Origin of the sequence: Vibrio sp. CCUG 15886 (assembly GCF_028570825.1) — a bacterium.
Taxonomy (GTDB): Bacteria; Pseudomonadota; Gammaproteobacteria; order Enterobacterales; family Vibrionaceae; genus Vibrio; species Vibrio vulnificus_B.
This window is the reverse complement of record NZ_JAQQBT010000001.1, coordinates 806,253-921,595: the sequence shown is the minus strand read 5'-3', so window position 1 is coordinate 921,595 and position 115,343 is coordinate 806,253. Positions and strand designations below refer to the sequence as shown.

Below are 115,343 nucleotides of genomic sequence, written 5' to 3'. Positions count from 1 at the left end.
TGCGCCTGCACTATCATTGCGCAACCCAATGGACCCAGTGCGTCTAGAAGTGGCTGGTTGGCCAAACACATTCGTTGTAGCGAGCCCATCAACGCAAGCTCCAAAAACTCTGACGGTCGAAGCAAGCAGCAGTGATGCGCTAACAGATGTAGAGCTGCTTACACGATCGTTTGTGTCTGTTTTGGAGCAAGCTGAGAATGTCGGCACTGCCTCTATCGTGATTCAATCGGATGTTCTGGATCTTGCCACGCGAGACAAAGGTGCGTCGTTTGGTACCGTTGCGGTTAAACAAGCCCTGACGAACGCCATTGATATCACGGGCAGCCGTATTGATATTGATGCGATCAACGCACTGAGTGATGACGTGAAAGGTTGGGCGCATGCACACAACTTGATCTTCACGACACTTGCCCCACAAGCGACATTCGGTTGGTCATTGAGCATTGGTGAGTTCGCGTACGATACGCATTCTGGCCGTCAATCGGTATGGGATGAAGCGTCGATCTTCTCTGCGGATTTGCTGGATAGCTTCGAGCTTTACAAAGCGGATTCTGTAAATAAAGCGGACTTTGTCGCGTTTACTAAGTCGAGCGAGACGGCGGCGCTAACCAGCGCGCAGTGGCATCACGCGCTTGAGTTCGTCAAACAGGTCACAGATTACGTTGAAGCACCGGCAATGCTCGCGAACATGCCGACAGAGCAAACCGCGAACTACTTCATGGGCAATACACAAAGTGAGCAGCAAATTCGTAAAGCGGCTTACAGTAACGTGTTTGCACTGATGTTTGATCAAGACTCACCTGCACTCACCAGCAAGATTGAACTGTATCAAACGGCGAAAGTGCCACTGTACTACGTGGGTGAAGAGCTAGAGAAAGGTTCATTGACTCGCATTGAAGCGCTAAACCAAGAGTTAGCCAACGCTGAGAGTGTAATGAACAACGAAGCTTTCCTATACGAAACGCCACAGTCTCAGTGGGTTCCGTCAACGGTGTACAAGTGGAACGACTTCCTTGATGGCTTGAACGCAATGCACAACATTGGTGTGGCGGGTAACAAGTTCTGGCTGATGGACGACGAAGTCGATGACGCGACCAACATCAAATACGCGAAAGTCGCGATTGCTGCGTTCCTTGCACAAAGTATGCAAGAGACGATTCGTTACAATGCGTGTGATGAAAACAACTGGTCTGAAGTGAAATACGGTGCGCCAACGGATTACCCAATGACCGCCAGCTGTGGTCAACTTGGTCAGAAATACGCAGATTACGGTGTAAACCCAGTCTCAGGTCTGGATCATGCGTACTCTTGTCCTCGCGATGACAAGATGGAAGTGAGTGCTCTGACGCATGCGAAATGGTATGGCGCACCCGCTCCTGTCTTTGCAGCGCCTGATGCCGTGCTGGAAGAGCGTGGTTTATTGGTGAACGGTGCGGCAGGTCGTTGGACCAACAACGGTCACTGTAACGATGTTCCTGAAAATGTTGATACGTCAAAACAAGTATGGGAACGCGACGAATGTAAGACTTACGTTGGTCAGAAAGCCGGTAAGTTCATTTGGGACGGCAGCAGCCAAGAAAGCGTAGAAGGCTGTGGCTGGTGGGGTCGTGGTGTTATCCAAACCACAGGTCGTCAGAACTTCGGTACGCTTAACCACTACCTAGGTCGCTCGCACGTTGATCCATCAACCATTGGTAAAACGATTGACGGTGTCACGGTAGAAGCACCACCAGAGAACCCACTCTACGCAGAGTTGGATTTCTGTTCTAACCCAGGTCTGATTTGTAGCTCGGAAGAGAACAAAGAGATCAAGTGGATCGCTGGTCTTTTCTACTGGGTAACCTCAGTACAAGCCTACAACGATGAAGGTGGTCAGTACGCGGATTGGAACTACTACAATGAGTTGAAGAAGTACGTGGACAGCGGTCTGCAAGGCTCTCAATTTATCGATGACGTCTCAGGTATCGTTAACCGTGGTTGTCCGGATTTGACCTGTTCGACAGGTGATGTTCACAACGTGAAAGAACGCCGCGAGAACTTCAAACTGGTACTGAAAAAGCTGGGTCTTGATCCTCGATAATTGCGACAGAATCATGTCGACAAGCGAAGCCACCACTGAAAAGTGGTGGCTTTTTTTATCAATTCTCGATACCCGTGCGAATGATTATTTCCGTTTCAAAACCATCAATACTTTGCTGATTTTTCTTGCGCCAATAGGCCTCAATGCCTTCTTTGCCTTGTTTCTCTGACCATGCTGCCAGTTCGTCTCGATCACCTTGATACTCAAACAATGGAACCGACATTCCACAAGAGGATTGCACTAGGTTGATGTCCAACACAAACAGTTGCCGCGTAGCGACGCTGGCTGGGAAAAGGGCAAGGTACTTTTGCCATAGTGGGTCAGTTTGATGAAGTACGGTGGCGTTGCCGTAAGTGCGAAGAATCAAGGGTGCGCCTTCAAACGCACACCACATTAGAGTCATGCGTGGGTTTTTAATCGTATGAGCCGCGGACTCGTTACCACTGCCCGTTAAGTTTTGCCAAACAATGGTTTTATGGTCGATAACTCTTAGCGAGTCCCCTCCTTTTGGGGAGAGATTGACGCTGCCTGTTTCCGCGGCGGTTGCGACGAAAAAAATCTTTTGCTGTTGAATAAAGTCGATGTGTTGTGGCGTTAACTCCAAATACTGTTTTCCCATCTCTTCTCCTAAAAAATTGGCATTGTGATAGCATTACTTTAGAGCAAAAGATAGGCAACGAAGAGGGGAAAAATGAGAACGAGGTGAGTTGTCGTCAAAAAAGCGACCGAATAGAACATTTAGCGGCTAAATGGCCGAAAATATGGAAATTTTTCGGCCGAAATGTGATGCAAGATAGGCTTTTCAGTGTGCTTCAAACGCGAGCGCTTTTTTCTCTACCTGGCGGAAAATCAGCGTCATGATGGCGTTGATGGTGAGATAAAAAGCACCAGCCACTCCAAATACCGTCAAGGTATCGTAAGTTTGCGCATTAATGCGTTGCGCGTATCCCATCAGATCCATGATGGTGATGGTGCTCGCTAACGAGGTACCTTTGAACACCAAAATGACTTCGTTGGAATAAGCTGGTACGGCGCGGCGCAGTGCGTAAGGTAGCAACACCTTCAATGTCACGAATTTGTTCATCCCAAGCGCGCGACAAGCTTGCCACTGCCCTGATGGAATCGCGTTGAATGCGCCTTTGAACAATTGGGTGCTGTATGCAGCCGTGTTTAGAGCCAGTGCCAGCATGGCACAAAACCACGGCTGGCTTAGCCATTGCCAAACAAAGCTGTCGCGAATGGCGTCAAACTGGCCTGGGCCGTAATAGATCAGGAAAATCTGCACGAGCAGTGGCGTGCCGGTGAACAAGGTAATCACGCCGCGACTGAACCAGTGTAAAAGTGGCGTGCGCAGAATAAGCGTCGCGGTCATCAGTAACGATAAAATACAGCCCACCAACAGTGAAACCGCTGTCAGCTCAAGGCTGGTGACTAAGCCTTCTAACAGTTGCCAGAGATGTTGTTCTTTCATGCTTTGGCTCCTTGATCAAGACTCAATCCTTGTGCGGAAAATTTGGCATCGATGATTTTTACAACGCGTTGGGTTACAAGCGTGATGACTAAGTAAATGGCCGCTGCGGTGGCATACCAAGTAAACGCTTCATGAGTGGCCGCCGACGTCAGTTGCGCTTGCTTGAGAAGATCCGTCACGCCGATTAATGACACCAACGCCGTGTCTTTCAATAACACCAACCATTGGTTGGTGAGTCCTGGCAGCGCATGGCGCACCGCTTGGGGTAACACAATTCTAAAAAAAGTACGACTTTTACTCATGCCTAGAGCACTGGCCGCTTCACGTTGGCCTTTATTAACGGCTTTCAATGCGCCGCGAATGGTCTGAGAAGCGTAAGAAGCAAAAATCAAAGAAAGAGCAATCACACCAGAAAGAAACGGGCTTACCTCGATAAAATCGCCAGTCAGTAGAAACAGAACTTGTGTTGAGCCAAAGTAGATGAACAGCACCACCAAAAGCTCAGGCAAGCCGCGTAGCACCGTCACCAGCGCAGTAGTTGGCCATTTCACTAGTGGGTGGCGAGTCATCTCGCCACCGGCGAAAACAACCGCTAACACTAAACCGACGGCTAAGCTGACCAGCGCAAGCTGGATGGTCATCCAGCTTGCTTGGGCGAGAGAAAGAGGGTAACCCGTTAATGCCATATTAGTTACCGAAGTACTTGTTGAAGATTGCTTGGTATTCGCCGTTTGCTTTCACCGCTTTTAGAGCAGCATTCAGTTGGTCGACCAAGGCTTGGTTGTCTTTGTTGACCGCAATACCAAAGCCATTACCAAAGTATTGTGCGTTGGTGACGTGCTCGCCGACATAAGCGAGATTGTTTTCCTTCTTGAACCATTCTGCCACAACAGCAGTATCACCAAACACGGAATCGATACGGCCATTTTTCATATCAAGAAACGCATCTTGATAGCTTGCGTATGGTACGGCAGTAACGCCAGTCATTTGTTCTAGCAAAAAGCTTTGGTGAGTAGAGCCATTTTGTACGCCCACACGTTTGCCTTTCAGTGCGGCTTGGTCGGCGACCTTGCCTGCAAATGACACGAAAGCCGCTGAGTTGTCGTAGTACGCATCGCTAAAAGCCACTTGTTCTAAACGTGCATCGGTAATGTCCATTGCTGAGATTGCTGCATCATAACGTTTGAATTTCAGAGCAGGAATCAAGCTGTCGAAGGCTTGGTTATGGAAGGAACAGCTTGCGTCCAGTTGCTGACAAAGTGCGTTCGCTAAATCGACGTCGAAACCTTGGATTTGATTATTCTCATCCATGTATTCGAATGGTGCGTAGGTGGCTTCCATCGCAAATTTAATCTCTTGTTGTGCTGCTGCATTGGCAGAAACAAGGCCGATAAGGGACGCCAGTAAAATCTTTTTCATTGCAATACTCCGTGTCTATCTGTGCGCTGACGTCAAAGACGAACAGTCAGCTTATCGTCATTTCCGTTCTGTTCAGGTTTGGCGCGATTTGTCGCCATCAAACTAAACCGATTGGATGGGTTGTTAGTGTTTTAAATATTCGGCAAACGCGCGGGTTTGCGGTTCGCTGAAAGCTTGTTTGGTGCCGTGCTCAACGATATGACCTTTTTCGAGATAAAGGACATGGCTAGCGATTTTCTTAGCGAAATCGACTTCGTGAGTAACGACAACTTGGGTGATGCCAGTATCACTCAGGCCTGAAATGATCTTCACGACTTGATTCGTGATTTCAGGATCCAAAGCGGCGGTAGGCTCATCAAACAGCAGCACTTCCGGTTTCATCATTAATGCTCTCGCGATTGCAACACGCTGCTGTTGGCCACCAGAAAGTTGCAACGGCCATGCATCCGCTTTATCCGCTAGCTGCAAGGTCGCCAAAATTTCTCTTGCTTGCTCAATCGCCTCTGCTTTAGCGACACCCAGTACTCGTATCGGCGCTTCAATCAGGTTCTCAATCACAGTGAGATGTGGCCAGAGGTTGTATTGTTGAAACACCATGCCGACTTTTCGACGCAGCAGCAGGCCATCGGCTTCACTTGGAGAAGAAGCAAAATCAAAGGCTTGATTCGCGATGGTCAGTTGGCCGTTGTCAGCGGATTCAAGTAAGTTCAACACACGCAGTAGAGAACTCTTACCCGCACCGCTTGGGCCAAGTAAAACCAATGTTTCGCCTTTCGCACACTCAAAGCTAATGTTGTGCAAAATTTGGTTGGAACCATAAGATTTATTAACGCTTTTTACTTGAATAGACATGCTACTAATCTGCATCGGTTGTCATTTTGGCTTATGCTAGCATTTTTGCGGATCTATGCAATAAAAATGTATAAAAATTTAGTTTGTTAAATTATTGTTCACTATTTAATCGCTTTGGTAGTGTCTCCTACTGGTGTGAGCAGTTGGCGTTTTCTTGGCAACACAATATTGACATTGCAGAGAATTTCTAACCGGAAACGATCACAGCATGACTTTCTATTGACGTGAAAATTGAAAGGCTCGCTACTATAGAGTGACAGTGATGGATATGGAGAATATCAAATGAAAAAGACAATGTTAGCGTTAGGTGGTGTGGTGATTCTTTTAGCGGGCTGCCAAGATGACAAGCAAGCACAAGCCCCTGCAGCCACGCCTAGCGAAGAGACACAAGCTGTTGTCGTGGTGGAGCCAAACCAATCTGCGGATACGGATGTTGTGACCACTGAAACGTTTGTCGATAGTGCGCACAATGCGAAAAACGCATTGGACTGGAATGGTACGTATACCGGTACTCTACCTTGCGCCGATTGCAGCGGTATCGATGTGACCTTAACATTGAACAACGATGGCAGTTACGTTTTAGAAGAAACTTACCAAGGCAAGCAAGATGGTACGTTCAAGTCTGAAGGCCACTTTAACTGGGACGAGAGTGGCAGTGTGGTGACATTGGAAGGAGAGGGGTCACTGAACCAATACTTCGTTGGCGAAAATGTGCTGATGATGCTCGACATCAACGGTCAGAAGATCACGGGTGATTTGGCCGACTTCTACCGTCTTAAAAAGCAATAAGCAAAAGTGTACCTGATCCCCCATCAGGATCCATGTTGAATGCTCTAATCTAGTCCGAGGGTGACAACCTTCGGACTTTTCTTTCTCTTGATGTGTATTGATTTGATGTTGATGATACCGCCTAGATCCCAGCATCTTGAAGTCACTTGGGTATATACTCTCTATTCATTCACCCAATTTAAAACCAACATCACCCATCGTCACGACAATCTTTGATTCGCCAAGCGTTACACGTTGAAGCACGTTAAAAGTTGATGGTAGAAAAAGAAACAGGAACACAGAGCATGAAATACGGACTTTTAATCATTTCTCACATCGCGATGTTGGTTTGTGGTATTGGGTTAGGGATTTATCTTCTGCCGATTTTGATTCAACCTACGAGCCCCTCTCAACAGGCGGTTGCAAGCGTCATGCTTGCCCCAAGTTATCAAGGGGAATTTAGCCGCGATCGTGCTGACAGCGATTTCTTACATTGGGGAGAAGGTAAGCTTGTGATTGATGCGCAAAGTATTGCTTTTTCGGGTGAACTCGCCCCAGGTCCCGACTATAAGCTTTATCTATCACCAACGTTTATTGAGACAGAAGCTGACTTCTTAGCCAACAAAGAGCGGTTGGTCCGTGTTGGAGATGTTAAAACATTTGACCGCTTTATTCTGCCCATTCCAAGTGATGTTGACGTGGCAAACTACACAACGGCGATCGTTTGGTGTGAAACCTTCAGTCAGTTCATTACCTCAGCCAAATACCGTTAAATCATTCACGTTAATCAAAGGAAACGGCGCATAGCTTTCCCTTGAGGTGTTTTCTATTTGGTGCTTACTTATCTTATAAACGAGTGATATTTGCTAGAAACCGCCAGTGGTTAACGTTTTTTCATCTGCAAATTGCGCTCTGGATTTGCTTTTTATAAAGTGATGGCGCTTGGACACCAACTCAGAATCGCAGTACATCTAAGGACATAAGTTGCAAAAGTTACAGCTCGTTATTGATTTCTTGCTTCAACATAAGCTTTTTTTCACCGCACTGATCATCCTGTTCATTATCATGATTAGGCAGTTAGTGCTGTCTCGTATCCGTGGGGAAGCGGCATTTATCACCGAGAAGCAGCGCAGTTGGATGTCTCGGACAAAAAACGGTGCCTTTGCCATCACCAGCTTAATTCTGTTTGTTTTGTGGCAATCGGAAATCAACCAGTTTGCGCTATCGGTGACCGCCATTGCCGTTGCGATTGTGGTTGCATCGAAAGAGATTATTCTCTGTTTTACCGGCTCTATCCAGCGAGCCAGTTCTCGCTCTTTCCGAGTTGGCGACTGGATTGAAGTGGGAAAAATTGCCGGTGAAGTGATAGATCACAATATGATGGCGACCGTGATCCAAGAAATCGATTTGCATCACGGGCAATATCATTACACAGGGAAGACGATTACCTTGCCGAATAGCATGTTTTTTACTTATCCGGTAAAAAACCTCAATTTTATGAAGCGTTATGTGTACCATCATTTTTCAATTGTGGTGCCGGATTTTGTGAATCTTTATCCTTTGCTGGCTGATTTAGAAATTAAAATCGAAGAACACTGTCATTATTTTTTAGACGTTGCAAAACGTTATAACACGATGATCGAAAAACACGCTGGCGTTGATTTACCAGGAGCAGAGCCTCATATTCATATCACGAGCGCAACCGCAGGCGAGCAAGTGGTGAATTTTATGATTTTCTGTCCTACGGAAAAGGCTGTTCATCTTGAGAGCTTGATTCGTCAAGATTTTATGTCCCTCTATGAAGAACGTTATCCTCGTTCAATTAATTGAAAATCACTATCGTCAGGATTGAAATCTTGAATGGACGATGCCAAATTAGGGGCGTAATGTTCACGCCCCTAATTGTGGCGTTGTCATAATTTGGGATGATAGTTCATCTCGTCATATTTATCTTTTGTTTATTTTATATATAAATACAACAAGGGTTGAAATAATAGTGATGAATGTATTTTGCCTCAGTTGAACGATCAACTTTCTACTGTTTTCAGTTGAACTTAAATGGAATTTCAGGTGGCTAATTCTTCTAAATTTGTCTTGGAATTCAATTCTCTATAAAAATAAAGAAAAGATGCCTTAAGACCTGGTGTTTGGAATAATCTGGTCTAATGAAAAAATCACCCTTAATTTCTCTTCTAACAACGTTATCCAGCAATGCTTATTTAAACGGGTTATGTAATACATTTGTCATGCTATTACCAATCTCGTTGATTTCTGCATTTAGTATCTTGATCAGTAACCTGCTCAATATCACTGGATACACTCAGGCCGCAGAGCACGTTTTGGTCGCGAGTGACATTATCTGGCGCCTTTTCCCGATTCTTTTGCTGGTTTACTACAGTTTATTTCTCGCTTCGTTGCACAAGCTGTCAAAAGTCACGGTGATCACGCCAGCCATGGTGATCTATTTTGTCATTTGTCATAACTGGGGTTTGTTGCAAGTAGGCACCATAGTGCCAAGCAATTATCCTCTGGCGATCATCATCCCAACCTTGGTTAGTTTGTCTATTCGTTTTGTCTCCAAGCGCGATTGGTTTGTTCAATCCAAGCTTCCGAGCGTTGTCGACCAGTCAATTAACCTCGTGCTCTCGACATTCTTGTTGGTGCTGTTTTACACCTCATTAGGTCACGCCTTAGAGTGGTTAGTTGACATCACCCACCTTTCAGAGTGGGCATTGCCGAAGTTGACACTCGAATGCCTTTCGCACGGTGTGATTTATGAGGTAGTCAGAAACCTCTTTTGGAGTGTTGGCATTAATGGTCATATCGTGCTCGCACCTTATAAAGCAGAGTTGTATGAGTTGACTCACAATGCCTTGCAGGTGAGTGCACAAACCGGGAGTGAACTCCCCATCCTGACAAGTAACTTCTATGACATTTATGCAGGAATGGGGGGCGCAGGTAATACATTGAGCTTAGTGATCTGCATGATTTTACTCACCAAGCACAAAGCGTATCGTTCTCTAGGGATCGCGGTATTGGTATTAAGCATTTTCAATATCAATGAGCCGGTGATCTTTGGTTTGCCAATTATGTTTAACCCCATTTTGATCATCCCTTTCCTATTGGTGCCGGTTGTAGGGTTAGTGACCGCATACTACGCCACGTTATTTGGGTTAGTACCGCCAGTGTCAGAGATCATCAGCTGGATGAGCCCCCCATTATGGAGTGGTTATATCGCAACCGGAGGGCATCTTTCTGCCACTCTATTGCAAGCCATTATTATCTTGGCGGGTATTCTGATTTATTACCCCTTCTTTCGTCGTATGGACCAAATAGCCAACGCTGATACCACGTTGTTTAAATCCGCTTCGGACGATTTTTTTGACTATGAAGCGTTGGACAATGGCAAAACGGCGGGGGCACTGTTTCCTGAAATGATGGAAAAATTTTCCGCACAGCAGCGCGTCGCGAAGTTGAAACTGAGTGGTGACTTTGTGCTCTTTTACCAGCCGCAGTTTGATACGGATAAGCAGCAGATCAACTCCGTTGAAGTGTTGATCCGTCATCAAGACCATTCAGGGCAGATCACACCGCCTTACTTCCTCAATGATTTTCGCTTGTTAGGACTCACATCTGAGCTGGATTTATGGGTCGTGAGGACCGCTTTATGTGAAGTGTCACCTTTAGCAAGCAATCCGTGTTTCAAAGTGTCGATTAACATCTCACCAGAAACTTGTTTAGTTGCGGATTTCGCCAGTCGCATCATTAACATGATCGAAGAGAGTGCTCTGGATTTTCATCAAGTGGAACTGGAGATCACCGAAGAGCTGCTGATTCAGGATGCCAAACAAACGCAACGTGTGTTGGACAAACTCAGAGGGAAAGGGGTACAAATCGCACTCGATGATTTTGGATCTGGCTACTCATCCATAGGATACCTCTCTAAGTTCGATTTCGACAAAGTGAAAATTGACCGTTCGTTGGTGCTCAATCTTGATAACCATAAGGGCAGAGAGCTCTTTCGTTTGACCACTGAGATCGTGAAAACCACTGGAGCAGAAATTGTGGTGGAAGGGGTGGAAACCGAGATTGAGCTGAACTTTGTCTCCCAACTGGGGATACACCTTGTCCAAGGGTACTATTTTTACAAACCGATGCCATTTACTCAGTTGATTGCATTGACCTTTGAGCAAGATTGTTTACGCGCTTCTTAAGCGCGTGATATTCATCGCTCTTAATCGCGGCAGTAATGCTGCTTTTTTGTGCGCCTCTCCCCGAGTCTTACTTTTGCTTACGCCTCAAGCTTGCACTTCGCTCATAGACTGACACAATCAGCCAATACTAAGAATCTTAAGGAAAAGCTGTTTATGTTACGCTCAAAGGCGATAGGGTTAGTTTTGGCAACAGTGGCTGGCGCGATGCCTGCCCCATTGTTGGCGGAAGTGGGAAATACGCCTGTGTTCGGTGGGTTGTTTAACTCCAGCGAAGTGCTGAAAAATCAGGTGGTTTCATCGCTCAGTTACTCAACGCGTTTTGCCCGTGATGTCACGCTATTTACCATCGGTGGAATGACGTTAGAAACTTATCTTCTGACGCTTCCTCTTGATACCTCAGTGAAAGCGCGAGTGATGAAGCAGATTGCGGATCCCGGCTATGCCATTCCTCTAGGCTACTTCCTTTACCAATACTACGACCGTTACAGCGGCTTGGGGAATGAGGATGAGTTTCGCAACTATCTGTTCCAAGTGTACGACAAACAAGCACTCACCGGATTCCAACACACGCTATTCCAAGTGGAACACGCTACGTCGGTCGAAACCAAGCAACATGAAAAAGATCAAGCGCACCAAGAAGGCATCAAAGTGGATGGTGATTTTATCGCTGCATTGGTGACGGTTTACGATGCATTGGTACAAATTGGCGAATGGCAAGATCAAGAAACGCTCCCTGAACAATATCGCTACTTAACACAATCGGCGGAAGATCTAGCGTTGGTGGCGAAGATAGAACCCATTGTGCTGAATATTTTGCAGCAGGTGGCATCGGGGATGGATGAGGGCGAAATGAAACATGCGCTCAACGCCATTATCGAAGATGGGAAACCGGAGCACAAAAACAAGGTTAACAATAAGGCACAAGCGATTACGGTGACCCTAATTGATTTCGTTCGCCTCAATGTACTTAAAGCGTATCGCCAGTTTGTCTATCAAGACGAAAGGCAGCAAGCGCTGGATCATTGGCTCCAAGAAGCATTTGATGATGATCCCGAAGCTCTGCTGGCCTTTCTTGCTTCGCAGCAACAACGCCGACTGGCAGTGCAAGTGACGGTGGATGGCCTACAGCAAGGCTTGTTGGAGGGTTTGGTTTCACCAAATAAGCCGTTTATCTCGACGGCCTATGATAAACATCTTGAGTGGCAAGCGGGGAGTGAACAGCGACCAGATGGACAGAAGCCTGCCCACAAGCAGCAAATGCGTTTTTTACAAACCCTTGCGACACAACCGTATCAAGATCCTTATTATCTGCCTTTCTTCAAACGTTTATACCAAAACCATGAAGACTCCATCGCCAGAGTGGGCATCTCTTCAACGCCAACCATCAGTGTGAGGAATTTGCCTATCATCAAAACAGGGGCAAGAGTGGAAGGGGAGGGGGGCACTGGCATTCCCAACTTCCACTTTGTTGATCGCCATGAAGATCGCGCTTATTACTTTTTTGGTAACGATGCCCTGCAGCTTGACCGCATCATGCAGAAAAATCGCGTGCAAACCATGTTTGACCGCCTAGTTTACTTGAAAACACTCAATTGCAACGCGCAGTACGACTGGAATGCGCACACCACGTATGATGGCCTGGTGAATCTTGGGGCGGGTGAAGCGCTGCGTGATTTTGGCGAAAAACGTTGTTTACGCGAGCTCAATGAGCGGGCGAAAGTGGAAGTCGTGTTGCAGCAGATGCGCAGTGATTTAATTCGAGATGTTGTGGATTACCAAGAGATACCGTTTTGGGATATCTATACACGTTTAACGAGAAAGTGGAAAATTGAACAAGATTTAACCTCATTCTCCAAGCTTGACGCGAAAGGGATGCCTGATTACACCTTAGTGTACAACCCATGGCCGGATCATTTCGCACACTTTGTTGGCCCGTTTAGTGATGAAATCATCATGCCGACGGGGGAGCTAAATCGACTCGATTACTGGCTTGGTGCGTTAGAAAACGCCTATCAACAGGCAGGGGTTTACGAAAGAACGTTATGGGGAATGGCTGGCGATCATGGCCTGTCTCCAGTCTACCGAACGCTCAACCCAGAGAAAGCGATATTCGAGCCACTTCAAGGCACTTTAGGCTATCCGCTGGTGATGAGAAAGATTTCATCCGATGAGGGAGAAGGGCCGAAGATGACCAATGCTCTGAATTTCCCCTCCAATAAAGGCGTTGATGTGGTGGTGGCCTCCACTGCTGGTGGAAACTTTATGCTCGACTTTTTCAATTCCAACCAGAGCTGGCAAACTCAGCCTCTTTATCAAGAGTTGACCCAATGGCGCCCTGTGAATGCAGGGAGTGAGCCAGTGATTGATATTGTCAATTGGAGCGTAAAAACCTTGGCAGACAGCTTAGATTATCTCGCTGTGCGAGAAACCGCTTGTAGCGCTGAGCATTGTAAAGTTCGCCTCATCGCGACTCGCAACGGCAAGCGGGTGGACGAGTTTGTTGAGAAGGTGGGTGAGAAATACGCCTATTTTGCAGCAAAAGGTCAGCCTTCGTTATTGGAGGTGTCTACGCTTAATCCCTATTTGCCTACATTGAGTGAAGATGAAGAAAAGCAGCGCACTCTAGCACTCCAACGTTGCCTAGGCGTTGACAGCCAACGCCCTGAAACATGGTGTGATAAAGCGCAATGGCGAGCATTAACCCGCTTCACGACTCGACCTGATTCGGTGATTCAGTTGGCGCACCTCTATTTGGAAGAAAGAGCGGGCACCATCAACCTTTTCCCCAAAGAAGGGGTTGGTTACAACACCAAAGTACCAGGGAGACACGCTGGAGAAAGCTATCTTGAAAAAGACGCCTTTATTGGTTTTTGGGGTGCGCCAATTGGCAACAATACGACGCCTTTAACCAGTGAGGAAAATGGTTCTCTCGCACCAACATTATACGAATACCTGACAGGAGAAAGCGTAGTCGCTGGAGAAAATGGTTGGGGCTTCCCTTCTTTACTCAACAAACTTGGTATTGAATCGTTTTGATTGGTGTCTCTCTATCAAACTTCTCTACTAAAATAGGCAATTACGGCTAAAATGCCGCGAATGGAAAAGGTGCTGAAAGGTGCCTTTTTCTTTTTGCTTTCTTGCCTGTCGTCAACTCTCATCTAGACTGATTATGTATGGAAACAGATTTCTCGAGGGGATTATGGCAGGCCAAATCATTCAGGAATTTCATCATGTCGTGTCGGGTACCATCAGCTATGTGGTGTCAGATGTCGGCACAAAACAAGCCATAATTATCGACCCTGTTGCAGACTATTGCCTTGAATCTGGGAGGATCAGTTTTGAATCTGCAGATAAGCTTTTGCAATACGTCAGAGAGAATCATCTTCATGTCGTGGCCATTTTTGAAACACACATTCACGCCGATCACCTAACGGGTTCTTTTTACCTTAGTGAATTGTTGCAAGCGCCCATCAATGTGGCTGAAGGGGCAAAGAAAGTCTACGCATGTTGGAAAGATGAGTTAGCTCTTAAAGAGCTGTATGAGTTTGAACACTTTCTTATGGATCAAGAACATCTAGAGTTTGGAGAGTCTGACCTAGAAGTGATCAATACGCCTTGTCACTCGGCGTCTGATGTGACCTTCAAAATTGGTGAGGCAATTTTTATTGGTGACGCGCTTATCCCAGAGAGCGATTGCCAGTTATGGGAAGAGAAAACCAATGTCGACCATCTACTGCACTCTCTTTATAGCCACATTCAAACCAATGGTGTTGAAGTGTATCTAGGGCATGAAGAAGAGTGTCATGGCGAGGATCGGGAGTTGATTGACGAACGTTGTGGTCATGCAGTCAGTGAAGAGCTGGTTGCATCGGCGATCAGCTATAATCTTACGGCGCGTTTGCCCACTTGAGTGAGTAAACATCAAATAGCAAAAAGCCTCATCAAATGATGAGGCTTTTTAAATGTGGCTCCTCCTGCTGGGCTCGAACCAGCGACCTGCGGATTAACAGTCCGTCGCTCTACCGACTGAGCTAAGGAGGAACTATTCTGTTGTTGTATCTGGCACAACTTAATAAGTGGTGCCTCGAGGCGGAATCGAACCACCGACACGAGGATTTTCAATCCTCTGCTCTACCGACTGAGCTATCGAGGCAAATTGTTCAGCATCAGCTCAACAATGCAATGTGGCGGAGAGATAGGGATTTGAACCCTAGGTACGCTATTAACGTACGCCGGTTTTCAAGACCGGTGCTTTCAACCACTCAGCCATCTCTCCATGGGCCGAGATAATAGGGGGAACCGTGGTTGATGTAAAGTGGAAAAAGTTCAATCGCTTGATTTGTCGCCGTTTTATGTTTTGTTTGCTCTGTTTTTGCGCGCTCGGTCTCTTTTTTATTCAATCTGTTCTTCCAAAACGAAAAGTAAAAAAGGGCCGTAAGGCCCTTTGAAGAAAGAGTGTGCAGACACATTAAAACTTGTATGTGGCACCTGCGTAGAATGCGCCTAGGCTGTAAGCAACGTCTTCTGTTACTTTGGTACCATTTAGGTCATATTCGGTACTGATACCAAAAATTTCAGCATCGTAACCCACACGGAACGCTAGGCCGTTCAATGCTGGTGGTGCGTACTCTAAACCCAAACCAAAGTGGATAGCTGCACCACTGTCACTTTCAAGTGTTTTGGTTGACTCGCTAAGATCCAATGCTGAAAGGCCAACAATACCATAAGGACGAAGGCCATTTGCAAAGGTGTAGCCAAGGTTGGCATTCAAAGAAAGAGCAGTCGGAGTCCAAGTATTTTGCGGTGTAGAAAATTTCACATCACCGTATTTGCTGTATTGTGCTTCGATACCAACGATACGGTTGAACTGATAACCGGCGATCAGTTTTAGTGCATTACCATCGGCTTTACCGGTTACAGACTGGTCACTGTCAAATTCCGTAGAACCAGCACCAGCACCAAGGTAGAAGCCGTTTACTTTCGTGTCTGCGTGTGCTGCTGAAATAGCGCTTAGGCTCAATAACGTCAGAGCGATCGCTTTCATTTTCATTGTTATTTCCTATGTTTTATTAGGATGTCAGGCGCTTTTTATAGTGATATGTATTTCAAATCAGAATGACAGCAAGCATTGAGCTCGCCGTTTCGATTTGTGGTCTTTTTCATGAGCGCTGACAACAGTTTTCTATGCATGGTTTTAAACAACTTAGTTCTTAACTGCTTTGGTCTAGCATTGGTTTTGAACACTGTTTTATAACCAGGTGGGATAATATATAAATTTCATATTTATTGCTAGTGATATATTTGCATTATTGGGAGCTGTCTTTTGTTTTGATTTTGCTTATTTAGATAGCTCTTAATTAACTCTCTCGGTTTGCCTGAAGTGAGAATGTTGGATGAAATGATCGATCTGATCTGGAATATAGCGGCTATATATCATGCTGGTATGGCTATTTTTCGTCAAAACATGGTCAGTCATACCTGAGATCTTTGTCTCCTCCACCGTGACCGTCCCATCAGACATTGTCTGTGTATCCATCAGTAAGAAGGGTCTTGCACCCAATGGAATCGTGCCTGCAATACTGCCAAGCTTTTGAGGAAAATCCCAAACATCCTCATGCATATTGAGCCCATGTTTTGGCGAATTGCCAAGCATCGCACCTAAACCAAGCTCCTGAATTTTTGTTACGATGGAAGCGCCTTTGAGCGGTGACCCTATGGCCACCACATGCGAGATTTGCTGAAGGGTAGGGCGACGTGAGGCAAGATAATGTTTGATCATCAAGCCTCCCAAACTATGGCCAACCAATACATTCCCCGTCGTAGTGCTGAGCGCTTTGTCTATGGATTGGAAAACTTTTTCTTCATCAATATTGACCGTGTTGTAGGTGAGCGTTTGTGTTTGATAACCCAATTTTTTTAGGCGCAAGCTGAGAGGTTGCATGACTAAACCATGCATATATAAACCGTGTAATATAATGATTTTCATCGCTTCACTCTCCATCCCTTATTCCCTAGCGACCTGTAATGCCAAGCTACTTGGGGCGACCTAATATCTAGATTATCTCATCAAAAATAATGGCTTACTGTGAACAGGGTACAGCAACCAACTTTTGTACCTCTTGTTGCAGTTGATGTCGGTTGGTGTCAGTGCCTTCTATCGCTTCGCCAACGTTAACGCTGATTTTCGACCAGAATCGACGTGGTAAAGAGGTGAGCGCATGCCCATGTTTATGGCTGAAAAAAGATCCCCATAATCCAACTAGCCCAACGGGAATGACAGGGACAGGATTGTCTCTGAGAATCGTTTCCACACCGGGTCTAAACTCGCCCAAGCTGCCGTCCGCTGTCAGGCGACCTTCTGGAAAAATACAAACGAGTTCTCCGTTATTTAAGGCTTGAGCAATCTGTTTAAACGCATGTTGATAGGTTTTTTCACATTTTTTCGGAGAGCAGATGGGAATCACGCCTGCATGGCGGAACACATATTTCAGTAGTGGAATCTCTGCTATGCCTTTTGCCATGACGAAGCGAATCGGGCGTGGTGAAATACCCATTAAGATCAGTGCATCAACGTAACTCACGTGGTTCGCAACCAGCAGCGCTGCTCCTTGTTGGGGAATGCCGCTACGACCCTTAATCGTCACTCGATACATGATGTGACTAATCAGATAGCTGATAAATCGCTGGGTAAACTCGGGTACTTGGCGGTAAACATAAATGGCGACGGCCAAATTCATCAGTGCCAACAAGGCGAACAATTGTACAATGCTCAGTTCTACTACGGTTAAGACAAAGATGGAGAGTGCTGCGGATGCCACCATAAATAGCGAGTTCATGATGTTATTGGCCGCTATAGCTTGCGCACATTCGCCATCCTCTGCACGAGATTGAATGAAAGCGTACAGTGGAACGATGAAAAGCCCACCGCTGACTCCCACCATAAAAAGATCCGCCATTACGCGCCAGTGCTGAGCGTTCTGGACGAAATCAGCCGCTTGCCAATAGGCGGATGGAAATTGTGCCGCGTTGGGCAGAGCAAAAAGCAGGTCACAACCAAACACGGTAAGGCCAGCAATGCCAAAAGGTAGAATGCCGAGTTCCACTTGATCAAAAGAGAGTTTTTCACACAGCCATGAACCCGTAGCGACGCCAATTGAAAACAGTGCAAGCAACACAGAAACGACCGTACTATCTGCATAGAGATGTGTTTTTGCGAAGTTGGGGAACTGAGTCAGGTAGGTGGCGCCTAAAAACCAAAACCAACTGATGGCTAAGATCGCCATCCAGATTCCACGATTTTTCTGCGCATTCTTCAGCGTGCTGACTAAGCCAGAAATAGGTTTGAACTGTACTTTTTTAGCAGGTGTTTGCAATGGTAGTGCGGGCATTTTTTGGCTGCTGACAACGCCAAGCAACGCCAACACCAATACTAAGCCTGCGGTAATGTAGAGCCCATTTTCTAGCGCAATCAGCACGCCTGCGGTGAGTGTGCCGAGCAAAATAGAAACGAAGGTGCCCATCTCTACCCAAGCATTGCCTTTGACTAATTCGTTGGCTTTGAGTGCTTGTGGAAGCAGGGAGTATTTAACTGGGCCAAAATAGGCAGATTGAGTCCCAGTGAGAAAGAGCAGAATCAGCATCGCGATGTAGCTTTGCGTTAAAATGGCAATGGCGGCGCAGCCCATCACCAACAGTTCAATCTGTTTTAGGCGCTTAATTAATCGTGCCTTGTCCATATTGTCAGCGACTTGCCCAGCATGAGCTGAAAAAAGAAGGAAAGGTAAGATGAATAAGCCTGCCGCGAGATTCACAAATAAGTCAATGGGCAGTGGAAGCTGCTCCACTTGGCTATAAGTTACCATCAGCAGTAACACATTCTTATAGACATTATCGTTGAGGGCACCCAAGCACTGAGTGCAAAAGTAAGGGAAAAATCGACGCGATAAAAACATGTTAGCCTCTTTGATGTTGTTTAGTGCCTCGCTGAGTTCATTACAATCATGAAGAAAAGAACGACAGCGCTGCCACAATCCTTTGTGTCTAAATATTCAAAACGAGTACAGAAAAATGCCTCGGTTTCACTTGTCTTTTTGAGTCAGAGCGGGAACGTTGTTCCCGCTCATATTCTGTTTAAGCGTTTGTTTTACGGCGTAGCATCAATGCACCGCCAAGAATGACGATGAGCCACAGAGTCATTGAACCACCGCCGCTACCGCCGCCACCATGCGAAGGGGCTGGTTGGGTGAACATTGGCTGCTGCTTGTCCGCGCGGTTATCCGTGATACCTCGTTGTTGGCGAAGTTCTCTTGCCGCTTGTTCTTTTTCTACACGTTGTTGGTTTGTTTTACGGATGCCATTTTGCTCAAACACGGTATCTTCGACCACAAGTAACGAGGTGTAGTCCGTGAGCAAGCCATATTCCAAGGCAATAGATTCGATTGCTTGCTCGCTTTCGTTATCATTTTGCTCCAAGTACTGCATCTTGGACTCAATATCTCGAATGGCTGAGAAGGCCCATAAACGCTCAATTTCTGGGTTTTCAAGCTGCTGTTCTGCCAGTTGGATGGTCGTTTGGTACTTGCGTGTGACGCCATCGACTTTAGCTGACAGTGTAATGGTGCTTTTACCCGCTTTGTTATAGTGGCCAAAGACCGTAAGTTGCTCACCTCGATAAAGAGAATGGATGTTCTCTGGTGTCAGATCGTTGAGTTTTACCCCATCTACGTCTATGCGGATGTTGCGATACGCTTGGTGGGTTAGTTTACTGGTGACATTCATAATGTGGCCAAGAATGTCATCTGAATTGGAGATACTGGTCGCAAAGCCATTGGATACTTGCGTCATTGGTTCAAGCAGCGGTGTATTGGCGCTGTTACCCATGATGAACGTGTAGAGACGAACATCGTAGCGCTGCATCAGTTTCAGGAACTGTTTTTTCTCTGTTACACCGACATTGGCAACCCCATCGGTGACCAAAATGATCCCGGTAGTTCGGTCACTGTCTAGGCCAGATACTGCGCGTTCCAGTGCATCGTAGAGGTTGGTACCGCCGCCAGTGGCGATTTGATTGATGGTCTCAATCGCCTGTGTCACGTTATTTTGATTGACGGCGATGAAGCCGTTGGTGATCTCTTGTACTCGATTATCGAACATCAAAATTCGGAATCGATCTCCTGAGGGGAGTTTGCCTAAACCACGTTTCACGCCCTCTGTTAGGGTGGCATGCTTGCCTGACATTGAACCTGACTTATCCAGTACAAACACCCAATCACGACCTTGTTGAATAGCGGAAAGGTCATCGCCGGGGGTGAAGGTCAGCTTGATGGTTCCGCGCTCACTTTGTTGAGGGTCACGGTAGCTAACTGCTTCTAAACGACCGGGTAAACCTTCCTGTAAACGCCAATAAACGGTGATGTCTTTGTCGAGTGTAAAGGCGGGTTGTTTGGCATTCGGGCTCTGTTCTTCGACGTTTTGCTGATTGGTCACACTGGCTTGCCATACAAGATGCTCACCTTGTGGGTTTTGTGAAATGATGGCGTTAGGATGCGCTGGCAGTCTTAAACCATCAATTGGATAGGCCGAACGTACTTCCAAGTTGAAAGAAAAAGCTTGCTCAACGTGGTTATTACGAGACCAAAACGCATCCGCTGCCGCATCGACACCACCTTCTTCCATTGGGTAAACGTAGCGACCGACGCCATGATCGATTAAGGCATCTTGAAGATAAACCAGTTTAATTTTCACGCTTTGGTTTGGTAAAACAGGGAAAACTCGGATATCAAAGCTTTTGAATTCGTTTTTGTCTGTAATGGCGGTCGAGGCCCCTTGCGCTTTTTGCTCCTGATAGAGGGTTTGCGCTTTTTCTTTACTGACGGCTTCTGCAATCACTGGGCGATCATTGATCCAATAGATAAACTCGCCCACCACCGCCTTTTCAGGAATAGGAAAGGAGTAAAGTGCTTCTAAGCTTTGATCGTTAGGGTTAAAGAACTCTTGTTCAATGGATGTCGTAGCGTAACCATCTTCAATGACGACATTAACGTGGTGAGACTGAATGGTTAGTGGTTGAAAACGGCTATCGGCCGGGGTTAACAATCCGCTAGCCAATAAGCTTGGACTAACGAGCACCGATAAGATGATGACAAGGAATGCCAGCAGTTGTCTCAGTGCCGCTTTATGGTGATGTTGAATGTTCATTTTGTTGCCTCCATGAAATAACGGTGTTGCACCGTTCCAATGGCAGGCAGAATGGCAGGAGTAACCTTTTGAGGCGATTTTAATGATAAAAGTAACGTATATTGTTACTTTTGGTATGATTGGTGTTACTTTTCTCGCTCGGTCGGCCTGTTTTCTAACTCAGAAAACATGGGAAAGGTCCAACGTCGGATGGCGAGAACCATCGAGGTGCCGTGACGATCTTCAATCGCGAGTTCACTGTCATCTTGGCAGGCGGCATAAAACTCAGTGATCAATTTTTGCAGTTTCTGCTGCATTTTTTGGTTGGTCGGCGTCGACATCAATCCGGTTGCCATGACCAATTTTTCATCCGAAGCAGAGAAGTAACTGTGGAAAAACGCCTGTTGCACCTGTTGTTGGAAAAATCGTTGGATAGGACCACCTGCAATCCAAGAAAACTCTTTGGAAATCTTAAGCTTAATTCGGTTGTTCGGTTGCAATTCAATGATGCCGAGCCGATCTAACTGCGCGAGTTTTTGAATCAATTCTGGTTGGCTAAACTGGTATTGTTGGCGAATTTCCTCAAAGGTGTAGCCATTCACCACGCAAACAGAGACCAGCAGCAGGGCTTTATCGTCGATAAGTTGCTTTTCTTGCTCATAGGTCAGCGCAACAATGCCTTGATTGTGCTTGGCCACCAGTTTAAAAAGCTCGCTCATTTCCAAGCCTGCCAACTGACAAATACGTTCCAGCCTTTCTAAGCTAATCTGGCTGCCTTCTGCGAGGAGCCGTTTCACGGAGCCTTCACTGAGTGCCAGTGAGCGAGCAATGTCAGAATAGTGAACGCCTTGCAACTTGAGTTGTTTTTTAAGCTCGGCAATCAATAAGTTACATTCTGACATAGGGGCTTTCCTTTGCGTTGGAGAAGGGCTCAGTATGCCTTGATGAAAACTAAATTGCGACAGTGACGAGAGAAAAGGGCTCCAATAACGGGAGCCCAGAAGAGGAGTGGCTATCCTCGCTATTCTTAACGGGGAGATGAGGCGTCATCAACCAGGTAGAGAATGGATTGATAAGGTATGCCACTGTGATGCGACAAACCAATTTCACACGTGCGGCTATTGCTAAAGCCTCGCTGGCAATCACTGGGCACTTGCGCTTTTAACGGATGAACTGCGGCGGCGTTGAGTTCTGGGGTGGTGAATCCTTTATCGCCAGCCCAGCCACAACATTGAATATGTTCAGGAACAATGACGCGGGATGCGCACGCGTTGGCTAACGTTATCATGGCATTTTCCAGCCCCATGCGTCTTGAACTGCAAGTGACGTGTAACATGACGGTTTCGTTGAGTGGGGTAATGTCGAGATGTGGTAAGAGATACTTGCTGACAAAGCCTGTCGGCTCAAGCACTTCCATTGGTTGGCTAAACTGCTCAATGCTGCGTTTGGCACAAGGGCTGGTATCCATCAGCACAGGATAGGTCCCTTCTCGACTCGCCTGCCACAGCACTTCTTCCAGCTGTTTGGCTTTGTTTGTTGCTAATTCGTTCATTCCTTTGCTGTCGTATGGCATGCCACAACATTGATTGCTCAATTGCGCAGGGATGATCACTTCGTATCCTGCTTTCTTTATAAGTGACAATGTCACCTCTGTCAGTGGCCGTTGATCCGGAGCGTCTGCCTGTTGCCCCATGTTACGGCTGGCGCATGAAGGCATGTATACCACTTTCTTCTCTGTTGCAGTGATAGGAAATGCGGTGTTACCAAGTGAGTGTTGATTGGCGGTGGGGTACTCTGGATACCAAATGGGAGTCGACCCTTTGGTCAGTGCTCGTAAGCCATTGGTGAGTTTGCCCACCGTTGGCGCGCCAATCACCTTACTCGCTAACTGGTTAGCACGTAGACCATTTCTGGCAATGGCGGTTGTGGTGCTGAAATGGTCCGCAGTCCATTTGGCAATGGGGGTAAACTTCTGATACTTAGCGGTGCGAAGCTTTTTCACCAAATCGCCAGTATTAATGCCAACTGGGCAGCGATCGGCACACAAACCGGTTGCTGCACAGGTATCAATACCTTGATATTCAAAAACTTTCTCTAACTCGCTAGCTTGAATTTTTTCACCTGCCCGTTCTCTGCGCTGCATTTCTCGATAGAGCACGATGCGTTGACGAGGAGAAAGCGTCAGCGTTCTCGAAGGGCAAACGGGTTCACAAAATCCGCATTCAATGCAGCGATCCACCAAGGGATCGGCAGCTGGCATGGGTTTGAGGTTTTCTATATGCGAGTGGGGATTATCATTGATGATGACCCCTGGATTGAGCAGACCTTGCGGATCGAAGATCGTCTTGATCTGTTGCATCAACTGGTAGCCCTCACGGCCCCATTCTAGCTCGACATAAGGGGCCATGTTACGGCCTGTACCATGTTCTGCTTTAAGCGAGCCTTGATATTTGACCGCAACCAACTCCGCAACCTCATCCATAAACTTGCCGTAGCGGTCAATTTCTGTTTGGCTGTCAAACCCTTGGGTGAAAACAAAGTGCAAGTTACCTTCGAGAGCGTGGCCGAAAATGATCGCTTCACCGTATTGGAAACGATCAAACAAGGCTTGTAGGTCACGTACGCCGTTAGCTAAGTTTTCCACTGGGAAAGCAACGTCTTCGATAATCACCGTGGTGCCGACTTCACGTACTGCCCCTACGGCAGGGAACATGCCTTTGCGAATTCCCCATAGTGTCGCAACGGTCGCAGCATCGCTGGTAAACGGCATGGATTCAATGATGGTGTACTCTGCCAATGCATCCATAACAGATTTACATTGTAAATCTAATGTTGTTTGGCAACTTGCATGAGACTCAACCAAAATGGCCGCGGCTTCGAGATCCAACGATGGAATAAAGCTGGGCATGCCTGCTTTGTCTGCAACAGAACGCAGTGCGCGCCCATCCATCAGTTCGACGGCTGCCACGGGTAATTTGGATAACGTCGTTACGGCGCGACAGGCTTCTTCAATGGTCGCAAAGACCAACAACGCCGAGGCTTTATTGGGGTGCTCAATGACGGTGTTATAGGTGATCTCGGCAATAAAGCCTAAGGTGCCTTCTGAACCAATCATCAAGTGTTCAATGACTTCAATCGGATCTTGGTAATCCACCAGGGCATTAAGAGCGTAACCTGTGGTGTTTTTAAGACGATACTTGTGCTTAATTTTATCTGATAATTCTTTATTATCAGCCACTTGCTGGCAAAGTGCTTCGATGCCGGAGACGAGCGAAGCGTGGCTTTGCTTAAAGGCGGCGATGCTGGCTTCATCTGCGGTGTTCAGTATGGTGCCATCACTAAAAACGATCTTCATACTGTCCACGGTGCGGTAAGAGTTTTGCGCGGTGCCGCAGCACATGCCACTGGCATTATTGGCCGCTATGCCGCCGATTTTGCAGGTATTAATCGAAGCGGGATCGGGGCCAATTTTGCGCTGAAAAGGGGCCAAGTATCGATTGGCATCCGCCCCGATTACGCCAGGTTGAAGAATGATCTTATTGCCATCGTCGACAATCTCATGACCACGCCAATCGTCGGTTAGGGTGATGAGCACTGAATTAGAGACCGCTTGCCCAGACAAGCTGGTACCCGCGGCGCGAAACGTGCAGGGAACATGGAGCTCGCGGCAACTTTGAATGGCAAAAATGACTTCTTGCAAATCCTTGAGTCGTAAGACGATCTTTGGCACTAAACGATAAAAACTGGCGTCGGTGCCGTAGGCTAAGCGTTTGGCCTCTTGGGTAATGATCCGCTCTTGTTCAATGCGGGTAGCAAACACCGCAGCCAGTTTTTGATAGGTGGCGTTATCTAAGTTATTGACCATCATTGCTTCCTTTGTTTTGCAGCGTTTTTCGGTTTATGTTTTTACATTGCTGCGACGTATTTGCTCTTGATGTTTTCTATTTGGGCTAAAGCATCGTGCCATGTTTGTATGAAAACGTCACAATGGCTGAGAAACAAAACCTCAACGATGAGGCTGAGGTTACGTTTTTCGCTTATTGATCGGTAAGTAATAACACCACGAGTTCACTTGGTCCGTGCGCGCCATAGGCCAGAGTTTGTTGGATGTCAGCCGTTTTAGACGGGCCAGAAATCAACAGTGCATTGGTCGGCATATGATGCGCCCACTCTTGTTCCACCATGACCTCAAGGAAATTGCACTTGAGAGTCGATTGTTTGATCACGGCGATGTGCTTGGGAGGCACCAAGGACAAGGTTCTTGGCTCATATTCGCTTGGCCACAACACCAAAGCACCAGTGTCTGCAATACCAGCTAAAACATGAGTAATGCCGACATCGATTTGGTTAAAAAGGTCACTCTTCCATTCTTCAATGTGGCGTTCAAATTCCACCACTTTCACTTGAGCGAGCCCGTTACGAAAGGCGTGAATGTATTCTCCATCCGTGCCAATGGCGGCGGTTTGACACGCTTTGTCTGACACAATACGTGCGATGGTGGATTCGAGTTGTGACGCTTCTATCGTGTGCATTTCGGCGTGGCTGGCTTCCATGGCAGTGATGAAGCGGCGCACTTTTTCATCCTGAGTGACATTCTGTTCGTGTCCCCATGGTTGATAACTCAAGTGCGCAGAACTTTTTTCAATCGCGTTGGCGGCTTTGAGGCGATTGAGTATGTTGTTTTTCGCATGGCTCATGATTCACCTCTTTTGCGTTTTTCTGCCATCAATTGGTGTAAGGATTTTTCTGCCGGTTTTGGCGCAGTGCGGCATTGTGTCCAAGGCCCGAGATTTGCCGGAAGTAGGTTACGCATTTTGCTGGCGATGGCCGTGCCTGCATGGTAGAGCGAGGGATGGCTAGCGGCGTAAGCAAAGCCTTTCATTGCTGCCGTTTCCAACCCACTGTGCGCCGCGTTTTGGCCGCGAAGTGGAGCATGGTTTGGCATGGGATCATTTTTTGCTTCTCGTCGCAGGCGTTGCAACATTTCAGGAATGGGGATGCGTACCGGGCATACTTCTCCACAAGCGCCGCAAAGGCTTGATGCGGTAACAAGATCCTGTGTTTTTTCCAATCCTAGTAAATGAGGAGAGATGATCTTACCAATAGGGCCGGGATAGACGGTGCCATAGGCATGGCCACCAATTTTGGTGTAAACAGGGCAGTGATTCATGCAGGCGCCACAGCGAATACATTGCAGCGTTTTGCGTAACTCTTCATCTTGATAAGCTTGTGAGCGGCCATTATCAAGTAGCACCAAATGCACTTCTTGTGGGCCATCTTTTTCACCATTTTTACGTGGTGAGGTAATCATATTGAAATAGGTGGTAATCGCTTGCCCGGTCGCACTACGGGTTAATGCGCTGTAGAGCGGCGGCACATCGGTCAAAAACTCCACTACCTTTTCAATGCCAGTAATCGCAATGTGCACATTCGGCACGGTGGTGGACATGCGCCCGTTCCCTTCGTTTTCCACCAAACACAAGGTACCTGTTTCAGCAACGGCAAAGTTGACGCCAGATAAACCAATATCGGCATCGTGAAATTTTTGTCGTAAGCGCTGGCGGCCAGTTTGAATCAAAGCATCTACATCGGTTGTTGGCGTGAAGTTGTCGAGATTTTTCTCGAAGGTATCACTCACTTCCTGCTTATTTTTGTGGATGGCCGGCATGATGATATGGGAAGGCTTGTCGCCGTCGAGTTGGACGATGTATTCCCCCATATCACTCTCTAAGCACTCAATCCCCAGTTTCGCCATCTCATGGTTCATCTCAATCTCTTCGCTGACCATCGATTTACCTTTGATGATCATTTTCGCCTGATGAGCGTTAGCAATGCTGGCAATGATGCTATTGGCTTCGTCAGTATTTTCTGCCCAATGGACATGAATACCGTTGCGATAGCAGTTGAACTCAAGCTTTTCTAGCAGTTGCGGTAACTTGCTTAAGCAGCGTTGACGAATGGCTTCCGCCAGATCTCGAATCGCTTTTTCCTCGGCAGGATCGGCAAAGGCGAGTTTACGTTTGTCGCGCAGATAATCCATCGCACCACGGAAGTTGGCTCTGAGCTGCGGGTCCGCGAGTGCGACTTTGGCTTGCTGATGGAACTGTTGCGGAGTTTGTGACATTAGGCTTTCCCCCCAGTTCGTTCGAGTAGAAAACTGGCCAAGTGGCGACCTTTGATCGCTTTACCTTGATATTCAAATGCCCCGTTGATATTGAGCAAGCAGCCCCAGTCTGCGCTAACGAGTGTCTCAGCGGCAGTGGCCTCGATATGGCGAGTTTTGTCTTCCACCATGGCTTGAGAAATGTTGGGATGACGAACAGAGAATGTCCCGCCAAAGCCGCAGCACTCGCTTTCGTAATCTTGCATGCGCAGTTCAACATTATCGAGTTGTGAAAGCAGTTCTGTTGCGGTGACATGCACATTCATTTCCCGACGAGCCGCGCAGGAAGTGTGCATCACCACTGAGGTTGGTTGACCTTGGTCATTGAGCTTGACACGACACACATTGACGAGAAATTCGGTGAGCTCAAAAACTCGGTCACAGAATTGGCTCACTTGGGCTTCGTGCGAATCGCCTTTAAAAAGACGTCGGTAATGATGATGCATCATACCGCCACACGATCCCGATAACACAATCACGGGGTAGCTTTGCGGAAATAATTCAATTTGGCTGAGGGCAACTTGTTTGGCTTCTTCATCGTATCCAGAAGAGTAAGCTGGCTGGCCGCAACAGGTTTGTTTTTCAACAAAGATAACGTCAATGCCTTGCTGCTCGAGTAGTGTCATGGCATCGAGCCCTGCTTCTGGGTCAAACATGTCGACGAGGCAAGTGGCGTAGAAATAAACTTTGTCAGGTTTTGCCGGATAAATACGCATTGGCAGTGCTCCCGTGTAAAGAATGGCGTAGTGGTCAGCGGATAGCGCAGTGACTACGCTATGGTTGTCGGGGTATGCGACCGCTACGCCATATTGGTTTGGCGGCAGGTTGCACCTGCCACTCGTTGTCGTTATGAATCTGGCTATCTACGGTGTCATGAGTGCATCGGTGATCTGCAAACCGTAAATCAGTGTCAAACCGATGATGCCCGTGACTACAAGGTAGTAGAAAGTTGGGATAATGGTTTTGCGCAGCGTCGCACCTTCGCGACCGAGCAGCCCAACAGTGGCAGAAGCGGCAACCACGTTGTGAATGGCGATCATGTTACCCGCTGCCGCGCCCACCGCTTGCAGTGCTACCACAACCGCGCTGGAGATGGTCAAGGTTTGCGCCACTTCAAATTGAAACTGGCTGAACATCATATTTGACACAGTATTGGAACCGGCGATGAATGCCCCCAAGGCACCAACGGTGGCACTCAACGCCGGAAATGCAGAGCCAACTAAGTCAGCGGCGAAATTTGCGGTGGTGACGGGCATACTGGCGAGATCCGCCGCGTTGACACCCGAGTTGATAAATATGCGAACCATTGGAATGGTGAAGATGAGTACAAAGCCAGCTCCAACGAGGGTTTTACTGGATTCGCCCAGCGCTTTTGCCATTGGTTTGAGGCTGCCAGCTTGAATGAGCACGGCAAGTAGCGCGACAAACACTAAGATGCCACCAGGTAAATAAAGTGGTTGGAACGCTGTACTGATGCCAGCTTCGCCTAAGATAGTCCCAGAACTGATGCTGATACCCGTTAACAGGGCTTTGAAATCAGCACTCACGCGGCTGGCGACGAGAATCACTGCCAAAAGCACGTAAGGTGTCCAAGCTTTTACCAGACTCATCGGTTTGCCTTGCACTTGTTCAAGATCGATTTTGAGTGAGCCTAACCATTCTGCTGGCCATTTGTCCTCGGCTTCAAAATCCCATTGTGACTTCGGCACGAGAAAGCCTTTTTTGGCCGCCGTTACTACAATAGCAAGACCGACCAAACCACCAATCAAAGAAGGAAACTCAGGGCCTAAGAAAACGCCAGTTAAGGCATAAGGGACAGTGAAAGCGAAACCCGCAAATAGGGCGAACGGAAGAATATCTAACCCTTCACTCCAACTGCGATTTTTGCCAAAGAAGCGTGTCAGCATCATTGCCATCAGCACTGGCATGATGGTGCCAACAGTGGCGTGGATCATCGCCACGCTTGAAGTGATTTGCTGTAGGTAAATATCCCAACTTGAGCCGTGAGCGATCAAGGCTTCGCTGATGTTATGCGTATCAAGACCTTTGTTCACACCGACAATAATGGGTGTCCCAACGGCACCAAAAGAAACCGGTGTGGATTGGATCATCATTCCCATCAGTACCGCCGCAAGCGCGGGAAAACCAATGGCGACCAGAAGAGGTGCGGCAATCGCAGCGGGCGTACCAAAACCAGATGCGCCTTCAATAAAAGAACCGAAACACCAAGCGATAATGATCGCCTGTACGCGGCGGTCAGCGGAGATATCGGTAAAGCCGTTGCGAATAGTGGTGATGGCTCCGGTGTGTTTCAACGTGTTCAGCAGGAAAATAGCGCCAAATACAATCCACAACACGGAGACGGTAATGCCAAGGCCTTGCAGCACAGAGGCGATCACGCGGGTGGTGGACATGTCCCAACCAAAGAGTGCAATCACCACAGTGAGTGCGAAGGCAACTGGCATGGCTTTTTTAGCAGGCCAGTTAAGACCGACCAGTAGGATGGCAGCGACCACAATTGGCGAAAAGGCCAAAAGGGCTAACAATGTTTCACTCATAAGTACTTCCTCGTACAGCTTGATCAACCTTGATGGAGTAGGGGTATCAGGTTGGTCTGACTTCCAATTGCAGTGTTCAACTGACACGGATAATTGAAAAAAGCTTATTGTTTTTGTAATGGGCTTGTTAATTTGGCGTGAATTTACCCCTTTATTTTTTATTGATATAGGGAAATAATGAAAATCATTCCTTCCAAAAATGACATAATCCAATGCGTGCAGATGACTTAATCTTATTTAGCCAAGTGGTTGAAAAGGGCAGTTTTAGTAAGGTGGCTGAAGAAAATAGCCTTACAAATTCGGTGGTTAGTAAAAGAATTGCGCGACTTGAAGAAGAAATTGGCGCTCAATTATTATATCGGACAACGCGAAAATTGACGTTGACCGAGGCGGGCAAGGCGTTACTGCATAGTGCCAAAAATGTGAAGCAAGCCACTCAGGAGGCTATGGATGCCGTTGCAGGCTTTGGAGAGAATGTCAGTGGCCATATCAAAATGTCGGTACCGACGATTTCGGGTGATTTGATATTGGCGGATGCGGTTGCCGAATTTTGTAACCAGCACCCAGGATTAACCGTCGATATGTCGTTAGATAACCGATTTGTTGACCTCGTGTCAGGCGGCTATGATCTGGTCATTCGCACCGGCTATCTTGAGGATTCCAGCTTGATTGCTAGGCACATTCTCGACTCCCAATGGGTGGTGTGCGCTTCTCCTTCCTACATTGCCAAACATGGCAAACCGCTAATCCCTTCTGATTTAACTCAACACAACTGCTTGCAGTATGCCTACCAAACCACAGGAGCGTCGGAGTGGGAGTTTAAGGGGGAAAAAGGCAACTACATTGTGCGAGTGGCAGGGTGTTTTTCGACCGACAACGCAACGGCTTTGCGCAAAGCGGCGTTAGGTGGCCATGGTATTGCCTATGTTCCTCGCTGCTTGGTGTACCACGATTTTCGTAATGGTCAGCTGGTGGATATTTTTCCAGAACAAGTTGGTAAAAAATTGGGCATCTATGCGGTCTATCCGTTCACTCGCCAGCCACCGAATAAAGTGCGTTTATTAATTGAACATATTCGAGAGCGTTATCTGACCATTTCCCACTATTTTTGAGTGTTGCTGATATTGAGAGGCACTGACTTTGATTGATGATAAGTAATAAATTGCGATTGAGTCATCATTTCAAGAAATGTTGCAATCTTTACCTTGAAAACCGCGCAGTAAGCCCTAAGTTAAGGGGTGAAAATTATTCTCATTACAACCATAAGCAAACCCTAAAGCATGAAGGCCATTTGGCCTTCATGCTTTTTATAGAAAGTGCTTCACACAAAGAGTCACAAGGACGTTATGCAATACATCAAAACACGTAAAGACCCAATTGTTGATCATTACTTTGGCCATGCGGTGGCCGATCCCTATCGTTGGTTAGAAGACGATCGCAGTGCAGAAACCACAGAGTGGGTATCAGGGCAAAACGCCATCACATTTGACTATCTAGGCCAGATTGGTTTTCGCCAGCAACTCAGAGAGCAAATCGCCGCGAGTCAAGATTACGAAAAATCTTCTCAGCCTTTTGTGCATGGGGAATACACCTACTTCTACAAAAATGACGGCTTACAAAACCAAAGTGTCCTCTATCGCCGCAAAGGTGATGAAGCTGCGCAGGTATTTCTTGACCCGAACGGGTTTTCTGACGATGGCACGACCTCACTTTCTGGCGTGTTTTTCTCAAAAGATGACTCGCTGGTGGCGTACACCATTTCTGAAGGGGGAAGTGACTGGCGCAAGATTTTTGTGATCGATGCCGAAACAGGTGAGCAAATCGAACCTGAAATTGTCGATGCGAAATTTACTGGTGTGTCGTGGTTGGGCAATCAAGGCTTTTACTACTCGCGTTATGACAAGCCGCAAGGCAGCGAGCTGTCAGCCAGAACAGAACAGCACAAACTCTATTACCATCAACTGGGCACGCCACAATCCGATGATGTGTTGGTTTTCGGCGAGGCGGAAGGCGAACTGCATCGCTACGTTTATGGACAGACAAGCGAAGACGATCGCTACTTGGTAATCAGTGGCCACGAGTCAACGTCGGGTAACCGCTTGTTTTATGTCGATCTGCAAAGTGATGAGCGCCAGATTTACACCTTGTTGGATCATGTGGACTCTGATACGCATTTGCTGGATTCGACCGACCGTGAGTTTCTTCTCTACACCAACTTGGATGCGCCAAACGGTAAAGTAGTGAGTGTGGACATTGAAAGTGGTCAATGGCGTGATTTAATCGCCGAGCAAGATCAGCCTCTCGAGGTGGTTGCGGCAGGTGGTTATCTTTTTGCGACCTACATGGTTGATGTGCTGTCAAAAGTCGTGCAGTACAGCAACCAAGGGGAAAAAGTTCGAGAAATTACGCTGCCCGGAGAAGGCACCGCAACGGGGCTCGAAGGGAAGAAAAGCCAAACCACGCTCTACTACACATTCACCAATTACGTCACACCGCCGACGATTTTCTCGCTGGATGTGAACAGCGGTGAATCGCAGGTGTTCCAAGAGTCTAAAGCGCCGTTTGATCGTCACCAATACGAATCTCAACAGGTGTTCTACCCATCGAAAGATGGCACCTTGATCCCGATGATCATCTCCTATAAGAAAGGGATTGAACTCAACGGTAAAAATCCGACGATTCTCTATGGTTACGGTGGTTTCGATGTCAGTTTGACGCCTGCCTTCTCAGGCATGGTGGCGAGTTGGCTTGAGTTGGGTGGCGTTTACGCGGTCGCTAACTTACGTGGTGGCGGCGAATACGGCAAGGCTTGGCATAATGCTGGAACGCAATTGCAAAAGCAGAACGTGTTTGATGACTTTATTGCCGCTGCAGAATATTTAATTGAACAGCAATACACCAGTTCGGACTATTTGGCGATTCGTGGTGGTTCAAATGGTGGTTTGCTTGTGGGTGCCTGTATGACTCAGCGGCCAGAACTCTTCAAAGTGGCACTGCCTGCAGTTGGGGTGTTGGATATGCTGCGCTACCACACTTTCACCTCTGGTGAAGGTTGGAAATACGACTACGGCACCTCGGCGCAAAGTGAAGAGATGTTCCAGTATTTGTTGGGCTACTCTCCGGTACACAACGTCAAGGAAGGTACAGCCTACCCAGCAACCCTTGTGACCACGGCCGATCACGATGATCGTGTTGTGCCTGCGCACTCTTATAAGTTCATTGCCGAGCTGCAAGAGAAGCACCAAGGCGTGAATCCGGTATTGATCCGAATTGATGTCAATGCCGGGCACGGCGCGGGTATGCCGATGAGTAAAATGATTGATCTCTCCGCAGATATCTATGCGTTTACGCTGTTCAATATGGGAATCACCGCATTAAAGTAATCCGTTTACTCATCTAAGGGATGTAAAAATGCCGCGATATGGTCGCGGCATTTTTGTTTGTGACGCTTATTTTCAGCCCAAGTCACTATTGGGTTGGCGGCCAAGCCAAAGAACAGCCATGTTCTACTTTTTCCATTGACATTGTAATGTGAACTTGCGAGTTGGTCCTCGTTTGGGTCGACTTAAGCGACTTCTTCAATCTGTGGCTCATCGAGATCAAACGACGCGCTGATGAGCTTTTTGGTGTAGTCACTTTGCGGCTGGTGGAAAATATCGTCAGCACTGCCTTGCTCCATCACTTCACCTTTTTGCATCACCAGGACGCGATCAGACAAGGCTTTAACCACTGAAAGATCATGGCTAATAAACAGATAGCCAATGTTGTATTTTTTCTGCAGATCTTTAAGCAGGTCGATGACCGTAAGCTGAACAGAGCGATCCAGTGCCGAGGTGGGTTCATCGAGCAGAATAAACGCAGGTTTGAGGATCAACGCCCGTGCAATTGCAATGCGCTGACGCTGGCCACCGGAAAATTCGTGTGGATAACGATTGATCGACGTCGGATCCAAACGCACTTCTTCCAGCGCTTCGCGTGCCATGCTCATACGCTGCTGCTTGCTTAGCTCAGGGCGGTGAACCGTCAACGCTTCGGTGATGATTTCGCCCACTGTCATACGCGGTGACAACGAACCATATGGGTCTTGAAACACCATCTGTACTTGTTTCTTGAGGTCAAAACGTGCTTTTTCGCTCAATTGAGCAAGTGATTGACCTTGAAATTCGATCTCACCAGTGGAAGGCAACAAACCGATGAGCGCGCGACCGAGTGTCGATTTTCCAGAACCCGACTCACCGACGATACCGAGTGTTTCGCCTTGCTTTAATTGCAGCGAGATGCCTTTGACTGCTTCGAAGTATTGGTTTCGACTCGGTAAAAAGTGCGGTTTAACGAGAAACTTAACACGAATGTCTTGCGCTTTGAGCAGCATCGGGGCAGATTCATCAACCGCTTCTTTGCTTCCCTTAGGAATCGAATTGATCAGCATCTTGGTATAGTCGTGCTGAGGGTTGGCAAACAACGCTTGCGTGCTCCCTTCTTCAACGACTTCCCCTTTGCACATCACCAGCACGCGATCGGCCAAATGTTTCACCACGCCCAAATCATGGGTGATGAACAGAATCGCCATGCCCATTTTGGCTTGAATCTCTTTGATCAGATAGAGCACTTCCGCTTGAACGGTAACATCTAGTGCGGTCGTGGGTTCGTCGGCAATCAAAATTTCGGGTTCATTGATCAACGCCATTGCGATCATGATGCGTTGCAATTGACCACCAGAAAATTCGTGAGGGAATTTTGAATAAGCCTGTTGCGGATTCGGCAAATGAACGAGTTCGAACAACTCGAGTACCCGGTGTTTGGCCTGTTTTTGCGTCACCTTACGGTGACACATTATTGCTTCTGCAACTTGGATGCCCACACGCATAAACGGATTGAGTGACGTCATTGGCTCTTGGAAAATCATCCCGATGCGATCGCCCCGGACCTTGCGCATCGCTTGCTCTGATTTCTCAAGAATCGATTCCCCTTCAAATAAAATCGAGGAATCCGGATGGACAATCGCGTTATTGGGCAACAGTTTCATCAAAGCACTGGAAGAGACAGACTTGCCAGAGCCAGATTCACCAACAATCGAGAGGGTTTCTCCAGCTTGGAGATCGAAGCTAACATTCTTAACTGCATCGACGATTCCATCGTTGGTCTTAAAACTGACCGAGAGGTTGTTCACCGTAAGAATGGTTCTTGATGACATTGTAATTCCTTGTCTTAGTTAAGGACGCGAGAAGCGTGCTGTGGAGCGCTACCATTAAAAAGCTGTAGCGTTGCAAACTGCGCGTGTGCGCGGTTGACGTGATCTAACTCCAGCATCCATTGCGCATTACGTTGTGCTCGGCAAAACGCCGTCATGTACGAGAGCAAATCATCGCAATGTTTGCTTAACATGGAGTGCACACGTTGAATGAGTTCACTTTGCTCCAGTGCCACAAATTGGAACAGAGCATAGGTGTTGTTGAGGGTAGAAAAAGCGTCTTGATAGAGCCCCATGCGGTTATACAGTTCAGACTGCATGATACTGGCGTCACGTAATCCGCTGAGCAAACAAACGAGCTGACACGGTTTGAGTTCACAGTCATGTGCGGCTGACTGAATATGGGTAGGCAAGTAAGTGAGCACTTCACTAAATAAGTGATGAGCTTCCGGCCAATGACCTTGTTCCATTAACTCTTGGGCTTTAAGAAAGCGCATCCAGCATTGTTCGATGTTCACTTTACTCTCCTGTCTAAAACGCGATTCTTGAAGTTTAAATGAAAATTATTATCAAATGCAAGTTCATATCATTTGTCTTAATTTGTTTAACAATTGCTGCATTTCTGCTCACTTGCGCTGGCGTGTTGCATAAGTCACTAAAAATTCTATTATTTCCGACTAGACTTGAGGTAGTGTGGAGTAAAGAACCTCCTGAGAGCTCAATATAGCGAAGAATGGATTGAGCTAACTGGGAAGAATGACAAGAACAATAAACAAGGAGGCAGCTATGGCGATTCAAAGATTATCCGCAGCACAACTCTATTCTGTGGCTGAATTAGAACAACTGCCATGTAAGTCAACCAAGGAGTTGGCTCCGATTGACGAGATTGTGGGGCAAGAACGCGCTCAAAAAGCGGTTGAGTTTGCTATGTCAATCAAGGAAAAAGGTTACAACATCTACGCCATTGGCCAGAATGGCCTAGGTAAGCGTACGATGATTTTGCGCTATTTAAACCGCCATCAACATGACGTGAATGCATTGTATGATTGGTGCTATGTCGCGAACTTCGAAGATATTCGCACCCCAAAAGTGCTCAAGTTACCGCAAGGGGTGGGCGTTCAGTTCCGTAATGATATTGAGAAGCTGATGACCAAGTTGGTCAACGCAATGCCGCTGGCGTTTGATAATGAAATGTATTATTCACGCGCCGATAAGCTGAAAAACCAACTGGTACAAAAGCAGGAACAAGAACTCGAGCGTATTACGAAAGATGCCAAAGAAAAAGGCATTAGCCTGACAATCACCACACAAGGTGATTACCAGTTTGTCGCGTTGAACGGTGAAGAGCTGCATACAGAAGAGACTTTTGATGCTCTAAGCCGTAAAGAGCAGGAGTACTTTGGTGCCAGTATCGACGAGCTTGAAGTGAACCTTCGTTCGATGGTGCGCCACTTAACGGAGTGGGAAGAGTCTTACAGTGAGAAGATAAAAAAGCTCAATGATGATGTGACTCGCGATGTGATTACGCACTTTATCAAGCAACTTAAACTCGATTATTCACAATATCCAGAGATTAAAACTTATTTAACGGAACTGCAAAAAGACATCATCGAAAACGCCGATATCTTTTTGGAAGAGACGGGTGAGCAAGGTGAAGTGGCCACCGCTTCTCTTGATAAGAAACTGCCGCGCCGCTACAAAGTGAACGTGCTAGTGAGTCGCAAGACGGGTGAGTTTCCTATTGTGGTAGAAGAGACACCGAACTATCACACGCTGTTCGGCTCGATTGAAACCGCGACATTCAAAGGCACGGTATTTACAGATTTCTCCTTAATTCGTGCGGGTAGCTTGCACAAAGCCAATGGTGGCGTGCTGTTGATGGATGCACAAAAAGTGCTTGAGCAGCCGTACGTGTGGGATGGTTTGAAACGAGCGCTTCGTTCTCGTCAGCTTAGCTTTACCTCGTTAGAAAAAGAGGTGACCTTGACTGGTGCGGTGTCACTTGATCCGGAACCGATCCCGCTCGACATCAAGATCATTTTGTTTGGCGACTATCGCACGTATCAGTTGTTGCAACACTACGATCCAGAGTTCAGCGAGCTGTTCCGAGTCACGGCCGATTTTGAAGATGAAATGAAGCGTACACCGGAGTCTGAACTTCAGTACGCGCGCTTTATCTCCAGTGTGGTGCACGACAATGGCATGCTGCATTGCGATAAGAAAGCCATTGCGCGCATCATTGAGCACAGCTCTCGTCTAGTGGGCGACCAAGGCAAGCTCTCATTGCATTCGGCGCACATTGCCAATTTGCTACGTGAGTCGAACTATGTGGCCAAGCAATCTAACTCTAACATGATCCGCATCGGTCACGTTGAGGAGGCTCTGAGCAATCAAGAAATGCGAGTGAGCCGATTGCAAGATGCTGTGATGGAAGGATTTATTAATGGCACCACGTTAATTCGTACCGAAGGTAGTGCGGTGGGCCAAGTAAATGCACTTTCTGTTTTGAGTACCAGTGATCACGCATTTGGCGCGCCAAACCGTATTACTGCCACCACTTGTTATGGTGATGGTGAGGTGATCGATATTGAACGTAGCGTGGATTTGGGAGGCAGCATTCACTCTAAAGGCGTGATGATATTGTCGGCTTACCTCTCATCGGTATTTGGCCGCAACGCTAAGGTGCCACTGACGACGACGATTACGTTTGAGCAATCGTATGGCGGTGTGGATGGTGACAGCGCCAGCATGGCGGAGTTGTGTGCCGTTGTGTCGGCGTTTTCTAAACAGCCAAACCGACAGGATATCGCGATCACCGGCTCGATGAACCAATTTGGTGAGTCACAGCCGATTGGCGGGGTAAACGAGAAGATCGAAGGCTTCTTTGATGTGTGTGCTATCAAAGGTCGTCATGATCAACAAGGGGTGATTATTCCACGCTCGAATGTGCATAATCTGATGTTGAGACCAGATATTGTTAAAGCCGTAGAAAAAGGCGATTTCCATATTTGGGCGATTGATCATGTCACTGAAGCGATTGAGATCTTTACCGGCAAATCGGCGGGCGAGCCCACCGATGATGGCAGCTACCCCATTGACACTATCTTTGGTATTGCTCAAGCCAAACTCAACGCGCTGAGAAAATGATAACGAATAAAATCAATATTTTATGGGTTGATTTTCTAGCAACAAAGACGGCTCCTAAGGGAGCCGTTTAATGTTGAGTTATTATCATTGATATGAGAGTTGTGAGTGTGACGTTGTTAGTGAATTCTGAAAATTCGCTATCTCTTTTCAGGTTCACTGGGTTGTGTTAACACTAGTCGTGATTTTTTAAGTGCGCAAATATTCCACAATTTATTATTAAATTACTTAATATCTATGTGATATTGATTCCATATTAATGGGGTTGAATGAAAAAATTGGCCCGATGGGCCAATTTCGTCTTCAAAGGCATTTATCACCAATGTTAGCGCTGAAAAGTGACTTGTTCACGCTCACCAAGGTGGATGTGCGTTGTCGCAGGTTGCGTTTCCGCAATCACTTTACCGTGACGAACAGAGTAACGAACCGGCACTTGGCGACGCACAGCATCAAAACCATTTTCCGCTGGAAGGATCAGCAAGCTACCAGGTTTACCTGCTTCAATACCGTGCTTGTCTTGAATGTTCAGCGTACGCGCTGAGTTGGTGCTGATCAGATCAAGTGAGTTGTTGATTTGGTCGTATCCCATCACTTGGCAAACATGCAGACCCATGTGCAGCACTTGCAGCATGTTTGCTGTGCCGAGCGGATACCAAGGATCAAACACGTCATCGTGACCAAAACAGACGTTGATGTTGGCGTTGAGCATCTCTTTTACGCGAGTCACACCACGACGTTTTGGGTAGTCATCAAAGCGACCTTGAAGGTGGATGTTGACCAGCGGGTTCGCCACGAAGTTGATGCCCGACATGCGCAGCAAACGGAAGAGGCGAGAGGCGTACGCACCGTTGTATGAGCCCATCGCCGTTGTATGGCTTGCGGTTACCTTGTGACCCATGTTGAACTTGTGCGCTAGCGCTGCCAGCGTTTCAACAAAACGTGATTGCTCATCATCAATTTCATCACAGTGCACATCGATCAAACGGTCGTATTTTTGTGCCAGTTCAAAAACGTAATGCAGCGACTCAATGCCGTATTCACGAGTAAACTCAAAGTGAGGAATTGCACCAATCACATCCGCACCTAATTGAACCGCTTCTTCTAGCAACTCTTTGCCGTTCGGGTAAGAAAGAATGCCTTCTTGCGGAAACGCAACGATTTGGATGTCGACCCACTCTTTCATCTCTTCACGCACTTCCACCATCGCTTTTAAGGCAATGAGTGTTGGGTCCGATACGTCAACGTGAGTACGAACGTGTTGCACACCGTTGGCGATTTGCCACTTAAGTGTTTGCTTCGCGCGTGATTTGACATCTTCAATCGACAGCATTCCTTTGCGCTCAGCCCAACGCTCGATGCCTTCGAAAAGTGTCCCAGAGATATTCCAGCTTGGCTCACCCGCGGTTTGCGTGGTGTCTAGGTGAATGTGCGGCTCACAGAACGGGGCGACCGCCATGCCGCCCTCGGCATCAAGAACGTCACCGGTGTAACTGAGTTCGACATTGTTGTCTTCAATACGCGTGAATTGACCATCCTCAATCAAAATTTGCTGGAGACCTTCCTGTCCTTTAAGCGTTGCGTTCTTGATCAATAGTGTTGTCATGAGGGTTCCTTACGCTGGCAGCTCGGCCAGTCTCTTTTTATTTAGAATAGGATTGAGAATTAGGTAGCTGATTGTGCCGCCGAGTACCGCGTTGACAGGTACTACACCTGGAAGGAAGTGACCTGCGGCCACACCAATCGCTACGGCGATAATGCCAGCCCAGTTGACCGTTTGGAACTCTGCTGCGGCGAAATTGAAATAACGTTTACGGTTGATAAAGAAATCCGCAATGATGACGCCACCAATGGGTGGAATGGCAAGCGACAGGAAGGTCAACCAGCCGACAAAGTTATTGTACAACCATAGCGCGCATAACGTGCCGACCAAACCGTTCACCATGGAGATGTATTTGCTTGGCAAGCCTGTGATGTTTGAGAAGCCTAGACCGGATGCGTAAAGCGCGTTGTCGTTGGTGGTCCAGATATTCAAACCAAGCACAATGATCGCCGGGATAAGCAGACCTTGCGCAATCATCACTTCGGAGATATCGGATTGACCAGTGACTGCCGCGCCCGCAGCACCAAAGATAAACATCAGTGAGTTGCCGATAAAGAATGCCACCATAGTGACCATCACTGCACCTTTTGGCTTTTTGCCGAATCGTACGAAGTCCGCAGTCAGGGTACCCGCGCTGACGAATGAGCCAACGACCATTGCTAGTGCCACTGAAAAGTCGATAGGTTGCGCTGGTTGTACTTTTTGCAACTCTGCCACACCACCTACGCTGTTGACCGCTTCGATCACTGAATATCCACCGAGCAGGGCAATTGCGGGTACAGCAATGGCAGATAACACCATCAGCGCAGAGATACCGAAGTAAACCGTCGCTGTCATTAATAGACCAGAAATGATGATGAGGGTATTGGTATCAATGCCTGTCGCTTTGTTGACTGGAATCGCAAACATCGCCACGCCAACACCAAACCAACCGACTTGTGTACCACCAAGCAGTGCTGAGGGAAGCCAAGAGCCTTTAGAGCCAAAAGAGAAACGAGCAAGAAGGTGAGTAGAGAGACCAGTAGAAGCGCCGATGTAACCTAGGAAAGAAGTGTAAATACCGAGGATGAGGTTACCAATGAGAACAGCGAGGAAGAAATCGTTAAATGAGAGTCCAGTACCGAGTGAACCGCCCGTCCACATACTCGCGGAGAAGAAAGTGAGCCCTAACATCACCATGGTTAAAGACGCAACGCCTTTTCTGGCTGAGTTGGGAACCGGGCCCAAACTGAAGTTATTATCGGCCGCCATTTTTACCTCCACGATACAATAGAATAGTCATTATAGACCCAAATTTTGGGTAAACGGCGCGTATTATGGTGATGAAAATAAGGCTGTCAATGATGTTTTTGTTAATAAAACGTTTGCATTTGACTTTGTTGTTTTATCGCTTATTTTTATGAATTATCTGACATTAATACGTTTTGTTTGTGAGCATGGGTGAGCAACCGCTCACCCAGTTTCGATCTAGGCTGTAACGGCAGTGCAGAAACTGACATCCGCGTGCTGGGTCTGTGGATCATAGGAATGATACAGCTCAAAGCAAGGACGCTCATCCGACTCCAAGCCACGCTCGACAAGCCGTGCCATCAACTCGTCCCACGCGGTGGCATATTGCGCGTTATCGGTAATGGTTTTACGGATGAACGCATACTCACCGCCAGGAAAGTCTTTGATTTCGATCTCGCCATTTCCCTCCGCATTTTCACAGTTGAGCAAGCAGATGTCCGTTCGACATTTGTCCGCAGGGGTAATCTCAGGGTTATCGTGATAAATGAAAATACAGGTGTTGCCCGCCAAACCACGTGGTCCTGCCCATTGATATAACTTTTGTGTGGCTGGTTCGTAGTTTTTGCCGTACTCACCAGTGACACGAATATAGGCAATTTTACTGGCTGGGAATGTTTGAATATCCATTGTGCTACTCCATGTTTGTGATTCCCCTCCAGTGTATGAGGGTTCAGTGAGTGCTTCGTGTCCATTCTTGCGCAGCGTGTGTCCTATCTTGCTCTCTTGTAGCACCAGAGCAAACTGTTCAAGCGTTTCACACTGTCGAATCTGTGAGGGCGTAAGTCCAAAATGCTGCCGAAATGCTTTCGCTAAGCTTTGCGAACTGGAGAATCCATAGTCTAGCGCTACCTCAGTCACGCTGGGTTTGCTGTAAAACAGCAGATTGGCAATCTTTTCCAGTCGAAGGCGACGCAAGTATTCATTAAGCGTCTCACCAGTGACCGCTTTAAAGATGCGATGAAAATGGTAAGGAGAAAGGTGAGCCAGACGAGCCACTTCTTCTAGGTTTAGAGGTGTATCAAAGTGGTTCTCGAGATAGCGAATCACAGGGATCAAACGTTGTTGATAATTGGTTTTGATAATCATGACGGATGGATTGCAATGATGGCTTTTGAATAATGAATCTCTCGATAGCCTAAGAGAATTTGACAAAGAAAGGAAAGTGTTTCGTAGGGAAGTTAGAGCGGATAGATAAAAAAAGAGCCAACCGCAAAAGGTGCGATTGGCTTATATACATGTGAACAAATCAAGTTCACTAACAACGTCAGTTGGCTAGGTGACCCTCGGCTTAATAAGGGTCACGTTTATATAAGCAGAAAGCGTGCCAACTTTTTTTAGCGCCAAATTCCGCGTTTTTACCATGGTTTCTGTGATATTGGTTGCTTAGTTTTCTGAGGTGATTGCAAATTGCAATTGCGTTTTGCAATTTATAATTAAAACGCTATTGATAGGGTGGTGTAATAACTAAAGCTAATAATAAATCTATTTATAAATTGGGTGAGGTGTTTAGCCCAGTGAGGGAGTGTGATGTCAGTGTGGTTTGGGTTGATAAAGTCAAAAGGCAGAACAACGGAATAAAAAACGGAAGCGTCGAGCTTCCGTTTTCTTTCACCTTGAGGTCAAGGTCCTGAATGTGGTGATGGCAGCCTAAAGCAAAACCAAACTGGCTGTGCCAAGAAAGGCAAAGAAACCAACCACATCCGTGACGGTAGTGAGAATCACTGAACCTGCCAGTGCGGGATCAAGATCCAATTTGTCGAGAATGATTGGAATCAGCACACCAAACATCGCCGCGGTAATAATATTAACGATAATTGCCAACGCGATGGTTCCGCCAAGGAGAGGGGACTGGAACCAAAGAGCCGCAAGCCCGCCGATGATGATCGCCCAAAGCAAGCCATTTATCGCACCAATGCCGAATTCGTTTTTGAACAAGGCAAAGCGGTTACCTGGCGTGATCTGATTGAGCGCCATAGCACGAACCATCAGTGTTAAGGTTTGACTACCGGCAATGCCCCCCATGGAAGCGACTATCGGCATCAACACTGCCAGCGCCACCACTTGCGCTATCACGTCTTCAAACAGACCAATGGTGACAGAGGCAAGTATCGCGGTGAGCAAGTTAATCCCGAGCCATACACCGCGTTTTTTCGAACTTTTGATGACTGGCGCGAAGAGATCGTCCCCTTCGTCCATACCCGTGCCAGCCATTAAACGCGCTTCGTAAATTTCCCTTTGTGTTGTGAGGGCAAACTGCCAATCGACCTCACCAATCAGTGTTTGGTCTTCATCAACAACCGGAAGGGCTGGTAAGGAACTGTGCTCGACAGCTTCGACGGCTTCCGCCAGCGCCATCTTACTACTTAGCAGAATGACAGGGTCAATCACTAAATTCTTGAGTACGGTATGGCCTTCGCTACGCAAAATTTCGTAGTAATTCACAACGCCCCGAAACTGTTTCTTTTTATTGATGAGATAGACTTGCTGCGGCGTGTCAAAACTGTATTTTTCCATCAATCGTTTTGCGCGATCAACAGAGATATTAAACGGTAAGGTAATGATTTTTCGCTCAGCCCAACGGCCTAGCTCGTCATCACCGTATTTGTTCGCTAAGTCGAACAGTTCAAGTTCATCTTTTTGAATCAACGACAGTGCTTCGTTGATGATTTCTTCAGGCAATGAATCTGCCCATTCGATCAACGAAAGGTTATCAAGTTTCGCTAAGGTGAGTTTGAGTTCTATCTCAGATAAGGCATTGATGACGGAATAGCGCGCGTCGGCACGCATGTCGGTTAGCACATCAATGTGCATCTCCAATGGCAAAGCACGCCACAAGCGCACACGATCATCAACGGGTTGCGATTCTAAAATCAGTGCAATCGAGCCGGATTCGAGACCATGCTCGATGGAATCGTTGAGCAAAACGATCTGCTCAGCATCTTCTGCTTGTGCAATCTGTTCGATCAGTAAGGGTAGATCCTGATATTCGCTCACAAAGTATCCCCCGAAAAAATAAAAACAATGAAAATTATAATGTTGGATAAGGTACTGGAAAGCGCAGGGATTTCAAAGGTGGTCGAGAAAATAAAGTGTTGAGAAGGAAAGAGGTAAGACCGCTCAGGGCGGTCTTAATGGTTAGATGGAGTAGAAAAAGTACAACTGAGATTTCATGCGGATAATGATGCCACGAATCACGTCTAAGAAAGCGAGGAAACCAATGGGTTTTTCACCGCTGACCCATGCCAATCCCACTGAACCGACAGGCAAGTCGTAGCCTTCTGGTTCATCAATTTTTAAACGCACAAAGTGATGCTTGTTGGCGAGGTTTTTGCCAGTGGTCATACGCACTGAATCATCCCAACCAAGCAGGTTGCCTTGCGCTTCTCCAGTGGCTTCCACAATGCCTTCGACTTCTGCGGAGAAAATTTTTCCGGGGTAGACCGAAGAGGCGAACTCCGCCATTTGCCCTGGTTTGACATTGCGAATGGCTTGGTGATTAACACGCATCAAAACGTACTTTTCGTTGGTGTACATTTGCAGCCTTGGCATCATGGAAACACGTTGCCCTTCACGCAAGATGAAGTTGGTGACAAAGCCATCGGCTGGTGCGTAAACCAATGTGCTGTCAAGATCCCATTGCGTGCGTGCAACTTGCTCTTTCGCCTTGGCAAGATCGGCTGTGCGGGTTTCGACGGCCAACTCAGCCTTGGTAATGTCGAGTTTTGCGCGGCTTGCATCGACTTCTTTCTTCTTCAAGGACGATTGCAACGTTGCAATGTTCTGTTTAGCCAGTTCCACTGCCGTTGTCTGCTTGTCGATGTCATTCTGCGTGATGGTGTTCTTCACCACTCGGTTTTGTTCGACGTATCGCGTTAATGTTTTGGCTTGCAACTGATGATCGGCTTTCGCTGCTGCTAACTGACTTTTTGATGTTTCTAGGTCTTGCAACGCCGCCTCATGGCTTGCTTGAGCAATGGCGATGTCTTCTTGTGCGACTTTAAGAGCCACTTGCGCTGCTTGGCTTGTCACTTTGGCTTGGTTGAGCGCAATTTGATAGGGCGTATCATCCAGTTGGTAAATGAGCTGACCTTTGCTGATCTCTTGATTGGGCGAAATGTAGATTTTTTCAACTTTACCGTTGACGTTGCTGGAGTCCGGGCGCAATTGAATGTGTGGCGATTGCACCACCGAGCCGCCAGAAATGTCCATCGGCGTGAAATTGATCAACCCAACCCAAACAAACATTAACCAAGAGACGCCGCCCATGTAAGCAAAGGCTTTCGTCCCTTTGTTCCAAGGCATGCCCACCATGCGTAGCAAATAGATAAACAGCGCCCATACCGCTAAACCTTCAATCATTTCGCGTTCTCCTGCTCCTGCTGTTGGGCATCGGTTTCGGGTGTGCCTTTCCAAGTGTCACGTAAATGAATAATCGCCTTGTCCATGTCGACAAAAGCGAGAATAACGGCCAGCACCCAAACCCAGTGCCAAATAAATCCAATCCATGTGAGGGCGGTGATGAGTCCGATTTGATGATGATCTTTACTGTGTGCTTTATTAATGGGGAGCTCGTGAATCTTCCAAAAGCCAAATCCCGCTGCCGCAACACTTGCGACCAATACGACGGTAGCCATCACATGCAAGGCAGTATCCGCGCCCGTTCCAACGAACGGCACACTAAGTAGACTCATTCAATTCTCCTGTATTCGATTTTTGCGCTATTGTGTTCAGGAATTGATAACTCACTTAGTTTGTGACAGATTACTTCATTATTTATTTAAATTTGATGTGATCTGTTTTTGTGGATATTAAATCTGTTCGCTTTGTTCGTGCGATCTCTATTGTTAACTTGCAGCTCAATGCCAAGCGTCTCTACGGCTTGTCTCAGGCACAAATCGGTCTTCCTGATTCCGTATTTCATAACACCATGAACCTGATTCCATTGCCGGAATTGAACCGTTTATACGCGAACTTAGAACGTTTTACTGAGGCGGATTTCATCCTGAAATTGACCAAAGAGGTGGACATTGAAAAGTTGGGTGCTGTGGGGCGTTGGCTTTTCTCAGGCTACGATTTATCGACCACCATTCGACGCATTAACTACGGAATAGGTTGTCTGCAATCTGGTGCGTTTCTCGCTGGCTCGCAAGTCGGGCCGCTGGTCAAATGGACCTACGAAAACCCCTTCATTCATCCCGATGTGAAAGTGCATGACAGCATACGCGTGGCGGTGTTTATGACCAAAATCGTCCGTGAATACTTAGGTGAGGATTTTACCCCGCGTCGAGTGATGCTTTCCGGCTCTCGCACTCATCGTGCGTTATACCAAGAGTATTTTGGCTGTGAAGTCGGGTGGAACCACAATAAAACCGAAGTTTGGTTACATTCGGACGATCGACTGGCCGTCAGGCAAAAGAAGCTGGTGGCGAACAAGCGCCTTGCCATGAACTTCTCTGATTTGGATGACTTGCTCAATATGCCTGTGCCGGATGACGAACTGAAATCCATCTATGAGCTGGTTAACTACAGCTGTCATTATGGGTTACCGACGCTGAAACGTGTGGCGGACTTGATGTCCATATCTGAACAACAGTTACAGCGGCGTTTGCATCGTTTGGGATTAAACTTTTCAACGGTTTGCGGCTATGTATTGAGTAACCAAGCGGTTAACTTGCTCGCGCACGGCGTTGAGATTGAGGTGATTGCGCAGCGTTTGGGTTATACCAATGTGGCGAGTTTCAATCGAATGTTCAAAAAACATCGTGGAGTGACGCCAGCGCAGTATCGGCAGCGTTTCCACGATGTCTATTAAAACAGAATATAGGGCTCATCCTGATGTTGATGCATTCAACAGAGGCGAGTGTTTATTCTTGTGGACGCCAGCTTAGTGCTCCGGCGATCGCGCCAATAGCGAGCACGTCTTTTTCATGGCTTGTCAGTTCAGGTAGCCATTGCACCGTCAGCATGCCGTTGGTTTGTACGGCAGCAATTTCACGGCCATTGTGCTTAAAACTGTAGCCAAGCGGAGATTCAAGCGGCATCAGTAGCCCTTCACCCGTATGCACAGTTTCGAGTTCAAAGCGAGTGTGGCCCACTTCAATGTAGCCTGTTTCTTTCTTTTCTAGACCCAAATCGATCACCGTCGATTTCTCTTGCATGACGAACTGACCCACTTGTTCACCTGCTTGGAAAATGGTGCACTGATAAGGCTTGTTGCCACCAAATTGAACGCCCATGTAGTTCACGTTCGTGCCACCGCCTGAACAACTCATGGTCCACATCTGGTTATTTTGGGTGTTGGTGATATTGGCAGCCATCTCGCCTTTTGAGGTCGAGATGGTATCAAACCATGAAGAATTGGAAGCATGACGAGAGTATTGGCCGTTATACAAACCGGCGAGATCAAACGTACCTTCTTGGCCTAGCCCCCAAAAATCACCATCCGTTTTGATGATCAATTCAGGTTGTTGTTTCACCAAATCTGATTTGGACATGATGGCGACAGAGCCACACGCAGTAAGCATTGCAGCAACCGAGAATAGCGCTACAGATTGGAGTTGTTTTCGCACAATAGTACTCTCAAATGGAATGGGGAAATGGATGGGTGCGAATCATACCTTTAGTCAATGTAATGTGCAGCTATGCGCTTGGATTCAGTGGTGGCTGGATATTTGAATTTGTAAGCAATAAGCCCGGATTGCTTACAAATTGCCTTGGCATTTAATTCTGAAATTCAATTTATTTTTGGCGTTAAATTTTAACGTATAAGCGATTGGTTGGTTTATTAGGTGTATGATCTGTGTAGATGGTTTGGTTTTATAAAGTCCTTCACTAATGTAAGGTCATGTAAGCGTAACTCGTCTTTTTGACGAGTCAATTATTTGACCTTTTGTTTTTGCCTTCGCCAATCTTTCCTATATACTGCGCGCGGATTTATAGACTGGGTGTATCGTTTTGTTGGATTGCAAAATTCTACTGATTGAAGATGACTTGGAAATCGCGAGATTGACCAAAATGTATTTAGATGCAGAAGGTTATCAAGTGAAAGTCATCCATGAAGGTACTCATGCCGCAGAGACAGTGAAGTCCTATGAGCCGCATATTGTACTACTCGACTTGATGTTGCCGGGCAAGGACGGCGCAACCATCTGTAAAGAAATTCGTCACTTCTATCAGGGCATGATCATGGTGTTGACGGCCTCAGAAGATGAGATGAGCGAAGTGTGCCTATTCAAGTTTGGTGCGGACGATTACGTGACTAAGCCCGTGCGAGGGCATGTGCTGGTGGCTCGCATCGAAGCGCTATTGAGGCGTTTACAGCGAGGCGTTCAATCTCCGAGCGACAGCCCGTCATACATCAAGCAAGTGTATGGGCTGAGCATTAACGAAAAAATGCAAAGTGCCGCTTATCTTGATAAACCACTTAACTTAACAACGTCGGAATTTGAAATCTTACAGCTTCTTATTGCCAGCATTGATCAAGTGGTAACGCGAGATGACTGCTGTCAGGCTGCACGTGGTATTGAATACAGTTTTAACAATCGTTCTATCGATATGCGTGTCTCGGGCTTAAGAAGAAAGTTACAGCAAGCGAATGTACAAAGTGCGGTGATCAAAACCATCCGCAATCGCGGATATATGCTAGTAGGCACTCATTAATGCGCCGTTCGATGTTCACTTGTCTCTATTTGGAGCTGGTGATTGGGCTGTTTGTCACGGTCGCTGTGTTTCTCTACTTCGCTGAAGATTATATGCGGCAGACCGATCTTGAAATCTTCCTCAATGATGGCAGCTACTTTGTTGATCTCTATACCGAGCAACGCACCAAAGCGGATTCTCAATTTTCCGCACTGGCACGCAATCATTATCAGAAGTTCTACATTTTTGAACTCTATTTGCTCGACAATTGGGATGGCTCTCCCCCCTGTGATGGCTGCAGACTGCTGGATACGTTGCAAGCCGTGCCAATTTATATCACCGAAGAAAACGTCTATCTGGCGGTATTCCCTCTGCCAAACTCTCGCCATAGCTTAGTGTTTAAAGAAACACGCGATTTCTTTAGTCCCAATATCGAGTGGTATGAAGATTCGGAAATCAAATTTTTGCTGATGTTGGTGACCACGATGGCGCTATCACTCGCCTTGTTGGTTTATGTGCCTCTCTATCGCGTGAGAAAGAGGGTAGATCGCTTAGTGGCATTGCAAAAGCGCTTTGGGGAAGGGGAATTGAGTGTGCGCTCAGAGATCTACAACACGTCACCGCTGCATGAAGCTTCCGTCAGTTTTAATATGATGGCGGAAGAGATTGAAAGCCGCGTCAAACAGAGCCAGATTTTTTCTCAGGCAATACCGCATGAAATTCGTACGCCACTCAGCCGTATTCAAATGGCCTCCGATCTCGTGCGCCGAAAAGTGCCCGCCGAGCAGCAGCGACTTTTTGACGATATTGATGAGTACATAGAAGATATCAACGAGCTGACCACTGACGTCATTCAGCTCTCGCGCCTCAATGCGCTGACAAAAGAGTATCGTGAGAGCATGCGCATAGAGAAATCGTTATTGGCGTTTTGCGAGTGTCGCACAAGGTTGATGTCCAACGGTTTGGGAGATGTGAAGACTGACGGCATCCGCCGCAGCGACGTGATGGTGTTTGAATCGACGTTAGCCAAATTGGTGCTCGACAACCTGATTAAAAACGCGGCCCGCTATGGTCATGGCAGAGTAGACGTCACACTGCGCGATTTCGATTGCTGCTGGTGTATTGACGTTGAAGATGATGGTCCAGGCATTCCGCTGGATAAACGTGACGAGATCTTCATTGCTTTTGCGCGTTTAGATCAAAGTCGCAATGCCAACTCTGGTGGATTTGGACTTGGACTGGCGATTGCGTCAAGCGCGGCAAAACGTTTAGGCTGGCACCTTTCTGTCGATGATAGCCATTTGGGTGGGGCGCGATTTAGCATCTTGATCCCTAATCAAAACAATGGCGACAATGCCTCGCCCTGTGATGACGAAGCCTTTAAGAAATATCAAGCTCGAATCGATAAAGCATTCCATTAACCACAAGACAACTCACTGATATTCTGTGGTTAATGGTCAACATGCTTGGCTAAATTAACCAGATAAAAATCACTAGCAGATGCAAGAGCGCTCAACGAGAAGCTTGATGCCAACGAGCACCATAGGCATGACTGTAATCGGGTTGCGCGATACTGCCTTGTTGTTCTTCGACACCCACTAATGGCCCGACAACGGTTCGGTAGGGTAAGATGCCCGCCCAAACGGGGCGATCGAGATCGCTGCTGTCGTCATTGACACCAAATGCACTGATTTTTACTGAAGCTTCTTCCAACCCGATGGCGAGCAGCTCGGTGGCATTGAGCTCTTTTTCGTTACTTAAGCGAACCTGCTCGGTGCGACCAGGGGCAATCTGCTCAATAAAATGATTCAACAAACGATCCTTTTCTGCATTCTCTTCTATCACATTAAATTGACCAAAAACCACCGCGCTTCGGTAGTGGGCACTGTGGTGAAAGGCAGAGCGTGCCAACACCCAACCATCAAATAAAGTAAAAGTGAGGCAGGTATTTTGCCCTGATCTCAGCGCTTTGATTAAGCGGCTGTTTCGCGCGCCATGAATATAGACTTGGTTGTCGACACGCCAAGCAAGCATCGGAATGACAATGGGTCCGGAGGCATCCGAAATGGCGATGTGAGCAATCAAGCTTTCATCAATGATCCGATGTAACTGCTCGACATCGTGTACTGCTTTACGTGCCGCTTTTTTAATTTGAGTCCTGTCCGTTGCTGACAACATACTTCTCTCCCTTTCGTGCGAAGTGCTTAGATGACACGAACAATAAAGACAAATTGGTCTAGCTATAAGGTCCAATTTTGATTTATGTTTAGATCCAATTGGAAAAAGGACTGACCATGCTACCGATTGAAATCGGCGATCTGACACTGACGCCAAAAACAGGTGTGTTACAGCAAGATCTTTACAACGCCATTCGAGAAAAAATCACGCACGGACTTTGGAATAAGCAGGGGCGCTTGCCTGCCACACGTAAGTTAGCTCAGGCGCTCAATGTGAGCCGCAACACCGTCATCGCGGCGTACGAGCAACTCAGTGCGGAGGGTTACATTGAAAGCCGTGTTGGCGCGGGCTACTACGTTGCGGTTGAGCTACCAGAGCACTTTCTGGGAGAGATGGCGATTTCGCCAGCTCAAGAAAAGAGCATTGCGGAATTCACAGCAGAACTTGAACCCATCAAGATTAACCGAGCCTTTGCGCCCGGCGTGCCGGATCTGGAAAAATTCCCGCTGCATGAATGGCAAAAATATGTACAACGCCAACATTCGCGGCGCACCATCTTAGGCAATCAAATCGTCAAAGGGGATTACGCCCTCAGGTGCGCTTTAGTGGATTACTTGGCGTCGAGTCGCTCTGTTAAATGCCAAGCTGAGCAAATCATCATTACCTCCGGCGCACAGCAGGCCTTAACCATTGCGCTGATGTGCGCAAAAGAAGCAAGCGAACCACTGTTAATGGAGCAACCGGGTTACAGCCAAATGCGCAAAGTGGCCCGCTTATTGGGCATGCCGATGGTGCCCCTTAACGTCGCAGTGAGAAGCGGCATTGAGGTTGCCGATGTGCTCGCTTCTGAATGTCGTTTTGTCTACCTGACGCCGAGCAATCAATACCCAATGGGTACCACCTTAAGTACTGAGCAAAGAGTGCAGATCATCGAGTGGGCTCGAGTGAAACAGCGCTGGATCATTGAAGATGACTATGACAGCGAGTTCCAGTTTGCTCATCGCCCCTATACCAGCTTGCAAGGGCTAGCCAGCCAAATTGGTGCCAGTGATCGCGTTATGTATATTGGTTCATTTAGCAAGATCATGTTTAACGGTTTGCGACTGGGCTACCTTGTCTTGCCCCTTGAGCTGGTGGACAGGGGCTGCGAAATCAAAGATGCCTTGAGTGGCGATTCGCCCACACATACTCAGGCTGCGTTGGCGGAATTTATTGCCGATGGCGCGTTAATGCGTCATATCCGTAAGATGCGTCGCCTCTATGCGCAGAAGTACCAAACGATGGTGGCGAGCATTGAACGTCATTTTTCTCAGCGCTTGGAAGTGATCAGCCAAGCCGCAGGGCTGCATGTGACCGTACGTTGGTTCCAAGGGCCTTCGGAGCAACAGTGGGCCGCCGCTGCTTTAAGCCAAGGCATTGTGATTCGTCCTTTAAGCTATTATGAAAGTGAAGCCTGCGCGCAACGAGATTGGCAGGGCGCGGTATTGGGATTTGGCAATGTGGCAGAGGAAGAGATTGACGCCAAGCTCGCTCTACTGGCAAGCTTGTTTGTGCAAATGTCGTCCCATCAATAAGGAAGCAAATTTATGTGTCGCTGGTTGGCCTACCAAGGAGAGCCTATCTATCTCGACAAACTGGTTTATGAGCCAGAACATTCGTTGGTGCATCAGAGCCTTGAAGCAAGAAAAGCGGTCACCCGCGTCAATGCCGATGGTTTTGGTTTAGGTTGGTATACCGAGCGGGCAACGCCAGGTCAGTTCCATGAGGTGCTTCCCGCTTGGGGGGATGAAAATCTGCGTTCATTAGCGCATCACATTCGCTCTCATCGCTTTATGGCGCACGTTCGTTCATCGACAGGTACTTCGGTATCACGCTCCAACTGCCACCCATTTATCCTTGAGCAATGGATGTTTTTGCACAATGGCCAGATAGGTCAATTTGCCGCGGTGAAGTTTGCTTTAGAGCGATTACTGCCCGAAGCCATTTACCTCAAACGTCGCGGAACCACTGACAGCGAGCTGATCTTTTTGTTGATGATGAAAAATGGGCTTCAGCATGATCCCTTAAACGCCATTCGACAGACGATTGACGAAGTGAATCAAACCATGCAGGAAAGAGCGATCACAGAGCCGTTTAAAGCGTCCATTTGCATCTCAAACGGTGACGAGTTTTGGGTCGTAAGATACGCCTCGGCAGGCGACCCACCGACGGTGTTTATTCAAGATTGCCAAGATTCGATCATCCTCGCGTCGGAACCGCTGGACGGCCAGTGTCGCTGGCAAGTGATTGCGCCCCAAACCATCACCCACATTCAAGGTAGCACGGTGACTAGCTATCCGATCGCGTAACTTATTGGCTGAGTTAAACCGACTCAGCCTTGTTCATTTGCTTTTTCGCTTGTAGAAAAAACAGAGCAAAAACACTCAGTGCATACAGCATTGACCAACCAAGACAAACAAACACCAACGAGCAGAGTATCAATGAGACGCCTGCAAGCCACTTCGCATGGCCATTGAGCAGTTTGAAGGCGGCCAGCATGGCAAGCAGATAGATCAACACGAAAACGCTGTTGGCTAATTTAAGGAAAAACTCCAAATCAAGGCCGGATAGTTCACCAATCACACACGCCAATGCCAATACTGAACCGACGAGCAAAGTGGCGTTGATGGGCACGCCGCGACGGGAAAGTGTTGCCATTTTGCCACTCGGATTATGTTCTCTCGCTTGCGCCCAGATCATGCGTGAGAGGCTTTGGGTATAGAGATTGATGCTGGCAAAACAGGCGAAAAAGCCAATCACGCTGATCAGTGTTTTGACTTGCGTACCAAACAGTTGCTCACTTAGCCAAGGGATCGAAGCACTGTCAAACTCAGCACTACCGTAAGCGCCAAATTTGAGTATCACTACCGAACAAGCCCAGTACGTCACACCGGCGACAAAACAGCCAATGACGATGGCGATGGGAAAATCGCGTTGTGGATTTTTAAACTCTTCCCCCATATGAGCAAAGGCTTCGATGCCGACAAAGCACCAAAACATCACCGCCAGTGCTGTGCCAATAGGCAGGAGCGAGTCAGTGGTAAGAATGGGCATGTGCAAATCCTCGACACTGACTTCCCCGCGCCATAAGAAAGCGCCAACAAGCGCGAAAATAGCCAGAGCAATCAGCGTTTGTAAATGTCCGGAAGAGCGAGCGCCGAGCAAGTTGACCGCCACTAATAACGCAACGGTGATCAACTGAGCTATCAAGGCGTGATTGAGTGCGCTAGGCAGTAACTGCTGCAAAAAGCCAGCGGCGAGCGCAATCGCAGCGGGAACCCCGACGGGGATCACCGAAACAAACAGCCATGCCACCGCGCGTTCTAAGCGTTTATCAAACGCTTGGCGAACAAAATAAGCCGTACCACCGGCGTTGGGGTAGCGTTTGCCAAGTTGAGCAAAGGTGAGGGCCACAGGGCAAATAAGCACAAACAGAAACAACCAAGCCCAGAGGGAATATTGACCGGCAATGCTGGCGGCGATGGCGGGGATCATAAACAATCCGGTTCCCATCAAGGTGGTGGATAACTGGCCAATTCCTGACAACAGTGTAATTTCTTGTTTGAGTTCACTCATGACACGCTCCCTGTGCCGCTTCCATAGAAAATGAATAATTATGAGAATGAAAGCGTTAACCAAGCATATCGACTTTTGCAGAAAATGGCAGCTAGCAAAGTGATGTTGCGCACCGACATTTTGACGCTTTTGTTGTTAATTGCCGTCAAAGTGACGGTTAGGGCAAGCAGAACCAAATGGATTTTCATTGCTTCACTAATTGAGCGTTGTGAGTAGAATGGGAGAGAGATTAGGGACGCTAACCACAGAGAAGAAATGGATAAATTTGATAAACAACTCCTCACCATACTGAGAAACGATGCGCGTAGCTCTGTGACTGACATGGCGAAGGCGGTCAATCTGTCGCGTTCTGCCGTGACGGCCAGAATCAAAAAGTTGGAAAGTGATGGGGTGATCTTGGGTTACCACGCCGATATCGCGCAGGAGAAGGCCAGCGAAAAAATCGCCGCCTATCTGGCGTTGAAGTTTGATACTTCGGCTTCGAGCCATCATTGCGAAGCGTATGCCAAGGAAATTTATCTTATCGATGGAGTGAAATGGTGCCACGCGATCAGTGGTGAAACGGACATGATGCTCTATGTGGAGGTGACGACAATGACACGGCTGAACCAGATCAGAGAGCAGTTACAAGCCTTCCCTGAACTGAAACACGTTATTACTCATACGGTACTGACGGAGTTCTTTAATACCACCAAAGCGTCTTGATTATGCTCAACAACATCAACCTCAATTTACTGCGTTCTTTGCTCGTGTTGCTCGAAGAGTGTCATGTTAGCCGAGCGGCCGACAGATTACACATTACACAGTCCGCGATGAGTCGGCAGTTGGCCCAGTTACGAGAGCTGTGCTCTGACCCTCTGTTGGTCAGAGAAGGTAACCGACTTGTTGCTACGCCACATGCCGAAGCGCTACGGCCTAAATTAGTGCAGTTACTGAGTGAGTTTGAACATCTCTTTGATCATCAGGCATTTAACCCGCAAGACTGGCAGGGGCAATTGGTGCTCTCGTCGAGCGATTATGTTGCGCAGTTCATTGTACCGACGCTTTCCCGCGTATTGATAGAACAGGCCCCGCGTCTGACATTGTCCTACCGGCTTTGGCAGCCACAATATTTAGACAGCTTGCTCGACACGGGCATTCATTTGGCATCGACCATGTTGCCCTCTCCTCCCAAAGAGCTTTCCTACACGAAAATCGGTGAAGATTACTCGGTGTGTGTGATGCGTCAAGGCCATCCACTATCGGGCAAAGCAGCGTTGAGCTTGGATGACATGCTGCGATACTCGCACATTAAAGTGACTGGCGGCGGTGACAAGGACTCCGCGACCGACAGTGTATTAAGAAAGTTGGGCAAAACGCGTCACATTGCATTACAAGTGCCTTTCTTTTCCGCTGCGGTTAACGTCCTGATTCAAAGCGATTACATGATGGTGGTGCCTGAGCATATCGCAGTGAACTTGGCGAAGAGCCAACCTATTTGCCATTATCCATTGCCGTTTGAAACGGAAATTCATCAATATTGGCTAATGTGGCACCCCAAATACGATCATGACTCAGCCCATCGATGGGTACGAGAAAAGGTCAACCGCGTCATGCTGAGTTGCGAGTATTCAATCGGTATGATTTCAAATCATGGCAATCATGATTAAGTTTGATTTCAGTTCATTTAAATATTGGCTTACTGTGAATCATCACAGGAGAAGATTATGACATTCACAGTTTGGTTATCACTTTTTACGATCTGCATTTTGGGCGCGATGTCGCCGGGGCCAAGTTTAGCGATTGTCGCTAAGCATGCGTTAGCGGGTGGGCGAGCGAATGGTTTGGCCACCAGTTGGGCACACGCTTTTGGCATTGGGATATACGCTTTCGTGACCTTAATTGGTTTGGCGGTGGTGTTACAGCAATCCCCACTCTTGTTCAAAACCATTAGTTACGCAGGTGCGGGCTATTTAGCCTACTTGGGTTACAACGCGTTGCGCTCTAAAGGTGGTGTGGCGGCCAAGTTGGAATCGGGGGAGCAAACGACGGTTTTGCAGTCGGCCAAAGAAGGCTTTTTGATTTCTATTCTCAGTCCGAAAATCGCGCTGTTTTTCATCGCACTGTTTAGCCAGTTTGTAGCGCTGGGGAATGAGTTGAGTAATCAAGTGATTATCGTAGCGACGCCATTTATCGTTGATGGCCTCTGGTATACCTTCATCACCTTGGTGTTATCGAGCTCAAAAGTGGTGGACAAAATTCGCTCTAAAGCACAGTTGATCGATCGCCTGTCAGGCGTGGTGCTGATTTTGCTGGCAGCGCGTGTGGTGCTGACGGTGTAATCGCTGAGTAATCGTTAGTTACCGATGAGCAACCAGGAAAAAACGCAAGCGTCAGAGCTTGCGTTTTGTTTTGGACTTATGCGGCTTAAAGCGCTGCAAGAATCGTTTCAGCGTTACTCACTTCAAATGATTTAGGCGCTTCCACATTGAGGGTTGTGACTACGCCATTGTCGATAATCATCGCGTAGCGTTGAGAGCGAAGGCCACCAAAACCAGCGGTATCCATTTCCAAGCCGAGTGCTTTGGTAAAGCTCGCATCGCCATCCGCCAACATTAGAATTTCTTCCGCATTTTGTGCTTCACCCCAGGCTTTCATCACAAACGCATCGTTGACAGAAACGCAGGCAATCAGATCGACGCCTTTCGCCTTAAGTTGATCGGCCAGTACGATATAACCCGGTAAATGTGCTTCTGAACAGGTTGGGGTGAACGCCCCAGGTACAGCGAAAAGCACGACTTTTTTGCCAGCAAACAGCTCTAAAACAGGGTGGTGGACCATTCCCTCTTTGGTCAGTTGGCTCAGTGTAGCGTTAGGTAAAGTTTGGCCTTGAGCGATCATGTTATTGTCCTTGTTTGACGAATTGAGTTCTCAAGCAGTGTAGTACGAAATCAACAAGTTAAAAACGGATGAAAAACGGGGTTAATCGAGATAGTGATCTCCGACTCGATGAATGCGTTTATCTCTAGAAACAGACTCTAGAGATCAAAAACAAAAAAATCCGGGCTCGCCCGGATTTTTTAGTCATTGACTGTCCATTAACGTAGGATCATTTGCTCACGACCAGGGCCAACAGAGACCATACTCACTGGAACGCCCATCAGTTCTTCAATGCGCAACACATATTGCTGAGCGGCTTGAGGCAGATCTTCAAAACGACGGCAGGCGGTGATGTCTTCGCTCCAGCTTGGCATTTTCTCGTAAACTGGTGCTAATGCTGCGGTTTGAGGCCAAATTGGATTCTCACTGTGATCGCCTTGGTAAGCCACACAGATTTTCAGATCGTCAAGGCCAGTCAAACAATCCAGTTTGGTTAGAGCGATCTCGGTTGCCGCTTGTAGCTCAACCCCATTTTGGGTGGCTACGGCATCAAAGTAGCCCATATCGCGAGGGCGACCGGTTGTTGCACCGAACTCGTTCGCCGCTTCACGGAAGGCGTCTTGTTCTTCCATTGCTGTGATCAGCGTACCAGTGCCCACCGATGAGCTGAACGCTTTAGCGACAGCGATAACGCGCTCTGGGCGAAGGGCTGGTAAACCACTGCCAATGCCTGCGTACGCAGAAACCACGTTGGAAGAGGTTGTCCAAGGGTATTCACCATAGACGAGATCACGGCCAGCACCCAATTGCGCTTCAAAAAGTAGGTTTTGCTTTTCCGCTTGCAGTGCTTTGAGAGGGACGGACACGTTACAAATCGCATCACGCCAAGGGGCAGATACCTCAAGTAGCCAATCGGCCATCTCTTGCGCCGTTTGTTCAAACTTGAACTCAGGGTAGAGTGCGCGCAGTTGTGGCAGTTTCCAATCCAACATAAATTGCAGACGCTCGACTAACACTTCAGGTTGTTTTAGCCAGCCCAGCAGAATGCCTTTTTTCATCACGCGATCACCGTAAGCAGGAGCAATACCTTGGCGAGTGGAACCGTAAGCCTTGTCGCCTAGGCGCTGTTCTTCTAGGGTATCTTCTAGTGCGTGAAGCGGTAGACACAGCGTTGCACGATCAGAAATACACAGATTCACTTTCACGCCAGATTGTTCAACTTCCGCCAATTCCTGAGTAAGCAGTGCTGGGCTAATTACCATGCCAGGGCCAAGCACCGCGAGGCAACCTGGGTTGAAGACACCACTAGGCAGTTGATGAAGTTTGAATGTACCAAAATGGTTCACTACGGTATGACCTGCGTTGTTTCCACCTTGGAAACGTACGCTAGCCGCTGCGTTTTCTGCTAGAAAATCAACGATGCGGCCTTTGCCTTCATCACCCCAGTTTGCACCCACAACAACGATAGACGTCATGACAATTCCTCCGAAATAAGACCAAAGCATCTTAGGGTGATAGTCTTAATAAGAGAAATTAATTATACTCATCAGGTCAATAAGAAACTCATATGGAGTCTGCGGTGTTGGATCTGAATTGGTTGAAGACGTTTATTACCTTGGCGGAAGTGAAACATTTTGGCAAAACCGCCAACGAGCTGCACATGACACAACCCAACGTCAGCCTGCATATCAAACAGCTAGAGCAGACAACCAAAGCAAAATTGATCGAACGAAACCCGGTTCAGTTAACGCCAGCGGGGCGTCGATTGTTAAAGTCTGCCAAGTTGATGCTCAATGAGCTGCAAATTTGCCAATCCGATCTCAATGCCATCAATGAATTAACGCAAGGGACACTCTCGATTGCAGCCAGTGACATTGTTTCGCGTTTGCTGCTGATTGAACCTTTTCAACGCTTCAAAAATGACTATCCGGGTATCGATTTGGCTTTGTTCAATACCACCTCTTCTCAAGCTGTCGAATTGGTCAAAAGTGCCCGTGCTGATATTGGTTTTGTGATCGCACAAAAAGAGAGTCAACCGCTGCACTTCACGCCTTTGACTCAGATTAAATGGTGTGCATTTGGTGATGATTTATTGGAGAAAGCGTGGGAGGCGCAAGACAAGCCGACACTCATCTTGCTCGGGCACGATACTCGTACTCGGGAGCTGATTGATGCCTCTTTGCCGAAATTGAATCTGCCTCGTTTTCGAGTGATGGAAGTGGGGAGCGTCGAAGCTCAAATCGACTGGGCGGAGGCTGGATTTGGCACCGCGATTGTGCCGGATTTTTCTTTGCATACCAAAACCACGTTAAGCAGGAAAGTCACGCATTTGGAGGATTTTCCTGCAACCGATTTTGGCTATATTGTTCGACAAAACCAAGTTCTGTCGAAAGCGGCGAAGCAATTACTTGGGTGGGTTGAAGAGTATGCGCAATCGACCGATTGGCATTAACGCGAGACTTCTTCGAACTCACCATCGATGACTCGATGCTGCTGGCCGTCGTCGTGTTGTGCGCGTTGTGCTTGCGCTTGTTGTGCGGCTTGTTTTAGCTGCTTTTCGATTCTTTTACCAGTGATCAGCGCGACGATGGTCAACGGAATTGCCAAGAGCAAGCTGAACATGAGCGTGAACAGAGCGGTAATCGCAGTCAATGCAGTCATAATAATGCGGTTCATAAATATTGCCTCTTTGGTGGTTCTATGGAGTCATACTGCGGTGGTGAAGATGAACGAAATATGAATATGATTCAAAAAGTACAAAGCGCTGACATTTGATCAAGTTGCTTGGTGGATGAGGAAAGCCGATGTGTGCTTCGACGGTCACAAGGTAAGATAAATACAACCATATGATGGTTAAAAGGCGCCTGTATCAGGGGTACAGGCGCAATGGGGGAGAGATTATTATTGTCGTTATAAGAGAACAAATATTTGAACCAGCGGCTTTGCCGTAGGTAAACAAACCCGCTGGTGGTTTCGTTATCAAGGTGTCGTTAGTTGTGGAGCAAGCTAATTACACACGAGGGAAAGTTTGATAACGAACGCCCATCATTTGTTCCATACAGTGAACAACTTGGCAGCTATAGCCAAACTCGTTGTCATACCATATATACAGCACTGCACGGTTATCTTGTGCAATCGTCGCTTGACCGTCTACAACCCCCGCATGACGTGAGCCGACCAGATCGCTAGAAACAATCTCTGTCGAATCGGTATAGTCAATTTGTGCGGAGAGTGGTGAAGCCAGCGCCATTTCACGCAGATACTCGTTAAGTTCTTCTTTTGTCGTACCTTTTTCAAGGTTGAGATTAGCAACGGCCATCGACACGTTCGGGGTTGGAACGCGAATCGCATTGCCAGTTAAACGCCCAGCCAGTTCAGGCAGTGCCTTCGCTACTGCTTTGGCTGCGCCCGTTGAGGTCAATACCATGTTCAGTGCGGCGCCTCGACCACGACGATCACCCTTGTGGAAGTTGTCGATCAAGTTTTGATCGTTAGTGTAAGAGTGCACCGTTTCGATGTGACCTGAGATGACGCCATATTTGTCGTTAATCACTTTCAGCACCGGTGTAATGGCGTTGGTGGTACAACTTGCGGCAGAGATGATGGTGTCGTCTGACTTAATTACATCTTCGTTCACACCAAATACGACGTTTTTGATATCGCCTTTACCTGGCGCGGTCAGTAGGACTTTCGCAGCGCCTTGGCATTGCAAATGTTGGCCTAAGCCTTCTGCATCACGCCACACGCCAGTATTGTCGACCACTAGCGCGTTTTGAATGCCATATGCGGTGTAGTCGACCTCTTCAGGTTTGTTCGCATAAATGATCTGAACGAAATTGCCGTTGATCACCAATGCGCTGTTTTCTTCATCAATGACGATACTGCCGTTGAATTGGCCGTGTACAGAGTCGCGACGAAGCAAGCTTGCGCGTTTTTGCAAATCACCATCTCGTCCACCACGGACAACAATGGCCTTCAGTTTTAACGGGTAACCTGGGCCACTCTTTTCAATAAGAAGGCGGGTTAATAGACGGCCAATTCGGCCAAAACCGTACAACACAACATCTCGTGATGCTAGTGAAGAACCTGCATCTAATGCGCCAATTAATGCGGTTTGTAAGTAGTCATCCAGTGCAGACGCATCGTCGTGGCTTTCCCAATATTGATGAGCAAGTTGGCCAACATCAACACGGCAAGCAGAAATGCTCATTTCACACACTTTTTCAATAATGGGGAGGGTTTGCTCAAGCGAAAGTGGTGTACCGGTGTAGTGTCGAGCGACACGGTGAGTTTTGAGAATGTCGATGGTGGTTGCATTAATCAGAGTTTTACCAAAAAGAATGATTTCGACACCTTTTTGGCGGTACAGCTTACCGATAAGTGGAGTGATGGATTCCGCAATCGTTTGGCTGGTTTGCCAGTCTTGGAGATATTTCTCTGGACTCATGTTTGTATTAGACCTTTCACGTTTTTGGGGCTGACCTTACTTTCTGAATGTAGGGGGAACAGAAAGCAGGGATAAGGGTTGTAATAGTCTTGTAATATTTATGTGGCGGGAGTTTACACGGCAAGTTGTTATTCTGCTAGGAAAAATAAAACAGATAAAATGGCTGTAACTGATTGAATTTAAGTCTTAATGTGGTTGATTTAAACAACGAAATACGTATTGACATTTTCATTCTCAGAAACTTATTTTGTGAAAATAATGTATAAAAGCACTCGTGAGTTGTAACATGATTCAATCATTGCACTGTAAGTAAGATGTGAGTCAACTTTAACACTCAAAAAGTAAACGATAAGCCTAAGCTAAATAGGTTTACCTCACCAACCAACTCGTTTGGTGGGAGTTGAGGCTGAGTAAAGTGGCCGCTAATCACACTTTTGGCGCTTTGTATGTAAAGCCATTCGCCATAAACACTTAAATTAGGCAATAGAGAGTATTTCAAGCCTACGCTGTATGTTTCGTTTTCGACGGATTTTCTCCTTTGGCTGTAGGTAATATAGGGTGTGAGATCGTTCCATTGATAGTTAACGCTGACATACCAATTAGAGTGATAGCGACTGCTTGTGAGCAACTCAGCAATAAATTGCCACTGTTGCCAGTTGTAAATGGTACCTAGACTAAACAAGGTTAACGATTGTTCCCCCCCGGGAATAATCGTGGTTGCAGCGTATGTCTGTTCGAACTTCGTGTGCATCAGTGCGGCACGGACAAGATTTTCATCAAAGTCGATTTCGGTGGTGATGCCATAAGAAATATCGGTATCGATGGTCAGTGGCTGTCCATACAAGGAGTAATCGTCGCTGCTGGATTTGGCAACAAAAGTGGCGACTCGCACTGGAATATCAGAGGTTATCCACTTCTGTACATCGAGAGAAAGCCCATCATAATTTGAAATGCCTAACACACTATCGTACACATCAATAGGCGGGCGAAACCAAGGGTAGGCTTGTGACACAAAGAGATATTCCGACATTAAGAAAAGCGGAATGCGTTGGCGGCCTAATTTTGTACTCCAGTCGTCGCCGCGATATTCAACAAATGCCCAAGCCAGCGTCGGGTCGGAGAAATCGTCATGAGGTTGTTTGACCACCTGCAAAGACGCTCGCCAGTTCTCGTTCATTGCCCAGTCTAGCTGTACTCCAAGTGTGGTTTCGCAATCCCAACACCACTCATCGGTAAATTCTTTTTCTTGGATGATCGGCGTCGCTTGATCGCTTTTACTCGCAGAAAGTGAGCCAAATCCACTGATGGTGAGTTGGTCCGACAGTGTCCACTCTCCGTATGCCGGAGAGCAGAGTAGGCATAGGGGTAAAATAAATTTAAGCCTCATTTATTCTTCCTCAGTCGTAAATTGGTAGAGCACATGCACGTCACTGGGAACCTCATTCGCTGGAAAATAAGCAATGCCGGAAGGAGTAATGGCTAGCCATTCCATTACCTCTTTAATGCTTTGTTCGGAGAGCTGAAAAGGTTGTTTTGTGCGTCCTGAAAAGGTTTGTTTGGCCCAAATGGCGGCCATTTGTGAAGGTGTTTTGTTTAATAAAAGTTGATAAAACTGATTACGTTGTTGCGACGAAGCGGGCAAATCGAGCAGTTCAAAAGGAATGCCATCGATTTGCGTCATTTTGCCGCGATAAATCATCTTAACTTGGCTGGTGCTTAAGGTGGGTAGCTGAGGGTTGAGCGAAAAAATGATGTACTGGTCTGCGGCTCTCACAGATAAGGATGAGAGCACACTAATTAATACAACAACGATCACCAACAGACTGAATTTAGGCATTAACCTCACACCGTTTCACCGGTTTCCCGCGATTTAATTAACTTTTATTTTGTTGCTATGAAATTGGTCTAGTATTAAGGATAGGCTAGGTCCCAATGCTTGCAAGGACGAAACAAATATGATGAAGATTTCTATAAAAACTCGTCTCGCCCTGCTTTCGCTGCTACCCGCTATTTTTATATTGGGTTTTACAGTGCAGGAGTTATTAAATAACCGTCGTCAGTTAGACTCTCTTGATAAAACCATCAGTCGAATACACATACAAAATGGGATTGCTGAAACGGCTTTTAGGATTTATCAGGGGGTTCAAGGAGAAATGCGTTATTTGGATGAGTTATCGCAAAGTGACTCATTCAATCAGTTTATGTACTCGCTGGATGTTTCATCGGAATTAAGTGGGTTAAAAAACGATTTAATTGAAGCGTTGTCGGAAATAAAAAGCCAACCAGCGCAAGAAAGATTGATTTCATCAGAGTGGGGGTTTGATGTTTTGCGGGAGATGTTGGAGGCCATCGAAAATGAGCATCTTCATTTGTCTCTTAATGATGCAGAAACGACGCAAAAGCTCATTACTCAGCTCATCTCCCTTTCCTATTGGGCGCAAAAAGAAGCGCTGCTCACGTACAAATTACAAACTCAAGGAACGTACGGTTTTGATTATGCTGCTTTTTATCAGGCAATTGAAAGGCAACAGCAAGCGCTTGAGCGTTTTCTTGATTTAGGCGCAAGTCATCATCAAGTTGAAAAGCTATTGCAGTTTTTTTCATCAGAACGTTATCAAAGCAGTGTGCAATATCGAGACAGCATTGCCGCAGGAACGCTCTCTTTGGATCAGCTTAAAGCGTACAGTGTTGAGCTAGATTATCGTTTGCAAACGCTACTGTTGTTGATCAATAGTTTTTCGATTCAAGCGGAAACCAGTCTGCGCAGTCAAATAGAGCATCAACAATGGTATTTCACGGGCATGACTGGTGCCGTATTTGCCATGCTATTCGTGTTGTTTATGTTGGGTACTTCCACATGGCTAAGGGTTTACAATAAGCTCAATGCCATTTTGAATGCATTACAAAGTTTGACCAAAGAGGATGAGCAAAGTCAGCAAACACGAGTAATCCCTGACGGCAATGACGAGTTCACTGTGTTTGCCAAACAGATAAACCAAATTATTGATGAGAAGCAGCAGCAGATGGTGGAGATTATCCAGGCGAAAGAGTCGGCCATTTCTGCTAACCGAGCGAAATCGGTCTTTTTAGCCAATATGTCTCATGAAATTCGCACGCCTTTGAACGGGATTATCGGGATGACTGAAATCTTGTCTCAAAGTGAACTTAGTAGCCAACAAAAGGAGATTTTAGGAGATATTGATACTTCCTCACAGTCTCTGCTTATCTTGTTGAACGATATCCTTGATCTATCCAAGATTGAATCGGGTAACTTAAACATTTCGCTTCAGGAAGCGGATATTCGAGAAACGGTCTACCAAGCCATGACTCTGTTTCAATCGAAGGCGACAAGCAAAAATATCGAACTGCACATCACAATGGGAGAAGACATTCCTGCCAAAGTAATGGCGGATGATCACCGAATCAAGCAAGTTCTGACCAACTTAGTCGGTAATGCAATCAAGTTCACCAAAGAGGGTTACATCTCTACATTCGTCAACTATCAAGCGGATGAACATGATCACCAAGGCTATCTGACCTTCAAAGTGACGGACACTGGTATTGGCATCGATCAAGCAAAACTAGAAACGATTTTCGAGCCATTTACGCAAGAAGACGACAGCATCACGCGGCAATTTGGTGGAACTGGCTTAGGTTTAGCGATTTGCCGTCAGTTGGTTGCCATGATGGGAGGGGAGTTAACGGCCACGTCAACCAAAGGCCTAGGAAGCTGCTTTTCTTTTACGATCCCAGTGGAAACTCTCGATACAGAAAACTGGCGTTCACCAGTGATTAAGAAAGGCTTATTGATCGCGGATAACTATGGTTATACCAACCAACTTATTAATGAATGTCGGTTATGTGGTATTGAGTTGACGATCGCGGAAGGAGTGGAGCAAGTTCAGTTATTGAAACCCGATTTTGATGTGGTTTTCTATTGCCACAGCCTGCATCAAAATGCGACCCGAGACCTAGAGCAACTTGAGCAAGTGATCCCGCTTCAACGTGTCGTGGTGTGCCAGCATCATTTGTTCAGCAGTCATATCAACATCGAACGATTTCACGCTCTTTTGACTCAGCCATTCTTAGGGAAACGATTCAAAGCGTGCATAGAGAGTTTGGCACAAAACCTTTCACAGCCTACCGCTTCCTCAAGTACGAGAATGCCAGCCAAACAGGAAGTTTGTTTCGACACTCGAGTGAGCGCGTCATACGGCCGCAACTATCGCCGAATACTGATTGCGGAAGACAATCTAATGAATCAAAAAATTGCCAGTTTTTTCTTAGAAAAGGCCGGGTTTGACTATTTGATTACCAGTAATGGGCAAGAAGCGCTTGATGCCATCACGCAAGGCGGAAAATTTGATGCAGTCTTGATGGACTGTATGATGCCCGTGATGGATGGCATTACCGCAACAAGAGAAATCCGACGTTGGGAAACGGAACAAGGCAGTGGAAAAACGCCAATTATTGCCTTAACAGCGAGCGTTCTTGAAGAGGATATTCAAAGCTGCTTTGAGGCCGGGATGGACGCCTACCTACCCAAGCCATACAAATCTAACCAGCTTTATGACTTGTTTAGTGAACTGAAAATAGCTTAGGCGTCTCGCCTATTTTTAAAGAGGCCAACCCATGGGGTTGGCCACTTCGTATCAAGAGCGGAGTGATTCCAACTCAGCCAACTGATTGATGGCGGAGCGATACGTTAACCATGCAACAAGCCCTGCCAAAACATTGCCAATCGCAGCGCCAATAAAGAGACCTTGGATTCCGCCTAGTTCTGCGCCTAACCAAAGCGCAGGAAGGAAAAAGGCAAACAAGCGCAATGCGGAAATACGCAGTGCAGTGTAGGAGCGTCCTAGCGCGTTGCAAATCGAAACCATCAACATGCAGATACCCAAAGCTCCAAGGCTGATAGGGATAATGGTCAGATGAAGGTTGAGGATCTCTTCGACTTGATGATCGCTGGTCATCAAAGAAGACAACCAAGCAGACACTAATAGACTGATAATGGCTAAGCTGGTTTGAAAAAACAGAATAAAGCGACAAGCAATGGAGACCAAGCTGCGAATATCGGCAAAGTTCTTTGCACCGAGAAGTCGGCCGATCATTGGAGGCATGGACATCGTTAGGGCCAATACTGAGACCAGCGTGAAGAATTCAAAACGAGACCCTAGCGCCCATGATGCAATTGCTGCTGTGCCAAAACCCGCGATGAGTTTGGTCGCCAGCATCGAAGAGAGAGGCGGGAGCAACTGGCTGATCATCGCTGGTCCCATAATATGGCCAACGGCTTTCACACTGTTAACGACATCCAGATCATGACGATCAAAGCTGACCCATGAGTGACGATGCACTTTCGGAGCGACGATCATAATCCCTATACCAAAAGCTACAATAGTTGCCAGAGCGGCACCATTGATACCGAGATCGAAAGTAAAAATAAACAGCGGATCTAGCACTAGGTTTAAGCCGCTGGTGAGCATCATCATGGTGCCTGGCAGCATAGTATTGCCATTCGAGCGGCAGATACTGTAGAAAAAATAAAGCATAGCGCCGACCCAAGCGCTGATAAGCCAATAGGGCCAATACGCGTCGATGACGGCATAGACACTTTCAGGTGCCCCAAGTAGCGACAAAATCACATGTCGTAAAAACCAGATGATCACACAGACCAGAGCCACACCTACGGCACCAATGAGCAAAATAAGCCCTGCGAGTTGACGAGCGTACTGAAGTTTTTCTGCACCTAGCGCTTTGGAGATGACGGCAGTCGTCGCAATACCTAAACCCACTTGAATACCGATGATGACCATCTGCAGCGGTAGGGTAAACCCTTGTGCAGCCAAAGGAAGTATACCTAATTGCCCGATGAAGGCACTGTCAACCAATTGAAAGCTCATTAAAGAGAGCACACCAAATAACATTGGCCATGTCATAGTAAAAAGTTGGCGAGCGAGAGAAGTGTTAGAAGTTGTCATATCGAATGTTTGAATCAGAACCCATCGCTAGTCTAGCGCAAGATAAATTAATAACCTAATAGTTAGGAAAGGTATTCATTGGGGTATGAATTCGTTGGTGTTAGCAAAACGCGACAAAGAAAAAGCCCCGCGATTGGCGAGGCTGAGATGTTATCGCTGAAGCGCTGGCTTATTTCTTGCCACTTGCTTGCTTGTCTTCTTCGGTGAGTTCGCGAATACGACGGCTGATGTCACGGCGTGCTTTAGAAATCTCTGCACTTTTGATGATGTGGTCATCAACGCGATCTTCGTAATCGGCTTTCATGTTCTTAATAATGGTCATGATCTCATCTTGAGACATGTTTGGCTTGATGTAGTCCAGTAGGTTCTCAAGTAGCTCAACACGCTTGCGGTTATCGCGAACTTTCTTTTCATTGTCTAGTAGTTCACGTTTCAATTTGTTCTTACGGCGCGCCTGAGAAACAATTTCAAATACGGTATTCATAGGTCCCTTACCTTCAATAAAAGTGAATGATAAATTGCAAAATAACTTCAGGATGCGTGTTTGATCATTCTTATCAGCATCTTGAAGTGATTCTCGAACATACCCTGCAGAGATTAAAGCACATCATACATACTCATAACAGTCTTTAGATCAATCGAATGCTTGTCTGGTCAAGAAAAAGCCACTTCAAAGCGAGGCAATTGTCTTTCTGACCCATAAAGAGATATTATCTGCGCCAACTTAGTAAACCTGCATGATAGACAAGTAGTATGAAGTCCGATGGTTCCCAACTTGATGAGCAAATCTTCGATGAGCAAGTGCTCGAAGAGTGCCCAAAAACCAGCTTCAAGCTCAAATCTGCTTACATCGATGAAAGAGTGAAGCTCGAAACCATCGAAGTCGAATTGAATCGTTCCAAAATTGTCGTTGTGGATGAAAACGGCAAATTGACCAAGTTCACTCTCATATCCGAGCATTAACCCATTGCAATGTGGGGTTAGAAACGTGCTATGGTGAAGCAAGAAAATATATAAGGAGAAGCAACATGAGAACTGAGTTGACCCCCATTGAAGCCCGTGTCATTGGTTGTTTAATCGAAAAAGAAGTCACAACGCCAGACCAATATCCATTGAGCTTAAATGCATTGACCAATGCCTGTAATCAGAAGAGTAATCGCGAGCCTGTGATGTCCTTGTCGGAATCCGAAGTTCTTGATGCTGTCGACCAACTGATTTCACGTCGCCTAGTCAGTGATGAAAGTGGCTTTAATAGCCGTGTGAGCAAGTATCAACATCGATTCTGCAATACGGAATTTGGTGATCTCAAGTTGTCTGCGCAAGAAAAAGGCATTGTTTGTTGTATGTTGCTGCGTGGGCCACAAACACCGGGAGAGTTGAGAACGCGCACCAATCGTTTGGCGACCTTTGCAGATGTTAAAGAAGTCGAAACCGTATTAGATAAGTTGGCGAGCGAAGAGCGTGGTCAGCTTGTGGTTAAGCTACCTATTGAGCCTGGTAAGCGTGAATCACGTTATATGCATCAGTTCTGTGGCGAAGTGGATCTAGATGCATTTCAAGGTTCGGCTCTAATGACAGCATCAAGTACTCCGCAGTTTGATGATGAGCGTGTCGCTCATTTAGAAGCAGAAGTGGAAGCATTGAAGCAAGAGCTTGCTGAACTGAAGTCACTTGTGAACTCACTTCTCTAATGTCTCTTCCCGAACCGTGCCCTGATTGGTCCGTTTATCTGATCAGGACACGACTTAACGCGCTCTATTGCGGCATCAGCAATAATGTAGAGCGACGCTTTTGTATGCACCAACAAGGCAAAGGGGCAAAAGCGCTGAAAGGCAAAGGCCCATTAGAATTGGTTTGGAGTGTACCTGTGGGCAGCAAAAGTATGGCACTGAAACTAGAGCGCCACATCAAAACTTTGCGCAAACAAGATAAAGAGCGCCTAGTAAAAGGTGATCTATTACTGCAATTAGATAAATTTTGCGATTGATATCATTAATCTGAATGTAATTTTGTTAAGTCTTTACTAATATTTAGACGGCAAATAACTACAAGGATTGAATGCAATGCAACGTCTGAACAAAATTGCAGTGGCAGTCGGTTTGTCTATGGTGGCGTTCCCTTCTTTGGCAGCGAATCATGTCGCAGATGGACGCGGTAGTGGTATGGGAAATACCGGTGTCGCCTCCGCTGATTATCTTACCGCCCCCTTCTATAATCCCGCTTTGGTCGCCAGTTTTGAAGAACATGATGATTTTGGCCTGCTTTTGCCAGCTATTGGTGTCAATGTTCGAGACAGTGATGAAAGCTTGGCAACCATTGACGATCTCCAAGACTCAATTGACGAATTTGAGGCGGCCCCCATACCTTCTCCAGGCCAAATCGACCAGTTAAACAGTTATCTTGACGATCTTCAAGGAAATGCTCCTCTTACCGCAAGCAGTAGCTTAGGGTTGGCAGTGGCGATTCCCACCAAACGATTCTCAACCAATCTATTTGCCCGTGGCTATTTGGAGTTGATAGCGAGGCCAAACATCGCTGACTACGTGGATACCGGCAATCAAGCCACAGATACTGAAACTCGATACAAAAACTCATCGGTGACGATGGCGGCTTTCGGTTATGTCGAGTACGGTGCGGCTTTGGCAAAAGAGTTCGAGATTAAAGAGCAACGAATCTCTTTCGGTGTCACACCCAAAATCCAACAATTGACTACCTACTATGTTGTTCCAACCGTGGCTGACTTTGAGTTAGATGATTACGAAGAGAGTGAGCATAAAGAAAGTGCTTTTAACTTGGATTTCGGCGTGGTGTGGTTAAAGGACAAATTTCAAGTTGCGCTTGCGGTGAAAGATTTATTGAGCCAAGAGATCGATTTGAAAGACAAAAATGGCCAAAAGCAGGATGTGTATGAGCTGAATACACAAGTTTCTGCTGGCGTGGCTTACCGCTCAGATTTCTTTACCGCTGCGATGGATTTGGATTTGACCAAACAAGAGCGTTTTAAATCGCTTGATGATGAAACTCAATTTGTGCGCTTTGGGGTTGAAGGCAACGCATGGGGCTGGGCTCAGTTGCGTGCGGGTTACGAAATTGACCTAGAAGACACGGTCGAAAATGCCTTCACCGCAGGTATTGGTATTAGTCCCTTTGATGTTGTTAGCCTCGACATCGCAGGTAGCTACGCGGGTGAAAACCAATTTGGTGTATCGGGTAATTTGGCGTTCACTTTCTAAGCAAATTTTTAGCTGAGAACAGCCGAGCAAAACCGTCAATATTTGGCGGTTTTGTTTATTGATAACACTGAGCGTCACAAACGTAAAAGTTTTGAAACCCAACTGAAATCCAATCTGGTATCGGCTCACAATTCGCGATACTCTTTATACGGTCAGGCTACACAGAAAAACAAAAAAGATAATTAAATGAAAAAGATATTACTAACTTGTTTATTAGCGTCAGCAAGTTTTCAAGTAAGCTCACATACGTCAGAAGTCCTCAGTGGGTACTGGGCTTATCAAGAATTTTTGGAAAAATTTCCTCAACAAGGCGTGCTCACACGAGAACTGTCTGAGGTGGTCAGGAATGCGCCTGTACCTTTAAAGAGTCATCAATCCAAACCGATTCGAATTTCAGTGGTATTTCCTGGTCAGCAGATCTCCGATTACTGGGTAAGAAATCTTTCCGCGTTTGAGAAACGCATGGATAAGCTGCAGATAAGTTACCAAATTAATCAGGTTTTCACGCGGCCAAATGCCGATGTTAAACAGCAAAGCGTCTCCTTGATGGAAGCGTTAAAGAGCAAATCGGATTACCTCATTTTTACGCTCGACACGACGCGTCACCGCAAGTTCATTGAGCATGTATTAGACTCTTCCGAAACCAAGCTGATTCTGCAAAATATCACCACACCGGTTCAAGCTTGGGATAAAAGACAGCCATTTCTCTACGTCGGTTTTGACCATGCGGAAGGGAGCATTGCGCTGGCCGATAAGTTCAAACAGCTTTACCCACAAGGTGCAAACTACTCAGTTCTTTATTTTTCTGAAGGTTACGTGAGTGATGCTCGTGGTGACACCTTTATACATCAGATGAATCACAGTGATCGATTTGCACTAAAAAGCTCTTTTTACACCAAAGCGACCAAAGCCTCAGGCTATGAGTCCGCAAAAAACAGTTTAGAGCGCTATCCTGATGTGGATTTTATCTACGCCTGTTCTACCGATGTGGCCCTGGGTGCCATTGATGCATTGAAAGAGTTGGATCGCACAAACATCAAGATCAATGGATGGGGTGGTGGCTCCGCTGAGCTTGACGCGATCGCGGCAGGTGACCTTGATTTGACGGTTATGCGCATGAACGATGATACGGGAATCGCTATGGCTGAGGCGATCAAATGGGACATTGAAGGAAGAACTGTCCCGACCGTCTTTTCTGGCGACTTTGAAGTAGTGACAAAAGAAGACTCGCCAGAACACATCGAACTATTGAAAAAACGCGCGTTTAGATATTCAGATCAGCCATGACAAACGAACAGTTGCAACGCAAGCATCAATCTTTAGCGACGCTGATTACGCGCATCATTTTCTTGGTGCTCGGACTTATTACCATTGGTATCTTCATTCAGAGTTACTACTTCAGTAATAAAATCATCAAGCAGGAAGTGATGCTCACCAAACAGCAGACCTCCGCTTTGGTTAAGAGTCTGTTTAATAATCACCTCTCTATTTTGCAAATTCATCATGACAGCAACTCAAAAAATGAGGCGATACGACGTTTTTTCCTCGATGGGGACGACGAGAAGCTGGAATATTATTTCCTGAGTATGGATCAGGCCGATCCCACTCATACGCCAGAGTTTCGTTTTTTAACCACCGGAGAGGGGCTGCTGTGGGACGACGGCAATGCGCATTTTTACGGCGTTAATGAAGTGCTGCTGGAAAAAATTTCGCAAAGTGTTCTGTTTGGCAACAACTGGCATTTTATGTCATTGCATACCCTGATGGGGCTACGCAATATGCTGGTGAGACGCTCCCCTGTTATCGATACGACAACGGGCGAAGTGCTAGGTCAGTATTACATTTCAGTGGTATTGGACAATAATTTCCCATTGGTCGAAATGCTGGAGTCTGGCAGCAATAGTGACAATATTGTCATGCTCGTTGGGGATAAGGTGATTTCGCATTCTTTGAGTGGCAACGAACCGTATGATTTAGACAGCTTGCTTGCCATGCGTGATGAGCCGAGCGCATTTGATGATTGCTTGATTAGCCAAACGCCCATTGAGATCAATTCCACTGATACCCTCGTCAGTATTCTCGCGATCCAAGAAAATAGCCATGTCGCTTCGCTTCAAAGACAACACTATTTGGGGTTGGCTACTTCTGTCGTGCTGATGTTGATGCTTTCCTTAGCCATTCGCTCTTGGATCCAAAATCGAGTTGCCAATGCACTAGAGTCACTGATGGCTTACAGCCGTTTTGCTGGAACGGGTGAAAAGTATGAGCGCTTTAATGGTTCAGACATCTTAGAATTTGCGCATATTGGCCACACTTTGGAAAACACCTTTGAGCAGTTGGAGTCGCAACGTCGCTCGTTCCAAGATTTGTTCAATTTTGCCCTCTCTCCGATGATGGTTTGGTCGGAAAGTGGTCTTCTGATTCAGATGAATCCTGCTGCAATGAAAGAGTTAGGCATTGAACACGCTTCACCTCAGGATTTCTCTAATCCGTTATTTCAACTGTTTAAACTCAAGCTATCACCGCACTTGAAAATGGCCGCTCAAGGGGCAACGTTGACGGGCATTAATGTGCCGATCGGAGAGAAAATTTTTCGCTGGAACTTATCTCCCATTGTGGTGGAAAACGGCATCAGCGGCATCATTGTGCAAGGTCAAGATATTACAACCCTGATTGATGCGGAGAAGCAGAGTAACCTCGCTAGGCGTGAAGCAGAACAGTCTGCCAAAACCAGAGCCGATTTTCTCGCCAAGATGAGTCACGAAATTAGAACGCCACTCAACGGTATTCTAGGCATTGCTCAGCTCTTAAAACGTTCGGTGAACGACGCAGAGAACTTAAAACAAGTGGATGTGCTGTGTAATAGCGGAGAACATTTACTGGCAGTGTTAAATGATATTCTGGACTTTTCTAAGATTGAGCAAGGCAAGTTCAATATCAAAAAACGCGACTTTAACTTTTACGATACCCTCAATACTTTGGAGAATATCTATCGGCCAATTTGCCGTGAAAAAGGGGTGAGTTTCGAAATCCATAACCAGATCCCACTCGATTGCCAATTGCATACAGACCAAGTCAGGTTGAATCAAATTATGTTTAATCTGATCAGCAATGCAGTGAAATTTACTCCTGCTGGTCGAATTGAGGTTTCCTTTAAACTTGAGAAGTTTGCGCGTTCGGAGCACTCCATTTTATCGATACAAGTCAGTGATACGGGCATTGGTATTGACGAAAGTAAGTTAGAAAGTATTTTCGAACCATTTGTTCAGGCGGACTCACTGTCGACAAGGGAATATGGCGGTAGCGGGCTCGGATTGACTATTGTGAAGAACCTTGTCGAGATGCTGGAAGGCGAAATCTCGGTGCAGAGTGAGCTTTGCAAAGGCTCAACTTTCTACCTTTCTATTCCTGTAGAAAAAGGGGAGTGTGAGGAGCAGAAAACACCAACAAATCCTAAACCGGAGCAGTTGTTTGGTCAGGGACTAAAGGTTTTGTTGGTGGAAGATAATCATACGAATGCCTTTATTCTGAAAGCGTTTTGCCAGAAGTATCAAATGAGTGTCGAGTGGGTACAAGATGGCACCCAAGCTCTAGAGAAATTAAAGGAGCATGCATTCGATTTGATTCTAATGGATAACCAATTGCCTAAGATGGGGGGCATAGAGGCCACTCGCGAAATTCGGGAGACACTCAAGCTAGGAACGCCTATTTATGCCTGTACTGCCGATGCACAGGAAAGTACTAAACAAGAGTTTCTGTCGGCAGGGGCCAATCGAGTGATTGTGAAACCCATTAAAGAGCAAGAGCTGCACGATGAGTTATTACACTTCAAAGCACACTATTGGGTAGAGCATTAGCCTAATAATCCGGCATGAAAAGAGAGTTCAAGTAGCTCTCTTTTCAGCTCTTGGCTAAGTAAAACTGACTTCTCAAACTTAATTCCGATTGACCAACCATTGGCAAGTTTACGAATGCTGGCCACTTTTGCTCCGTTGTCTGCTGAAAGAAAACGATTTAGGGTGGATTCTAGCTTCACGATGTCGCCTTTTTTAAATTCGGGTTCGACAAGCGTAAAGAAGGCACAACCAGAGAGTGAAAAATCACTCATACGGCCTTCATACAAGTTGCCATTGTGATTGAGGGTGCATGCCAGATCGATCTTATACCGTTCGTGTTCACGAATGGGTTTGGTTGCCAACGTGGCCGGAAAGCGGAGAAACAGCAAGAAGTCTGGTTTGCTGATGGTCGATAATACGCTGGTTTTAAAGGCAACCACATGGCCAAGTTCCGTATCCGCGATCCCGCGTAAAATCACATCGACGTTGTCGAGTTTGCGCAGGAGCAGTTCTTCCTTATCCGCTAAGTCGATGATCAAATACTGACCAGCTTTTAGGCCAACAAAAAACGCAGGCAAGGTTAATGAGTCTTGTGGGCCAAATTCAAAGGTCGCATTGAGTCGCATCCCCGGTTTTACAAACCGGGGGATATCATCCTTGGTGTAAGTCGAAGGCATCTTTCTTCACTTTCAAAATCAACTCCCTAAACTATAAACCTCGGGGCCTGATATACAAAGGGCATCACTGCGATGCGGGCGACTTTTGTCATGTTTCGTGAACTGTTACGAAGCCCAGAGTTGAGAGTTAAGGTACCGAGCTTTCACTTGATGGTTTGACTTGATGGTGTTGTGGTGGTCGGTAGTCCATTGATGAGTCATGTCGCATAAATACATTACTTGCAATGAGACTTCCGCAACTGACCACGAACAGGGCAATCCAAGTTAGGGGATCTGGATACTCGCCAAAAATAGGAATCGCCAAGAGGGTTGCCAATACCGGGGTTGCACTGCCAAATGCCGCACTGCGCTCTGCACCGAGAACTTTAACGGCGTATAGGTATGTGAACGCGGCTAACAAGCCTGCGCCAATACCCTGAACAAGCAGATGCCCAAAGAGTTCATACCAAGGCCACTGATGGATTGGGGTGTTAAGGAGATAGCTATCTAGCACACCTAAATTAACCAGTATGGTTAACAACAGCATGGAAGCAAAAGCGATCACACCCGATGCAACAAGAGGATTGAGGTTGGCGACTCGAGCGCAAATGGTAAATATTGCCCACATCAAACTGCCCACTAGGAACAATAAATGCCCTGTGGTTTCCTGACCGTTGGCGTTAAGTTGATTTTGATAAAGACCCAAATGAGGAACAAGAAATAAACCAATCCCAACGACCACCAAGCTAAGGCCAATAACACGGTGTTGGCTTAACGGTTGCTTAAAGAGCAAGACAGCAATGCCAGTAACAAATAGGGGAAGAGTGCCTGGCACGAGTGCGCTGCCGTGCGATACAGGAACGAACTGCATCGCAGTTCCTGCCACAAGCAAATAAGGCAAGCCGCTTCCTACAAACATGCCGAGCCAATAACGAAATGGCACAGAAGCGACGCTTCGCCTTGTTCTAACCACAATCGGCAACAGGCAAATCATAGGAACAACAAAGCGAGTAAATGCGATATCCGCAGGTTGCAATGCAGAGATTGCTCCACCTTTCAGAGAGAGAAAAAAGCCCGACCAAAGCAGTAAGGTGGCACCAATAGCCAGATACCCAAGCAACATAAAATACCTTGCGAAGAAATAAGTTAAATAAATGTTAATTATCAGCTATTGTTAGTAATGTTTTTTGGCAAAATATGTCTTTAGTTATTATAGAAATGCCAAAAATTGCTAATTGTTCTTGGTCTAGTGATGATAAATGGCAAGGTAATGGATAGGATTGATAAACGAATTTTGGAATTGCTGCAAAAAAATGCCCAATTGACGGCTGCGGAAATTGCCGAGGAGGTGGGGCTCTCTCCCTCGCCTTGTGCACGTCGCATTAAGAGGCTAGAGAAAGATAAAATTATTCGCGGCTATCATGCTTCAGTGGCTCGTGAACGAGTTGGGATCGCTATGAGTGTGTTTGTCGAAGTAAGTTTAAACAGTCACCAAGTCGCTTCGATTGACGATTTTGAGCAAGCTATTGTGGCCATGGATGAAGTGGTCAGTTGCCATGTAGTGTCTGGCGCGTATGATTATTTGCTGGAAGTGGTGGCGAGGGATCTGGAAGGTTATGAGCTTTTTACTCGTAAGCTACAACGTCTACAAAACGTTAAGGATATCCATACTCATTTGGCTATCCGCAAGGTAAAAGAGTCACAACGAGTGCCGATCTACTCATTAAGTTAACTGAGTTGATTGTCTCGCCACCGTGATGACGGCATCTCTCTGTTACACAAAGATAGATTGTGACATCGATTGAGCAATAAAAAACGGAGCCTTTTGGGCTCCGCTTTAGTAACTGTTTCTTAATAGCTGCGAATTTGAGAGATCTCGCAATTGCCGGTTTGTTGATCAATTCGGAATGAGAAAGCAGCTGAATGATATTCGCCCCCATCACTCCAAATGGTCTCGCCAAAGATCTTACATAACTCGAGATCGTTAATTGATCCATACTCTTTGACGTGCCTAACTACTGAAAGTAACTTGCTCTTTGTAACGTTTTGACTATCCATGTGACTCAACCACTTGAAAACCATGTCGTTTTGCATTTTCACCAGCCAATTGTTATGTTTTATGAAAATTTATGAATAGTAAATTACTCAAAAAATCGGCATAAGTAAAGAATTATTGTGAGCTGCGTCGCTATTTTTCATCTGTTTGCTTAAAATTTGCGCACATATGAGTCGGTGATCTTCTAAGTTACTTTGCCTGCTCAGCATAGAGTTGTGCGGTCTCTAGTTGGCGTGCTTCTTTCTCATAGATTTTTCCGAGTTGGGTGAATTTTTGTTCTAAATGAGAGAAATCGTTAGCCAGATCGTTGGATGAAGCACTATACCAAAGCGCGGAATTAAAGTTGGCGGTTCTCTTAGCTTGTTTACAGGCGTTAGCCATGGAGTACCACTGGCTTCCTATGCTTAGTGCTTGCGTTTTTTTCTCAATCAACTGATCTTTGAGAGAGCTGACGGCGTTGGCGTATTGCCGAGCACTACGTATCTGCTGCTCAAATTCGCGATAGTGGACTCTGTCCGCGTGGTTCCACAGTTGGACCAACTCATCTAAGGTAAATTGTTGTGAGAGTAGCCGACGTTGTTTATGGATGGCGAGTAACGTGTTGTATTGCGTGGCTCTTGTATTGTAATAGCCTTCAAGTTCGATTTGGTTGTCCTGCAATGTTTTCCAGCCATGCGGATTACACTGACTCGCTGCAGTGAGAGGGATAGAAAACACCATCAATGATAATGCAATCAGAGCGCACTTAACCATAATCGAGAGTAAATGGTGGGCTGTGCTATACAGTATATGTGATTTTGTGAGAACTATTGGTGTGCTTAATTAGAACGATACTCAAATAACTGGCAAAATAGACATCCGTTTAGCAAGCCCAAACCATTGAGTCATAAGAAGGGTGGTAAGAATCCATGAAGAAAATCATGATCATATTGATTGTTGTTTTACTGCTGATTGGTGGTGGGGCAGGTTACTACGTTTTCTTTATGCAGCCAGGTGATGAAGAAAATGTTGAAACGGTAGAGGAGCCAATTGTCCCCGAAAAACCACAGCCAATCATGGAACTGCCAGCCCCCGAGCCTGAAATCACCGACTATTACGTTATTGAGCGCCGAATTGATGTGAGGAATAAACCGGAGCCGCACGCGCTGATTATTGATGCGTTGTATAAAGGCGAGAAGATCACCATTCTTGAAAAGCAAAATGGCTGGGGAAGAATTTCCGACTATCTAGTTTACGAAGAGGGTGGTGAAGAAAGGGCAGAGTGGGTCGACATGACAAAGCTCTCTGACGCGAAACCGGTCATCGAAGAAATGGAGCGCTTAGAGATCTTAGATGGTTACCTTGTTAAGTCTGATGATTTAAAAGAACATCGCGATGTTTATCGAAAATACACTCAGATGTTGCTGAACGACGGTACCTGCAAACCCGAGGACTTTGAGGAGCTAGGTGGTTGGGTGCGATCGGTGACGTTTCAGAATAGGGATGTCTATTTCATCTACTGCGGGGGGTTAGCCCAAGAAAACAAGATTTATCTCGATGTACAAACGGGCGAGATTTTTTATCGATAATCAACGTACCTTATTGGTCGGTCGGCTTTTATAGGGTTAACTTTTAGAACTTTTTAGTTGAGCTAAATCACATCCGGGCATACTATGCGAGAGCAGGCAAACTTGCCTGCTCTTTTTGATCTTCAGAGAAGAGTTATGTACAACAGCTTACTGCGATTATTTGCTTTACTGCTTACATTGGTGATGATGCCAGTGGAAGTGATTGCATCTATTGCAGAGAGCAATCAGCGTAATCATGCATCAAATGGTCAATTTACGGTGCTCAAACACCAAATCGGCCACACGACACAAGAAACAACGCAGAGCGAAGAATCAGACTCTTCACCACTGCCAGTATCAGAATCCCACTTCAAAACAGACGCAGCGGGTATTCTCAACGCAGGTCGCTGGAATGTATCCCAGCGAGAAGAAAACGCATCCGACACAACGCCTTTGATGTTTGGCGATGGGCACGCAAGCCCAGATGCGCTACCAAACTTTCATGTCAATGTTTTCTGTGCCATTGCTCGTAAAGCACTTCAGACTCAGTATCACTACGTCGCCAATCATCGCTTAGCGGGTTGGAAAGAAACCAATGCCATGTATGTGGCACTCAATAGTCAGTTCTCGTAACTCAGTCCAACAAAAACACATTTTATTTTGACTGTATTAACTCTGTCTTTTGCGACGGAGGGGAACTCTATGACAAAAAAACATAAAGCAGCGCAGAAGTTGCTTAACCACTATTCCGCTTGGAAATACGTGGTGTTGATTACGACACTGGTTATTTTAACGTTAAGCGCAATTCCAACATGGTTTGGTGAACAGCCTTCTATCCAAATTTCTTATCAAAATAACGCCAAAGGGCCGACAACCGAGCATTACGACGTTGTACAGCTAAAAGGCTTGCTTGAGCATCAATCGGTTTCAGTCGACAAAGTGACGGAAAAAGAAGGCGTGACGACCTTAGTTTTCTCTGATGAAAATTCGCAAAGCCAAGCGAGAAAAATTTTAGACAACACTCTTGGTGATGATGCCAACATCAGCTTTTCTTATGTTTCTGTGGCACCGCAATGGCTTTCTGATATGGGATTCAACCCTATCAAGTTGGGCCTAGACTTACGCGGTGGTGTGCAATTTTTACTTAACGTCGATGTAGATAAAGCGTTCGATGAACAACGTGATGTTTTATCGGATGAAATTCGTGCAATGTTGCGCACGGAAAAACTTCGTGGCGTTCAGGTTCGCAATACAGGCACTGCCCAACTGGCCGTACAAAGCGACAACGCGGTGGCGTTGGAAAAAGTGAGCAACTATCTACGCAGCAACTATCCTAACTGGCAAGTTCGCACCCATTCCGACTCATTGGAAGTGAAACCTTCGGATGCTTATGCTGCGGAGTTTCAAACCACAACCCTCCAGCAAAACTTGAAGATCATGCGTGGTCGAATTGAAGAGCTTGGTATTACTGAAGCGTTGGTTCAACGTCAAGGCGCACACAGCATTCGTATTGAGTTACCCGGTGTGCAAGATCCAGCGCAAGCGAAGAACGTGATTGGTGCAACGGCGAGCTTAGCATTCTATTCCGTCAAATCACCAAGTGATGCCAGAAGTGGTGATGATTTGGTGCTGCAAGACGCCGATGGCCGCTCCGTCGTGCTTGAAAAGAGACCGGTGTTAACGGGTGAGCATATTGTCAATGCACGAGCGGGTGTCGACAAGATGGGCATGTCGGAAGTCAACATCTCTTTGGATCACGCTGGTGGTAAGAAGATGAGCGATTTTTCCGCCACTCACATTGGTAAGCCAATGGCTACCGTTTATCGTGAATACACCACTCAAGAAAATGGTGATATTGCTCGTAGTGAGCGCGTGATTAGCGTTGCCACCATTCAGTCACAATTAGGCAGCCAGTTCCGTATTACTGGTGCAGGCAGCATGGATGAAGCGCAACAACTTGCGTTATTGCTTCGTGCTGGTTCGTTGACTGCACCGGTTTCGATTGTTGAAGAGCGCACCATTGGCGCGTCATTGGGGGCTGAAAATATCCAAAATGGCTTTGCGGCACTTGCTCTCGGTATGGGCTTAACACTGACGTTTATGGCGCTGTGGTATCGCCGTTTAGGCTGGGTTGCAAACGTTGCACTTGTTGCAAACATGCTTTGTTTGCTTGGCCTAATCGCCCTGCTACCGGGGGCCGTATTAACCTTACCCGGGATCGCAGGTTTAGTGTTGACCGTTGGTATGGCCGTGGATACGAACGTGATTATTTTTGAGCGAATCAAAGATAAGATGCGAGAAGGGCGCAGTTTAGCGCAGGCCATTGATAGCGGCTTTGACAGCGCGTTTGCCACCATTCTCGATGCCAACATTACGACCATGATTACTGCTGTTGTGCTGTATGCCATCGGTAACGGACCGATCCAAGGTTTTGCCTTAACGTTAGGTCTAGGGCTTTTAACCAGTATGTTTACTGGAGTGTTTGCCTCTCGTGCCATGATCAATTTGGTGTGGGGTAAAGATAGTCGTCGTAATGTGAGGGTATAACCATGGTTGAATTTATGAAAAAACACATCCGCGCTATCCGCTACCTAACCAGCGTGATTTCCTTGGCGTTGATGGTGGTCTCTTTAGTGGCATTGGGCCTGCGTGGCTTAAATTTAGGTTTGGACTTTACTGGAGGGATGGTGACCGAAGTGAAGTTGGACGCGGGGTTAACCAATCACCAACTTCTGGATCAATTAAAACCCGTATTAGGTGAGTCAACAACGGTCACTAAATCGGGTGAAGAGGGGAGATGGATTATTCGTTACTCTCTTCCTGAAGGGGAAACTCAAGCGCCAAACATTCAGCAAGTCTTAGATGGTGTGTCCCATCATGTCACCACCATCAGCAACAGCGTAGTCGGCTCGCAAGTTGGCCAAGATCTTGTTGATCAAGGTGGTATGGCGTTGTTGATCAGCATCTTGTGTATTCTCGGGTATCTTTGTTTCCGTTTTGAATGGCGCTTAGCGAGTGGTTCTCTACTCGCACTGCTTCACGATGTGGTGCTTGTGTTGGGTTTTTTTGCGATCACACAAATGGAGTTCAACCTAACGGTATTTGCCGCCATACTCGCTATCCTTGGTTATTCATTGAACGACTCAATTATCATTGCGGACCGGATACGAGAATTGCTGATTGCCAAACAAAATGAAACCACGGAAAACATTAACGACCAAGCGGTACTAGGAACCTTCTCGCGCACAATGGTGACATCGGGAACCACCTTAATTACGATTGCCGCACTATGGTTTATGGGCGGTAATGCATTGGAAGGCTTCTCGACCGCGATGTTTATTGGTGTGCTATCGGGTACATGGTCATCTATCTCGATCGGTACCGTGTTGCCAGAATGGCTGCATTTAAAACCGGAGCACTATTTACCAGTACAAGTGGACACTGCACCATAAAAGAGCAGCATCTTTATTCGAAGTTAATAATAACTTTGGAATAAACCAACAAGACTAAAAATAAAAGCCACAGATAATTGTGGCTTTTATTTTATGCGAGCAAAAAAAATGGAAATATATATATGTTCCATTAGTATGAAAGAGAACTTAATTTTGTTGTTTATCATTAAATAGCACTGTGTTTATTGATTTATTTATACTTAAGTATAATGTCTGAGTTTCTGTTCATATCTGTTATGTAACACGCAAAAAAGAGAAAATTCCTTTCCTAACAAATGCTTACAATTGCATATCTCAAAAGTGAGTCATTGTAAGTTGTTGTTTTAAAATGCTTATTGTTGCCATTAACCTTTTTATAACATTTCATTCCTTATGGGATCTAGCTCAACCTTATGCGCAATTTTTCAAATTTTATTTGAAATGTCACATTTCTAAGTTAGCTTAAATATATAGATAAGTGTCAGTGAAGACACATTGAATAATATTTAATTTGTCAGTTGGTAATTATTTGCCAATGGATGTGCGCTAAATTTTTTGCTGTTAAGAATGGAGTTCTTAGATGAAAAAAGTCGCTTTGATCACTGGATCAAAAGGCGGGATTGGTTCTGCAATTTCTTCCCAACTTGTTGAAAATGGTTACCGTTTAATTGCTACTTATTACACGGGAAATCATCAATGTGCGTTAGATTGGTTTAATGAAAAAGGCTTTACCGAAGATCAGGTCCGCTTATTTGAACTGGATGTGACGAATACAGAAGAGTGTGCCGACCGCTTGAGTAAATTACTGGAAGAAGAGGGGACGATCGACGTCGTCGTCAATAATGCCGGTATTACTCGTGATGGGGTGTTTAAGAAAATGACCCCGCAATCTTGGTTTGATGTCATTAATACTAACCTCAACAGTGTGTTCAATGTGACTCAACCGCTCTTTGCCGCCATGTGCGAAAAAGGGGGCGGTCGAGTGATCAATATTTCTTCTGTAAATGGCCTTAAAGGTCAGTTTGGCCAAGCTAACTATTCTGCGGCTAAAGCTGGCATGATCGGCTTTTCCAAAGCCCTCGCTTACGAAGGTGCCCGCAGTGGTGTGACGGTCAATGTCGTTGCTCCTGGTTACACAGCTACGCCGATGGTCGAGCAAATGCGCGATGAAGTGCTCGAAGGCATCAAATCTCAAATTCCTATGCAAAGACTGGCAACACCAGAAGAAATCGCCAAAGCGGTTGCTTTCTTGGTGAGCGATGCAGGCGCATACATTACGGGTGAAACGCTGTCGGTAAACGGCGGCTTATACATGCATTAAAGGGATGTTGAGATGGAAAAAGTATTTATTGTTGCGGCCAAACGCACCCCGATTGGCGCTTTTGGCGGCTCGTTGAAAACGGTAGCGGCTGGTGAATTGGCATCTGTCGCCATCAAAGGTGCAATTGAACAAGCCAAAGTGGATGCTTCACTGATTGATGAAGTGATCGTGGGTAATGTGGTGAGTGCTGCGCAAGGAATGGGCATTGGCCGTCAAGCCGCAATCCTAGCCGGTATTCCAGCAAAAGTTCCGGCTTACACCCTCAATATGGTGTGTGGCAGTGGCATGAAAACCGTCATGGATGGCGTTTCTCATATTCGCAGTGGCGACGCAAAAGTGGTGGTTGCTGCTGGTGTCGAAGTGATGTCACAAATCCCATTTACAGTACCTGCAAACGTTCGTGATGGTAACAAGATGGGCCATATGGCACTGCAAGATTTGCTGATTGCTGATGGTTTGACTGATGTTTTCAATCAATACCATATGGGCGTTACAGCAGAAAATGTCGCGAAAGAAGTGGGCATTACTCGTGATCAGCAAGATGAATATGCATTGGCGAGTCAACAGAAAGCAGTAGCGGCGATAGAAGCTGGCAAATTTAAAGACGAAATTGTGCCCGTTGAAGTGACCGTACGTCGCCAAACAGTGACGTTTGATACCGATGAATATCCAAAAGCCAATGCAACGCTTGAAGCGCTAAAAGGGTTACGTCCTGCCTTTGATAAAGAAGGCACGGTCACCGCGGGCAATGCTTCTGGCATTAATGATGGGGCGAGTGCCGTCATTCTGGCATCCGAGCAAGCAGTGAAAGAATACGGTTTGCAACCTATCGCAGAAGTGGTGAGTTACGCACAGTCTGGCCTTGACCCAAAAATCATGGGCTTAGGTCCTGTTGAGGCGGTTAGCAAAGCGCTTGAAAAAGCACAACTGAATACAGCAGACATTGATGTGTATGAGTTGAATGAAGCCTTTGCCGCACAAGCTCTAGGCGTGATTCATCAGCTTGCCGATAAACACCAAGTGCCAGTGGCATCGATTCAAGACAAAGCGAATCCGAATGGTGGTGCAATCGCGTTAGGGCATCCGCTAGGTGCGTCGGGTAACCGAATTCTCGTGACGTTAGTTCATGAGCTTCAAAAACAAAACGGTCAGTATGGCGTTGCGTCACTATGTGTTGGTGGCGGTATGGGAACGGCAGTGATTGTGAAAGCAGTTAAGTAATACGGATTAAACAACATCTACAATTGTTAGGAGACACACCATGTATACGGATTTTTTCAAAACTTTCAGTGATCAAACAGAAAAAAATCTTCAGCCATACTTCAAGTTCAACAAGCTTGTGACAAAAAATGTTGAAGTACTGACAGAGCTTCAGCTAAACGCGATTCGCACATACAGCGAAATGGGTCTAGCGCAAATGAAAGCGGCATCTGAAGTGAAAGATGTGACGTCATTGGCTTCTTTTAACGGTCAACAACTGAATGTACTGACTAAGCTTTCTCAGCAGATGCTAGACGACAGCAATAAACTTCAAGCGATTGCTAAAGAGTTTAAAGACGACGTTGAGAAGCTAACTTCGGAAAACCTTAAGACTGTTACCCCAGCGTAACAAGTCCCACTATTACGCCGCCAGTTAGGCGGCGTTTTTTTCCGAATCAGGGAGTACCATTATGTTACAGCACTTCTTTTCGGACTATCTTGTTAAGCTCCAAGAGACCAATCAACAGTGGTGGCAGGATTTTGAAGTTGGCAAGGCAGCCGTCAATTCTCCTTTAAACAAGGCAATGCAAGAAGTGAACTTTGAGGATACCGCGAAATTCTTTGAAAAAGCGGCGAATCAACCACAAGCCATTCTGCAACTGCAAACGCAGTGGTGGGAGCAGCAACTGCAAATTTGGCAGAATGTTGCGCTATCTGGCCATACTCAAAGTATCATTGAAGCGGACAAAGGGGATAAGCGTTTCTCAAACGAAGCGTGGCAGTCCGAAGCTATGTATAGCTTTATCAAACAGTCTTACCTTTTATTCAGTAAGACCTATATGGATACCATTGACGCCATAGAAGGTCTGGATGAAAAAACCAAAGAGCGCATTAGCTTTTTCTCTCGTCAAGCCATTAACGCACTTTCTCCATCAAATTTCATCGCGACCAACCCAGAGTTGTTGAAATTGACGATCGAAAAAAATGGTGAAAACTTACTTGCGGGGATGGAACTGCTGAGAGAAGACGTTGAGTCGAGCGCAGACATTCTCAAAATTCGCATGACCAACAACAATGCATTTCGCATTGGTGAAGACATTGCGACAACGGCGGGTGACATCGTTTTCCAAAATGATCTGTTTGAATTGATTCAATATCGTCCGTTGACAGAGCAAGTGAACGCCACTCCGCTTTTGATCGTTCCTCCCTTCATTAATAAATACTATATCCTTGATCTCACGGCCAAAAACTCCATGGTTCGCTGGCTGCTAGAACAAGGCCACAGCGTGTTTATGATGTCGTGGAAAAACCCGGGTAAAGCGCAAGCCAATGTCGAGTTCGGGGATTATGTGACCGAAGGCGTCGTCAAAGCTGTGACTGCGATTGAAGAAATTACGGGTCAAGAGCAGATTAACGCAGCGGGTTACTGCATTGGTGGCACTGTATTGGCGTGTACGGTTGGTTACTACGCGGCGAAGCGCATGAAAAAGCGCATAAAGTCTGCAACCTTCTTTACAACGCTACTCGATTTCTCCCAACCAGGCGAAGTGGGTGCTTACATTAATGACACCATCATCAGTGCCATTGAGCTGCAAAATAACGCCAAAGGTTACATGGATGGTCGTTCGTTAAGTGTGACGTTCAGTCTGCTACGCGAAAACAGTCTCTACTGGAACTATTACGTCGACAACTACTTAAAAGGCAGCAGCCCTGTTGATTTTGATTTGTTGTATTGGAATAGCGACAGTACCAATGTGGCGGCGGCAACCCACAATTTTATGCTGCGTGAGCTCTATTTGAACAACAAACTTGTTCAAGACAAAGGCGTGAAAATTGGTGGCGTTTGGATTGATCTCGATAAGATCCGTATCCCGAGCTATTTTGTGTCAACGAAAGAAGACCATATCGCGTTGTGGCAAGGTACTTACCGAGGCGCACTCAACATGGGTGGCAACAAAACCTTTGTTTTGGGTGAATCGGGCCATATCGCGGGCATCGTCAATCATCCAGCGAAAAACAAATACGGTTTTTGGGTGAATGACAATCTGGATGAATCGGCCGATGAGTGGCTATCTAACGCTCAGCATAAAGAAGGTTCTTGGTGGACACACTGGGATCAGTGGTTAACGCAGTTTAATCCGGCTGAAAAAGTGCTTCCTTACCGTCAAGGCTCGGAAGTTAATCCAGTGATGGATGTCGCGCCAGGTAGCTATGTAAAGCAGGTACTACCGATTACAGAATAACCTTGGCTCCAACCTAAGCGCACTGCATGTAAAACCAGCAGTGCGCTTTTTCTGCTTGTCACCTTTGAAAGACACTCAAGCACTTTTGTGGTGGTTGATGACTCTACATTGATATGCATCTGCATAAAACGCGCACTATTTTCTATTAATTATTCCTATTTTCGTTGCTCCGAATGAGCGACACTGCACGCGTGTTTACCTGATTTGGGTAAAACGGCTTTTCTTTTTGAACAAAGACGCTAGTCGATCAATGTTCTTACTGTAGGGGACAGCTATTATCTACCGTACCCACTTTCACAGAGGCTCCATCTAGTTAGAGTCTCTGTGCTATTTTAATAACTATAAATTACCCAATGTTTTGATGAGTCTGCATAAAGTGGGAGCAGACACTGACTGGCTTTATGGTCATCTTTCATCCATTGGCAAAACATAAAAAGCTATTGTGAGCGAAATAAATTTAAGACGATTTCATCAGCTGCTGTCGCGATATGAGTTGTACACCTGCCACTCTGTCAATATCGACGACTTGGAAAAAACACTGTCGACTTCAAGAAGAAACACCTCCATTGTGATGAAGAACCTTTCTGAATCGGGATGGATTGAGTGGCAGCCTTCAGTCGGCCGTAGTCGCACAAGCCAACTAAAAGTGGTTTCTTCATTTGATGAGGCATTGTGTGATGTCATAGCAGAAGAGTTAAAGCATGGTCGATTTGCACTCATCACCCGTTTGCTTGAGGTCTATGGTCAAGCCACGATTCGCGCTCTGACACAAGCGACAGAAAGACAAAATCAAACGAATGAAGAGAATAATCAATTATTGGTAACCCAATATCCTTGGGTTGATACGCTAGATCCACTCTGCACCATGCGTTTGGCAGAGCTACAGGTGATCAAAAGCGTATACGATACCTTGTTTAAACAAGATGAGTACGGAGAACTGAAACCTTCACTTGCGCACGCTTGGCACATTGAAGGAAGAAAACTGCACATATGGTTAAGGCCCGATATTGTGCGTCATGATGGAAAATTACTTTCTGCGCAACACGTCGCGTGGAGCCTAGAGCGACTAAGTCATTCACAAGGCCCGGTTTTGCATCTTTATGAAGAGATGGAACAGGTCTTGGTGAAGAGTACGACACAAATTGAAATTTCACTAAGGCATGCGAATCAACTTTTCCCGTATCTTCTTGCGATGCCTCATTCTGCCATTGTCTGTCCTGACTCTGTTAAGTGCGATCAGAGCCATTGCTATTTTGTTGGTACCGGACCGTTTCGTATCGAGCGTTGGAATCGCGACCGACTCATTTTGATGCGCCATAACGAATATTTTGCAGAAAAAGCGCTATTGCACAAAATAACGCTGTCCCACGCTCAAGAGTCTTTGTTCAACGCGATGAGTTTCAATAACGAAGAAGGTGATAAAGAGGTCACTCAAATTAGCGCTTTCTCTTACTTAACCTACCATCGTCGTCAGCAAAGTGGCATCTCATCAGACACATGGCAACAGTTGTACCATTTTCTTGAGCGGGCCAAAGTGCATTTTGATCGGCAAAACGCGGTTGATGGTATCGATTTTCAGCTGTCTGCTCATCAATCACGGTTACAAAAGGAGGAGTTTATCGCGCCTCCCTCTTTGTCTGGCAAATTAGTACTGGCTGAGCCCAAATGGACCATCCCATATCTCGCCGATATTGCTGCGTGGCTGCATGAGATGATTCGCTCAACCGGATTGGAATTAGACGTCGTTGAGCTAACAGAAATCAGTAGACCCGAAAGCGTACGCGACATCGCTGACGTATTGTTTATTGAGGAGGTGATTGAAGCGCCTCTTGAATACGGGTTGTACGAATGGTTGCTTATCGCATCGGGCCTTCGCTTTGCACTCAATCAAGAACAGTGGCAATCGCACAAAGCAGAGATTGCGTTGGCCGTGGAACAATCTGAACCTTTGCCTTTACTACAAACTATTGAGCGAGCGTTGTACCAAAATCACCGTTGTTTGCCTTTGTTTGTCGGGCGAGAAGAAATCACCAAAGCCCAGCAAGTCCAAGGTATTCAAGTGCGTAAAACAGGCTACAGCGATTTCTACAAACTGTGGATTGGTGACAAACACTAATGCATCGATAGGTTGCACCAAGTGATGATTGGGGGACACCAGTTCCGTTCTGCTTGCGGTCAAATGCTCAATACCGATGTCTCTGCGGTTTTCCTCAGCGGCAACGGTATTGGTTCATTTAGTGAATAGCAGCTATTGCTCAAAGAGCGTTCCATCAACCAATACAGCTTGCGTGCTGTAATCATCACGTAAAATCGTGACACTGGCACGGTAATCTGGACGAAGATACCCCAAGTCGGTTAAGCCGATGGCCTCTGCTGGGTAGGTGGATGCCATGCGCAGTGCCTCTTCCTCAGCGACACCCCACTCAATCAGATTGATGACCGACTGATCCATGCCGATGTGAGCACCAGCCAAATTACCATTGCCGTTGACGAGTGCATTATCTAGCACTTGAATGGTTTCACCATTCAGTTCGAAGGAGTTCTTCTCACTGCCCACGGTCGCCATGGCATCGGTAACAAGCAGCAATTTTCCATGCGGTTTAATGCGTTGAGCAAGCAACACACTCTGTGGATGAACATGTATGCCATCGGCAATAATAGAGCACCATTGATTATCGGCCATGAGTGCCGTACCAACGACACCCGGTTCACGACCTTCAAAAGGGGACATCGCGTTGTAAAGGTGAGTAAAGCCGTGAAGGTACCGCAGTTTTGAGGTTAATTGCTCATGGCGGGCGTTACTATGGCCACAGAAGAGAGCAATATCTTGTTGATGGAGCCACTGAAGGACCTCCGCTTCAATTTGTTCTGGTGCTAATGTGATGAGCACTTTTGCTTTCTCTGGCCAAGGAAAGGTTTCAAGCTCAGCAATTGTGGGGGCGTAAAAGAGCTCGTTATTGTGAGCCCCTTTTTTCTCGGAGTTTAGCCATGGCCCCTCAAGATGAACGCCAAGCACGCCTGGTATCTTGTCGTTGAGCGCCGCCTCCGCCGCTTTTAGTGCACGTTTGAGTTGTGCGGGGGTGTCGCTGATTAACGTCGGCAGTAAATGTGCAGTGCCATGCTTTCGGTGACCATGACAAATTTGTTCCATGGCAACGATGTCCGTTTGGGTATTAAACATCACGCCGCCACCGCCGTTGACTTGAAGATCAATAAAACCTGGTGTGAGAGTGGCATCAGGGTAATCGTAAGTGATGACGTCTAGGCTCAATTGATGGCGAGGCACCAAACCCATAATATGTTGTCCCTGCCAAACCAGAGCGGCGTTGTGATGAAAACGGACGCCATCAAATATTCGTTTGGCTGCAATAGCATGTATGGTCATGAAAGATTACTCTCCTCAAATTGAAAGGCAGCGCCAAGTAAGCATGCGTCGTAATCGCCAACTGCCGCTCTCACCTTAACCTGAAACACGAGAGGTTGTTTGTCGATAAACGCTTGTACACGAGCGAGGTAGCCGTGAGCAAGGCCCACACCGCCGCCGATGACCACCAAATCGAGATCCAGCGTGGCTTTTAAATTTAGGCAGAGCTGGGCGATGGCTTCGGCGCTTTGTTGAATGAGTGCGGAGGCTTGTTCATTGTGCTGAGCAAGCTGAAACAGTTCGATATTAGAAATCGCTTGGCCAAAAAGGGCTTGAGCGCCGGTGTTAATTGCATTTCCGGAGGCGATGGCCTCAACACAACCTAGCTGTTGGCAGCCACACAGTGGGCCATTTGGATCAAGCACCGTATGGCCAATATGTCCAGCAAAATTTGACTTACCCTTATGCAGTTGTTGGTTAATCACCAAACCGCCTCCCACACCTGTCGAGACAGTAATATAGGCCATATTGCGAACATCCAGTTCAGGTGAAAGTTGCAAAAACTCATACCAGGCAGCCGCTTGAGCATCATTGAGCATTTTAACTGGCTTGCCACTTAATCTGTGTAGTTCGCTATGCAGAGGAAAAGGCGTAGGGAAGCTCAATGTGCCGGGATTAATGGCACTTATCCCTTGTTCGTTGACAAGCCCGGTAGTCGAAATACCGATGGCATCAACATCGCTTAGCCATGCTTGGCCGTGGGCAAGAATCTCTTTCGCTAAGGTTGTTGCATCGTTGACAACAGGGGTCGGAAACTGTTTGCGATGCTGCAAATGCCCATCGACCACGTTGCCTAAGGCGATTTTTGTACCGCCAATATCAATAGCTAATACTTTCATTATTCTGTCTTACCGCTTGTGTTGCAGAATTAAACCAGTGAGTAACCACTTCCATGCGTGTGATGGCCGAGCCCACCGTCACCGCGACAGCGCCATTTTCAATCGCTTTTGCGGCGAGTTGAGGCGTGTTGTAGCGACCTTCCGCCATGGTAAAAAATCCCGCCGAAGAAAACTGTTTCACCAGTTCCAAATCGGGTTCAGTTGGCTCAATTTCGCCCACGTAGCCAGACAAGGTTGAGCCAATAATATCGACTCCTATTTGCGCCGCCCATTGCCCATCCGCGAAGCAAGAGCAATCTGCCATCGCGAAACAACCACTGTTTTTGATTGCGTTGGCTATCGTTTCTCGGCTCTCTGGTCGCTGACGATCGGTCGCATCAAAGGCGATGATGGTTGCGCCAGCAGTCGCTAGAGCATCCACGTCACAGACGAAAGGTGTGATGCGCACAGGACTGTCCTGTAAATCACGTTTCACAATTCCAATTATTGGTACATTGGTCGCTTGAGAAACATGGCGTACGTTTTCAACGCCTTCAATACGCAGTGCCTTAGCTCCGGCTTGTTCTGCAGCAACTGCCATAGCAACGATGAACTCGGTTTTATCAAGAGGGCTACCGACAACAGGCTGAATTGAAACAACAGTCTGGCCGGAAAGCATAGTTCTTAACTTATTAATATTTAACTGCTTATCTCTCACGATGGGCCTCTTAGTATCGTATTGCGCTATGGAAAATCGCGTTTTGTGCACCCTTTCAAATAGCGTTAGTCCCCGTGCTAATTGATAGTTTTGACGAATTTCTGTTCGCGATCACATTTTGCAACAAGTTGGTTTGAAAATAATCTTCATCGCCATAATAATCCATAACGAAGATTTTTTTCAAACAAAATAAAAATATTTTTTAATGGTGAAACAAAGGGAAAAGGAACACGCGATGAAAACCATGAACCGAATTACACTCGCTATGCTGACTGTGGGATTGAGCCTTTCTGCGAATGCTGCAACGACGTTGAAAATGGGAATGCAAGCGTCGGTTGGCTCAGTAGAATACACCTCTGCCAAGCTGCTTGCCGACACAGTTGAAGAGATGAGTAAGGGTGAGTTGAAGCTAGCGTTATATCCAAGTGCACAACTGGGCGACGACCGAGCCATGTTACAGCAGCTCTCTATGGGTGACTTAGACATCACATACGCAGAATTTGGCCGTATGGGACTTTGGATCCCAAGAGCAGAAGCGGTGACCTTACCTTACGTTGCTCGTGATTATGACCATTTACGCCGCATGTTTGATTCCGAGTTTGGCCAAGGTATTCGTCAGGAAATGCTAACCAAGTTTAATTGGCGTGCGCTAGATACTTGGTACAACGGAACACGCGAAACCACCTCTAACCGTCCATTGAAGTCAATTTCAGATTTTAAAGGTCTGAAATTGCGCGTGCCGAATGCGAAACCAAATCTGAATTACGCCAAGTTGTCTGGGGCATCACCAACACCGATGGCATTTTCTGAAGTTTACCTCGCGCTACAAACCAATGCAGTTGACGGGCAAGAGAATCCATTGCCAACCATTAAGACAATGAAGTTCTACGAGGTGCAAAGCAACTTGGCGATCACCAATCACATCGTGAACGACCAGATGGTGCTGATTTCAGAAAGCACGTGGCAAAAGCTCTCTGAGCAGGAACGTGAAATTGTCGCTAACGCGGTGAAACAAACAGGGGAAGCGCATACCGCATCGGTGAAAAAGCAAGAAGCGGAGCTGATCTCTTTCTTTGAGGCGCAGGGTGTGAATGTCACCTACCCAGAACTTGCCCCGTTCCGTGACGCCATGCAGCCGCTTTACTCAGAGTTTGAAAAGAAAATTGGTCAGCCGATCGTGTCTAAGTTGGCGGCAATGTAGTCACCGCTGGTTGAATCTTTGATGTTTAAACAGGCTGGCTACGGCCAGCCTTGGAGCCCAAGATGTTACGCAAGATCTTCGATAATTTAGAAGAGATCATCACAGTGCCACTTATGGCCGCTCTTCTTGTTGTGCTGACATGGCAAATTGCGACGCGCTGGTTACTTAACGATCCTTCACTATGGAGTGAAGAGTTAGCGCGAGTGCTGTTTATGTATATGTCGCTCATTGGCTGTGCCATCGCTATCAAACGTGGAACTCACGTCAATATCACGTTTTTCTCAGATAAGTTGCCAGAAAAAATACGCCTTTTGTTGGTGTTGTCCTTGGAAGCTGCGGTATTGGTTTCGATATTCGCCATCATTTATTTGGGCTTTCAACACGTGGAAAGAACCGCCTTTTTTGAATTGATTACCTTAGGTGTGTCCAGCAAATGGATGAACTACAGCTTACCTCTTGGCGGGCTTTTCATGGTGATTCGTCAATTGCAAAAAATGGTCGGTATTGTGACGGAATTTCGTCAGCAGTGCGGTGTCGTTGCCGCGTCGAATCATGCAGAGCAAAGGTAAGGAGTGGTTATGGCTGGTTCAATTTTTGGTTGGCTAGGCTTGCTTTTTGCTGGCATGCCAGTTGGCTTTTCTCTGATTTTTGTGGCGTTGGTTTTTCTTATTGTTACCAACAGCACTGGTATTAACTTCGCAGCGCAGCAGATGCTGGGCGGCATCGATAATTTTACGTTATTGGCCGTACCATTCTTCGTCCTAACGGGCCATTTGATGAACAGTGCCGGTATTACTGAGCGAATTTTTAACTTTGCCAAATCCATGGTTGGCCATATCACGGGCAGTCTAGGGCATGTAAACATCATGGCGAGTTTACTCTTTTCTGGTATGTCTGGCTCTGCGCTTGCCGATGCCGGAGGCTTGGGGCAGCTTGAAATCAAATCGATGCGTGACGCGAAATACGATGATGATTTTGCCGGTGGTCTCACGGCGGCCTCGTGCATCATTGGTCCGCTTGTTCCGCCTTCTGTGCCATTGGTGATTTATGGTGTGGTGTCCAACACATCGATTGGTGCGCTGTTTTTAGCCGGTGCCATACCAGGCATTTTGTGCTGCGTGGCTTTGATGGTGATGAGCTATTTCATCTGTAAGAAACGTGGCTACATGACCTTGCCAAAAGCGTCGAGAAAAGAGCAGTTCACATCGTTCAAAGAGGCATTTCTTTCTCTAATGACTCCGGTCATCATCATTGGCGGGATCTTTTCGGGTAAGTTCACCCCGACGGAAGCAGCAGTGGTTTCCTCTCTTTACGCTTTGTTCCTTGGTACCGTGGTGTACAAACAGCTGACCTTGACGGGGTTTGTGGAAATTCTTCGCGAAACGGTGAATACCACCGCCGTTGTTGCCTTGATGGTGATGGGGGTAACGGTGTTTGGCTGGATCGTGGCGCGTGAGCAATTACCACAGATGCTTGCGGATTATTTCTTGTCGATCAGTGAAAACCCATTGGTACTACTGCTACTCATCAACTTGCTCTTGCTGTTTTTGGGAACCTTCATTGAATCACTCGCGCTATTGCTATTGCTGGTTCCATTTTTAGTCCCAGTGGCATCGGCGGTCGGGATTGACCCTGTGCACTTTGGTGTTATGGCTATTTTGAACTTGATGATCGGCATTCTCACGCCACCAATGGGCATGGCTTTATATGTGGTATCACGTGTCGGAGACATTCCATTTCATACCTTAACTCGAGGCGTACTTCCTCTTCTAGTGCCATTGTTTATTGTGCTGGCGTTGGTGGCGGTATTCCCTCAAATCACCTTGCTATTGCCTGAGCTGCTTTTGGGTTACGGACAATAACGAACAAAAATAGTGGTTATTTTTTAGGACAAAGATGATGAACAAATTAAAAGGGCTTATCGCCGCTCCCCATACACCGTTTGATAGCAATAATCAGGTGAACTATGCGGTGATCGATCAAATTGCTGCATTACTCATTGAACAAGGTGTTACTGGGGCTTACGTATGTGGCACCACCGGAGAAGGCATACATTGTTCAGTTGAAGAGCGAAAAGCGATTGCCGAGCGTTGGGTGAAAGCCGCAGATGGTAAGTTAGACATTATTCTTCATACGGGGGCTCTGAGCATCGTTGATACCCTTGAGCTTACGCGACATGCTGAAACACTGGATATTCTTGCCACTTCCGCGATCGGGCCTTGCTTTTTCAAACCGAGCAGCGTGGCTGATCTTGTCAATTACTGCGCGCAGATTGCGGAAGCGGCACCGTCAAAAGGCTTCTATTACTACCACTCAGGAATGTCTGGCGTGAATCTCGATCTGGAACAGTTCCTCATCCAAGGAGAGCAGCGCATTCCGAACTTATCTGGCGCCAAGTTTAATAACGTGGATCTTTATGAGTACCAACGCGCGCTGAGAGTAGCCAATGGCAAGTTTGATATTCCATTCGGCGTTGATGAATTTTTGCCAGCAGGGCTTGCCGTAGGGGCTATTGGGGCGGTTGGCAGCACTTATAATTACGCCGCACCACTGTATCTGAAGATCATTGAGGCGTTCAACCAAGGGAAACATAGTGAAGTTCAGGCGTTGATGGATAAAGTGATCGCATTGATCCGTGTCTTGGTTGAATACGGTGGTGTTGCGGCAGGGAAAGCCGCGATGCAATTACACGGCATTGATGCTGGTGATCCGCGTTTGCCAATTCGAGCGCTCACTGCGCAACAAAAAGCCGATGTCGTGGCGAAAATGCGCGATGCGGATTTTCTTAATCTGTAGTTTTCATAAAAAGAGGTGCCTCGCACCTCTTTTTTATGATTAAGGTATTAAAAACCAGTGGCTTTTGATACTTTTAAGCAGAAATTTGCGAATACAAAGGGGCTTATGTGGGTTCGCCGAAAAATTTATTAGTCCGACTTCGTTCCAACATGGAACCATTTAGTAAGAAACTGCGTGTTGTGGCGGACTACATTTTGGAAAATGCGCATGATGTGCAGTTTCAAACCATCACGGATCTTGCTCGCAACACACAAACCAGTGAAGCGACAGTCGTACGCTTATGTCGCGACATGGGCTATAAGGGCTATTCCGATTTTCGTATGGCGCTTGCCGTTGATTTGAGCCAAACCGAAAGTCGTCAGCAAAATCATATCGAAGGTGACATTTGCGATGTGTCTGCGCAAAGCGCGGTGGACAGCCTGCAAGACACCGCAAAACTTATCGATCGTAAATCATTGGCCCGCATTGTTGAACGGGTTCATCAAGCCGAGTTTATTGGGTGCATTGGTGTTGGAGCGTCGAGCATTGTTGGGCGTTACCTCGCCTATCGCCTTATACGCATCGGTAAGAAAGCGATCATGTTTGAAGATACCCATTTAGCCGCAATGAGTGCAAGCCGCTCAAGTCAAGGTGATCTGTGGTTTGCTGTTTCCAGTTCAGGTTCGACGAAAGAAGTCATTCATGCCGCTGGGCTTGCGTATAAGCGTGATATTCCCGTCGTTTCTCTGACAAACATCAATCACAGCCCGCTCTCTTCTCTCTCAACTGAAATGCTGGTGGCTGCAAGACCAGAAGGGCCACTAACAGGTGGTGCTTTTGCCTCGAAAGTCGGCGCTCTTCTCTTAGTGGACGTGTTGGTCAACTCTTTATTAGAGAGCTACCCGGAATACAAAGACTCGGTGCAAGAAACAGCAGAAGTAGTCATTCCTTTAATGGCAAATTAATAAACTTTATTTCCTTATCAAAGGCTTACTTATGAGTAAGCCTTTTTTGAATCTTTTCCTAATCTAATTAATAAAAAATATTTTTATTGCAAGTCTGATCAAAGAAATATTTTTTCATTAATAGATAATTAGGATAAATCTTAATCAATCAAGATTGGATTCACATCAATAAGGGAATAAAAACAATGATGAAAACAAAGTATTTACTGTTACCGCTGCTGGCTTCTTCCTCTTTAGTCTCTCATATGGCGTTAGCGAACAATCACTGGCCAGATCTGCCCATAGGGGTAAAAAATGGGGTTAGCGCCCAAATAGGCAGCAAGGTTTATGTTGGTTTAGGTTCGGCAGAAAAATCCTTTTATGTATTGGACACCCAAGCGCCGCAAAACGGTTGGACATTGCTTGCTGAGTTTATTGGTCCGGAACGCAGCGGCGCGACTGCAACTGTGGTTGGTGAAAACATTTTTGTTTTTGGTGGTTCGGGCAAAGCGTCTGATGACGCAAGTTCCCCCATTATTTTTGATACGGTTTATCGCTTTGATACCCAGACGAACCGCTGGCATCAAGTGAAAACTCAAACACCTGTTGGGCTACTTGGTGCGTCTTCTTATTCGCCTGATGGTAAACAGGTGCTGTTTTTCGGTGGTTACAGTAAACCGTTGTTTGATAAGTACCTTGCTGACATTACTCGAACGGATAAGAAAGCTCAGCCTGAACAATGGCAGAAAATTGTCGATGATTACATGGGGATGGAGCCGTTAGCGTATCAATGGAATCGCGATGTTCTGAGTTTTAATCCTACTAACGATAAATGGGACGTTGTGACTCGCTCTCCCTATCTTCCTAATTGTGGCAGTGCAACAGTCATTGACGGCCCGAGTATCACGCTCATTTCTGGCGAAATCAAACCAGGTTTGAGAACCGCGGAAGTAAAAACCTTTACTTACGGTGAATTGCAGCCATGGCAAAGTACCTATGCTCTGCCAGCGGCCAAGGGACAAGCGCAACAAGAAGGAATTGCAGGAGCATATTCTGGAGTGGTGAGTAACACCCTTCTCGTCGCGGGTGGTGCAAATTTTCATGGCGCGAAAGCACAGTTTGAATCGGGCCAGATGTTCGCGCACAACGGTTTGAGTAAAGCTTACAACAGCGAAATATACGCCAAGCAAAAAGGCGTTTGGCAACAAGTGGGTCAACTGCCTGAAGGATTGGCTTATGGCGCATCATTCAGTGTTAAAGGCGGTGTATTGATGGTGGGTGGAGAACGGGCCGATCGCACTGCGAGCACTAAAGTGTACCTTGTTGGCCTCAACAATAACCAAATAGACATCGTCGATTAGCAGGAAGGGTTATGCTCAATATTCGTGAAACATTTCCCGCTTTACCCATTGGCATCAAGAATGGCATTGCGGCAAGAGTCGGCGATCGTATTTTTATTGGCTTAGGCAGTGCTGGTCAGCAGTTGTTCTACTTAGAAGATTCAAAGCGAGAGCGGGGGTGGCAACTCGCCCCTGAATTTCCCGGTTGCCGGCGAAACGATGCGGTCTGCATTGCCGTTGCTGATGGTCTTTACGTTTTCTCGGGGGCAGGCCAACCAGAGGCTACTGTAACTACACAAGTACTGATGGATGGGTATTTCTTCAATGCTGAATTATGGTGTTGGCAAGCAATACAAACCCCTCCTCCTGTTGGACTTCTTGGTGCCAGTGGTTGCGAGTGGCAACAAGGCCAACTGGCGTTTTGGGGCGGCTATAACAAAGAGACGTTCGATTCTTTTGTGGCAGAACTGAGTGATGTCGCGCCCGGTAGCGACGCTCATCGTAGTTTGCTTGAGGCTTTTATGTCTCAGCCAGTCCACGCGTATGGCTGGAATCAGAGCATTATTGGTTTTGATTGTCAGACACATCAATGGCGAGAGCTGAGCATCAATCCATATTCTGCTAACTGTGGTGCGTCTATTCTTCATTATCAAGACAATTATTTGTTGATTGAAGGTGAGATAAAACCGGGTCTTCGCAGCGTAACAACTAAGCAGTATCGCTTTTGCACCAATGGTGAAGTGGAATGTAACCGTTTCCCTTCGATCATTGATAAACAGGCATTGCACGAAGGTCTGGCGGGGGCTTTTGCTGGGACAAATCAGTGCCAACTTCTCGTGGCAGGCGGTGCCTATTTTGTCGGTAGCCAAGAAAACTATAAGAAAGGGCAGTGGTATAGCCATAAAGGGCTCATCAAACACTACAGTCGAGATATTTGGTGTTTTGATGGGGAAGGGTGGTCATGTGTTGGTCTGCTGCCTCAGGGGCTGGCTTATGGTTGCTCAGTGATGATGGAGAATACTCTTCTCTTGTTGGGAGGAGAAAACAGTCAAGGAGAAGCAACGAAACAAGTTTATGCAATTGAACTCGAATAGAGGCAGTGATAAAGGCTGATAGAGAGAGCGAAAACACCGAATAGCAAATGGTCTCAGATGCTAAAAAGAAAACCCCAGATGGGAAACCATCTGGGGTTTTGTCATCAACAAAATAGGCAAAAGAGTTGACGAATTCTTAGATGTCTTTGTCTTTACCCAAAGACAGTAACCAGAGTGAGACGGCGGCAACGCCAGCAAACCCAGTTAGAATAATGACAGGCATAGCGCTATAACCAAGAACATGCCAAATAACCGATTCCAGTGTACTCATGCTTGTTCTCCTTATTGCCAGCCTTCAACGCCGTGCATGTCAGGCAGTTTGTGAGCGATACCTTTGTGGCAGTCTACACAGGTTTTTTCGCCAGAAGCCAGTGCCGTCGAGTGCTGTTTTGCACTGCGCGCACCTTGTTCAGAAAAGTCCATGTATTCAAACTCGTGACAGTTACGACATTCCAATGAGTCATTCTTTTTCAAGCGAGCCCATTCACGTTCAGCAAGGTGAGCACGACGCTCTTGGAATTTCTCAGGTGTATCGATAGTACCGATGAAGTGGGCAAACAACTCTTTTGATGCTTGCACTTTACGGACAATCTTATCTGTCCATTCATGAGGTACGTGACAGTCGGAACAAATCGCACGAACACCAGAACGGTTAGAGTAGTGAATCGTTTCCTGGATTTCCGCAACAATTGGAGCGTGACAACCAGAACAGAACTCTTCTGAGTTAGTCGCCTCCATACCCGTGTTGAATGCGCCCCAGAATAGAAGACCACCAGCAAATCCCATGAACAGCAAAATACCCGCTGCTGCTTTACTAGGAGTGCTTAGTCGCTTCCAAAACGCTTTAAGTAATTTCATAGATAGCCTCTTTGATTCTGTTGTTGGCTATTACTTGCGCAGTGAGTCAACGCGCTCGAAATCGTTCTCTACAAGCGGTTTAGCATTCGCTTGAGGAACGTGGCACTGCAAACAGAAGTAACGACGAGGTGATACGTCAGCCAATACAGCGTCTTCACGGTTTACAAAGTGAGTCACACTGATTTTGGTTGCGCCCATTTCTTTAGCGTTTTTCCAGCTATGACACGCCAAACATTTGTTAGCATTGAGTGTTACTTCGTAGCCACGAATGTTGTGTGGAATCAATGGTGGCTGATAGATGTAATCACTGTCTAGCGTTTGTTCACGAGGGAACTTCTTAAAATCATCTGCAGGACGTGTGTCTTCAAGGTTGGTTGCACCACGTAGTGATTCTAAACCACCGATGCCGCCTGGGTTATCCAGCTCAGCTTGTGCAACACCTGCTACCAATGTCCCCAATGAAAGTGCACTTACAGATAACAGTGCCATTAATAGTTTTTTCATCATGTAATCTCCGCCTGATGGCTTAATTCTTTTCAAGCTGCCCTTAATGTCTAAGAGCAGCCTGTGCATTTCGGTCTGTTAAGCAACTTTAGTGATCTTAACTGGACACTTCTTGAAGTCTGTCTGTTTAGACAGCGGGTCAGTCGCATCAAGGATCAACTTGTTAATCAGAATTCGTGCATCAAAGAATGGTACGAATACCAAGCCTTGAGGTGGACGGTTACGGCCACGAGTTTCGACACGAACACGTACTTCACCACGTTTGTTCGAAATAAGAACCTCGTCACCACGGCGCAGACCACGTGCTTTCGCATCTTCTGGGTGGATGTAACACACTGCATCTGGAACCGCTTTGTAAAGCTCTGGAACACGACGAGTCATGGTGCCGGTGTGCCAGTGTTCAAGAACACGGCCAGTACATAGCCACATGTCGTATTCAGCATCTGGAGACTCAGGTGGCGCCTCGTAAGGGGCTGAGATGATCAGTGCTTTGCCATCAGGTTTGCCGTAGAAGTCCCAGCCAGAGCCTTTCTTCGCATAGGGATCCGAGCCTTCTTTGTAACGCCAAAGTGTTTCTTTGCCGTCAACCACTGGCCAACGTAAACCGCGAACAGTGTGGTAAACATCGTATGGTGCTAGGTCGTGACCATGGCCGCGGCCAAACTCAGCGTATTCTTCGAACAGACCTTTCTGTACGTAGAAGCCAAAGTGGTGTGAATCATCGTTAAGCTGGCGAGCTTCCGACAGTGGGAACTTATCCACTTGCCCGTTAGCGAACAGCATGTCGTACATGGTTTTACCACGGTACTGAGGCGCTTTCGCTAGAAGCTCTTCTGGCCACACCTCTTCCATCTTGAAGCGTTTAGAGAACTCCATCACTTGCCACAAGTCAGATTTCGCTTCACCGACTGTACCGACTTGTTGATACCAAGCTTGAGTACGACGCTCTGCGTTACCGTAAGCGCCTTCTTTTTCGATCCACATTGCTGTAGGAAGGATTAGGTCAGCCGCTTGCGCTGTCGCCGTTGGGTATGGGTCAGACACGACGATGAAGTTTTCAGGGTTACGGTAACCTGGTAGACGTTCACCATTGATGTTCGGGCCAGCTTGCATATTGTTGTTACACTGAACCCAGTAACAGTTCAGTACACCGTCGTGCAGCATGCGGTCTTGAAGAACCGCGTGGAAACCTGGTTTTGGTGGAATGGTGCCTTCAGGCAGTTTCCAAATTTTCTCAGCAATCGCACGGTGTTTCGGGTTCGCAACGACCATGTCTGCAGGCAGACGGTGTGCAAATGTACCTACTTCACGAGCTGTACCACAAGCAGATGGCTGGCCAGTCAACGAGAATGGGCTGTTACCCGGAGTTGCGATTTTTCCGGTTAGTAGGTGGATGTTGTAAACAAGGCTGTTCATCCACACGCCACGAGTATGTTGGTTCATACCCATTGTCCAAAGTGACATCACTTTGGTGTTCGGATCCGCATACTGTTTTGCAAGTTCAATCAGTTTGTCTTGCGCAACGCCAGACATCTCTGATGCTTTTTCAACCGTGTATGGTGCAACCGATTTTTTGTACTCTTCAAACGAAATGGAGGTCATATTGCCCGAGTTCGGGTTTTTCGCTTGTTTCTGCAGCGGATCATCGTCACGCAAGCCGTAACCGATATCGGTAGTCGCTTGTTTGAAGTTGGTGTGTTTATTAACGAAATCCCAATTTACGGCATCGTTTTGGATGATGTAGTTTGCGATGAAGTTTGCGATCGCCAAATCAGATTGAGGCTTGAAAATGTAACCGCTGTCTGCCAGTTCAAAAGAACGGTGGTAGTAAGTAGAAAGTACGTTTACTTTAACATGCGGGTGGCTTAGTCGGCGGTCAGTGATACGAGTCCAAAGAACAGGGTGCATTTCTGCCATGTTTGAACCCCAAAGCACGAAAGAATCTGCGTGTTCGAAGTCATCGTAACAACCCATTGGTTCATCGATACCAAAGGTACGCATAAAACCAACTACCGCAGATGCCATACAGTGACGAGCGTTCGGGTCGATGTTGTTCGAGCGGAAACCCGCTTTCATCATTTTCGCCGCCGCGTAACCTTCCATTACCGTCCACTGGCCAGAACCAAACATACCGATGCTTGTTGGGCCTTTCTTCGCCAGAGAAGCTTTCCACTTCTCAGCCATGGTGTCGAATGCCACATCCCAAGACACAGGCGTGAAGTCACCTTCTTTGTCGTATTTGCCATCTTTCATACGTAAAAGTGGCTGAGTCAGACGGTCCTGACCGTACATGATCTTCGATAGGAAGTAACCTTTGATACAGTTCAAGCCTTTGTTTACCGGTGCTTCAGGGTCACCTTGTGTTGCAACGACTTTACCGTTCTGAGTACCTACGAGTACAGAACAGCCTGTACCACAGAAACGACAAGGAGCCTTGTCCCATGTGATTTTGGTTTGGTCTGAGCTTGCGATCAGGTTTGCTGCTGAAGCAGGCAGTGTAATGCCAGCTACTGCCGCCGCTGATGCAGCTGCGTTTGCTTTCACAAACGCACGTCTTGTCATTTTCATACTTCACCCTCGATTTGGGAATGTTGTGTTCCAGTGTCTTCGTCCGTGTCATCCAGATCGGTTTCAATTTGGTGATAAACCAGAACCGTGCTGAGAACGTTCGGTAAATTGTTGATGGTTTCAATGGTGTCGGTAACGAAACCTTGGTTTTCGGTTTCCAGAACCACGACGATTTTGCCTTCTGGGCTATCACCATAAATTTCCGCGTTCTCGATGGCTTCGATCTGCGTCTTTATCGTGCCTAAGTGCTCAGGGGCCACGTGTACCACTAAACTTGAAATATGCACTTCATTTAGTGCCATAATTCTCTCTCATTATTCTTTTATTCGTTTATGCTCACATTGATGGATGAAGAAGGGCAAACCGAAACACAAGCGCCACATCCACTACATTCATCAAGGTTTATCTGAGGTTGTGCGACCTTGCCGATTTCCAATTTGAATTGGATAGCCATGGGTTCACACATCTCGCCACAACTGCGACATTCCACGTTGTGGTACGACAAACAGGACTCATTTATTATTGCCCTCGCTTGCCAAGGTTGCGCATCTTTCGCTAAAAAAAGTGACTCGGGACAGACTTCTGCGCAACGGTAACAAAACGTACATTCATCAATAGAGAAATCGACGGTAGGAAAGCCTCCGTCGCCTTTAACAATGATTTGAGTTTCACATTGCTCAACGCATTTACCACATCGAGTGCATTGATCGGTAAACTGCATGCGATCAGCCAACCAGGGAAGACGAATTAAGCCGTCATCGACTTTTTTTCTGGAAAATAAACGTCTTCTTGAAAGGTCTACCACTGTACTATCCTGAGTTTAAGAAACATGACTTAATGTTAGTTCACATTTCTCATTAATAAACTGTCATTTAAGCGCACATAAATTGTAGTTTTTGACATATTTGTATAAATACCCCTTAGGGGGTAATTAAGAGGCAATGTTGTTTTAGATCAATAAATTCCGGCGAGAGTGATCACATATTGATATTGTTAACAGAAAAACGTGAAACGGAGAGGCTTCGCTGCCGTTTTGTTAGTGAAGAGGTTATAAATTGCTAAAAACGGTGAAAAAGTCAGTAACAAGCACGATTGCGAAGGCAATGGGCTTGATCTTGCTGTTATCTATTGCAACGACCAGTTTTGCAATTATCAACCTAGCTTCTAGCTTGAATGATGCCGAGGCAGTCAACGTGGCAGGCTCGATGCGCATGCAAAGCTACCGTTTAGCCCATGATATTCAAATCAATGCGCAGGATTATTCCTCTCACATCTATTTGTTTGAGCGTTCGATATACTCGCCTTCCATGAAAGCACTGCAAAATTGGACAGTGCCTGATGACATTACCCACGACTACTATCGTTTGATCATGCGTTGGCACGAATTAAAAGAAGTGCTGCAAAGTAAAGATAGAGAACGCTACTTGGTTTTGGTCGCTGGCTTTGTTTCACAAATTGACGCTTTTGTTTTTAAGCTGCAACATTTTTCCGAGCAAAAGCTGATCAAGCTCGCTTGGGTCGGTGGTTTAGGCTTGGGTGGGATTTTATTGGTGAGCATTTTTGTTGTTCACTTTGTGCGTCGTGAAGTGGTTACGCCACTCAAGGCGATGGTCACCGCCAGTGAGCAAATTCAATCGCGCTCGTTTGATGTTTCCCTCAATGTCACCAGTGATAATGAAATGGGTATCCTCACCAGAACCTTCAACAATATGGCGGCTGACCTGGGTAAACTCTACCGAGGGCTGGAACAAGCGGTGAATGAGAAGACGCACAAGCTGCAACACGCCAATCAGTCTCTTCAGGTGCTGTACCATTCCTCTCAAGAGCTGACGGCGTCACGCATCAGCCAAGAGAACTTCCAAGCGATTTTGAGACACATTGTGAGTATCGAAGGCATTGTGTCCGCCAAATTAGAGATTGAAGAGATCGGCGAGCGTAACTTGGTGCTCACTGAAGGTCCTAAATGCGTCGGGCGTTGTAATCAAAAAGCGTTAACGCTCGATGGGCAACACCTAGGGTATTTGCATTGGTGCAGCGGTTTGCCGTGCCCAGATCAAGCGTTGATCGACAACTTCGTGCAAATCCTATCGCGTGCGGTCTACTACAATCAGGCGCAAAGACAAGCGGAACAACTACTTTTGATGGAAGAACGAGCGACGATTGCGCGCGAGTTACATGATTCGTTGGCACAATCTCTTTCTTACCTCAAGATTCAGGTATCATTGCTCAAACGCAGTGTCGCGAAGTTGAACGATGAGCCTCAGCTAGCGCGCACCAATCAAGTGATTGCAGAATTAGATACTGGGTTGTCGTCGGCATATACCCAATTACGCGAACTGCTGACAACTTTCCGACTCACGATTAAAGAAGGCACCTTTGGTCAAGCGCTACAAGAAATGGTGGTGCAACTGGGGGATCAAACGGAAGCGGAGATTCATTTAACCAATGATCTTTCGTCGGTGGAACTGGACGCTCACCAACAAGTGCATTTGTTGCAATTGATTCGTGAAGCCACCATCAACGCCATTAAACACTCTAAAGCTGCCAACATTCGGATCGAATGTTGTGAAGAAGGGGAGTGGGTCACGGTATCCGTGAGTGATGATGGGGTAGGGTTTGATCAGTGTAACCAGAAATTGAATCACTACGGCATGTCTATCATGCAAGAGCGAGCGGCGCGTTTGAACGGATCGTTATCGGTCACCGCATCGCCACAGAATGGTTGTGCTGTAGTGTTAAAATATCAACGTATTAAGGAAACACGAATTTGACGGTGTGTAGAGTAATGTTGGTGGACGATCATCCCTTGATGCGTCGTGGTATTAACCAACTATTAAGCTTTGAAGAGCAATTTGAAGTGGTCGCAGAAGCCAGTAATGGCACTGAGGCCGTTGCCAAAGCGCATGAAAACGAATTAGACCTCATCTTGTTGGATCTCAACATGAAAGGCATGTCTGGTTTGGATACCTTAAAAGCATTGCGAGCTGATGGCTGTGAAGCCAGTATCGTTATCTTAACCGTATCAGATAGCCCCGCTGACATCGAAGCCATCGTAAAAGCAGGCGCGGATGGCTACCTTTTGAAAGATACTGAGCCCGATGAGTTGGTGGAGTTGCTTGAGAAAGCGCATTTGGGCGACAAAGCCTACAGCCGCGTTGTCGCGAAATACTTGCTGCAACGTGAAGAGAACATCGATGTCTTTGATGAACTGACCGAGCGTGAGCGCCAAATTCTACAAGAAGTGGCGCGTGGTTTTCGCAACAAGCAGATCGCAGACCGATTGTTTATCTCTGAATCGACGGTCAAAGTGCACATGAAGAGCTTGTTGAAAAAACTCAAAGTGCCTTCGCGCACCGCGGCGACAGTGCTGTTTCTTGAACGCTATGGTGAACTAAAGTAACGCAACATGCTTGGTCGATGTTGACGTTTATTGGGCTTCATTTTGCTAATCAGGTTAACTAAGACTTAAGTCCAAGAGATCTCTTTGCCTCATACCGCTACTATGATACCAAGCAGTAACAATAGCGGTAGATGAGAGGGATCACATGGAAGCGGGTTTATACATGCTTGAAAAAGCCATACTGTTGCTAGGCATACTTTTCGTGCTAACAGGCGTTATTCAGTATGGAAAACGCAGCCAAGATTGGCGAGGAATTGCAACGATGTTCTACAAACGCATTCCGATGTCGATCAGTGAGTTTAAATGGTATCGCCTTGGCATTGGTTTGTGTCTGTTTGCGGTGGTAATGCGTTTTGGCCTAATGATCATTTTCCCTGTCTACACTCTTTAATACATTCTCAATCAAAAGCGCCTAATTCGTTGGGCGCTTTCTCTTTTTTTGTATGGAAAACGAACAAAAGTTAAACGCTTTTCCTTAACTAATTCTTATTTAAAAGATTTTTGTTACCGAGGCCATAGAAAATCGTTCCCACCCTAGAAGTTATTTCGTATTCTCGTTAAATAACGTTCATACTTATAGCGAACAACAATAATAAATACGTCAGTTTCCGTACGTCATTTAGTATCTATCTGTTAAACTTGTTGCAGTGGAATACCTGTCAAAAGGGTGGTTGAATGTCTTTTCCTGTACTCATCTGTGATGACTCAGCGCTTGCTCGAAAGCAAATGGCTCGCTCACTACCTGCTTCTTTGAATGCGGATATTACATTCGCAGTGCATGGTCTTAACGCATTAGAAGAACTGAGCCAAAAACAATTTAAATTAATGTTCCTTGATCTCACCATGCCGGAGCTGGATGGCTTTGGAACATTAGAAGAAATGCGAAAACGTGGTGACAATACGCCCGTTATCGTTGTCTCCGGCGATATCCAACCCAAAGCGAAAGAACGCGTTTTCGCATTGGGAGCAAAGGCATTTATTCAAAAGCCGATCGGCCAAGATGAACTGAAAGCTACACTCAAAGAGTTGGTGGAGCCAGCATCGGTGCCGCAAGTTGTCACGCCAAGAACCATCGAACTGCCGATTTTGCGTCGCCGTGACATCTACATGGAAGTGGCGAACGTTTCCATTGGTCGCGCTGCAGATGCGTTGGCAAGGCATTTTGATGTGTTTGTAAACTTGCCGCTACCGAACGTGAATATCTTTGAGCTCAGCGAGCTGCACATGGCGCTGCGCGATTTGGCGGAAAGTGACAACGTTTCCGGCGTATGCCAAGGTTTCAGTGGTGAAGGGATTGCGGGAGAGGCTCTCGTCTTGCTCAGCGATTCCAGTGTTGCCGACCTGAAAAAACTGATGAAAGTACCGGCAGACAGCGAAGAACTGGAAGAGCTCGAGCTTCTTATGGACGTTTCCAATATCTTAGTTGGCTCCTTCCTGAATGGCTTAGGGCAGCAAGCGGAAGTGCGTTTTTTCCAAAGCTCTCCTGTCTTGTTAGGTCAGCATATCTCAATTGATTCTGTGATTGAAAATACAACCGGCTCATTTACCAAAACCATGACGTTTGAAGTGAGTTATACCATTGAAAATACGTCAATTCGTTGTGACTTACTGTTTATGTTCGTTGATGAGTCACTGCCGTTGTTAGACAACAAACTCGCCTATCTGATGGAGGACTTCTAATGCTTAATCTTCCTGCAGAATTTGAACAGTTCCACTGGATGGTGGACATGGTGCAAAACGTCGACATGGGTTTGATCGTGTTGGATACCGATTACAATGTGCAAGTGTGGAATGGTTTTATGACGCACCACAGTGGCAAACAAGCGCACGACGCCATTGGCAAATCGATCTTTGAACTCTTTCCAGAGATCCCCCAAGAGTGGTTCAAATTAAAAACCAAGCCTGTGTACAACTTGGGTTGTCGTAGCTTTATCACCTGGCGTCAGCGCCCGTATTTGTTCCGCTGCCGCAACGTACGCCCAGTGACACAGCAAGCGGAGTTCATGTATCAAAACGTGACTCTTAACCCGATGCGCACACCCACAGGGCAAGTGAAATCACTGTTTCTCTCCATACAAGATGCCACCGCAGAAGCGATCATGGCGCAGCAACATCAATAGCATTTTGTCGAGCAATTTGTGCAAACTCTCTTTTAAGCCAAGGTTTTCCTTGGCTTTTTCGTCTATAGTCATCGTAGAGCTTTCAGTAACGCGCAAAATAAGGTGACTGCCATGGATTTACGCAAAGCACTGTATACCGCAAAGCAAGTAAGAGAAGGGGAAGTGGGCGCTGCCGCCAATGCGGGCGTGACACTCTATGAGCTGATGGAAAGGGCAGGGCGCGCCACATTCGCTGTGATTCTTAACTATTATCCAGCGGTATCACGCTTATGTGTGGTTTGTGGCAAGGGAAATAATGGCGGTGATGGCTATGTGGTTGCTCGGTTAGCTCTGCAGCAAGGTTTGCATGTGGTGCTGATTCAAAGTGGTGATGCAGAGAGTTTAAGCGGAGATGCCAAACAAGCACAGCAAGCGTGGCGAGACGCTGGAGGAGAGATATCTGACACCACCAGCCTCAACGCGGCACTTTCAGACTGCGATTTGGTGGTGGATGCTCTGCTGGGTACAGGCCTAGCAGGCGCTGTTCGTGAAGAGATGGCCAAGGTCATAGACACGGTCAACCTCGCGGGAAAACCGATTGTGTCAGTGGATATTCCGTCCGGGCTTTGTGCTGATACCGGCCAAGCGCTTCCTGACGCTATTCATGCCGATCACACCGTCACCTTCATTGGTACCAAACAAGGGCTCGTCACGGGAAAAGCGAGAGCCTTTTGCGGAGCGATACATTTTGCTGACCTTGGCATCGGTGCTGAATTTGCCAAATTGTTCCCGAGTTTCAAGACAACAATTGAGCGCGATGAGATTACTCAATGGCGACTTACCAGAGACCGCTGCGCTCATAAAGGCGACCATGGACGTGTTGTGTTGATTGGGGGTAACCGCGGCATGTCTGGGGCAATCTCATTAGCGGCAACCGCTTGCGCGCGCAGTGGCGCAGGTTTGGTGGCCGCGCTGACGCATCCAGAATCCGCCTTGCCGCTGCAAATCCATTGCCCTGAAGTGATGACGCTGGGCTATAACGAAGACAAGAGAGAGCTCGAAAAGAAACTCGATTGGGCCGATGTACTCGTGGTGGGGCCGGGTTTAGGAACCGATGAATGGGCAAAAAAACGTTGGAACGACATTGCCAATTTCCAAGGCCCAATGGTGTTAGATGCCGATGGTTTGAACTGGCTTGCGCGCTACCCAAACCACAATGATCAGCGCATTATTACCCCGCATCCGGGAGAAGCCGCAAGGTTGCTCGGCTGTAGTGTCAATGAAGTCGAAGCCGATCGATTTGCCGCGATTTCAGTGCTGCAAAGCCAATACGGAGGTGTGGTGGTCCTTAAAGGGGCTGGAACTCTGATTTGCGATGGTACGCAGACTTTCGTGTGTAACGCTGGCAACCCTGGCATGGCTACGGGGGGAATGGGCGATGTGCTTTCCGGTGTGATTGGTGCATTATTAGCACAGAAGCTGCCATTATTGAGAGCCGCATCGCTAGGCGTGCTTTTACACAGTTGTGCGGCGGATATTTGTGCGACGGAAAAAGGGGAGATAGGTTTACTGGCCTCCGATTTGTTCGACAAAATTCGTCAGTTGCTGAACGCTGATTGAACGTATCCCGCTACATTGTGACGGCTTATCTTTCACCGAGTTTGCCGAGCATAGAGTTCACCCCATTTGTCTCTTCGGTAAGGTGAGGCAGAGACAAATGAATATAGGCTCAAACCACCTAGATGGCGGTTTGAGCACATCAAACAGGCAGAACGTTCTGCCGCTTAGAACGAGAACTTCACGCCAGCACTCACTGAGGTAGCGTGCTCATCATTCGGCAGCATCTGATAAGTGACAGCGGCATCTAGCGTTAAACGTTGATCAAACGGAGAGGCTAAGCTCACCCCTGCACTGGCATAAGGTTTAAAGCTGTCATCCGTGGTGGTTTTTTCCGCAGACGTCACCGTGTCCCACTTCGTCAACTCTGACTCAATGTAACTTGCCCCAGCTTTTCCGTAGATACTGAGCGCGCCAAGGTGTTGATCGACCCTCAAGCCCACACCATACGCGTTATAGGTTTGTACAAAATCTTTCGAGTTGGCCGCCACACTGCTGTTTACCGTCTCTACCTTTTTATAACTCACGTCAGCGGAAAGAAAATCGGTAATGCGATGGTTGTAGCCGACTTGGAAAAAGTAAGCGAGTTCTTCTTCGTTGCCATTACTTACCATTGTTGCTCCCACGTTGGTGTACATGGAGCCCATTTCCCCTTTTGCGTATGCCGCAGCAGGAAGCGTAGTCACTAATGCAAGAGTGATTAAAGAGAGTTTTTTCATTATCGACACTGCCTTTGTTGTTCATTTGCCGAGCGGCAAAAGTGTTACTTGTTTATTCCTTAATACCTTACTAAGCAAAAAACAGTCCGCTTTTCATACTAAAAGTTTAGGAGGGTTAACAAAAAAGTGAGAAGGTTGATAAGCAGCGATCACCTGGTTTAGGTCACATCTTGAGAAAAAAACGGATATGGGTGAACAAATAGCCAAAGCATTGCGCAAGCGTTTGCGAACGGTTTCTTAACTAACGGTATGAATTAAAAGATAAAAAAGAAATTAAGAGAGCAATAAAGGGGAGTGGGTATGGAATCTCTGCGATGGTAGCACAAAAAAATTTAAAAAATCAGACTTGTCGAAAAAAAATCGCGACCTATAATGCTGAAAACCGGAGCGTCTGCCAACGCTCCGGTTTTTTTGTGTCCGAAGAACAGTAACCTCGTCTGCCAACTTGGTTACTACGCACTTTGCGATGACACATACAAGTTATGAATCAAGGAATTACACAATGCGTATCGAACAAGAACTTAAGTTAGGTTTTAAAGACGTCCTGTTTCGCCCGAAACGTTCTACCCTGAAAAGCCGTTCTCAAGTAAATTTAACCCGCGAGTTTACATTCAAACATAGTGGTCGTCAATGGTCTGGCGTGCCTGTCATTGCTGCCAATATGGACTCTGTGGGCAGCTTCGAAATGGCGAAAGCACTTTCTCAGCACGGTGTAATGACCGCCATCCACAAACACTACACCGTTCAAGATTGGGCCGATTTCGTCAAAGACGCTGACAGCGAAACCTTGAACAAAGTAATGGTTTCAACCGGCACATCGGAAGCTGACTTCCAAAAAACCAAAGATGTCATGGCGCTTTCCGATGAGCTGATTTTCATCTGTATCGATATCGCCAACGGCTATTCAGAGCACCTAGTACAATACGTTCAGCAAGTTCGCGCCGCGTTCCCAGACAAAGTGATCTCAGCCGGTAACGTCGTCACTGGCGATATGGTGGAAGAATTGATACTTGCTGGTGCAGACATCGTGAAAGTGGGTATCGGCCCAGGTTCAGTATGCACCACTCGCGTGAAAACAGGCGTTGGTTACCCTCAGCTTTCTGCCATCATTGAGTGTGCCGATGCTGCGCACGGTCTTGGTGGCCGTATTATCGGTGACGGTGGCTGTGCGTGCGCTGGCGATGTAGCGAAAGCCTTCGGCGGTGGTGCAGATTTCGTGATGCTAGGCGGCATGCTCGCTGGCCACGAAGAATCAGGCGGTGAAATTGTGCTAAAAGACGGCGAAAGCTACATGAAATTCTACGGCATGTCGTCAAAGAGCGCGATGGACAAGCACTCTGGCGGCGTCGCAGGCTACCGAGCAGCGGAAGGAAAAACTGTACTATTGCCTTACCGTGGCAGCGTTCACGGCACCATTCAAGACATCCTTGGTGGCGTGCGTTCAACTTGTACTTACGTAGGCGCAGCCGAACTTCGCGAGCTAACCAAACGCACCACGTTCATCCGCGTTCTTGAGCAAGAGAACAACGTGTTTGGTAAAGAGAAGTAAGCCGACACTTCGAAAATCACAAACTATCTAGAGCCGCTTTTGCGGCTCTTTTTTTACGACAACAAGGGTAAGTGGCGACAGATGCTAGGCTAATACCGAGTTTGTTCTTCAATATGTAGCAAAACAGCGTGTAGCTCTCTTCAAACAAAGTAGCTGAGGTTGGCTTAATGATTGGGGCGGTTTTTTCTGGTCTTCGTTAATGTATAGCCCAGAGTTGCGCTACTTGGCTTACTTTTTGAGTCTAAATAGCTGTGCCTAAATGCAGAACACTGGTCTGTCAAAAGAAGGGAACTCGGTACCGTTTGAGCAATTGCAAACTGACAGCAGCAACTATACCGAGTCACATCACTTGTTGTCATTCTCGCGCACGCGGGAATCCATTCCTCCGCGCCTACCGTATGAAGCGTTTACAGGTACACTTACCGCAAAATAGAGCAAACCGACAGCAAAACGTAAACACCACCTTAAAACGAGCTAACTCAGAGTTGAGTGTCGATACACTCGGCTTGCCACGATTCCAGGGCGATTCATCAACAAACACCAAGTCCCCTGACATCCTTTTACTGCGGAAATCGGAATACATTATAGAAGAGAACGCAGATGCGACAGGGTTGCCCATCGCTTTTGCCATGTGGTGAAACTTTTTAATGATGACTTCACCCTTGACCAACGTGCGACCATAGTGAGCGAACCACAGCTCAACCAAATCAGATAAACGTCGATTATCAGGTTTATTGCCTTTCCAGGGTTTGTTGTCCACCTCTCTCATGAGAAAGAGCTCATACGAACTCGCTTCGCCTTTTGTAGCAAAGCGTTTTCTAACCCGTTTGTTGTTCCGGCCATTTGGATAGCACTCGCATAGCCATGGTTTTTTTTGAGGCATCTTTTAAATTTTTAATTGACATAGTAGAGTAAAATGGCTGTATATAAACACAGTTCAAATCGGGCTGGTATGTTAGACAATGTTAATAATCTGATTTTATGAATATCTCAGCTTGTTTTATCGCCTGTTAGTTTCCAAGCAATGGTAATTTATTAGTAAGTCGGTAGAATGTGCCAGCTAAGATTTTTTGAGTGACTTGAATGACAGTTAAAGCGATAGACTTATTTGCCGGCGCCGGTGGTTTTACACTTTCTGCAATAGATGCGGGAGTGGATGTGCTTGCAGCTATCGAGTTTGATAAAGCAGCTGCCAACACGTACAAGAAAAACTTTATTGAATCTAAAGAGCTAAATATTGACCTTCGTGCTGGCGAAGAGTGCGGTGATATAAATAATGTCGAGCCGCAAGAGCTAAGAGATAGTTTAGGCTTAGAACCAGGTGAGTTGGATTTGATCCTTGGTGGACCACCTTGTCAAGGGTTTTCAACACATCGCATCAAAAACGCAGGTGTCAATGACCCTCGTAATGCATTGCTTCTCAGATACTTTGAGTTTGTAAATGAATTTAAGCCGAAGGCGTTTCTCGTTGAAAATGTTGCGGGGCTTTTGTGGAAACGCCACAAGCCGTTTTTGGACAAATTCATTGTATTAGCTGAACAAGCTGGTTATGTAATTAAGTTCTGCGATTCAGTGAATGCTAAAGATTACGGAGTACCTCAAAACCGTAAGCGTGTATTCATTTTCGGTATCCGTGAAGATCTAGATTCTGATGAGATTGTATTTCCACCATCAAGTACGCATTTTTCTTCAGCGTCAGGAAAAGAGCCAGAATGGATTGCGGCATCTTCCGTATTTGAAAAGATTCCAGAGCACCTTTACCAAGTCTATTGGGACGATTTCTTTGATCAAAAAGACAAGCGCACCAAAGATGAGATATTTAAACTTCTCAAATCACTTCCTTGTGGAGAACCTTTAAATAAGAACGATCCTTGCAACGTTCACATGAAGCCAAGCGACATGATGAAAGAGCGCTTTGCGGACACTCCACTAAATGGTAGTCGTGAAGATGCAGGTGAGAGACACCGGTTGAAATGTCATTCAAACGGTTACAAAGGGCACAAAGATGTGTACGGTCGGATTTTCATCCATACACCGAGCAATACAATTACTACTGGTTGTAACAATCCATCTAAAGGACGGTTTGTTCATCCTTGGCTAGATCACGGGATAACGTTACGTCATGCAGCAAGGCTGCAATCCTTCCCAGATTGGTTTAATTTTTATGGAAGTTCGACAGAGCAAGCTAGGCAAATAGGAAATGCAGTTCCGCCCAAGCTTGGGGAAGCTCTAATAAGACATATATGCAGTGGATTGAATTAGAAAAAGTGCCTACAATGTTAGGCACTTTTTTTTTATTTTCAGTAAGCTAAGTTACAAAACGAGCTTATACGTAACTGGAATCAATTTATGCCTCTAATCACATCGTCTTTCAAAACGAGAGCAAGAACGATAGACCATCTAGGACGAGAACAGATCGCTGACTGTCCTACTGCCATATCTGAACTTTGGAAAAATGCCTATGATGCAGATGCTGATGAAGTTGCTCTACACATACTTGATGGTGAGCAGTCAGTAGCCGCTATTGTTGATAATGGCTTTGGGATGA

General features: G+C 46.6%; 100 protein-coding genes, 3 tRNA genes and 1 pseudogene (2 of these 104 cut by a window edge). 53 read left to right on the top strand and 51 right to left on the bottom strand.

Annotation, left to right across the window (positions count from 1 at the left end; translation table 11 throughout):
• Positions 1-2,080: the 3' portion of an Ig-like domain-containing protein gene (locus tag PQQ36_RS03950; protein WP_273660365.1), read on the top strand. Its footprint begins 1,538 nt before the window's first position; the window shows 2,080 of its 3,618 coding nt (coding positions 1,539-3,618); the start codon falls outside the window, past its left edge; the stop codon is at positions 2,078-2,080.
• A 58-nt stretch (positions 2,081-2,138) separates the two neighbouring features.
• Here PQQ36_RS03950 and PQQ36_RS03945 read toward each other — a convergent pair whose 3' ends face one another.
• The 5 genes from PQQ36_RS03945 to artP all read right to left on the bottom strand — a co-directional run bounded on the left by PQQ36_RS03945 (position 2,139) and on the right by artP (position 5,822).
• Positions 2,139-2,699 (bottom strand): pyridoxamine 5'-phosphate oxidase family protein, encoded by a 561-nt coding sequence (locus PQQ36_RS03945; RefSeq protein ID WP_047110792.1) that lies wholly within the window; start codon positions 2,697-2,699, stop codon positions 2,139-2,141.
• Positions 2,700-2,882: 183 nt separating this feature from the next.
• Positions 2,883-3,551, bottom strand: a complete 669-nt coding sequence (artM, locus tag PQQ36_RS03940; protein WP_015728208.1) for an arginine ABC transporter permease ArtM — start codon at positions 3,549-3,551, stop codon at positions 2,883-2,885.
• Positions 3,548-4,237, bottom strand: coding sequence for an arginine ABC transporter permease ArtQ (artQ, locus tag PQQ36_RS03935; RefSeq protein ID WP_273660363.1), 690 nt, complete (start codon positions 4,235-4,237; stop codon positions 3,548-3,550). Before artQ ends, artM begins: the two co-directional genes overlap by 4 nt.
• 1 nt (position 4,238) lies before the next feature.
• Complete coding sequence (locus tag PQQ36_RS03930; protein ID WP_011081735.1) at positions 4,239-4,970, bottom strand: arginine ABC transporter substrate-binding protein; 732 nt, start codon at positions 4,968-4,970, stop codon at positions 4,239-4,241.
• Between the two features lie 123 nt (positions 4,971-5,093).
• Positions 5,094-5,822, bottom strand: coding sequence for an arginine ABC transporter ATP-binding protein ArtP (artP, locus tag PQQ36_RS03925; RefSeq protein ID WP_011152524.1), 729 nt, complete (start codon positions 5,820-5,822; stop codon positions 5,094-5,096).
• A 282-nt stretch (positions 5,823-6,104) separates the two neighbouring features.
• Between artP and PQQ36_RS03920 the strand changes: the two genes are divergently transcribed.
• From PQQ36_RS03920 to PQQ36_RS03895, 6 genes are all read left to right on the top strand, one after another.
• Entirely contained in the window at positions 6,105-6,611 is a 507-nt protein-coding gene (locus PQQ36_RS03920) for a copper resistance protein NlpE (protein ID WP_011152523.1), read from the top strand.
• 284 nt (positions 6,612-6,895) lie between these two features.
• Positions 6,896-7,363, top strand: a complete 468-nt coding sequence (locus PQQ36_RS03915; protein ID WP_047110785.1) for a DM13 domain-containing protein — start codon at positions 6,896-6,898, stop codon at positions 7,361-7,363.
• A gap of 211 nt (positions 7,364-7,574) precedes the next feature.
• Positions 7,575-8,420, top strand: coding sequence for a mechanosensitive ion channel family protein (locus PQQ36_RS03910; protein ID WP_045595880.1), 846 nt, complete (start codon positions 7,575-7,577; stop codon positions 8,418-8,420).
• 335 nt (positions 8,421-8,755) lie between these two features.
• Positions 8,756-10,804: an EAL domain-containing protein gene (locus PQQ36_RS03905; protein ID WP_047110783.1), complete on the top strand. Its 2,049-nt coding sequence runs from the start codon at positions 8,756-8,758 to the stop codon at positions 10,802-10,804.
• 153 nt (positions 10,805-10,957) lie between these two features.
• A complete protein-coding gene (locus tag PQQ36_RS03900; RefSeq protein WP_434076200.1) occupies positions 10,958-13,840 on the top strand; it encodes an alkaline phosphatase family protein in 2,883 nt (960 codons plus the stop codon).
• Positions 13,841-14,003: 163 nt separating this feature from the next.
• Positions 14,004-14,714: an MBL fold metallo-hydrolase gene (locus PQQ36_RS03895; protein WP_011081728.1), complete on the top strand. Its 711-nt coding sequence runs from the start codon at positions 14,004-14,006 to the stop codon at positions 14,712-14,714.
• A 55-nt stretch (positions 14,715-14,769) separates the two neighbouring features.
• Here PQQ36_RS03895 and PQQ36_RS03890 read toward each other — a convergent pair.
• The 13 genes from PQQ36_RS03890 to PQQ36_RS03830 form a co-directional block, all read right to left on the bottom strand.
• Positions 14,770-14,845 (bottom strand) — tRNA-Asn (locus tag PQQ36_RS03890).
• A 36-nt stretch (positions 14,846-14,881) separates the two neighbouring features.
• Positions 14,882-14,957, bottom strand: a tRNA-Phe gene (locus PQQ36_RS03885).
• A gap of 32 nt (positions 14,958-14,989) precedes the next feature.
• Positions 14,990-15,080 (bottom strand) — tRNA-Ser (locus tag PQQ36_RS03880).
• Positions 15,081-15,272: 192 nt separating this feature from the next.
• Complete coding sequence (locus tag PQQ36_RS03875) at positions 15,273-15,854, bottom strand: porin family protein (protein WP_011081726.1); 582 nt, start codon at positions 15,852-15,854, stop codon at positions 15,273-15,275.
• Positions 15,855-16,157: 303 nt separating this feature from the next.
• Positions 16,158-16,790, bottom strand: coding sequence for a PGAP1-like alpha/beta domain-containing protein (locus tag PQQ36_RS03870; RefSeq protein WP_172572757.1), 633 nt, complete (start codon positions 16,788-16,790; stop codon positions 16,158-16,160).
• A 94-nt stretch (positions 16,791-16,884) separates the two neighbouring features.
• Positions 16,885-18,756: an MFS transporter gene (locus PQQ36_RS03865; RefSeq protein ID WP_072603669.1), complete on the bottom strand. Its 1,872-nt coding sequence runs from the start codon at positions 18,754-18,756 to the stop codon at positions 16,885-16,887.
• 178 nt (positions 18,757-18,934) lie between these two features.
• On the bottom strand, positions 18,935-21,001 hold the full coding sequence (locus tag PQQ36_RS03860; protein WP_047110774.1) for a VIT and vWA domain-containing protein: 2,067 nt from the start codon (positions 20,999-21,001) through the stop codon (positions 18,935-18,937).
• Positions 21,002-21,126: 125 nt separating this feature from the next.
• Positions 21,127-21,882, bottom strand: coding sequence for a helix-turn-helix domain-containing protein (locus tag PQQ36_RS03855; protein ID WP_011152512.1), 756 nt, complete (start codon positions 21,880-21,882; stop codon positions 21,127-21,129).
• Positions 21,883-22,007: 125 nt separating this feature from the next.
• Positions 22,008-24,848 (bottom strand): FAD-binding and (Fe-S)-binding domain-containing protein, encoded by a 2,841-nt coding sequence (locus tag PQQ36_RS03850; RefSeq protein WP_273660359.1) that lies wholly within the window; start codon positions 24,846-24,848, stop codon positions 22,008-22,010.
• Positions 24,849-25,017: 169 nt separating this feature from the next.
• Complete coding sequence (locus PQQ36_RS03845; protein ID WP_225465601.1) at positions 25,018-25,677, bottom strand: LutC/YkgG family protein; 660 nt, start codon at positions 25,675-25,677, stop codon at positions 25,018-25,020.
• Positions 25,674-27,104 (bottom strand): LutB/LldF family L-lactate oxidation iron-sulfur protein, encoded by a 1,431-nt coding sequence (locus PQQ36_RS03840; RefSeq protein WP_273660357.1) that lies wholly within the window; start codon positions 27,102-27,104, stop codon positions 25,674-25,676. The genes PQQ36_RS03845 and PQQ36_RS03840 overlap by 4 nt, the downstream gene beginning before the upstream one ends.
• Positions 27,104-27,859: a (Fe-S)-binding protein gene (locus tag PQQ36_RS03835; RefSeq protein ID WP_273660356.1), complete on the bottom strand. Its 756-nt coding sequence runs from the start codon at positions 27,857-27,859 to the stop codon at positions 27,104-27,106. Before PQQ36_RS03835 ends, PQQ36_RS03840 begins: the two co-directional genes overlap by 1 nt.
• 147 nt (positions 27,860-28,006) lie before the next feature.
• Entirely contained in the window at positions 28,007-29,701 is a 1,695-nt protein-coding gene (locus PQQ36_RS03830; protein WP_273660354.1) for an L-lactate permease, read from the bottom strand.
• 212 nt (positions 29,702-29,913) lie between these two features.
• Here PQQ36_RS03830 and PQQ36_RS03825 point away from each other — a divergent pair, with 212 nt between their 5' ends.
• Both PQQ36_RS03825 and PQQ36_RS03820 read left to right on the top strand, forming a co-directional pair.
• Entirely contained in the window at positions 29,914-30,813 is a 900-nt protein-coding gene (locus PQQ36_RS03825) for a LysR family transcriptional regulator (RefSeq protein ID WP_225500775.1), read from the top strand.
• Positions 30,814-31,047: 234 nt separating this feature from the next.
• Positions 31,048-33,084: a prolyl oligopeptidase family serine peptidase gene (locus PQQ36_RS03820; RefSeq protein WP_273660353.1), complete on the top strand. Its 2,037-nt coding sequence runs from the start codon at positions 31,048-31,050 to the stop codon at positions 33,082-33,084.
• Between the two features lie 182 nt (positions 33,085-33,266).
• Here PQQ36_RS03820 and PQQ36_RS03815 read toward each other — a convergent pair whose 3' ends face one another.
• Entirely contained in the window at positions 33,267-34,895 is a 1,629-nt protein-coding gene (locus PQQ36_RS03815) for an ABC transporter ATP-binding protein (protein WP_040110985.1), read from the bottom strand.
• A gap of 14 nt (positions 34,896-34,909) precedes the next feature.
• On the bottom strand, positions 34,910-35,410 hold the full coding sequence (locus PQQ36_RS03810; RefSeq protein WP_011152503.1) for a hypothetical protein: 501 nt from the start codon (positions 35,408-35,410) through the stop codon (positions 34,910-34,912).
• Positions 35,411-35,678: 268 nt separating this feature from the next.
• On the opposite strand from PQQ36_RS03810, the gene PQQ36_RS03805 reads away from it, so the two are divergent.
• Positions 35,679-38,039, top strand: coding sequence for a Lon protease family protein (locus tag PQQ36_RS03805; protein ID WP_040110983.1), 2,361 nt, complete (start codon positions 35,679-35,681; stop codon positions 38,037-38,039).
• A 322-nt stretch (positions 38,040-38,361) separates the two neighbouring features.
• On the opposite strand, the gene PQQ36_RS03800 is transcribed toward PQQ36_RS03805, so the two are convergent.
• The 6 genes from PQQ36_RS03800 to PQQ36_RS03775 form a co-directional block, all read right to left on the bottom strand.
• The gene (locus tag PQQ36_RS03800) at positions 38,362-39,639 is read right to left on the bottom strand and encodes a cytosine deaminase (protein WP_040110982.1); all 1,278 of its coding nucleotides are present in this window, start codon (positions 39,637-39,639) and stop codon (positions 38,362-38,364) included.
• A 9-nt stretch (positions 39,640-39,648) separates the two neighbouring features.
• On the bottom strand, positions 39,649-40,887 hold the full coding sequence (gene codB / locus PQQ36_RS03795) for a cytosine permease (RefSeq protein ID WP_225470369.1): 1,239 nt from the start codon (positions 40,885-40,887) through the stop codon (positions 39,649-39,651).
• Positions 40,888-41,103: 216 nt separating this feature from the next.
• Positions 41,104-42,006 (bottom strand): AraC family transcriptional regulator, encoded by a 903-nt coding sequence (locus PQQ36_RS03790; protein ID WP_118894472.1) that lies wholly within the window; start codon positions 42,004-42,006, stop codon positions 41,104-41,106.
• Positions 42,007-42,573: 567 nt separating this feature from the next.
• Positions 42,574-43,920, bottom strand: coding sequence for a magnesium transporter (locus PQQ36_RS03785; protein ID WP_011081708.1), 1,347 nt, complete (start codon positions 43,918-43,920; stop codon positions 42,574-42,576).
• Between the two features lie 141 nt (positions 43,921-44,061).
• Complete coding sequence (locus tag PQQ36_RS03780) at positions 44,062-45,285, bottom strand: HlyD family secretion protein (RefSeq protein ID WP_225470368.1); 1,224 nt, start codon at positions 45,283-45,285, stop codon at positions 44,062-44,064.
• Positions 45,282-45,617, bottom strand: a complete 336-nt coding sequence (locus PQQ36_RS03775; protein ID WP_011081706.1) for a hypothetical protein — start codon at positions 45,615-45,617, stop codon at positions 45,282-45,284. Before PQQ36_RS03775 ends, PQQ36_RS03780 begins: the two co-directional genes overlap by 4 nt.
• A gap of 110 nt (positions 45,618-45,727) precedes the next feature.
• On the opposite strand from PQQ36_RS03775, the gene PQQ36_RS03770 reads away from it, so the two are divergent.
• Positions 45,728-46,738 (top strand): AraC family transcriptional regulator, encoded by a 1,011-nt coding sequence (locus tag PQQ36_RS03770; RefSeq protein ID WP_011152497.1) that lies wholly within the window; start codon positions 45,728-45,730, stop codon positions 46,736-46,738.
• Between the two features lie 52 nt (positions 46,739-46,790).
• Here the strand turns inward: PQQ36_RS03770 and PQQ36_RS03765 are convergent, their stop codons facing one another.
• Entirely contained in the window at positions 46,791-47,495 is a 705-nt protein-coding gene (locus PQQ36_RS03765) for a hypothetical protein (RefSeq protein WP_273660352.1), read from the bottom strand.
• Between the two features lie 385 nt (positions 47,496-47,880).
• Between PQQ36_RS03765 and PQQ36_RS03760 the strand changes: the two genes are divergently transcribed.
• Both PQQ36_RS03760 and PQQ36_RS03755 read left to right on the top strand, forming a co-directional pair.
• A complete protein-coding gene (locus PQQ36_RS03760; RefSeq protein WP_015728181.1) occupies positions 47,881-48,585 on the top strand; it encodes a response regulator transcription factor in 705 nt (234 codons plus the stop codon).
• Positions 48,585-49,985 carry an ATP-binding protein gene (locus tag PQQ36_RS03755; protein ID WP_011081702.1) on the top strand — a complete coding sequence of 467 codons (1,401 nt, stop codon included), beginning with the start codon at positions 48,585-48,587 and terminating at the stop codon, positions 49,983-49,985. Before PQQ36_RS03760 ends, PQQ36_RS03755 begins: the two co-directional genes overlap by 1 nt.
• A 91-nt stretch (positions 49,986-50,076) precedes the next feature.
• On the opposite strand, the gene PQQ36_RS03750 is transcribed toward PQQ36_RS03755, so the two are convergent.
• Positions 50,077-50,742 (bottom strand): pyridoxamine 5'-phosphate oxidase family protein, encoded by a 666-nt coding sequence (locus PQQ36_RS03750; protein ID WP_108653868.1) that lies wholly within the window; start codon positions 50,740-50,742, stop codon positions 50,077-50,079.
• A gap of 116 nt (positions 50,743-50,858) precedes the next feature.
• Between PQQ36_RS03750 and pdxR the strand changes: the two genes are divergently transcribed.
• Positions 50,859-52,316 (top strand): MocR-like pyridoxine biosynthesis transcription factor PdxR, encoded by a 1,458-nt coding sequence (pdxR, locus tag PQQ36_RS03745; protein WP_273660351.1) that lies wholly within the window; start codon positions 50,859-50,861, stop codon positions 52,314-52,316.
• A 12-nt stretch (positions 52,317-52,328) separates the two neighbouring features.
• The gene (locus tag PQQ36_RS03740; protein ID WP_045610535.1) at positions 52,329-53,090 is read left to right on the top strand and encodes a class II glutamine amidotransferase; all 762 of its coding nucleotides are present in this window, start codon (positions 52,329-52,331) and stop codon (positions 53,088-53,090) included.
• Between the two features lie 13 nt (positions 53,091-53,103).
• Here PQQ36_RS03740 and yjeH read toward each other — a convergent pair whose 3' ends face one another.
• On the bottom strand, positions 53,104-54,357 hold the full coding sequence (yjeH, locus tag PQQ36_RS03735; protein ID WP_273660350.1) for an L-methionine/branched-chain amino acid transporter: 1,254 nt from the start codon (positions 54,355-54,357) through the stop codon (positions 53,104-53,106).
• 255 nt (positions 54,358-54,612) lie between these two features.
• Between yjeH and PQQ36_RS03730 the strand changes: the two genes are divergently transcribed.
• Genes PQQ36_RS03730 through PQQ36_RS03720 form a run of 3 tightly spaced genes read left to right on the top strand, consistent with a single transcriptional unit; the run spans position 54,613 to position 56,678 of the window.
• The gene (locus PQQ36_RS03730; RefSeq protein ID WP_011152488.1) at positions 54,613-55,062 is read left to right on the top strand and encodes an Lrp/AsnC family transcriptional regulator; all 450 of its coding nucleotides are present in this window, start codon (positions 54,613-54,615) and stop codon (positions 55,060-55,062) included.
• 2 nt (positions 55,063-55,064) lie between these two features.
• Entirely contained in the window at positions 55,065-56,006 is a 942-nt protein-coding gene (locus PQQ36_RS03725) for a LysR family transcriptional regulator (protein WP_273660348.1), read from the top strand.
• Positions 56,007-56,063: 57 nt separating this feature from the next.
• On the top strand, positions 56,064-56,678 hold the full coding sequence (locus PQQ36_RS03720; protein WP_011081695.1) for a LysE family translocator: 615 nt from the start codon (positions 56,064-56,066) through the stop codon (positions 56,676-56,678).
• A gap of 85 nt (positions 56,679-56,763) precedes the next feature.
• On the opposite strand, the gene PQQ36_RS03715 is transcribed toward PQQ36_RS03720, so the two are convergent.
• Together PQQ36_RS03715 and PQQ36_RS03710 are read right to left on the bottom strand one after the other, a co-directional pair.
• A complete protein-coding gene (locus PQQ36_RS03715; RefSeq protein WP_011081694.1) occupies positions 56,764-57,237 on the bottom strand; it encodes a peroxiredoxin in 474 nt (157 codons plus the stop codon).
• Positions 57,238-57,434: 197 nt separating this feature from the next.
• The gene (locus PQQ36_RS03710; RefSeq protein ID WP_011081693.1) at positions 57,435-58,691 is read right to left on the bottom strand and encodes an adenylosuccinate synthase; all 1,257 of its coding nucleotides are present in this window, start codon (positions 58,689-58,691) and stop codon (positions 57,435-57,437) included.
• A gap of 104 nt (positions 58,692-58,795) precedes the next feature.
• Between PQQ36_RS03710 and PQQ36_RS03705 the strand changes: the two genes are divergently transcribed.
• Positions 58,796-59,668, top strand: a complete 873-nt coding sequence (locus tag PQQ36_RS03705; RefSeq protein ID WP_086016971.1) for a LysR family transcriptional regulator — start codon at positions 58,796-58,798, stop codon at positions 59,666-59,668.
• Here PQQ36_RS03705 and PQQ36_RS03700 read toward each other — a convergent pair.
• From PQQ36_RS03700 to PQQ36_RS03685, 4 genes are all read right to left on the bottom strand, one after another.
• Positions 59,665-59,892 (bottom strand): hypothetical protein, encoded by a 228-nt coding sequence (locus PQQ36_RS03700; RefSeq protein WP_072610927.1) that lies wholly within the window; start codon positions 59,890-59,892, stop codon positions 59,665-59,667. The two genes, PQQ36_RS03705 and PQQ36_RS03700, sit on opposite strands and share 4 nt — an antisense overlap.
• 334 nt (positions 59,893-60,226) lie before the next feature.
• A complete protein-coding gene (locus PQQ36_RS03695; RefSeq protein ID WP_011152484.1) occupies positions 60,227-61,663 on the bottom strand; it encodes a glyceraldehyde-3-phosphate dehydrogenase in 1,437 nt (478 codons plus the stop codon).
• A 334-nt stretch (positions 61,664-61,997) separates the two neighbouring features.
• Entirely contained in the window at positions 61,998-63,050 is a 1,053-nt protein-coding gene (locus tag PQQ36_RS03690; protein WP_011152483.1) for a sulfate ABC transporter permease, read from the bottom strand.
• Positions 63,051-63,509: a hypothetical protein gene (locus PQQ36_RS03685; protein WP_045619252.1), complete on the bottom strand. Its 459-nt coding sequence runs from the start codon at positions 63,507-63,509 to the stop codon at positions 63,051-63,053.
• A gap of 109 nt (positions 63,510-63,618) precedes the next feature.
• Here PQQ36_RS03685 and PQQ36_RS03680 point away from each other — a divergent pair, with 109 nt between their 5' ends.
• Positions 63,619-66,264, top strand: a complete 2,646-nt coding sequence (locus tag PQQ36_RS03680; RefSeq protein ID WP_273660345.1) for a hybrid sensor histidine kinase/response regulator — start codon at positions 63,619-63,621, stop codon at positions 66,262-66,264.
• A 51-nt stretch (positions 66,265-66,315) separates the two neighbouring features.
• On the opposite strand, the gene PQQ36_RS03675 is transcribed toward PQQ36_RS03680, so the two are convergent.
• The gene (locus tag PQQ36_RS03675; protein WP_011081686.1) at positions 66,316-67,644 is read right to left on the bottom strand and encodes an MATE family efflux transporter; all 1,329 of its coding nucleotides are present in this window, start codon (positions 67,642-67,644) and stop codon (positions 66,316-66,318) included.
• Positions 67,645-67,813: 169 nt separating this feature from the next.
• Positions 67,814-68,128 (bottom strand): DUF496 family protein, encoded by a 315-nt coding sequence (locus PQQ36_RS03670; RefSeq protein ID WP_011081685.1) that lies wholly within the window; start codon positions 68,126-68,128, stop codon positions 67,814-67,816.
• Positions 68,129-68,397: 269 nt separating this feature from the next.
• Between PQQ36_RS03670 and PQQ36_RS03665 the strand changes: the two genes are divergently transcribed.
• From PQQ36_RS03665 to luxQ, 6 genes are all read left to right on the top strand, one after another.
• Complete coding sequence (locus PQQ36_RS03665) at positions 68,398-68,607, top strand: hypothetical protein (RefSeq protein ID WP_011081684.1); 210 nt, start codon at positions 68,398-68,400, stop codon at positions 68,605-68,607.
• Between the two features lie 65 nt (positions 68,608-68,672).
• Positions 68,673-69,335 (top strand): YceH family protein, encoded by a 663-nt coding sequence (locus PQQ36_RS03660; protein ID WP_011081683.1) that lies wholly within the window; start codon positions 68,673-68,675, stop codon positions 69,333-69,335.
• Positions 69,335-69,631 (top strand): GIY-YIG nuclease family protein, encoded by a 297-nt coding sequence (locus PQQ36_RS03655; RefSeq protein WP_011081682.1) that lies wholly within the window; start codon positions 69,335-69,337, stop codon positions 69,629-69,631. Before PQQ36_RS03660 ends, PQQ36_RS03655 begins: the two co-directional genes overlap by 1 nt.
• Positions 69,632-69,707: 76 nt before the next feature.
• Positions 69,708-70,877: a conjugal transfer protein TraF gene (traF, locus tag PQQ36_RS03650; protein ID WP_273660343.1), complete on the top strand. Its 1,170-nt coding sequence runs from the start codon at positions 69,708-69,710 to the stop codon at positions 70,875-70,877.
• A 186-nt stretch (positions 70,878-71,063) separates the two neighbouring features.
• Positions 71,064-72,164, top strand: coding sequence for an autoinducer 2-binding periplasmic protein LuxP (locus PQQ36_RS03645; protein ID WP_263198732.1), 1,101 nt, complete (start codon positions 71,064-71,066; stop codon positions 72,162-72,164).
• Positions 72,161-74,734, top strand: a complete 2,574-nt coding sequence (luxQ, locus tag PQQ36_RS03640; RefSeq protein ID WP_011081679.1) for a quorum-sensing autoinducer 2 sensor kinase/phosphatase LuxQ — start codon at positions 72,161-72,163, stop codon at positions 74,732-74,734. The genes PQQ36_RS03645 and luxQ overlap by 4 nt, the downstream gene beginning before the upstream one ends.
• Here luxQ and PQQ36_RS03635 read toward each other — a convergent pair.
• Positions 74,731-75,390 (bottom strand): PilZ domain-containing protein, encoded by a 660-nt coding sequence (locus PQQ36_RS03635; protein WP_011152472.1) that lies wholly within the window; start codon positions 75,388-75,390, stop codon positions 74,731-74,733. The genes luxQ and PQQ36_RS03635 overlap by 4 nt on opposite strands.
• A 127-nt stretch (positions 75,391-75,517) precedes the next feature.
• On the bottom strand, positions 75,518-76,492 hold the full coding sequence (locus PQQ36_RS03630; RefSeq protein ID WP_015728159.1) for a DMT family transporter: 975 nt from the start codon (positions 76,490-76,492) through the stop codon (positions 75,518-75,520).
• Positions 76,493-76,639: 147 nt separating this feature from the next.
• Here PQQ36_RS03630 and PQQ36_RS03625 point away from each other — a divergent pair, with 147 nt between their 5' ends.
• Positions 76,640-77,101, top strand: a complete 462-nt coding sequence (locus tag PQQ36_RS03625) for an Lrp/AsnC family transcriptional regulator (RefSeq protein ID WP_273660341.1) — start codon at positions 76,640-76,642, stop codon at positions 77,099-77,101.
• Between the two features lie 513 nt (positions 77,102-77,614).
• Here PQQ36_RS03625 and PQQ36_RS03620 read toward each other — a convergent pair.
• Positions 77,615-78,145, bottom strand: a complete 531-nt coding sequence (locus tag PQQ36_RS03620; RefSeq protein ID WP_224634645.1) for a hypothetical protein — start codon at positions 78,143-78,145, stop codon at positions 77,615-77,617.
• A 188-nt stretch (positions 78,146-78,333) separates the two neighbouring features.
• Between PQQ36_RS03620 and PQQ36_RS03615 the strand changes: the two genes are divergently transcribed.
• From PQQ36_RS03615 to PQQ36_RS03575, 9 genes are all read left to right on the top strand, one after another.
• Entirely contained in the window at positions 78,334-78,993 is a 660-nt protein-coding gene (locus tag PQQ36_RS03615) for an SH3 domain-containing protein (protein WP_045595915.1), read from the top strand.
• Positions 78,994-79,128: 135 nt separating this feature from the next.
• Positions 79,129-79,605, top strand: a complete 477-nt coding sequence (locus PQQ36_RS03610; protein WP_273660340.1) for a hypothetical protein — start codon at positions 79,129-79,131, stop codon at positions 79,603-79,605.
• Positions 79,606-79,674: 69 nt separating this feature from the next.
• Positions 79,675-81,519, top strand: coding sequence for a protein translocase subunit SecD (secD, locus tag PQQ36_RS03605; protein WP_015728154.1), 1,845 nt, complete (start codon positions 79,675-79,677; stop codon positions 81,517-81,519).
• 2 nt (positions 81,520-81,521) lie between these two features.
• Positions 81,522-82,424: a protein translocase subunit SecF gene (gene secF, locus PQQ36_RS03600; RefSeq protein WP_011152465.1), complete on the top strand. Its 903-nt coding sequence runs from the start codon at positions 81,522-81,524 to the stop codon at positions 82,422-82,424.
• A gap of 559 nt (positions 82,425-82,983) precedes the next feature.
• On the top strand, positions 82,984-83,724 hold the full coding sequence (locus PQQ36_RS03595) for an SDR family oxidoreductase (protein WP_015728153.1): 741 nt from the start codon (positions 82,984-82,986) through the stop codon (positions 83,722-83,724).
• Between the two features lie 12 nt (positions 83,725-83,736).
• The gene (locus PQQ36_RS03590) at positions 83,737-84,945 is read left to right on the top strand and encodes an acetyl-CoA C-acetyltransferase (protein WP_101957599.1); all 1,209 of its coding nucleotides are present in this window, start codon (positions 83,737-83,739) and stop codon (positions 84,943-84,945) included.
• Between the two features lie 40 nt (positions 84,946-84,985).
• Complete coding sequence (locus PQQ36_RS03585) at positions 84,986-85,333, top strand: phasin family protein (RefSeq protein WP_011081668.1); 348 nt, start codon at positions 84,986-84,988, stop codon at positions 85,331-85,333.
• A gap of 61 nt (positions 85,334-85,394) precedes the next feature.
• Positions 85,395-87,167: a class I poly(R)-hydroxyalkanoic acid synthase gene (gene phaC, locus PQQ36_RS03580; protein WP_017791104.1), complete on the top strand. Its 1,773-nt coding sequence runs from the start codon at positions 85,395-85,397 to the stop codon at positions 87,165-87,167.
• Between the two features lie 442 nt (positions 87,168-87,609).
• On the top strand, positions 87,610-89,283 hold the full coding sequence (locus PQQ36_RS03575) for an ABC transporter substrate-binding protein (RefSeq protein ID WP_111437055.1): 1,674 nt from the start codon (positions 87,610-87,612) through the stop codon (positions 89,281-89,283).
• Positions 89,284-89,415: 132 nt separating this feature from the next.
• On the opposite strand, the gene nagA is transcribed toward PQQ36_RS03575, so the two are convergent.
• Genes nagA through PQQ36_RS03560 form a run of 3 tightly spaced genes read right to left on the bottom strand, consistent with a single transcriptional unit; the run spans position 89,416 to position 92,127 of the window.
• On the bottom strand, positions 89,416-90,552 hold the full coding sequence (nagA, locus tag PQQ36_RS03570; protein WP_111437056.1) for an N-acetylglucosamine-6-phosphate deacetylase: 1,137 nt from the start codon (positions 90,550-90,552) through the stop codon (positions 89,416-89,418).
• Positions 90,549-91,430: an N-acetylmannosamine kinase gene (locus PQQ36_RS03565; protein ID WP_111437057.1), complete on the bottom strand. Its 882-nt coding sequence runs from the start codon at positions 91,428-91,430 to the stop codon at positions 90,549-90,551. Before PQQ36_RS03565 ends, nagA begins: the two co-directional genes overlap by 4 nt.
• Complete coding sequence (locus tag PQQ36_RS03560; protein WP_039537328.1) at positions 91,411-92,127, bottom strand: N-acetylmannosamine-6-phosphate 2-epimerase; 717 nt, start codon at positions 92,125-92,127, stop codon at positions 91,411-91,413. The genes PQQ36_RS03565 and PQQ36_RS03560 overlap by 20 nt, the downstream gene beginning before the upstream one ends.
• A gap of 235 nt (positions 92,128-92,362) precedes the next feature.
• On the opposite strand from PQQ36_RS03560, the gene PQQ36_RS03555 reads away from it, so the two are divergent.
• From PQQ36_RS03555 to PQQ36_RS03525, 7 genes are all read left to right on the top strand, one after another.
• Entirely contained in the window at positions 92,363-93,328 is a 966-nt protein-coding gene (locus PQQ36_RS03555) for a sialic acid TRAP transporter substrate-binding protein SiaP (RefSeq protein WP_072610970.1), read from the top strand.
• A 62-nt stretch (positions 93,329-93,390) separates the two neighbouring features.
• Positions 93,391-93,897, top strand: coding sequence for a TRAP transporter small permease (locus PQQ36_RS03550; RefSeq protein ID WP_039560966.1), 507 nt, complete (start codon positions 93,391-93,393; stop codon positions 93,895-93,897).
• A gap of 9 nt (positions 93,898-93,906) precedes the next feature.
• A complete protein-coding gene (gene siaM, locus PQQ36_RS03545) occupies positions 93,907-95,190 on the top strand; it encodes a sialic acid TRAP transporter large permease SiaM (protein ID WP_011081660.1) in 1,284 nt (427 codons plus the stop codon).
• A gap of 37 nt (positions 95,191-95,227) precedes the next feature.
• Positions 95,228-96,124, top strand: coding sequence for an N-acetylneuraminate lyase (locus tag PQQ36_RS03540; protein WP_026130913.1), 897 nt, complete (start codon positions 95,228-95,230; stop codon positions 96,122-96,124).
• Positions 96,125-96,231: 107 nt separating this feature from the next.
• Entirely contained in the window at positions 96,232-97,068 is an 837-nt protein-coding gene (locus PQQ36_RS03535; protein ID WP_011081658.1) for a MurR/RpiR family transcriptional regulator, read from the top strand.
• A gap of 185 nt (positions 97,069-97,253) precedes the next feature.
• Positions 97,254-98,408, top strand: a complete 1,155-nt coding sequence (locus tag PQQ36_RS03530; protein WP_080932240.1) for an N-acetylneuraminate epimerase — start codon at positions 97,254-97,256, stop codon at positions 98,406-98,408.
• Between the two features lie 11 nt (positions 98,409-98,419).
• A complete protein-coding gene (locus tag PQQ36_RS03525) occupies positions 98,420-99,481 on the top strand; it encodes a YjhT family mutarotase (protein ID WP_273660338.1) in 1,062 nt (353 codons plus the stop codon).
• A gap of 136 nt (positions 99,482-99,617) precedes the next feature.
• Here the strand turns inward: PQQ36_RS03525 and PQQ36_RS03520 are convergent, their stop codons facing one another.
• The 6 genes from PQQ36_RS03520 to napF form a co-directional block, all read right to left on the bottom strand.
• Positions 99,618-99,752, bottom strand: coding sequence for a TIGR02808 family protein (locus tag PQQ36_RS03520; protein ID WP_011152451.1), 135 nt, complete (start codon positions 99,750-99,752; stop codon positions 99,618-99,620).
• 11 nt (positions 99,753-99,763) lie between these two features.
• A complete protein-coding gene (locus PQQ36_RS03515; protein WP_011081656.1) occupies positions 99,764-100,339 on the bottom strand; it encodes a cytochrome c3 family protein in 576 nt (191 codons plus the stop codon).
• A gap of 30 nt (positions 100,340-100,369) precedes the next feature.
• A complete protein-coding gene (locus PQQ36_RS03510; protein WP_039467535.1) occupies positions 100,370-100,843 on the bottom strand; it encodes a nitrate reductase cytochrome c-type subunit in 474 nt (157 codons plus the stop codon).
• 78 nt (positions 100,844-100,921) lie between these two features.
• Entirely contained in the window at positions 100,922-103,411 is a 2,490-nt protein-coding gene (gene napA, locus PQQ36_RS03505) for a periplasmic nitrate reductase subunit alpha (protein WP_011152449.1), read from the bottom strand.
• Complete coding sequence (locus PQQ36_RS03500) at positions 103,408-103,713, bottom strand: chaperone NapD (protein ID WP_011152448.1); 306 nt, start codon at positions 103,711-103,713, stop codon at positions 103,408-103,410. The genes napA and PQQ36_RS03500 overlap by 4 nt, the downstream gene beginning before the upstream one ends.
• 20 nt (positions 103,714-103,733) lie before the next feature.
• Positions 103,734-104,216 carry a ferredoxin-type protein NapF gene (napF, locus tag PQQ36_RS03495; protein WP_011152446.1) on the bottom strand — a complete coding sequence of 161 codons (483 nt, stop codon included), beginning with the start codon at positions 104,214-104,216 and terminating at the stop codon, positions 103,734-103,736.
• Positions 104,217-104,466: 250 nt separating this feature from the next.
• Here napF and narQ point away from each other — a divergent pair, with 250 nt between their 5' ends.
• The 6 genes from narQ (at position 104,467) to PQQ36_RS03465 (ending at position 110,530) form a co-directional block, all read left to right on the top strand.
• Positions 104,467-106,182, top strand: a complete 1,716-nt coding sequence (narQ, locus tag PQQ36_RS03490) for a nitrate/nitrite two-component system sensor histidine kinase NarQ (RefSeq protein WP_011081651.1) — start codon at positions 104,467-104,469, stop codon at positions 106,180-106,182.
• On the top strand, positions 106,179-106,811 hold the full coding sequence (locus tag PQQ36_RS03485) for a response regulator (protein ID WP_273660337.1): 633 nt from the start codon (positions 106,179-106,181) through the stop codon (positions 106,809-106,811). Before narQ ends, PQQ36_RS03485 begins: the two co-directional genes overlap by 4 nt.
• Before the next feature lie 145 nt (positions 106,812-106,956).
• Entirely contained in the window at positions 106,957-107,202 is a 246-nt protein-coding gene (locus PQQ36_RS03480) for a hypothetical protein (RefSeq protein WP_011081649.1), read from the top strand.
• 284 nt (positions 107,203-107,486) lie between these two features.
• The gene (locus tag PQQ36_RS03475; RefSeq protein WP_011152445.1) at positions 107,487-108,491 is read left to right on the top strand and encodes a response regulator; all 1,005 of its coding nucleotides are present in this window, start codon (positions 107,487-107,489) and stop codon (positions 108,489-108,491) included.
• A complete protein-coding gene (locus tag PQQ36_RS03470; protein ID WP_011081647.1) occupies positions 108,491-108,931 on the top strand; it encodes a PAS domain-containing protein in 441 nt (146 codons plus the stop codon). Before PQQ36_RS03475 ends, PQQ36_RS03470 begins: the two co-directional genes overlap by 1 nt.
• A gap of 102 nt (positions 108,932-109,033) precedes the next feature.
• The gene (locus tag PQQ36_RS03465; RefSeq protein ID WP_273660336.1) at positions 109,034-110,530 is read left to right on the top strand and encodes an NAD(P)H-hydrate dehydratase; all 1,497 of its coding nucleotides are present in this window, start codon (positions 109,034-109,036) and stop codon (positions 110,528-110,530) included.
• A gap of 164 nt (positions 110,531-110,694) precedes the next feature.
• Here PQQ36_RS03465 and PQQ36_RS03460 read toward each other — a convergent pair whose 3' ends face one another.
• Positions 110,695-111,246: an outer membrane beta-barrel protein gene (locus PQQ36_RS03460; RefSeq protein ID WP_011081645.1), complete on the bottom strand. Its 552-nt coding sequence runs from the start codon at positions 111,244-111,246 to the stop codon at positions 110,695-110,697.
• A gap of 502 nt (positions 111,247-111,748) precedes the next feature.
• On the opposite strand from PQQ36_RS03460, the gene PQQ36_RS03455 reads away from it, so the two are divergent.
• Together PQQ36_RS03455 and PQQ36_RS03445 are read left to right on the top strand one after the other, a co-directional pair.
• The gene (locus PQQ36_RS03455; RefSeq protein WP_011081644.1) at positions 111,749-112,795 is read left to right on the top strand and encodes a GMP reductase; all 1,047 of its coding nucleotides are present in this window, start codon (positions 111,749-111,751) and stop codon (positions 112,793-112,795) included.
• Positions 112,796-113,054: 259 nt separating this feature from the next.
• Positions 113,055-113,228, top strand: coding sequence for a hypothetical protein (locus PQQ36_RS03445; protein WP_273660605.1), 174 nt, complete (start codon positions 113,055-113,057; stop codon positions 113,226-113,228).
• A 20-nt stretch (positions 113,229-113,248) separates the two neighbouring features.
• On the opposite strand, the pseudogene PQQ36_RS03440 reads toward PQQ36_RS03445, so the two are convergent.
• Positions 113,249-113,700, bottom strand: a pseudogene (locus PQQ36_RS03440) (phage integrase); the annotation flags it as partial.
• 178 nt (positions 113,701-113,878) lie between these two features.
• On the opposite strand from PQQ36_RS03440, the gene PQQ36_RS03435 reads away from it, so the two are divergent.
• Both PQQ36_RS03435 and PQQ36_RS03430 read left to right on the top strand, forming a co-directional pair.
• Entirely contained in the window at positions 113,879-115,057 is a 1,179-nt protein-coding gene (locus PQQ36_RS03435) for a DNA cytosine methyltransferase (protein ID WP_225468935.1), read from the top strand.
• Between the two features lie 87 nt (positions 115,058-115,144).
• Positions 115,145-115,343, top strand: partial view of a sensor histidine kinase gene (locus tag PQQ36_RS03430; protein ID WP_225468936.1) — the 5' end (the start) only. The gene runs 2,798 nt beyond the window's last position; the window shows 199 of its 2,997 coding nt (coding positions 1-199); the start codon lies at positions 115,145-115,147; its stop codon lies beyond the right edge, outside the window.

Coding starts and splice junctions, on each gene's coding strand:
- PQQ36_RS03525 (WP_273660338.1), top strand. CDS start 98,420: ATGCTCAATATTCGTGAAACATTTCCCGCTTTACCCATTGGCATCAAG.
- PQQ36_RS03815 (WP_040110985.1), bottom strand. CDS start 34,895: ATGTCATCAAGAACCATTCTTACGGTGAACAACCTCTCGGTCAGTTTT.
- artP (WP_011152524.1), bottom strand. CDS start 5,822: ATGTCTATTCAAGTAAAAAGCGTTAATAAATCTTATGGTTCCAACCAA.
- PQQ36_RS03690 (WP_011152483.1), bottom strand. CDS start 63,050: ATGAGGCTTAAATTTATTTTACCCCTATGCCTACTCTGCTCTCCGGCA.
- PQQ36_RS03860 (WP_047110774.1), bottom strand. CDS start 21,001: ATGAACATTCAACATCACCATAAAGCGGCACTGAGACAACTGCTGGCA.
- PQQ36_RS03435 (WP_225468935.1), top strand. CDS start 113,879: ATGACAGTTAAAGCGATAGACTTATTTGCCGGCGCCGGTGGTTTTACA.
- PQQ36_RS03895 (WP_011081728.1), top strand. CDS start 14,004: ATGGCAGGCCAAATCATTCAGGAATTTCATCATGTCGTGTCGGGTACC.
- traF (WP_273660343.1), top strand. CDS start 69,708: ATGCAACGTCTGAACAAAATTGCAGTGGCAGTCGGTTTGTCTATGGTG.
- yjeH (WP_273660350.1), bottom strand. CDS start 54,357: ATGAGTGAACTCAAACAAGAAATTACACTGTTGTCAGGAATTGGCCAG.
- PQQ36_RS03510 (WP_039467535.1), bottom strand. CDS start 100,843: ATGAAAAAACTATTAATGGCACTGTTATCTGTAAGTGCACTTTCATTG.
- PQQ36_RS03680 (WP_273660345.1), top strand. CDS start 63,619: ATGATGAAGATTTCTATAAAAACTCGTCTCGCCCTGCTTTCGCTGCTA.
- PQQ36_RS03930 (WP_011081735.1), bottom strand. CDS start 4,970: ATGAAAAAGATTTTACTGGCGTCCCTTATCGGCCTTGTTTCTGCCAAT.
- siaM (WP_011081660.1), top strand. CDS start 93,907: ATGGCTGGTTCAATTTTTGGTTGGCTAGGCTTGCTTTTTGCTGGCATG.
- PQQ36_RS03670 (WP_011081685.1), bottom strand. CDS start 68,128: ATGAATACCGTATTTGAAATTGTTTCTCAGGCGCGCCGTAAGAACAAA.
- PQQ36_RS03700 (WP_072610927.1), bottom strand. CDS start 59,892: ATGAACCGCATTATTATGACTGCATTGACTGCGATTACCGCTCTGTTC.
- PQQ36_RS03870 (WP_172572757.1), bottom strand. CDS start 16,790: ATGAAAATCATTATATTACACGGTTTATATATGCATGGTTTAGTCATG.
- PQQ36_RS03515 (WP_011081656.1), bottom strand. CDS start 100,339: ATGAAATTACTTAAAGCGTTTTGGAAGCGACTAAGCACTCCTAGTAAA.
- PQQ36_RS03595 (WP_015728153.1), top strand. CDS start 82,984: ATGAAAAAAGTCGCTTTGATCACTGGATCAAAAGGCGGGATTGGTTCT.
- PQQ36_RS03520 (WP_011152451.1), bottom strand. CDS start 99,752: ATGAGTACACTGGAATCGGTTATTTGGCATGTTCTTGGTTATAGCGCT.
- PQQ36_RS03470 (WP_011081647.1), top strand. CDS start 108,491: ATGCTTAATCTTCCTGCAGAATTTGAACAGTTCCACTGGATGGTGGAC.
- PQQ36_RS03740 (WP_045610535.1), top strand. CDS start 52,329: ATGTGTCGCTGGTTGGCCTACCAAGGAGAGCCTATCTATCTCGACAAA.
- PQQ36_RS03780 (WP_225470368.1), bottom strand. CDS start 45,285: ATGATTGAAGGTTTAGCGGTATGGGCGCTGTTTATCTATTTGCTACGC.
- PQQ36_RS03855 (WP_011152512.1), bottom strand. CDS start 21,882: ATGTCAGAATGTAACTTATTGATTGCCGAGCTTAAAAAACAACTCAAG.
- PQQ36_RS03725 (WP_273660348.1), top strand. CDS start 55,065: ATGCTCAACAACATCAACCTCAATTTACTGCGTTCTTTGCTCGTGTTG.
- PQQ36_RS03500 (WP_011152448.1), bottom strand. CDS start 103,713: ATGGCACTAAATGAAGTGCATATTTCAAGTTTAGTGGTACACGTGGCC.
- nagA (WP_111437056.1), bottom strand. CDS start 90,552: ATGACCATACATGCTATTGCAGCCAAACGAATATTTGATGGCGTCCGT.
- PQQ36_RS03850 (WP_273660359.1), bottom strand. CDS start 24,848: ATGATGGTCAATAACTTAGATAACGCCACCTATCAAAAACTGGCTGCG.
- PQQ36_RS03695 (WP_011152484.1), bottom strand. CDS start 61,663: ATGAGTCCAGAGAAATATCTCCAAGACTGGCAAACCAGCCAAACGATT.
- PQQ36_RS03710 (WP_011081693.1), bottom strand. CDS start 58,691: ATGACGTCTATCGTTGTTGTGGGTGCAAACTGGGGTGATGAAGGCAAA.
- PQQ36_RS03720 (WP_011081695.1), top strand. CDS start 56,064: ATGACATTCACAGTTTGGTTATCACTTTTTACGATCTGCATTTTGGGC.
- PQQ36_RS03675 (WP_011081686.1), bottom strand. CDS start 67,644: ATGACAACTTCTAACACTTCTCTCGCTCGCCAACTTTTTACTATGACA.
- PQQ36_RS03835 (WP_273660356.1), bottom strand. CDS start 27,859: ATGCGTATTTATCCGGCAAAACCTGACAAAGTTTATTTCTACGCCACT.
- PQQ36_RS03565 (WP_111437057.1), bottom strand. CDS start 91,430: ATGAAAGTATTAGCTATTGATATTGGCGGTACAAAAATCGCCTTAGGC.
- PQQ36_RS03920 (WP_011152523.1), top strand. CDS start 6,105: ATGAAAAAGACAATGTTAGCGTTAGGTGGTGTGGTGATTCTTTTAGCG.
- PQQ36_RS03865 (WP_072603669.1), bottom strand. CDS start 18,756: ATGTTTTTATCGCGTCGATTTTTCCCTTACTTTTGCACTCAGTGCTTG.
- PQQ36_RS03610 (WP_273660340.1), top strand. CDS start 79,129: ATGTACAACAGCTTACTGCGATTATTTGCTTTACTGCTTACATTGGTG.
- PQQ36_RS03630 (WP_015728159.1), bottom strand. CDS start 76,492: ATGTTGCTTGGGTATCTGGCTATTGGTGCCACCTTACTGCTTTGGTCG.
- PQQ36_RS03875 (WP_011081726.1), bottom strand. CDS start 15,854: ATGAAAATGAAAGCGATCGCTCTGACGTTATTGAGCCTAAGCGCTATT.
- PQQ36_RS03655 (WP_011081682.1), top strand. CDS start 69,335: ATGTCTCTTCCCGAACCGTGCCCTGATTGGTCCGTTTATCTGATCAGG.
- PQQ36_RS03555 (WP_072610970.1), top strand. CDS start 92,363: ATGAAAACCATGAACCGAATTACACTCGCTATGCTGACTGTGGGATTG.
- PQQ36_RS03900 (WP_434076200.1), top strand. CDS start 10,958: ATGTTACGCTCAAAGGCGATAGGGTTAGTTTTGGCAACAGTGGCTGGC.
- codB (WP_225470369.1), bottom strand. CDS start 40,887: ATGGCGGCCGATAATAACTTCAGTTTGGGCCCGGTTCCCAACTCAGCC.
- PQQ36_RS03730 (WP_011152488.1), top strand. CDS start 54,613: ATGGATAAATTTGATAAACAACTCCTCACCATACTGAGAAACGATGCG.
- PQQ36_RS03635 (WP_011152472.1), bottom strand. CDS start 75,390: ATGCCTTCGACTTACACCAAGGATGATATCCCCCGGTTTGTAAAACCG.
- secD (WP_015728154.1), top strand. CDS start 79,675: ATGACAAAAAAACATAAAGCAGCGCAGAAGTTGCTTAACCACTATTCC.
- PQQ36_RS03645 (WP_263198732.1), top strand. CDS start 71,064: ATGAAAAAGATATTACTAACTTGTTTATTAGCGTCAGCAAGTTTTCAA.
- PQQ36_RS03480 (WP_011081649.1), top strand. CDS start 106,957: ATGGAAGCGGGTTTATACATGCTTGAAAAAGCCATACTGTTGCTAGGC.
- PQQ36_RS03620 (WP_224634645.1), bottom strand. CDS start 78,145: ATGGTGTTTTCTATCCCTCTCACTGCAGCGAGTCAGTGTAATCCGCAT.
- PQQ36_RS03750 (WP_108653868.1), bottom strand. CDS start 50,742: ATGTTGTCAGCAACGGACAGGACTCAAATTAAAAAAGCGGCACGTAAA.
- PQQ36_RS03820 (WP_273660353.1), top strand. CDS start 31,048: ATGCAATACATCAAAACACGTAAAGACCCAATTGTTGATCATTACTTT.
- PQQ36_RS03590 (WP_101957599.1), top strand. CDS start 83,737: ATGGAAAAAGTATTTATTGTTGCGGCCAAACGCACCCCGATTGGCGCT.
- PQQ36_RS03830 (WP_273660354.1), bottom strand. CDS start 29,701: ATGAGTGAAACATTGTTAGCCCTTTTGGCCTTTTCGCCAATTGTGGTC.
- PQQ36_RS03800 (WP_040110982.1), bottom strand. CDS start 39,639: ATGACAACACTATTGATCAAGAACGCAACGCTTAAAGGACAGGAAGGT.
- PQQ36_RS03615 (WP_045595915.1), top strand. CDS start 78,334: ATGAAGAAAATCATGATCATATTGATTGTTGTTTTACTGCTGATTGGT.
- luxQ (WP_011081679.1), top strand. CDS start 72,161: ATGACAAACGAACAGTTGCAACGCAAGCATCAATCTTTAGCGACGCTG.
- PQQ36_RS03625 (WP_273660341.1), top strand. CDS start 76,640: ATGGATAGGATTGATAAACGAATTTTGGAATTGCTGCAAAAAAATGCC.
- PQQ36_RS03755 (WP_011081702.1), top strand. CDS start 48,585: ATGCGCCGTTCGATGTTCACTTGTCTCTATTTGGAGCTGGTGATTGGG.
- PQQ36_RS03455 (WP_011081644.1), top strand. CDS start 111,749: ATGCGTATCGAACAAGAACTTAAGTTAGGTTTTAAAGACGTCCTGTTT.
- secF (WP_011152465.1), top strand. CDS start 81,522: ATGGTTGAATTTATGAAAAAACACATCCGCGCTATCCGCTACCTAACC.
- pdxR (WP_273660351.1), top strand. CDS start 50,859: ATGCTACCGATTGAAATCGGCGATCTGACACTGACGCCAAAAACAGGT.
- PQQ36_RS03915 (WP_047110785.1), top strand. CDS start 6,896: ATGAAATACGGACTTTTAATCATTTCTCACATCGCGATGTTGGTTTGT.
- phaC (WP_017791104.1), top strand. CDS start 85,395: ATGTTACAGCACTTCTTTTCGGACTATCTTGTTAAGCTCCAAGAGACC.
- PQQ36_RS03905 (WP_047110783.1), top strand. CDS start 8,756: ATGAAAAAATCACCCTTAATTTCTCTTCTAACAACGTTATCCAGCAAT.
- PQQ36_RS03445 (WP_273660605.1), top strand. CDS start 113,055: ATGCAGAACACTGGTCTGTCAAAAGAAGGGAACTCGGTACCGTTTGAG.
- PQQ36_RS03840 (WP_273660357.1), bottom strand. CDS start 27,104: ATGTCACAAACTCCGCAACAGTTCCATCAGCAAGCCAAAGTCGCACTC.
- PQQ36_RS03715 (WP_011081694.1), bottom strand. CDS start 57,237: ATGATCGCTCAAGGCCAAACTTTACCTAACGCTACACTGAGCCAACTG.
- napA (WP_011152449.1), bottom strand. CDS start 103,411: ATGAAAATGACAAGACGTGCGTTTGTGAAAGCAAACGCAGCTGCATCA.
- artQ (WP_273660363.1), bottom strand. CDS start 4,237: ATGGCATTAACGGGTTACCCTCTTTCTCTCGCCCAAGCAAGCTGGATG.
- artM (WP_015728208.1), bottom strand. CDS start 3,551: ATGAAAGAACAACATCTCTGGCAACTGTTAGAAGGCTTAGTCACCAGC.
- PQQ36_RS03585 (WP_011081668.1), top strand. CDS start 84,986: ATGTATACGGATTTTTTCAAAACTTTCAGTGATCAAACAGAAAAAAAT.
- PQQ36_RS03825 (WP_225500775.1), top strand. CDS start 29,914: ATGCGTGCAGATGACTTAATCTTATTTAGCCAAGTGGTTGAAAAGGGC.
- PQQ36_RS03805 (WP_040110983.1), top strand. CDS start 35,679: ATGGCGATTCAAAGATTATCCGCAGCACAACTCTATTCTGTGGCTGAA.
- PQQ36_RS03550 (WP_039560966.1), top strand. CDS start 93,391: ATGTTACGCAAGATCTTCGATAATTTAGAAGAGATCATCACAGTGCCA.
- PQQ36_RS03660 (WP_011081683.1), top strand. CDS start 68,673: ATGAGAACTGAGTTGACCCCCATTGAAGCCCGTGTCATTGGTTGTTTA.
- PQQ36_RS03665 (WP_011081684.1), top strand. CDS start 68,398: ATGAAGTCCGATGGTTCCCAACTTGATGAGCAAATCTTCGATGAGCAA.
- PQQ36_RS03945 (WP_047110792.1), bottom strand. CDS start 2,699: ATGGGAAAACAGTATTTGGAGTTAACGCCACAACACATCGACTTTATT.
- PQQ36_RS03540 (WP_026130913.1), top strand. CDS start 95,228: ATGAACAAATTAAAAGGGCTTATCGCCGCTCCCCATACACCGTTTGAT.
- PQQ36_RS03475 (WP_011152445.1), top strand. CDS start 107,487: ATGTCTTTTCCTGTACTCATCTGTGATGACTCAGCGCTTGCTCGAAAG.
- PQQ36_RS03845 (WP_225465601.1), bottom strand. CDS start 25,677: ATGAGCCATGCGAAAAACAACATACTCAATCGCCTCAAAGCCGCCAAC.
- PQQ36_RS03775 (WP_011081706.1), bottom strand. CDS start 45,617: ATGAGTCTACTTAGTGTGCCGTTCGTTGGAACGGGCGCGGATACTGCC.
- PQQ36_RS03460 (WP_011081645.1), bottom strand. CDS start 111,246: ATGAAAAAACTCTCTTTAATCACTCTTGCATTAGTGACTACGCTTCCT.
- PQQ36_RS03530 (WP_080932240.1), top strand. CDS start 97,254: ATGATGAAAACAAAGTATTTACTGTTACCGCTGCTGGCTTCTTCCTCT.